We start from the raw sequence: 115343 nt of genomic DNA on the forward strand, positions 1-115343 counted from the left end.
AGTGCCCGGCCCCCTCCACGCCCTCCACAATGGTGTGCGGCACGCGGTCCTCGAGCGGGTTGCTGCGGCGCCACTGGGCGTGGAAGTAGCCCTCGCCGGTGTGGTCGCCACCCTGCTCGTAGGTCACCTGGTAGTAAACGCGGACGTCCTTCTCGGACGTGTTCTCCAGCGTCAGCCGGGCGCCCGTGCGGAACGGCATGGGCCAGTAGGAGTTGAACCCGCCGTGCGGGTTGGCGGCGATCATCTGTGAGCTGACCTGCGTGAAGACGCCCCAGCCGTTGCAGAAGAAGTCGCCGTAGGGCACCTCGACGGCGGGCTCTGTGGCACCGTCCCAGTAGGCCCGGAGCACGAGCGTGCGCCAGTGGTCGGTGTGCGTGGTGATCCAGATGTGCGTGATCTTGCCGCCGCCGCGGATGGTGGCCAGGTCGAACGTCTCGCCGGCCTTGATGTCGACGCTCGGCGAGATCTTCCAGCCGGGGCCCAGGTCGCGCGCCGCCTCGGCGCCCGTGCCCTCGGTCGCGCGCCCGCCGCCGCCCACCGAGCCGTCGAAGTTCTCGGGGCTGATGGACCGGGTCCGGACATCGCGGAGGGCCGAGACGCTTCGCAGGGCAGGATCGAGCATTGGGTAACCACACTTCCTCGTGCGCGAGCCCGTGAGCGGGCCTGTCTTGTGAAACCGATTTCACCAATGTATGGTCGGCTCAGGTTCCGTGTCAATGGAAGGACGCCGATGGCCACGATCTACGAGGTCGCCGAGCTCGCCGGCGTCTCGCCGGCGACGGTCTCGCGCGTGTTCAACGGGACCCGCGTGTCGCCGGAGAACGCGGAGCGGGTCCGCGAGGCGGCGGCGAAGCTGAGCTTCACGCCCAACCGCACCGCGCGCACGCTGCGCAAGCAGCACTCCGAGGTGATCGCGCTGGTCATCCCCGACATCGAGAACCCGTACTTCACGGAGATGGCGCGCGGCGTCGAGGACGTCGCGCAGGAGGCAGGCTTCTCGGTGGTGCTGTGCAACACGGACTCGCAGCTCGCCAAGGAGGCCACGTACTTCAAGATCGCGCTCTCGGAGAGCATGGCAGGGGTGATCGTGGCGCCAGCGGCGAGCGGGAGCGACCTCACCGACGTCATCGCGCGCGGCCGCCCCGTCGTCACCGTCGACCGCACCACCGACTTCGACGTCGACGCCGTGGTGATGTCCAACCGGCCCGCAGGCCGCGCGGCCACGGACGCGCTCCACCAGGCCGGATACCGCCGGATCGCCTGCATCACGGGGCCGCAGGACATCGAGACCGCGTACGAGCGCGCCCAGGGCTGGAAGGACGTCGTCACGCGGCACGAGCTGTTCGACGACCCTGAGGAGTACCTGCGGTACTCGACCTTCGGCGTCGACGGCGGGGTGAAGGTGATGACCGACCTGCTCGCGCTGCCCGAGCCGCCGGACGCGCTGGTCGCCGGCAACAACCTGCTCGGCGTGGGCGCGCTGCAGGTGCTCACCGAGCGTGAGCTCACGCCGCTGCGGATGGGGGTGGCCGTGATCGGCGGGCTGCCGTTCACCACGCTCCCGCCGAGCGCGGTCACCGTGGTGCGGCTGCCCGCCCGGAACATGGGCATCACCGCCGCGCGCATCCTGATCGACCGGATCAAGGGCGACACGCAGCCCGCCCGCACCATCGTGCTGCGCAACCAGCTTGTCCCCGGGAAGCACCGGGCGGTGCCGTAGCGGTTTCACGGGACAGGCGCGGCGACCCGCCTGGAGCCGCGCTTTTGGGCCCTTGTAGGTGAAATCGATTTCTGCCAAAGTAGGCGGGAACAGCCGAAGAGGCAGTGCACAAGGATCAAGGAGGATCCCCATGACCCCGCAGCGCACCCCTGTGCCACAGCCGCAGACCTTGCGGTTCGGCGAGGCGGCCTGATGGTCGCCGAGCTCGACGCCTCGGCGGCCGCCGCCGCGTTCCCGCTCGGCGGGATCGGCACGGGCAACGTGTCGGTCGGTGCCCGCGGCGAGCTGCGCGACTGGGAGCTCGCGAACCGCCCGGCCAAGGGCGCGAAGAACCCGTTCTCGTTCTTCGCGATCCGCGTGGCGCGCGCCGGCGCGGACCCGGTCACCCGGGTGCTGGAGGCGCGCCACCGCCCGCCGCACGAGGCGGACCAGGGCTACTACGCGGGCGACGTCGCCGGCCTGCCCCGGCTCGCCGACACCCGCGTGCGCGGGCGGTACCCGCTGCTGGAGCTCGACTTCGTCGACGACGAGCTGCCCGTCGAGGTGTCGCTGACGGCCTTCACGCCGTTCGTCCCCCTGGACGAGGACGACTCCGGCATCCCGTGCGCCGTGCTGCGCTACCGCGTGCACAACCCCGGGCCCGACCCCGTGCGGGTGACGGTCGCGGGCTCGCTCGCCAACCCCGTCGGGGCGCAGGCGGAGCGCGACGTCTTCCACTTCCCGCGGTTCGCCGGCCGGCCGCACAACGCGTGGCGGCGGGCGGACGGCGTCGGCGGCCTGGTCATGACCTCCGACCTGCCCGACGACCACCTGCTCGCCGGGACGGTGACGCTCACGACGCGGGACGCCGTCGGCGCGCCGGACGCCGTCGGCCAGGGGCGGGCGGTCACCGCCAAGCCGACCTGGCTGTACGGGGCGTGGCAGGACGGCGTCCAGCGGTTCTGGGACGAGTTCCGCGACACCGGCACGCTCACCCCGGAGCCCGTGGCCACCCTCGACCCCGAGCCGTACCCGCCGTGGCTGACCCGCCTGCGCGTGGGCTCGCTCGCGGTGGCCGACGAGATCGCCCCCGGCCAGTCCGCTGACTTCGAGTTCCGCCTGACGTGGCACTTCCCGAACCGGCCGCGCGGGTGGGCGGGCAACATCATCGGCGACGACCCGCACCTCGATGAGGTGGTGTGCAACGCCTACGCCCGCCGGTACGCCGACGCGTGGGCCGTCGCCGTCGACCTGGACCGGCGGCTCGACGCCCTGGAGGCGGCCACGCGGGCCTTCACCAGCGCCCTGTACGACAGCACGCTGCCGGCGCCGGTCCTCGACGCCGTCGGCTCGAACCTGACCGTGATCCGCAGCACCACCTGCTTCCGCCTGGCGGACGGGACGTTCGCCGCCTGGGAGGGCAGCTTCGACACGGTGGGGAGCTGCGAGGGCACGTGCACGCACGTCTGGACCTACGCGCAGTCGCTCGCCTGGCTGTTCCCCGCGCTCGAACGCAGCGCCCGCCGCACCGAGCTGCTGCTGGAGACGCGCGACGACGGCCGGATGAACTTCCGCACCAACCGGATCTTCGGCTCGCCGGCCTGGGACTTCCATCCCGCGGCGGACGGGCAGCTCGGCACCGTGCTGCGCGTCTACCGGGAGTGGCTGCTCAGCGGCGACGACGACTTCCTCCGCGAGGTGTGGCCCGCCCTGGTGCGCGCCGTCGAGTTCGCGTTCGCCCACTGGGACGCCGACGGCGACCTCGTGCTCGACGGCCTGCAGCACAACACCTACGACATCGAGTTCGTGGGCGCCGACTCGCGCGCCGGTTCGATGTTCTACGCCGCGCTGCGCGCCGCCGCTGAGCTCGCGGACCGGGTGGGCGTGCCCGGCCTGGCGGCCCGGTGGCGCGAGGCCGCCGCCGTCGGCAGCGACCGCATGGACCGGCTGCTCTTCAACGGCGAGTACTACCAGCAGCACCTGGACGACGTCGACGCGCGGCGCTACCAGTTCGGCACCGGCGTGCTCAGCGACCAGCTCCTCGGCCAGCTCCTCGCGCACGTCGTCGGGCTCGGCCACCTGTTCCCGGCCGCGCACGTGCGCTCGGCGGTGCGGGCGGTCCACACGCACAACTTCCGGCGCTCGCTGCTGCGGCACGAGAGCGTGCAGCGCACCTACGCGCTCGGGGACGAGGCGGGCCTGGTGCTGTGCTCCTGGCCGCGCGGCGGCCGCCCGCGCATCCCGTTCGTGTACGCGGACGAGGTCTGGACGGGGATCGAGTACCAGGTCGCCGCCCACCTGGCGTACGAGGGCCTGACCGCCGAGTCGCTCGAGGTGGTGGCCGCCGTCCGCGCGCGGCACGACGGGTACCGGCGCAGCCCGTGGAACGAGGCGGAGTGCGGCAACCACTACGCGCGCTCCCTGTCGTCGTGGGCGCTCCTGCTGGCCTGGTCGGGGGTCCGCACGAGCGTCGCCGACCGGCGCATCACCGTGGACCCGCCGGCCGGCACGCCGGCCCTGCGGACCTTCTTCAGCACCGGCACCGCGTGGGGCCGCCTCGAGCTGGACGACGGCGGGCTGCGCCTCCACGTCGACGGCGGCGCCCTGCGGCTGGACCAGGCCGTCGTGCGCGGGGTGGCGCTCGCGGCGGTGCGGTCCGACGTCGTCCGGCCGGGCGAGACCCTCACGTTCACCCCCTCGACCAACGGATACACCGGATAAGGGAGCAGCACATGTCCTACGACCTTCCCCCCGTGACCCCGCGACCCCAGGCGGCGCCGAACACGGCCTACCTGGTGGCCAGCGGCGACCTGCGCGAGTCGGCGAACCGGGCCGGGTGGCCCACGCAGGCCGCGATGGAGGCCGACCTGACGGCGGCGTTCGCCGAGCTCGGCTGGACCGTGGTCCGCGCCAACGAGGTGGACCCGGGCACCGGGCACGGGTTCATCAGCTCCCAGCGGATGGGGCTCGAGGTGTTCCGGTCCGTCCCGCCCGAGGCCCCGCTCATCGTGGCGGAGGCCGTCTGGCAGTACAGCCACCACGTGCTGGCGGGCCTGCGCACCCACGAGGGACCCATCCTGACCGTGGCCAACTTCGTGGGCGACTGGCCGGGCCTGGTGGGCCTGCTCGGTCTGAACGCCGGCCTGACCAAGATGGGCAAGCCCTACTCGACGATCTGGAGCGTGGACTTCACCGACCAGTGGTTCAGGGATGGCATCCGCGCGTGGCTGGAGACGGGCCGGATCGAGCACGACGCCTCGCACGTCACCGACTCGCCGGCGCTGCCCGCCGGCCCGCAGGTGGACCTCGGGCGCGCGCTGGCCGCCCAGCTCCTGCGCGAGAAGGCGATCATCGGCGTCTTCGACGAGGGCTGCATGGGCATGTACAACGCGATCATCGACGACGAGCTGCTCAACCCGATCGGCATCTACAAGGAGCGCCTGAGCCAGTCGGCGCTGTGGGCCGAGATGCAGCGCGTGCCGGACGCCGAGGCCGCCGCGGTCCAGGCCTGGCTGGAGGACGCCGGGATGACGTTCAAGCTGGGCTCGGACGAGGCGACGGAGCTCACCGCGGCGCAGCTCACCTGGCAGCACAAGATGTACGTCGCCGCGCTGCGGATCGCCGACGACTTCGGGCTGGACGCCGTCGGCATCCAGTACCAGCAGGGGCTCAAGGACCTCAGCCCGGCGTCGGACCTGGCCGAGGGCCTGCTCAACAACGTGGTGCGCCCGCCGGTCACCTCGCGCGACGGCGCGCGCGTGCTGTGGGAGGGCAGGGCCCTGCCGCACTTCAACGAAGCCGACGAGGGCGTGGCCGTCGACGCGCTGGTGACCAACCGGCTGTGGACCGCGATGGGGCTCGACCCGGCCACCACGCTGCACGACGTGCGCTGGGGCGAGGAGTTCGACGGCCGGTTCGTGTGGGTCTTCGAGATCTCGGGCTCGGTGCCACCCTCGCACCTGACCGGTGGCTACGCGGGCGCCGAGGGGTGGCGGCAGGACCCGGTGTACTTCCCGCTCGGCGGCTCCACCATCAAGGGCGTGTCCAGGCCGGGCGAGATCGTCTGGTCCCGCGTGTACATCGCGGGCGGCCGGCTGCACGTGGACCTGGGGCGGGCCTCCGCCGTCGCGCTGCCCGCCGCGGAGACCGAGCGCCGCTGGCAGGCGACCAACCCGGAGTGGCCGATCATGCACGCGGTGCTGCACGGCGTGAGCCGGGACCAGTTCATGGCCCGGCACAAGGCCAACCACCTCAACGTTGCCTACGCGCCCGACGCCGCGACGGCCGACGACGCGCTGGTCGCCAAGGCGGCGTTCTTCGCGGAGCTGGGCGTCGAGGTGCACGTGTGCGGGGACGTCGCGGCGCTCGCCTGAGGCGCTCCGGGGCGCCTGGGGTTAACGATCGTTAACCGGCGGGCTATGCTGCGGCACATGACCACCGACGTCGGCGTTGGAACGGATCTGCGCACCCTCACGGCGCAGCTACGGGAGCGGCTGGCGCGCGTGCGGCAGGGCGGGTCGCCCGAGGCGCGCGCCCGCCACACCGGGCGGGGCAAGCTGCTCGCGCGGGACCGGGTGGACCGGCTGCTGGACGCGGGCTCGGCGTTCCTGGAGATCGGGGCGCTGGCCGCCTACGACCTGTACGGGGGCGAGTGGGCGGTGCCCAGCGCCGGCATCGTCACGGGGATCGGCCGGATCGCCGGGCGCGAGTGCGTGGTCGTGGCCAACGACGCGACCGTCAAGGGCGGCACCTACTACCCGATGACGGTCAAGAAACACCTGCGCGCGCAGCAGATCGCGGCCGAGAACCACCTGCCGTGCGTGTACCTCGTGGACTCCGGGGGCGCCTACCTGCCGATGCAGGACGAGGTGTTCCCCGACCGCGAGCACTTCGGGCGCATCTTCTACAACCAGGCCAACCTGTCGGCGCGGGGGATCCCGCAGGTCGCGGCCGTCATGGGGTCCTGCACGGCGGGCGGCGCGTACGTGCCGGCGATGAGCGACGAGGCGGTCATCGTGCGCGACCAGGGCACGATCTTCCTCGGCGGGCCGCCCCTCGTGCAGGCCGCGACGGGCGAGGTTGTCACGGCAGAGGAGCTGGGCGGCGGCGTCGTGCACACCACGACCTCCGGCGTGGCGGACCACCTGGCCGACGACGACGCGCACGCCCTGCGCATCGTGCGCGAGATCATCGCGACCACGCCGACCCGGCCGCCGAGCCTGGAGCGGGCGGCGCCGGAGGAACCGGAGCTCGACCCCGACGGCCTCTACGACGTGCCTTCCGACCCGCGGACGCCCTACGACGTACGCGACGTGATCCGGCGCATCGTCGACGGCTCCCGGTTCGCGGAGTTCAAGGCCCGGTACGGCGAGACGCTCGTGTGCGCCTTCGCGCGGATCGACGGGTACCAGGTCGGGATCGTGGCGAACAACGGGATCCTGTTCTCGGAGTCGGCGCTCAAGGGCGCGCACTTCGTGCAGCTCTGCGACCAGCGGCGCATCCCGCTCGTGTTCCTGCAGAACATCGCGGGCTTCATGGTGGGTAAGGAGTACGAGCACCGCGGCATCGCCAAGGACGGCGCCAAGCTGGTCACCGCCGTGGCGTGCACGTCGGTGCCGCGGTTCACGGTGGTGCTCGGCGGCTCGTTCGGCGCCGGGAACTACGGCATGAGCGGCCGCGCCTACGACCCGCGGTTCCTCTGGATGTGGCCGGGCGCGCGCATCTCCGTGATGGGCGGCGAGCAGGCGGCCTCCGTGCTCGCCACGGTGCGCCGCGACCTCGCGCCCGAGGACGTCGAGGCGTTCAAGGCCCCGATCCGCGCCCAGTACGAGACCCAGGGCAACCCCTACTACGCCACCGCCCGCCTCTGGGACGACGGCGTGATTGACCCCGCCGACACCCGCCGCGTCCTCGCGCTCGGCCTGGCCGCTGCGGCCAATGCCCCGATCGGCGAGCCGTCCTACGGCATCTTCCGGATGTGATTCGTGTGCACACGCTCCTGATCGCCAACCGCGGCGAGATCGCCCTGCGGATCATCCGCACCGGACGCCGCCTCGGCCTGCGCACGGTCGCCGTCCACTCGGACGCCGACGCCGGTGCGCCGCACACCCGGGCCGCCGACGTCGCCGTCCGGATCGGGCCGACGCCGGCCACCGAGTCCTACCTGTCGGTCCCGGCGCTGCTCGCGGCCGCCAAGGAGACCGGCGCCGACGCCGTCCACCCCGGCTACGGGTTCCTGTCCGAGCAGGCCGACTTCGCGCGCGCCGTCGTCGGGGCCGGGCTGACGTGGGTGGGGCCGCCGCCCGAGGCGATGGACGCGATGGCGCGCAAGGACACGGCGCGGGCGATCGCCCAGAAGGCGGGGGTGCCGGTGCTGCGGCAGACCTCGGCGTTCGGGCTGGGCGCGGAGAACTTCGCGGTCCCGGGGGGTTTGACTTACCCGCTCCTGGTCAAGGCCGCCGCCGGCGGGGGCGGCAAGGGCATGCGGATCGTCCGCGAGCCGGCCGAGCTGGGCTCCGCCGTCGCGGCCGCCCGCCGCGAGGCCGCCGCCGCGTTCGGCGATGACACCGTGCTGCTGGAGCGCTACGTCGAGCGCGGCAGGCACGTCGAGGTGCAGCTCCTCGCCGACGAGCACGGCACCGTGCTGCACCTGCACGAGCGCGACTGCTCGGCCCAGCGGCGGCACCAGAAGGTGCTGGAGGAGGCCCCTGCGCCTGACCTCGATCCCGTGCTGCGCGGCTGGCTGCACGAGTGGGCCGTGAACCTGGCCCGCGAGGTCGGGTACACAGGGGCTGGCACCGCGGAGTTCCTGGTGGAGGACGGGGCCTCGGCAGGCTCGGTCGACGCGCGTGCCGGCGGCGGTCCGACCAGTGTGGGCGCCTGGTTCCTCGAGATGAACACCCGCCTCCAGGTCGAGCACCCCGTCACCGAGGAGGTCGTCACCGTGCGCGGCGAGCGGATCGACCTGGTGGAGCAGCAGCTCCGCGTCGCGGCGGGCGAGGAGCTGGGCTTCGCCCAGGACGACGTCGCCGTCGCCGGCCACGCGATCGAGGCCCGGATCTACGCGGAGGACGCGTTCGGCGGTTTCCTGCCGCAGGCCGGGACCGCGACCCGCGTGCGCTGGCCCGAGCACGCCCGCGTCGAGGCCGGCATCGAGGACGGCACGGCGGTGCCCGCCGCCTACGACCCCATGGTCGGCAAGGTCATCGCCCGCGGCGCCGACCGGGAGGCCGCCCGGCGCGGCCTGGTGGACGCACTCGACGCCACGGCGATCGGCGGCCTCGTCACCAACACGGGGTTCGTGCGGGCGCTCGCGGACTCGGACGCGTTCCGCGACGGCGAAGTGCACACGGCGTGGCTGGACACGCACGAGCTGCCGCCACCGGATCCGGGTCCGGCGCTCGTGGCCGCGGCCTGGGCGGTCGCCTCGGCCGCGGCGCAGGACGGCGGCGACGGGTGGCGGCTCGGCGGACCGCCCGCCGACACGTGGGTCGAGCTGGACGACGCGGTGCTCCGGGTGAGCGTCACCCGGGGCGAGGTGCGGCGCGAGGGCGAGCCGCCGACGTCGTGCCGCGCGGTGGGCAGTGGGCCGGGGGACTTCGCCGGCGAGTGCCTGCTGGAGATCGACGGGGTGACGGCTCGGTTCGACCTCGACGTGCGGCGGTCGTCCGTCGAGGTCGTGACACGCGGGCACACCTTCCGCTTCGTGCGGCCGGGGGCGTCCCGTCCGGCGCAGGCCGAGCTGTCCGACGGCGTGGTGCTCGCCGCGATGCCTGGATCGCTGGCCCGGGTCGAGGTCGCTGACGGCGAGCGGGTGACCGCCGGGCAGGCGCTCGGCGTGCTGGAGGCGATGAAGATGGAGGTGGCGCTCGTGGCGCCGGCGGACGGTGTGGTGCGCGTGCGCGCGGCGGCAGGGGAGCAGGTGGCGGCGCGGCAGGTGCTCTTCGAGGTACATCCAAAGGCCCCAGACGAAGGAGCAGGCGAAGCTGCGGGCGAAGCGAGCGGAGGGAGCGAGCGCGATGACTGAGCAGGCGAGGTCCGGCGAGTTCCGGAGGCCCCAGGTGGTGCCCGACCCGAGCCTGCCCGAGCGGGTGACGATCTACGAGGTCGGCCCGCGCGACGGCCTGCAGAACGAGGACGCGGTGGTGCCGACCGCGGTGAAGGTCGGCCTGGTCGAGCGGCTGCTCGACGCCGGCCTGCCGTACGTGGAGGCCACGAGCCTGGTGCACCCGCGCTGGGTGCCGCAGCTCGCCGACGCCGCCGACGTGCTGGGCGCGCTGGTGGACCGGCTCGGCGACCGCGCCCGCGACCTGCCCGTGCTGGTGCCGAACGAGCGCGGCCTGGAACGCGCCTACGACCTGGGGCTGCGGCACATCGCGGTGTTCGCCAGCGCCACCGACTCGTTCGCGCGTCGCAACCTGAACCGGTCGCTGGACGAGCAGTACGCGATGTTCGAGCCCGTCATGACGCGGGCCCGCGCGGCGGGGATGCGGGTGCGGGCGTACGTCTCGATGTGCTTCGGCGACCCGTGGGAGGGCGACGTGCCGCTGGACCAGGTGGTCGCGGCGGGCAAGCGGCTCATGGACCTCGGCGCCCAGGAGCTCTCGCTGGGCGACACGATCGGCGTCGGCACGCCGGGGCACGTCGTCGCGCTGCTGGACGCCCTGAACGACGCCGGCGTGCCGGACGACGTGCTGGCCCTGCACGCCCACGACACCTACGGGCAGGCGCTGGGCAACGTGGCCGCCGCGCTGCGGCACGGGGTGACGACGTTCGACACGTCGGCGGGCGGGCTGGGCGGGTGCCCGTACGCGGAGTCGGCCACCGGGAACCTCGCCACGGAGGACCTGCTGTGGATGCTGGACGGGCTGGGGATCAGTACGGGGGTGTCGTTGCCCCGGGTCCTGGACACCAGCGCGTGGCTGGAGCCCCACCTGGGCCACGCGCCGGTCAGCCGCGCCTACCAGGCGCTGCGGGGTGCCGCCGGTCAGCCCGCCGTCTCGACCACGTCGCGGACGTAGAACTTGTACCAGAGCCGGACCGGTGTTCCCGCACCCTCGCCCACGGCCATGCTGGGCTTGATCGAGGTGGACACCTCGCCGGTCGAGCCGTTGTAGTTGGCCTTCTCCCGTGTCCGGTTGATGTCGGCCGTCTCGGCCCACCGCGCGGTCTCAGCCCATCCCGCGACCTGCGCGGCGTCGACACCGAGGAGGCCCGCGTCCGCCGCCATCCGGTCGGCGGCGGCCTGCCCGTCGGCCTCGGTCCAGTACAGGTCGACGGAGTCCACGAAACCGTGCCGCGTGGTCACCGTCATCTCCTCGGTGCGCCCGGACCAGGTGCCGCTGGGGAGGGTGAGGTGCACGGTGGCGCCGTCGGGCACGGTGACCACCACCATCTGGTCCTCTGGAAGCCCGAGGGCCTCCGCCTCGAGCGGTCGTGTCAGGTCCCACTGCATGCTGTTCCCCTGTCCGAAGAGCTGGGCGCCGTCGTCGTCCTGGCCGCCGACGCTGATCGTGCAGCCGGCCGTCGCCACGAGGGCGAGGGCCGCTGCGGCCGCGAGGATCACCTGTCGTACTGACATCCGTCCACCTTGTCATGTCGTCGGGACGGCACATGTCGCCGGCCCGCCCGCCGGCGTCCGTCGTCACTGGTCGACATCAACGTCCCAGTCTGTCGCCAGGCGGTCCACGATGCGGCCGAGCCGGTCCGGGTTCGTCAGCCGGTAGTCCTCGATCCGGTCGGACACGTCGGTCCGCAGGATCTCCTCGGCGCGCCCCGGGTCGTTCGCCAGCAGCTCCTGGTAGGCGGGCAGCGTGTCAGCCTGGATGTAGTCCCAGCGCTGCCCGGTGTCCGCGATGTTCCCGTTCGGCAGCGGGGTGGTGATCTCGACCGACCCCTGGAGAGGGTTGTCGGCGGAGATGCCGGTGAACGGGATGCCCACCCGGTCCGGCCCGGGCGTCTCCACGGTCACGCTCAGCGGGTTGTGCTCGCCGAACGTCTGCGTGCCGGGGATCGAGGCCTCGCCCACCAGGGTCATCATGTAGGTCATCGCCTCGCCCGTCACCGGGTGGTTCTGCATGTCCTGGTAGTTGTCGGCGATGATGTCCTGCTGCTCGCGGCGCAGCATCTCGACGTTGCCCTCGGAGACGCGGTCGGGGTCGCCCGACGCGATGTCCGCCCAGGCGTCGTACGCCGCCTCGTCGATGGCGCCGGACTCGTACATCCGCCCGATCTCCTCCATGCCGCCGTGCTCGTAGGCGGCGTGCATCGACGCCTGGTCGTGGAAGATCTCCTGCTGCATCGACAGGAACGTGGTCTCGTAGAAGCGCAGCTCGTCGTCGGTCATGGCGGCGACCTGCTCGATCAGGAGGCCCTCGGGGAGCCCGCCGGGCAGGTGCTGGACCACCTCGCCCCCGACCTCGAAGCCCCGCGCGACGTCGCGCATCATGGCCAGGTCGAGGAAGCCGGCGGCGAACGACGGCCCGATCATCGCGGCCATCCCGGCCCACTGCAGGTCGGGGTTCTGGAGGTAGAGCTGGGCGTAGTACTCGTAGACGGCCTCGATGTTCGCGCGGTTGGCCTCGGCGCCGAGCCGGGGGTCCCACTTGAGGTAGTCGATGCCGGCGTCCTGCGCCGCCTGCCGGGTCCAGTGCTCGCTGGCGACCGCTCCGGCGTCCGGCCCCGGGTACAGGCCCTGGGCCTCCATCGCCGCCAGGAGGGCGGCGATGTCCTCGTCGGTGGCGGTGGCCAGCCACTCCGCGCGCTCCGCCTCCGAGAGGTCCGTGTACTCGTCGGGGGTGAGGGTGGGTGACTGCGGAGCGGCGGGGACGTCGGCCCGAGGCCCGCCCTGGTCGGCGCCGGCGGTGGGGCCGCCGGCCATGGTGCCCGCTCCGGCGAGCCCGGCGTCCTCGCTCGTGCTCTCCTGGGCGTCGGCGTTCCGGACCAGCGCGTCCCCGGCCTGCGCGAGCGAGTCGATCGCGGCGGACAGGTTCCCGCGGTGCCTGGTCGTCCACTCCGCGCGGAACTCGTCGCCGCTCGGGCCGAACCACTCCACGTCGTCGATCAGGAAGTCCACCTGGGCGCGCGCGGTCTCCAGGGTCCGCGTCTGCTCCCGTACGACGTCCGCCAGCGAGCGTAGCTGGGCGATGTCGGAGCCCCATACCTCGCCCATCGATACCCCCGGCTCTGCCGGTCGCGCGCGGACGGCGCGGTCGGCCCCTCGTGCCGGTCGTCCGGCACAGGTGAACCTAGCCGGGTCCGGGCGAGACGGCCATGGGGAGGCCTACCCGTCGGCGCGGGCACGACGGCGCGGGTACGACGGCGCGGGCACGACGGCGCGGCCTCGTGCGCGGGTGATCGAGCGTAGGGTCGCAGATGTGACTCTGAAGATCGGATACAAGGCGTCCGCCGAGCAGTTCGGCCCCCGCGAGCTGGTCGAGCTCGCCGTCCGCGCCGAGGAGGTGGGGCTGGACAGCGCGATGGTCTCCGACCACTTCCTGCCGTGGCGGCACGAGGGCGGCCACGCGCCGTCGGCCCTGGCCTGGCTCGGGGCGGCGGGGGAGCGCACCTCCCGCATCCAGCTCGGCACGAGCGTGCTGACCCCCACCTTCCGCTACAACCCCGCGGTGATCGCGCAGCAGTTCGCCACGCTGGCGCTGCTCACCGACAACCGGGTGATCCTCGGCGTCGGCACGGGCGAGGCGCTCAACGAGATAGCGGTGTCGGGCCGCGAGTGGCCCGAGTTCAAGGAGCGGTTCGCGCGCCTGCGCGAGGCGGTGCGGCTCATGCGGGCCCTGTGGACCGAGGACTCCGTGACCTTCGACGGCGACTACTACCGGCTCGTCGACGCCACCATCTACGACCGGCCCGAGCGCCCGGTGCCGGTCTACGTCGCGGCGGGCGGCCCGCTCGTGGCCAAGTACGCGGGGCGCGCGGGTGACGGCTTCATCTGCACCTCCGGCAAGGGCATGGACCTGTACACGGAGAAGCTGCTGCCCGCCGTCGCGGAGGGTGCGGCCAAGGCCGAGCGCGACGCCGCCGACGTCGACAAGGTGATCGAGATCAAGATCTCGTACGACCGCGACGCCACGGCCGCGCTGGAGAACACGCGGTTCTGGGCGCCGCTGTCGCTCACGCCGGAGCAGAAGCACAGCGTCACCTCGGCCACCGAGATGGAGCAGCTCGCGGACGAGCTGCCGATCGAGCAGGTGGCGCGGCGCTGGATCGTCGCGTCCGACCCGGACGAGGCGGTCGCGATGATCAAGCCCTACGTCGACGCCGGGCTGAACCACCTGGTGGTGCACGGCCCCGGCCACGACCAGGAGCGGTTCCTCACGCAGTTCGGCGAGGACGTGCTGCCGCGGCTGCGGGCGCTCACGGCGTGACGAGCCCCGTCTCGTAGGCGAGGATCACCAGCGCGGCCCGGTCCCGCGCGCCGAGCTTGGCGAGCAGCCGGCTCACGTAGGTGCGCGCGGTGGCCGGGCTGAGGTAGAGCTCGCGGGCGATCTCGTCGTTCGTCAGTCCACGGCCGAGCTGCTGCAGCACCTCACGCTCGCGCTCGGTCAGCCCGGCGAGCCGGTCGGTGCCGGACCGGGGCGCCGGGCGCGCGGCGACCGCCCGCAGCACGGTGGCGGTGACGGCCGGGTCGAGCAGCGCGTCGCCCGCCGCGACCACGCGGACGGCGCGCCGCAGCTCGGCCGGCGCCACGTCCTTGAGCAGGTAGCCCGCGGCGCCCGACCGGACCGCCTCGACGACGTGCTCGTCCTCGTCGAACGTGGTCAGGACGAGCACGCGGGTGGCCGCCAGCTCCGGGTCGGCGACGATCTCGCGCGTGGCCGCCAGGCCGTCCAGGCGCGGCATGCGGATGTCCATGAGCACGACGTCGGGCCGCAGCTCGCGCACGCGGGCGACGCCGGTGCGGCCGTCCGCCGCCTCGCCGACCACCGTGATGTCGCCCTCGCTCTCCGCGAGGGCGCGCAGGCCGGCGCGCACGAGCTCCTGGTCGTCCACCAGCACTATCCGGATCATGGGCCTCACCCGTCCAGTCTCAGGGGCAGGTCGGCGGCCACGACGAAACCGCCGTTCGGTGCGTCGCCCGCCGTCACGCTGCCGCCGAGCAGGGCGGCCCGCTCGCGCATCCCCGACAGCCCGGTGCCGGGGACGAGGCTCGCGCCGGCGCCCCGGCCGTCGTCGGACACGCGCAGGGCGAGGCGGCCGCCGGCGACCCGCGCGGACACGGTCACGTGGGCCGCCGCGGCGTGCCGCAGCACGTTGGTCAGGGACTCCTGCACGATCCGGTAGGCGGCGGCGTCGATCGCGCCGTCGAGGGTCTCAGCCGGCACGTCGAGCGCGACGTCGACGGCGAGCCCGGCGGCCTCAGCGGGCCGGACCAGGGTCTCGACGCCGGCGAGGCCGGTGGGGGCGGCGTCGTTCGCTGCCTTGCCTGCCGTGCCGTCGGTGGAGCCGTCTGCCGTGCCGCGGAGCACCCGGACCGTGGACCGCAGCTCGTGCAGCGTGCTCGACGTCGCCTCCCGGACATGCTCCAGCGCGCGCCGGGCCGCGTCGTCGTCCCGGCCCACCGCCTCCGCGGCGACGCCGGAGTGCAGGGCGACCACCGACAGGTTGTGCCCGACGACGTCGTGCAGGTCGCGGGCGATGCGCAGGCGCTCGGCCTGCAGCCGCTGGTCGGCGGCGCGCGCCTCGTGCTCCCGGGCCTCGCGCGTGAGGCGGACCGCCACGCCGAGCGCTATCGCGGCCGCGACCAGGGCCACGTTCGTGACCAGGTCGTACGGGGTGAGCTGGTCCTCGGTGTCGTCGCCTGTGAGTCGGAAGTACGTCGCGAGGGCCACCAGCGCGCCGCCCAGGCCGACCGCCCAGCCGGTGTGCCGCATCTCCGCCGCCGAGTAGAGCGCCGCCACGGCGGGCAGCGTCATGCCGATCGGGGCGAACCCGAGGGGGTAGTAGACGCACACGCCCAGCACCGTCAGCACGAGCACGGTGCGCGGCATCCGGCGCCGCAGCAGCACGAGCGCCCCGAAGCCGGCCGCGAACAGGTACGCGCCCGCACCGGTGCGCTGCACGGCGTCGGCGTCCGCCGCGATGACGACGGCGACCACCAGCGCCATGGCGAGCGCCAGGGCGACGTCGGTGGCGCGCGGGTCGACCTCTCGTGGGGTGGCGCGCTGCTCGGGCTGGTCTGGCACACGGCCACCCTACGGACAGGGCGTCCCTGCGGCATCGGCTCCGGGGCGGTGGCGAACCCTGAGTGGTGGGCGCGCGGAGTCAGGGTGATTGTCGCCTGCGGGCGACATCGGGAGACGATCCAGGGCCGATGTGGGGCGGGGCCCTCGACCGGCACCGTCGGGGTATGACATCACCACAGCTTCCCGTCCGGCCCTCGGCCGGCGACTCCGACGTCCCCTGGGTGGTCGTGGCCGGCCTGGCCGCCATGGCCCTGCTCTGGCCGCTGTCCGGGCTCACCGGGCTCTTCGGCACGGGCGCGCCCCGGGCGCTCACCATCATCGGCCTCACCGCCGTCGTCTGGATCGGGGTGGTCGGCCTGGGCCGGGTGCCCCGGCCCGTGCTCACCTTGACGCTGACCGGCGTGGCCTATGGGCTGGTCGTGGCGGCGGTCGGGCTGCTGCTCCCGGCGCTCGGGGGTTTCGGCGGTCCGGGCGCGCCGGCGTGGACCATCGTTCCCGCCCTGCTCTTCGACGCGTTCTGGGGTGCGCTGGCGGGCGTGGCCGCGGCCGGGGTGCAGCGGCTGCGCGGGGCGGATCGATGAGGCGGACGTCCCGGGACGGCCGGACGGCGCCGGCGCGCGGCGGGCGGCCCGCCGCCGTCCGGCCGCTGACCGCCGGCCTCGCCGCGCTCGCACTGGCGGCCGGCCTGGCGGGCTGTGGCGCGATCCCCGGCTCGGTCACCGGCGTCGACGAGGTGCGGTTCACCAACGAGCTCGCCATCCCGCCGCTCGCGCCGTCGCGCGTCGTGGACGGCACGCGCGTGTTCTCCCTCACCGCGCAGGAGGGCGTCACGGAGTTCCGGCCCGGCGTCGAGACGCGGACCTGGGGCTACGACGGCTCGTACCTCGGGCCGACCCTGCGCGCCGAGCGCGGCGAGCGGGTCGCCGTCGAGGTCACGAACGACCTGGGCGAGCCGACCAGCGTGCACTGGCACGGCATGCACCTGCCCGCCGCGATGGACGGCGGCCCGCACCAGGAGGTCGCCCCGGGCGCCACCTGGCGCCCCACCTGGCAGATCGACCAGCCCGCCGCCACCCTCTGGTACCACCCGCACCCGCACGGGACCACGGAGCAGCACGTCTACCGCGGCCTGGCGGGCATGTTCCTCCTGGACGACGACGCCTCGCGCGCCGCGGACCTGCCGCACACCTACGGCGTCGACGACGTCCCGGTGATCGTGCAGGACAAGGTCCTCGGCTCCGACGGGCAGCTCGAGCTGAAGGACGACGGCGGCGAGCCGGGCACGCTGGGCGACGTCGTCATGACGAACGGCACGGTGGGCGCCTACCAGGAGGTGACCACCGAGCGCGTGCGGCTGCGCCTGCTCAACGGGTCGACGGCGCGCACCTACCAGCTCGGCTTCGAGGACCGAAAGCTGGACCTCGTGGCGACCGACGGCGGCCTGCTCGACGCGCCCGTCCGGCTCGACGAGGTGCGGCTCGCGCCCGGCGAGCGGGCTGAGGTCGTCGTGACCATGCGGCCGGGGGAGACCACGCGCCTGCACTCGGCGGAGGCCGATCTCGGCAGTCTGGCGGCCCCGTTCGCGATGGGCGCCAACGACGCGTTCGACGTGCTGGAGCTGCGGGCCGCCGACACGCTGACGCCGTCGCCGGAGCCCGCCTGGGGGCCGGGCCGGGACGCCGCCGCCGACGAGCTGCACGAGGCCGACGCGTCGGTGACCCGCACGTTCGAGCTGGACGAGAACAAGATCAACGGCCGGCCGATGGACATGGGCCGCATCGACGAGGTGGCGACGGTGGGCAGCACCGAGGTGTGGGTGGTGCGCAGCATCGTCCCGCTGCCGCACAGCTTCCACGTGCACGACGTGCAGTTCCGCGTGCTGAGCATCGACGGCGAGGCGCCGCCGCCCGAGCTGGCGGGCCGCAAGGACACGATCTACCTGGAGCCGAACCGGGACTACCGGCTCCTCCTGCGGTTCGACGACTACGCGGACCCGGACATGCCGTACATGTACCACTGCCACATGCTGATGCACGAGGACGCCGGGATGATGGGGCAGCTCGTGGTGGTCGAGCCTGGGCAGGAGGTGGGGAGTGTGCCGGAGCACGGGGCTGACGGCGGGTCTGCGGAAGGGGTTGTCGGCGGGAGTGGGGCGGACGGTGGGGCCGCTGGGGGCGCCGGCGAGAGCGGCAGTGGTGCCCACGGCGGGACCGGCGGGGCCGTGGGCGCGGACGGGCATCAGGGGCACCACTGAACGTGTGGCACGCTCGCCTGGTGACTCTCTCGCTGCCCCGCCGCATCACGCACGTCCTGCTCGACCTCGACGGCACGCTCACCGACTCCGCCCCCGGCATCGTCGGCTCCCTGCGTGCCGGGTTCGCCGCCGAAGGCTTCCCCGTCCCCTCCGACGAGGTCCTGCGGACCTTCGTCGGCCCGCCCCTGGGGGCGAGCATGACCCGCCTCGGCCTGTCCGACGCCGAGGCGGCCCTCGCGATCGCCGCCTACCGGCGCGACTTCGAGGCGCACGGGATGTTCGACAACTCGGTGGTCCCCGGCGTCCCACAGGCGCTGGCGGAGCTGCGCGAGGCCGGCCTGACGCTCCTGGTCGCCACCGCCAAGCCCGAGCACTACGCGCGGCGGATCGTGGAGCACTTCGGGCTCGACCGTTACCTCTCGGGTGGGCTGGACGGCGTCCATGGCATGGCCCCCGAGGCGATCGACGAGTCGCAGGGCAAGGAGGTGGTGGTGGAGCGCGCCGTGGCGCATGCGGTGGCCCTCGGGGCTGACGCCGGGCAGATCGTCATGGTGGGCGACCGCGAGCACGACGTGCACGCCGCCGCCCACCACGGCGTGCCGACTATTGGCGTGACCTGGGGCTACGCGGCTCCGGGCGAGCTGGAGGCCGCGGGTGCGGCCGCCGTCGCGGAGACGCCGGAGGAGCTGCGCAAGCTGCTCACGAGCTGAGCGCGGCGTCGAAAGCTGTCCGGATGCGCTCGTCGACCACGACGAACCGCACCCGCTGCGGGCTCGCGTCGGGGTGCTCGGCGAGCCAGTTTCGCGTGGTCGTGACGGCAATGCGCGCGACGTCGGGCACGGGCCAGCCGTAGGCTCCCGCGCTCACCGCTGGGAAAGCCACCGACCGCGCGTCGAGCTCGGCCGCGACGTCGAGCGACCGGGCGAAGCACGAGGCGAGCAGGGCGGGGTCGTCCTGGCCGCGGTGCAGGTTCGGCCCGACCGTGTGGATCACCCAGTGTGCCGGCAGGTCGAACCCCGGGGTCGCGACGGCGTCGCCGACGTCGAGGCCGTCCGGATGGGTGGTGCTCCGAAGGCGCCGGCAGGCCTCCAGCAGGCGTGGACCGGCGGCGGCGTGGATGGCGCCGTCCACCCCGCCCCCGCCCAGGAGCGTGGAGTTGGCGGCGTTGACCACGGCATCGGCCTCGACGCGGGTCAGGTCGCCGATCTCGACGGATATGTTCATGAGGCGGCTCCTGGTGTGGTCGCCGGTGCGGTTGCCGGTATGTCGGGCCCTGCGGCGGGTGGCGTGCTGGGCCGTGCGGTGGGTGGCGTGCTGGGCCGTGCGGTGGTCGACGTGGCGGGAAGCGCCCCCGGGGCGGCTGGCGTGGCAGGGAGTGCTCCCGGGGCAGGCGTGGCGGGGAGTGCTCCTGAGGCGGCCGGCGTGCGGCCCGGCCGCTCCATCCACGTGTACTCCTCGGCGACCGGCACCCAGCCGAACTGCTCGTAGAGCTGGTCGGCGTCGGCGGTCGCCAGCAGCGTGCGGCGCAGGCCGAGCGGCTCGATGTCGGCGACCAAGCCCGAGATCAGGAGCTTGCCGATGCCCTGCCCCCGCAGCAGGGGGTCCACGACGACGTCGGCGAGCCAGGCGAACGTCACGCCGTCGGTCACGATGCGCGCGAACGCGACCTGCTCGCCCGTGTCCCTGCGGTAGACGCCGTACGGCCGGGAACCCGCGATGGCGGCGTCCATCACCTCGCGCGGGCGGTCCTTGGCCCAGTAGGTGTGCCGGGAGATGAGCTCGTGCACGCGGGCGGCGTCGATCCGGGTGGGGTCGGTCGAGAACTCGTAGGTTTGGTCGTCGTTCATGTGCTGGAGTCAACCACTGGACGGTGACACTGTCCGTGGAATTAGCGCCGGAGCAGGTCACGGGCGTGGGTTCTGCTGCGGACGGCGGGGGCGGGTCGAGTGTCAGTGGTGGCGGCTACGATCGAACAAACATCCGCAGTAATGGTGTCGTCCGTTCCGGTATGGGCTGGAAGGAGGTGTCAGTGTGCGTGACGAGCAGCGGTATCAAGGCCTAGACCGTGTGGTCCTCCAGGACCCGGGCTCCGCCGCCGTGGCCGCGCCTGACCAGGCGTCGGCACGCCGGTCCGCGGACGACGTGACGGCTCCCGATACGCCGTCCAACGGCGAACTGTCCGACGGCGAACTGTCCGACGGCGCGGTGTCGGACGGCGCGGTGTCGGACGGCGCGGTGTCGGACGGTGTGCTGTCGGACGGTGTGCTGTCGGACGGTGTGCTGTCGGACGGTGTGCTGTCGGACGGTGTGCTGTCGGACGGTGTGCTGCCTGACGGTGTGCTGGACGGCCGTGTGCCGGTCGGCTGGGTGGACAAGGGTGTGCCGGTGGGTGGGACCGAGGGGTTGCCGGAGGTGCCTGTCTGGGTGGAGTCGATGCCCGAGTGGCCGCCGGACGTGATACCGGTGGCGTTGTGGCCGGTAGAGACGTTGCGGCAGGCGTTGGCCGATGCGCCGGGCATGGGCCTGGCGCGGGTGGTCGCCGAAGCAACCGACCCGGGTGACGGCGCGCTTTCCGACCTGCCGGACGATGCCCTGGGTGACCTGGTGACCGCGTGTGGGCGGTTGCAGTCCTGGGCCGCAGGCATCCAAGCCCGCGTCGTGGCCGAACGCGCCGCCCGGGAGACCCACCCACTGGCGCACAACAGCCTGGTCGGGCAGGTCACCGGCGAGCTCGTGGTGACCGAGACGGAGGCCACGGAGGTCGTGGTCCGGGCCGAGTCCGGGGCAGACCACCCCACCGTGATCCGTGCGCTGGAGACCGGGCGGATCGATGTCCGCAAGGCACACACCCTGCTGCGCTCCGCAGCCCAGCTCACGGTGGCCGAGCGGGCCGAGGCGATCACCCGGTACCTGCCCCAAGCACCCCGCCGGACCTGGAAATGGCTACAGACCCGGATGCTCGCCTTCGCCAAAGACCGCCACGGATCGGGGGAGACCGCCCAGGCCGCCGCGCAGCACCGTAACGTCCAGATCGACCGTGCCGACAACGACATGGGCTGGTTGACGGCCTACCTCCCTGCCGCGGATGCGGCGGCGGTCTGGGGTGTGGTGGACGACATGGCCCACCAGTTGCGGCATGTCACGGGCGAGGACCGCACCCTCGGACAGCTCCGTGCCGACTCCCTGACCGGGATCGTCACAGGCCGTCTCCTGCCCGGTGACCGATTCACCGACGCCTGCGTGGCCCCCGACACCACGACGGGGACGGACGCGGGGACGAGCACCGGCTCTGCTGCGGCTACTGCTGCGACTTCCGCAACCGACGTGGCGGATGAACCTGGTGCACCCGTGTGTACGTGTGGCGGTCAAGCGCCCCTCGTTCAGCAGGCCGTGCAGGAGACGGTGCAGATGGTGCGGATCACCCCGACCCGGCCGGTCGTGCGGGTCACCGTCCCGGCCAGCGTCCTGCTCGGCTTGGACGACGGGCCGGGGAACCTGGCGGGGTTCGGGCCGGTCCCGGCCGAGACGGCTCGCCTGATCGCCCAGGATGCGACCTGGCAACGCCTCGTCACCGACCCCGTCACGGGGATCCTGACCGACTATTCCACCGCCACCTACCGGCCCGGACGGGTCCTGGGCGCGGCCGTGCGAGCCCGCGACGAGACCTGCACCTTCCTGACGTGCGACTCCCCGGCAGAGTGGAACGACCTGGATCACATCGTGCCGTTCGATCACGACCTCGATCCTGCGACACTCCTTCCCGGGACGCCGGGCCAGACCCGCGCACAGAACCTGCAGCCTCTGTGTCGCAAGCATCATCTGCTCAAGACCCACGCGGGCTGGGGCGCCATGCGTGACCCCACAACCGGGATCACCACCTGGACCACCCCTACCGGACGCACGCACGTCCGCCTGCCCACCGTGCTGGACACCCACATCGAGATCAACGAGGTCGACCCGGACACGAGCTATGACCTCACCCTCCAAGCCTTGACCGGCCGACGTCTGCCACGGCAGTACACCACCGCTGGGGCAGCCACGGGACCGGCCGAATCGACCGGCCGGCCCGGACCCGCCGATCCGCCGTTCTGAGATCTGCCGTTCTGAGTGAGTCAGAGGGTGTAACGGCGGCAGAACTCGCGCAGGGGCCCCGCGGGCACCACCTCGACCAGCTCCCGGTAGCGGCCGGCGGCCTCCTCGGTCCGACCGGTCCGGCGGGCGAGGTCGGCCAGGGCCAGGCTGGCGTCGCGGGCGGCGTACGGCGGGCCGTCGGCGACGAGTTCCTCCAGCTCGTGCTCGATCGGGGTGAGGTCGCCGCCGTCGTGCATCGCGAGCCTGCCGAGCACCACGAGGCGGGCCACCCGCGTCGCCGGCGACGGCCAGGCGTGCAGCAGGGCGTCGTAGAGCTGCGCCAGCCGACGCCAGTCCGTGCTCGCGGCGTCGCGCGCGGTGGCGTGCACGCCGGAGATCGCGGCCTCCAGCGCGAAGCGACCGGGCCGAGCGGCGGCAGCGGGTGATGCACCAGCGTGGCCTGGCGCTGCCTCGGCGTGACCAGGTCCCGCGCCGACGTGGCCGGGTGTCGTACCGGCGTGGTCGGGTCCCGCATCGGCGTGGCTGGGCGTCGCGCCAGCGTCACCTGCCCCCGCGGCGGCGTGGTCAGGTGCCCCACCAGCATGGCCAGGTCCCGCACCAGCATGGCCAGGTCCCGCGTCAGCGTCACCGAGCATCGCACCGCCGTGACCCAGCGCGGCCGCGGCATCGTCCAGGCCCGCCACCAGGAGGCGCCGGTCCCAGACCGACCGGTCCACCTCGTCGAGGGGGAGGGCGACGCCGTCGCGCACCCGACCGGGACGGCGGGCCAGGCCGAGGCGGCACACCGCGCGCAGGCCGAGCGCCTCCGGGTCGTCGGGGTACTCCGCGACCAGGGCCTCGGCGAGCGTCAGCGCGTCGCGGGCCGGGTCCTGGGTCGCATCGGCGGGCTGCAACTCCTCGCGCTGGCCCACGGTGAACAGGCCCGCGACGCACGCGAGCACCACGGGCAGCCGGGCCCTGCGCGCGGCGCCGTCGGGCACGGCGAACTCGCCGCGGGCGCGGGCCAGCGCGGACTTGGCCCGCGTCAGCCGTGCGGCGGCTGTGGCCTCCGCGATGCCGAGGTGGGCCGCGATCTGCCGGATCGTCAGGCCGCAGACCACCCGCATCGCGAGCACGAGCTGCGCGCCGGGGGCGAGGGCGTCGTCGCACGCGACGAAGAGGAGCGCCAGGCGGTCGTCCAGGGTCTCGCCCGGCCCGGTGGGCACGTCCATCGTGGCCACCTCCGGGCGGGCGATCTGGGGCTGGAGCCGGACGAAGACACGCTGGTGCCGCACCGCGTCGAGCCAAGTCCGACGCCCGACCTGCACGCACCAGCCGACCAGGTCGTCGATCGCGCCGTCGGGCTGCGCCGCGGCGCGCGCGAACGCCTCAGCGGCGTACTCCTCACCGCGGTCCAGGCTGCGCGTGGTCACGGCGAGCGTCCGCACCACCTGGGGCCAGGCGGTGCGGAACGCCGCTGAGTCGATCGGCACTCAGGAACCGAAGTTCATGACCTTGCGCCACTCGATCACGTTGTCGCTGGGGACCAGCGCCGCGATCTTGCGTGCCGTGGCCTCGTCGCACTCGACCTCGTAGAAGCCGGTGATCACCTCGTTGGTGTCGGTGAACGGCGCGTCGGTGTAGACCGGCTCGGCGCCGTCCCGGCCCGGCACCACCGAGCCGCCGTACTTCGCGTTCTGCAAGGCAGTGCTGCCGGTGATCTTCACACCGAGCTCGGCCACCGCTTCCGCGAAGCGCTGGTGGGCGACCATGCCCTCGTCCGTGGACGGGTCACGGCTGCCGATGTTCTCCGGGAGGTAGGCGTCCGAGTCCCAGTCGGTCTCGCGGATCAGGTAAACCCACTTGTCGGTCATGTCGAGCTCCTTGTTCGAGGGATGGTGACACGCCTTGGACGGGCGAACCACGCCGGAATCGACAGCCCCCACGAAACTACTCTCGCCAGTTCAGCCGATCACCGCGACCGGCGCCGCGATCGGCGTACCGGAACCGTCGCGCCGCTGGTCCACCGCGGGCAGGTCGACCGGCTGGCCGCCGGCGCCCAGCGCGCGCGGGGGAGCGGCACCCACCCAGGCCAGGATGAGGCCGTCCTCGCCCTTCAGGAACCGCTGCGACCGCACACCGCCCGTCGCGCGGCCCTTGCCCGGGAACAGCTCGAACGGGGTCACCTTGCCCGCGCCGGCCTCCACGCCGGGCAGCGCGTCGGACGCACCGGCGATCGTGACCACGGTGGCCTCGACCCCGGCCGGCACCACGCCGAAGAACACGGCCTGCTTGCCGGCCGCGAGCTTGATGCCCGCCATGCCGCCGGCCGCCCGGCCCTGCGGCCGCACGGACGACGCCGGGAAGTGCAGCAGCGACGAGTCGTCGGCCACGAAGACCAGCTCGTCGTCGTCGGCCGCCACCGCGGCGCCCACCACGGTGTCGCCCTCCTTGAGCGCGATCACCGGCCACTCGTCGCCCTTGGCCGGGGCGTCGGACGGCGCGATGCGCTTGACGACGCCCTGCGCGGTCCCCAGGGCGACGGTCGGGGCGTCGGCGCCGAGCGCCGTCACGGCCCGCACCGTTTCGCCGCGCTCCAGCTCGACGAGCTCGCTGACCGGGATGCCGCCCGACAGCGACGGCGCGCCGTCGGTGGGCGGGAGCGCGGGCAGGTCCAGCACGGAGACGCGGAGCATGCGGCCGGCCGACGTCACCAGGCCCACGTGGCCGCGCGTCGTCGCCGGGGTGTCGCCCCGCAGGGCGTCGTGTGCCGCGCGGTTGCCGTCGCGCGGCACCGGGACGTCGTCGGGGAGCCGGGCCAGCAGGCCCGTCGCGGACAGCACCACGCGGGTGGGCATGTCCTTGATCTCCAGGTCGATCGGCTCTGCGCCCTTCCTGCGCCCGTTCGCCGGGGCCACGGCCACCGAGCCGACGGACCCGCCGGCGGCGTCGAGCAGCACGGTGCGGCGGGGCGTGCCGTACGTCTTGGCCACCTCGCCCATCTCGGTGCTGACCAGGCGGTGCAGCAGCTTCTCGTCGCCCAGGAGCTCCTGCAGCTCCGCGATCTCGCGGCGCAGGTCCTCCGCCTCCTTCTCCAGCTCGATGCGGGAGAACCTGGTCAGGCGGCGAAGCTGCAGGTCGAGGATGTAGGCCGCTTGCGGCTCCGACAGGTCGAAGATCTCGCGCAGGCGGTCGCGCGCGACGGCGGCGTCGTCCGACGACCGGATCACCTGGATGACCTCGTCGATGTCGAGGATCGCGATGAGCAGGCCGTCCACCAGGTGCAGCCGCTCCAGCCGCTTGTCCAGGCGGTACTGGGACCGGCGCCGGACCACGAGGATGCGGTGGTCCACCCAGACCCGCAGCATCTCGACCAGGCCGAGCGTGCGCGGCTGGCCGTCGACCAGGGCCACGTTGTTGATGCCGAAGGAGTCCTCCAGCGGCGTCACGCGGTAGAGCTGCTCCAGCACGGCGTCCGGGTCGAAGCCGGTCTTGACCTCGATGACCAGGCGCAGCCCGTGCGTGCGGTCGGTGAGGTCCTGCACGTTGGTCACGCCCTGGATGCGCTTGGCCTTCACGCCGTCGGCGATCTTCTCGATCACCTTCTCCGGGCCCACCAGGTAGGGCAGCTCCGTGACGACGATGCCCTTGCGGCGCGGCGTCACGTTCTCGATGCGCGCCGTGGCCCGGGTGCGGAAGGTGCCGCGGCCGGTGCGGTACGCGTCGCGCACGCCCTCCAGCCCCACGATCTTGCCGCCCGTCGGCAGATCGGGCCCCGGCACGAACCGCTGGAGATCCTCCAGCGTGGCCTGCGGGTTCTTGATCAGGTGCTGCGCGGCGGACACCACCTCGACGAGGTTGTGCGGCGCCATGTTCGTCGCCATACCCACCGCGATGCCGGACGCCCCGTTGACCAGCAGGTTCGGGATCGCGGCCGGCAGCACCTCCGGCTGGGTGAGCTTGTTGTCGTAGTTCGGCACGAAGTCCACGACGTTCTCGTCCAGGCCCGTGGTCATCGCGACCGACGGCGCCGCGAGCCGGGCCTCCGTGTACCGGGGGGCGGCGGGGCCGTCGTCGAGCGAGCCGAAGTTGCCGTGCCCGTCCACCAGGGGCAGCCGCAGCGAGAAGTCCTGCGCCAGGCGCACCAGCGCGTCGTAGATCGGGGCGTCACCGTGCGGGTGCAGCTTTCCCATCACCTCGCCCACCACGCGCGACGACTTCACGTGCGCGCGGTCCGGGCGCAGCCCCATGTCCGACATCATGTAGAGGATGCGGCGCTGCACCGGCTTGAGGCCGTCGCGCGCGTCCGGCAGGGCCCGCGAGTAGATGACGGAGTACGCGTACTCGAGGAACGAGGTCTCCATCTCCGAGGCGACGTCGATGTCCACGACCTTCTCGTGGATCTCGCTCTCGTCGAGCGGCTGCGACGGCTTGCGCGCCATGGTGTGTCGGGCTCCTGAACTCTGGGGTGATCGAACAGGCAAACCGTACCCCGCACCCCTGACACTCCGGCGGCGCCTCGCTGGCCGACGCAGGTGCACTTTTCCGGCATCACCTGGCACTATTCGGGGTATGCCCGAAATGCCGTTGCTCAGCAGGTCGACCACCCTGCCGGGATGGCTGGTCCGCATCGGGCTCGCCTACGGCGTGGTCGGGCTCAGCGCGGTGCCCGTCCTGGTGCTCGGCGCGCTCGTGACCTGGTGGATGCAGTCCTGGCGGTGCGCGCAGGAGGAGTGGGGCTGCCTCGAGCAGGGCATCACGATGTGGGCGGGCCTCGCGGTGCTCGCCGCGGTGCTCCACGTGGTCATCGCGATGCGCGTGGGACTGGGCGTGGTGCACGGCCTGGTGGTGGTGGCGGTCGCGGCGGTGTCCGCCAACGTGGCACCGGCGCTGGGCGCCTGGCTCCTGCTCGCGGCGGGCCCTGCGGTCGTGGCGATCCTGACGGCGTCCGGCCCGAGCCGCCGGCAGCGGCTGGTGCTCGTCGGCTTCGGCGTGATGATGCTCATCGGCATGGTGCTGGTGCGCTGACCCCTGCCCGCTGTCAGACCCTGTCGTTAGCCTTGTGCCCGTGGATCAGGCAGGACCGGCCGAGCGGCGGGTAGGCACCGTGGGCCTCCCGTACTCGACCGGGTATCCGGTCGAGTGGGAGGCCGACGTGGTGCTGCGCGACGGGTCCACCACGCACGTCCGCCCCATCAGGGCCGACGACGCCGACGCGGTCCAGCGCTTCCAGATGGCCCAGTCGGAGCGCTCCACCTATCTCCGGTTCTTCGCCGCGCTGGAGCGCATCCCCGAGCGCATGCTCACGCAGCTCGTGACGGTCGACCACGTGCGCAGGGCCGCCCTGGTCGCGATCCGGCCGGGCCAGGACGGCGAGCATCCGGAGGACATCGTCGGCGTCGCCCGCTACGACGTGACCGACGACCGGCCCGGCCGCCGCACCGCCGAGGTCGCGTTCAACATCGCGGACGCGCTCCAGGGCCAGGGCCTCGGGTCGGTGCTGCTTGAGCACATCGCCGCCGCCGCGCGCGAGCGGGGCGTGCACCGGTTCATCGCGGAGGTGCTGCCCCAGAACCAGGCCATGCTCGGCGTGTTCCGGGAGGCGGGCTACGCCGTCGAGCAGCACCTGGACGACGGCGTGGTCACCGTGTCGGTCGACCTCGACCCCACCGACCGGTCCCGCGAGGTGATGGCCGACCGCGAGCACCGCACCGAGGCCCGCTCCATGCAGGGCCTGCTCTCGGCGCGACGGGTGCTCCTGGTCGGCCCGCAGCAGGGCGGCACCGTCGACGAGCTGCTGGCCGCCCGCGTCCGCGAGGCCCACGCGGCCGACCCGGGCGACACCGAGCTCATGGTGCTCGGCGACGACGTGACCTGGGCCGACGTCCGCGACGAGGCGTCGGGCGGAGTGGACCTCGCGGTGATCGCCGCCCCGCCGGACGAGGTCATCGACACGGTCCGGCGCCTGCGCGGCACGGGCGCGCGCGGCGTCGTCGTGCTGTCGGCGGGCTGGGCGGAGGCGGGGCCCGACGGCGTCGCCCGCCGCCGTGAGCTGCTGCGCACCGCGCACACCGAGGGCATGCGGGTGGTGGGCCCGGCGAGCTACGGCCTGCTGACCAACGTCCCCGGCGCGCGCCTGCGCGCGAGCCTCGCGCCGACGGCCCCGCTGCCGGGCCGGGTCGGCCTGTTCAGCCAGAGCGCGCCCGCCGCCGTCACGACGGCAGCGACCGTGACGCGCCGCGGCCTGGGCCTGTCCACTCTCGTGTCGGCAGGGCACCGCGCCGACGTCTCGGGCAACGACGTCATGCAGTACTGGCAGGACGACCCGCACACCGACGTCGTCTGCCTGTACCTGGAGACGCTCGGCAACCCCCGCAAGTTCTCCCGCATCGCGCGGCGGCTCGCGCAGGTCAAGCCCGTTGTCGTGGTCGTGGCGGGCCGGCACGGCAGCGTGGTGCCGCCCGGGCACACCGTGCGCGCCACGCGCGCGCCCCGCCGGATGCTCGACGAGGTGCTGCGCCAGTCCGGCGTGATCCGCGCCCAGAACACGCACCAGCTCATGGACGTGGCCCAGGTGCTGGCCCACCAGCCGCTCCCGGCGGGCGGCCGGGTCGGCATCCTCGCGAGCTCGCCGTCGCTCGCGGCGCTCGTGGCCGACGCCGTCGCGGCGGCGGGCCTGACCGTCGTCGGCCCGCCCGAGCCGCTGTCCGCCGCCGCGCCGGACGACGAGATCGCCGCCGCCGTCGACGCCCTGTACGCGCCCGACGCGTGCGACGCCGTCGTGGTGGTCTCCGTGCCCGTGGTGCTGCCGCGCACCGACGCGATCGCCCGTGCCGTGACCGAGGCCGCCGCGCGCACCGGCCGGACCACCGTCGTCAGCGCGACGGGCCTGCACGGCATGCCCGACGAGCTCGCCTCCGGCGACGTGCGCATCCCGGCGTTCTCCACGCCCGAGGACGCCGTCTGGGCCCTGGGCGAGGTAGTGCGCTACGCGCAGTGGCGCACCCAGGACCACGGCACGCCCGTCCGCCCGCCGCTGCGCGAGGGCATGTCCGACGGCGCCGCGCGCGCCCAGGCGCGCACGCTGGTGGAGACCCTGCTCAGCACGTCCGACGACGAGCGGCCGTCCGACGGCGTGGTCCTGGACCAGGCCGCCGCCACCGAGCTGCTGGCCTGCTACGGCCTCACGCTGTGGGGCTCCCGGAGCGTCCGCACGCCGGACGAGGCGGTCGCCGCCGCGCAGGAGCTGGGCTGGCCGGTCGCGCTCAAGATCGCCGCGCCCGCCCTGCGGCACCGGGCCGACCTGGGCGGCGTGCGCCTCGACATCGCCGACGCCGAGGACCTGCGGGAGGACGCCGAGCGGATGCTCACCGCGGCGTTCGCCCTGCTGCCCGCGCCCGACCCGGTGCTGGAGGTGCAGGCCATGGCGCCCACGGGGGTCGCGTGCGTGGTGCGGTCGGTCGAGGACGAGCTGTTCGGGCCCGTGGTGTCGTTCGGCGTGGCGGGTGACGCCGTCGACCTGCTCGACGACGTGACGCACGGCGTGCCGCCCCTGACCGACGTCGACGTGGCCCGCATGGTGCGCGGCGTGCGCGCCGCGCCGCGGCTGTTCGGCTACCAGGGCGCGCCCGTCGCCGACGTCGCAGCGCTCGAGGATGTGCTGGCGCGCGTGTCGGTCATGGCCGAGGACCTGCCGGAGCTCGCGTCGCTGGAGCTGTACCCCGTCGCGGTGGCGGAGCGCGGCGCGTCGGTGCTGCACGCCACGATCCGGCTGCGGCCGGCCGAGCGCCGGACGGATGCCCTGCGCAGAGCGCTGCCGGGCTAACGGCGAGGCCCCCGGTCGTGGGATGATGCCCCTCGTGCCCCATGCCCCTACGGATAGCCGAGACGACCTGACCGCCCACCTGCACCGGGCCGGCTACTACCCGGAGCTCGTCGCGGACGTGCTCGACGTGGCCCTGGCCGACGAGGAGGTGGTCGCCCACCTCGTGCAGGCGGAGACCACGTTCGACTCGGAGGTGCGCAGGCACCTCACGGTCCTGGTGCTGACGCCGACCCGCCTGGTCACCGCGCACGTCGACGACCACACGGGAGCCGACCCGGACCGGCCCGGCTCGGCGTCCGCCACCACGGAGGTGGTGCCCGTGCGCGAGATCAGGTCCGTCGCGCTGACGCACGTGATCGCGGACCCGGAGCGCTACCCGCGGCAGGGCGCCACGCGCGAGGTGACCCTCGCGGTGGGCTGGGGCGCCGTCTCGCGCGTGGACCTGGAGCCGGCCTCCTGCGTGGACCCGAACTGCACGGCGGACCACGGCCTGACCGGCCAGGTGACGCCCGACGACGTGGTGGTGCGCGTGTCCGGCGAGGCCGAGGGCGACGACGCCGTCCGGGCCGCCGTCGGCTTCGCCCGCGCCCTGTCCCGGGCCACGTCTGCGTGACCGCACCGAGCCTCCCCGACGGCCTGCTCGCGCCGTCGTACGGCACACGCAGCCTCGCCGCGGTGCTGCCGGCGGTGGCGGGCGCCCTCGGCCACGACCTCACCACGGCGACCGGCCTCACCGCCGCCGCCTGCCGGGCGGCCCTCGGCCTGCCCGACGCCGAGCGGGTCGTGGTCGTGCTGGTGGACGGGCTCGGCCTCCGCAACCTCGCCGAGCGCGGGGGCCACGCGCCGTTCCTGCGCGGGCTCCTGCGCGAGCAGGGCGAGCAGGCCGCGACGCTGACCTCCAGCTTTCCCTCCACGACGGCGGCGGGCCTGAGCACCCTCGGCACGGGCACGGCCCCCGGCCGCACGGGCATGCTCGGCTACACCCAGCGCAACCCGGTGACCAACAAGCTCGCGGCGGTGGTGCAGTGGCAGGACGTCGGCGACCCGGCCGACGTGCAGCGCGAGCCGACCGTCCTGGAGACGCTCGCGGCGGCGGGCACGCGGGTCACGGCGCCCGGCCCGCGCAAGTTTGCGGCGTCCGGCATGACGCAGGCGGCCCTGCGCGGCCCGGTCCAGGTCGCGGCCGAGACGTTCGAGCAGCGCGTGGACGCGACGGTCGCCGCGCTGCGGCAGCCGGGCGGCGGGCAGCGCCTCGTCTACCTCTACCAGGGCGAGGTGGACAAGACCGGCCACGGCTTCGGCTGGGACTCGTGGCAGTGGGGCGACGCGCTGGAGTCGACCGACCGCGAGCTGCGCCGCCTGGTGGCCGGCGTCCCGCGCGGCACGCTGGTGCTCGTGACGGCGGACCACGGCCAGATCCTGGCCGACCTGTCGCTGCAGTGGGACGTCGCGGGCGACCCCGAGCTGCGCCCCGGTGTCGCGATGGTCGGCGGCGAGCCGCGCGCCTTGCACGTCTACACCGACCCGGGCACCGACCCGGCCGACGTCGCCCGGCGGTGGGCCGGCCGGCTGGGCGACCACGCCGTCGTCGTGCGGCGCGAGCGAGCCGTCGCGGACGGCTGGTTCGGGCCGGTCGCCGAGCATGTGCTGCCGTCGATCGGGGACGTCGTGGTGGCGATGACCGGCCGCGCGACCGTCGTCGACTCGCGCGTGCACTCGGCGGCGGCCCGGAGCCTGCCGGGCGTGCACGGCTCGCTGACCCCGTACGAGATGCTGGTGCCGATGCTCGTCGCCGTCGCATGAGCTGTCGCGTGCATCCTGGCGGTCGGGTAAGGAGGCCCCATGGCTGAGCTCGTCTTCTTCTCCGGGACCATGGACTCCGGGAAGTCCACCCTCGCCCTGCAGACCGACCACAACTACCGCGCCCGCGGGCGCGCCGGGCTGATCTTCAGCCGCGGGGACCGCGCGGGCGCCGCCCGGGTGTCCAGCCGGCTGGGGCTGGAGGTCGCGGCCCGCGAGGTCACGGACGCCACCGACTTCTGGGCCGAGATCAGCGGCCGGCGCTCGGGCGGCCAGGCCGTGGACTACCTCGTGTGCGACGAGGCACAGTTCTACTCGCCCGCGCAGGTGGAGCAGCTCGCCCGGCTCGTCGACGAGACGGAGATCGACGTCTTCGCGTTCGGCATCACCACCGACTTCCGTACGAGGCTGTTCCCCGGCTCGGCCCGCCTCATCGAGCTCGCCGACCGCATCGAGGTGCTCCAGGTGCAGTCCCTGTGCTGGTGCGGCGCGCGCGCCACGCACAACGCGCGCACGGTCGACGGCGTCATGGTCACCGAGGGCGAGCAGGTCGTGATCGGCGACGTCGGCGCGCGGGAGACGACGGCGGAGGTCGCCTACGAGGTGCTCTGCCGCCGGCACCACATGCGCCGCATGACCGCGCTGACGGCGCGCCGCCGGTCGGCCGACGAGTCCCTCTGGGGCTGAGCCGCTAGACCTCCGGCCGCGAGCCGAACACGATCTCGTCCCAGCTCGGCACCTGCGCGCGCGACTTGCGGCCGCGCTTCGCGGGCCGCTTGGCGGCAGCGGGCTCCTTCTCCTTCTCGGGTTCGGGCTTCGGCTCAGCCTTCGCCGCGGGAGCGGGCGCCGGCGCGGGCTCCGGCTCCTTCTCCGGCTGCTGCTCTGGCTCCGCCTCCGGGATCTCCCACTGGCTCGGCGCCTCCCACTCGAGGTCGGCGGGGGAGTCCGGCACCTTGACCGACGGCATCTTGGGCCGCGACCCGCTGCGCCGCGCCCCGAGGTCGACGACGGCGGCCGGCCCGGCCGGGGCGGGCTTGTCGGCGTCGGGCCCGTCCAGGTCGTCGAGCTCCATCAGGTCCAGCTCGGTGTCCGGGGTCGACCGGCGCGAGGGCCGCTGGCCCCGCCGCTCGGACAGGTTGTCGAGCAGCAGGTCGGTGTCGTCGGCCTCGCGCGCGCCCAGACGGGACGGGTGCTGGGCGCCCCGCTGCGGCGGCAGGGTGGACACACCGGCCAGGGTGGGGCCGCCGTCGTCCTCCGGGAGGCCGAGCCAGCGCGCCTCGTCGTCGAGCGCGGTCACGAAGCCGCCCCGCGGTTCGAGGGACCAGCGGGCCACGCGCGGCCGGTCGCCTGCCTCGAACTCGACCCGCACGATCCACGGGTGGGTGCCCTCGCGGGTGGCGGTCCACGTCGCGTCGTCGGGCCGCACGCCGCGCGAGCGCAGGCGCTCGTCGGCGACCTCGCCGAGCGTGGTCGCGCCGTCGTCGTCCGTCAGGACGGCCTTGGCGCGCACGCGCGAGACCGCGTGCTCCCGCTCGGAGATGACCGGGTACTCGAACCGCCGCACGTGCTCGACCGGCAGGCCCGACGCCTCGGCCAGCTCCTCGCACGTCTCGCCCGCCCGCAGGCGCGCCTGGATCTCGCGGGGGCGCAGCGCCGACTCCTCCTGGGCGCGGATCGACTCCATGCGCGGGCGGTCACCACGGATGGCCGCGCGCAGCGCGTCGGTGATGGGCAGGGTGCTCTGGGTGCCGTCGCGGGCCACGAGGACGAGTCGTTCACCGTCCTCGTGCAGCCTCACGAGCTCCAGCTCGTCCATGCCAGTCCTCCCGGGGTAGTCCTGCATGCCGAGCCTGCCACCACGTGGGGGCAGGCCGGTGCAGGCGCGTCGGTGTGCCGCCGGATCGTACAGCGTGCCCGGGTGGGGGGTCCCGGGCGGTTGCGGCAGGATGGGGGCGTGAGCTCACCCGCACCTCTGCCGGACGGCGTCACCGTCACCTTCCTCCGCGATCTCGCCGTCCGCCTCGCGACGGCGGCCGGCGCCCTGGTGCGCGAGGGCAGACCCGACCGGGTCGAGGTGGCGGCGACCAAGTCGAGCGACGTGGACCCGGTCACGGTCATGGACCGCGCCTCGGAGGACCTGCTGCGCGAGATGATCGCCGCCGAGCGCCCCGACGACGCGATCCTCGGCGAGGAGGGCGACGACGTCCCGGGCACCAGCGGGCTGACCTGGATCCTCGACCCGATCGACGGCACGGTGAACTACCTGTACGGGGTCGCGTCCTGGGCCGTGTCGGTGGCCGTGGTGGCCGGGCCGCCCGAGCCCGCGGGGTGGACCGTGCTGGCCGGGTGCGTGCACAGCATCGCCGACGGGCGCACCTGGTCGGCCGGCCTCGGCCAGGGCGCCACCAGGGACGGCGTGCCGGTCCGCGTGGGCTCCCCGGCCTCCCTCGGCACCTCCCTGGTGGGCACGGGCTTCGGGTACGACGCCGGACGCCGCGCCCACCAGGCCCAGGTGCTGACCCAGGTGTTGCCCAAGATCCGCGACATCAGGCGGCTCGGCTCCGCCGCGATCGACCTGTGCCTGCTCGCGGACGGCTCGCTCGACCTGTACTACGAGCGCGGCCTGAACCCGTGGGACATGGCGGCGGGCGCGATCGTGGCGACCGAGGCGGGCGCCGTGGTGACCGGCCTGCGCGGCGGTCCGGCCGGGAACGCCATGACCGTCGCGGGCCCGCCCGACCTCGTCGCGCAGCTCGCCGAGATCCTCGAGGCGGCCGACGCCGACGGCGCGGGGACAGCCGAACGCGGGTGAACTTTTTTATGACACGCCCCGGGGAGAACGGTCGCCGCTGACGGTGCTCCAAAGCCGCATATCGGGACGTTGTCGCAGGTCAGGGCATACGTGACGGGGGTTACACCGGTAGATGTAGCGCGCCTGACAGAAATGGTGCACAATCCGTGGGCCGACTCGGGAACAAAACCGGGGCCGCGTGCATTATCTGCGCGTACACCCGCGAGCGGTAGCTGTCCGACCGCGCTCGCGGTGACCCGGCCGGGGTGGCGTCGACCCCCGGATGCCCCGAACCCTTCCGGCGCACCACCTACCGACGGAGAACAAACCACATGGCAACTGACTACGACGCCCCGCGCAAGACCGACGAGGATGTCGAGCAGGACTCGATCCAGGAGCTGCAGGCACGTCGATCTGACAAGTCCTCGGGCGTTGTGGACGAGGACGAGACAGAGGCTGCCGAGGGCTTCGAGCTCCCGGGTGCCGATCTGTCGGGCGAGGAGCTCGCCGTGCGTGTGCTGCCGCGACAGGCGGACGAGTTCACGTGTTCGAGCTGCTTCCTCGTGCACCACCGCAGCCAGCTGGCCTACGAGAAGGCCGGCCAGATGATCTGCACGGAGTGCGCCGCCTGATCGCACAGGCCTTCGGCACCGACGACACGACCGGGCTGTCATGCACGACGCATGGCAGCCTTCGTCGTGTCCGGGCCCTGTGCCGGGCTCAGTGGCTCAGGGCCTTGACCAGCAGCTCCGGCCGGCGCGTGGAGACCAGCCAGTAGGGCGTGGGGTCGGCCGGGTCGTCGAGCGCGACCCGCACCCCGGTCCGCGCCCACGCGCGCAGGCACACGTACGCCCGGGCGTCCAGGCCGGGTCCCAGCTCGTGCCGCATGGCGGTGCCGTCCAGCGCGCTCGCGGCGCCGAGCAGCGCCACCGGGACGCGGGCGCTCCCAGCGCGCAGGACGCCGTCGGACACCTCGACGACGGGGGAGGTGGCCGCCAGCGCGACCGCGGAGCCCACGCACACCAGCAGCCCGACGACCACCGCCACCGTCGGCTGCACCGGCCACAGCGCGATCGCGGCGATGGCGCCAAGACCGACCGTGCCGAGCCAGCCACCGGGACCGGGCAGAAGACGCTCGTGGAAGGTGAGGGTGGTCGCCGTCATGGGGACATCATCCCTTACGGTGGCGTACTCTTCCGGCGTGCCAACCGACGACGGCAGCACGGTCGACGTGCTCATCCGCCTCCTCGACGACGTCCCCGTCCCCTCCTACGCGCATCCCGGCGACGCCGGGGCCGACCTGGTGACGACGGTGGACGTCGAGATCCCGCCGCAGGGGCGGGTGCTGGTCCCCACCGGAGTCTCGATAGCGCTGCCGGACGGCTACGCGGCCTTCGTACACCCGCGGTCGGGGCTGGCCGCGAAGCACGGCGTCACCATCGTGAACGCGCCCGGCACGGTCGACGCGGGCTACCGCGGCGAGATCAAGGTCACGCTGCTCAACACCGACACCACCCAGGCCGTGAAGCTGGCCCGTGGCGACCGCGTGGCGCAGCTCGTGATCCAGAAGGTGGAGCGGGCGCGGTTCCTGGCCGCCGAGACGCTGCCGGGCTCGCACCGCGGCGACGGCGGCTTCGGCTCGAGCGGCGGTTTCGCTGGGCGCTGAACGCCCCCGCGCCGTACCGCCCGACTTACGTCCCGGCTGCGGCTCGGACGGGTCTAGGCTGTAGGTAACGAGTGGATAACGCCGCCCGGTGAAGCAATGCCGCGAGGCAACGGCTCCGCGCGGGCGGTTCGACGGACGACTGACGAAAGACGAAGGAGCGTGGCTGTGGGTCTGTTCAGCCGACGAGGCACGGCCGATGAGCCGGCGCCGGTCGAGTGGGCGTCGGTGGAGGCCGAGCAGCGCAAGCGGCCGCACGGGCCGTTCGACCGGTCGCAGGTGGCCGAGATGGGCCCCCGCGTGGACCTCGGTGCGATCTGGCTGCCGGTGATGCAGGGCCTCGAGCTGCGCATGGAGATCGACAAGAAGACGCAGAAGGTGACGGGGGTGACGGCCGCGCTGGAGGGGTCGAACCTCCAGATCCAGGCGTTCGCCGCGCCGCGCACGGACGGCATCTGGGACGAGATCCGGCACGAGATCGCGCAGTCCGTCAGCGGGCAGGGCGGCATCGTGGACGACGTGCCGGGCGTGTTCGGCCGGGAGCTGCTGGTCCGCATGCCCGTGACCGGCCCGGACGGGCAGTCCGGCCAGCGGCCGGCGCGGTTCATCGGGGTCGACGGCCCGCGCTGGTTCATCCGCGGTGTGCTCGCGGGCAAGGCGGCGCTCGACGCCGAGGCGGCCAAGCCGCTGGAGTCGGTGTTCGCGAACATCGTCGTGGTGCGCGACCAGAGCCCGCGCCCGCCGCGTGACCTGCTGCCCCTGGCGCTGCCGCGGTCGGCGCGCAAGGATGGTGGGCAGCAGGCGGCGACCGCCGCAGGCCCCGCGAACGCGGTACCCCAGGCGTCGGACTTCAACCCGCTGCGCCGCGGGCCAGAGATCACCCAGATCGGCTGACGAGGTGAGCGACTGATGTCCTTGCGTTCTGCGATCGCGTCCCGGATCGCGGCCACGCTGGCGTCCAACGAGCAGGTCTCGGACACCGAGGAGCGGGCCGAGGCCTCCCGCAACGTCGGCTGCGCGGCGATCGCGTCCCTCCCGTTCCGCTCCCGTGGCAAGGTCGCCGGCGTGCTGCGCTCGGTGGTGCTGCGCCCGCGCGAGGGCGTGCCCACCGTCGAGGCGGAGCTCTTCGACGGCTCCGGCGCCCTGGACCTGGTGTGGCTCGGACGGCGGACCATCGACGGCATCGAGCCCGGCCGCCGGATCCGCGTCGAGGGCATGGTGTGCGACGTCGAAGGGCGCCGCACCATGTTCAACCCCCGCTACGAGCTCCGGCCCCGGCCGGGGGAGTGACCGCCCGACTGACCGGGTGAAACCTGGACCCTCCGAAGCACGGCACAATAAGCCCCATGAGCGAACCAGCACGTCATGACGTGCCCCCGCAGTCCGAAGCCCCGGCGCGCGGCATGCGCGCCCTCGCCGGCGACGAGTTCTCCGCGGCGCAGGCCGTCGGCGGTGTGCGCGGCCTCGTGGAGGCGGTGCTCCCCGGCCTGGTGTTCGTCGTCGCGTTCGTGATCTTCACCGACCTGACGATCCCGCTCGTCGCGTCGGTCGTGGCCGCCCTGGTGCTGGTCGTCGCGCGCCTGGTGCAGCGCACACCCGTCACCCAGGCGGTGGGCGGCCTGCTCGGCATCGCCATCGGCGTGGTGTGGGCGTGGACGTCCGGCGAGGCCGAGAACTACTACGCGGGCGGGCTGCTGCTCAACGCCGGCTACATGGTGGTGCTGCTCGTCACCATCCTCGTGCGGCACCCCGCCGTCGGCTACGTCGTGGAGGCGCTGCGCGCCGGACTGACGCCCGACGCCGTGCGGGCAGAGGCCAACCGCGCCGACGGCGAGCCCTCGATCCTTTCCGGCCTGACCGCCTGGCGCAACGACCCGGCCAAGCTGCGCACCTACGCCATCGCCACCTGGCTCTGGGTGGGGCTGTTCGCCCTGCGCCTTGCCGTGAAGACGCCGCTCTACTTCGCCGGCGACATCGCGTGGCTCGGCACCTTCCACCTGCTGCTCGGCGTGCCGCTCTGGGCGCTCGTGCTGTACCTGACCTGGTACGTCGTGCGCCGCGGGCAGGCGGCCGCGCAGGCGGCGGCAGCCTAGCCCTTCGGGACGAGCAGCTTCTGGAGCGCCGCCGTGTCGGCGTCCGAGCCGGCGACCAGGAGCAGCTCGTCCCCCGCCTCCAGGGTGTCGTCGGGGCTCGGTACCAGCGGGCGGCCGTCCCGCACGATCGTCGACAGCGTGACGTCCGCCGGCCACACGACCTGACCCACGCGGGTCCCGGCCACCCGGGAGTCGGCGGGCAGCGTGAGCTCCAGGATGTCGGCGCGCGACTGGCTGAAGCTGAAGATCTTCACCAGGTCGCCCACCGCGACGGCCTCCTCGACCATCGCCGTCATGATGCGCGGCGTCGACACCGCGACGTCCACGCCCCAGGACTGGTCGAACATCCACTCGTTCTTCGGGTTGTTCACGCGCGCGACCGTGCGCGGCACCCCGAACTCCGTCTTGCCCAGCAGGGAGAACACGAGGTTCACCTTGTCGTCGCCGGTGGCGCCCACGACGACGTCGGCCTGCTCCAGCTCAGAGGCCTCCAGCGCGGGCAGCTCGCACGCGTCGGCGAGCACCCACTCCGCCTCCGGGACCTGCGAGACCCGCATGGCCGAGGGGTTCTTGTCGATCAGGGTGACCTCGTGCTCGTGGCTCAGCAGCTCCCGGGCGATCGAGCGGCCCACGGAGCCGGCGCCCGCGATGACCACCCGCATCAGGCCTCCTCGGCCGGCGGGGCGGCGGTGAGGATCCGCTCGATGTCCGCGGTCCGGTCGGCCGTCATGAGCAGGTACAGCACATCGTTCTCCTGGAGCACTGTGTCGGGGGTGGGGAGCACCGCCGTGGTGTAGCGGGTCACGAACGCCACGCGCGCGCCGGTGACGGACTCGAGGTGGAGCACCGGGCGGCCCACCCACTGCCGGTGGTAGTCGATCTGCGCGAGCCGGATCGTGCCCGACGGGTCGTGGTACTCGTCGGACGAGCCCAGCGGCAGCATGCGGCGCAGCACCTGGTCGGCGGTCCACCGCACCGTCGCGACCGTCGGGATGCCGAGGCGCTGGTAGATCTCGGCGCGGTGCGGGTCGTAGATGCGCGCCACGACGTTGTCCACGCCGTAGGTCTCGCGCACCACCCGCGCGGACAGGATGTTCGAGTTGTCGCCGTCGGACACCGCGGCGAACGCGTACGTGTCCTCGATCCCCGCCTGGACCAGCGTGTCCCGGTCGAAGCCCACCCCGGTCACCTTCTTGCCCGAGAAGTCGGCGGGCAGGCGCCGGAACGCGTCCGGGTTCTGGTCGATGACGGCCACGGAGTGCCCGCGGCCCTCGATCTCCTGGGCAAGGCTGGAGCCCACACGGCCGCAGCCCATGATCACGAAGTGCACAGGACGGAACGCTACCGCGCCGCGGACGACTCTGGTGCGCTGCGGGCCATCGGCGGGCATAGAGTCTTCCAACGTGTCGGACATCGTCGATGCGGCGAAGCGCCTAGTCTTCGGCCGCCCCATGCGCAGCGAGAGCCTGGGGCACACGCTGCTGCCCAAACGGATCGCCCTGCCCGTGTTCGCCTCGGACGCCCTGTCTTCCGTCGCCTACGCGCCGGACGAGATCCTCCTGACCCTCTCGCTGGCGGGTATAGCGGCCGTGGCGTTCTCGCCATGGGTGGGTCTCGCGGTGGTCGTCGTGCTGCTCATCGTGGTCGCCTCCTACCGGCAGAACGTGCACGCCTACCCGTCCGGCGGCGGCGACTACGAGGTCGCCACCACCAACCTCGGCCCCTCGGCGGGTGTCGGCGTGGCCTCCGCGCTGCTGGTCGACTACGTGCTCACCGTCGCGGTGTCGATCTCGTCGGCGGCCAACTACGCGTCGGCAGCCATCCCGGGGCTGCGCGGGCACGAGGCGCTCGCCGCCGTGATCGCGGTGGCGGTGCTCACCCTGATCAACCTGCGCGGGGTCAAGGAGTCGGGCACGGCGTTCGCGATCCCCACCTACTGCTACATGGCGATCGTCGGGGCCCTCATCCTCACCGGCGCCTTCCGCTTCTTCTCCGGCACCCTGCCCCAGGCCCAGAGCGCCGAGTTCGAGCTCACCGGCGAGGCGGCGTTCGACCAGGGCCTCGTCGGCATCGCCGGCGCGTTCCTGATGGCCAGGGCGTTCGCCTCCGGCTGCGCCGCGCTGACCGGCGTCGAGGCCATCAGCAACGGGGTGCCCGCGTTCCGCAAGCCCAAGTCGCGCAACGCGGCGACCACCCTGCTGCTGCTCGGCACCATCTCCTCGACGATGATCGTCTCGATCCTGCTGCTGGCCCAGGCCACCGGCGTCCGCTTCGCGGAGGACCCGCACACCCAGCTCACCCTGAACGGCGAGCCCGTGTCGGGCGACTACGTCCAGATCCCCGTCATCGGCCAGCTCGCGGAGGCCGTGTTCGCCGGCTTCCCGCCGGCGTTCTACGCGGTGTCGGCGGTCACGGGCCTCATCCTGGTGCTCGCCGCCAACACGGCGTTCAACGGGTTCCCCGTGCTGGGCTCGATCCTGGCGCGCGACGGGTACCTGCCCCGCCAGCTCCACACGCGCGGCGACCGGCTCGCGTTCTCGAACGGCATCGTCACGCTCGCGATCGCCGCGATCGTCCTGATCGTCGTGTTCGACGCCGAGACCACCCGCCTCATCCAGCTCTACATCGTCGGCGTGTTCGTGTCGTTCACGCTGTCCCAGCTCGGCATGCTGCGGCACTGGACGCGCGAGCTGCGCACCGAGCCCAACCCCGCGGTGCGCGGGCGCATGCAGCGCTCGCGGGTGATCAACGGCGTCGGGTTCGCGCTGACCGGTACGGTCCTCGTCATCGTGCTGATCACCAAGTTCACCCACGGCGCCTGGATCACCATCCTTGCCATGGGCGTGCTGTTCCTGCTCATGCGGGGGATCAGCAGGCACTATGCCCAGGTGCGCGACGAGCTCGCGCTGGACGACGTCTCCGCCGCCCGCGCGCTGCCGAGCCGGGTGCACGCGATCGTGCTGGTCTCCAAGGTGCACAAGCCGACCATGCGGGCCCTCGCCTACGCGCGGGCCGCACGGCCCAACGTGCTGGAGGCCGTCACGGTGGGCGTGGACCGCGAGGACATCGAGCGGCTCACCGCCGAGTGGGAGGCCCTCGACCTGCCCGTGCCGCTGCGCATCCTGGACTCGCCGTACCGCGAGATCACCCGGCCGGTGATCAAGTACGTGCGGTCGGTGCACCGCGAGTCGCCGCGCGACCTGGTGATCGTGTACATCCCCGAGTACGTGGTGGGGCACTGGTGGGAGCAGCTCCTGCACAACCAGTCGGCGCTGCGCCTCAAGGGCAGCCTGCTGTTCACGCCGGGGGTCGTGGTGGCGTCCGTGCCGTGGCAGCTCGCCTCGACGCACGGCCAGACCGGGCTGGAGGCCGACGCCTTCCTGCGCGGCCGGCGGCTGTAGCGGGGCAGGACGGCGCGCGGGGGATACTTGGCGCATGCCCCGCCACCCCGACCGCCGCACCGCGCCCGCCGACCCCGAGCAGGGCGGCCGCCCGCGCCGTCGCCCGCAGCGCTCCCCGCGGCCGGGCCGGGCCCGGCGCGTGAGCGACGCCCCGGCGCGCGAGGTGGGCACGGAGGTCGAGCTGGAGGTCGGCCCGGTGGCGCACGGCGGCCACTGCGTGGCCCGCCTGGACGGCCGGGTGGTCTTCGTGCGGCACACCCTGCCCGGGGAGCGGGTCCGCGCCCGGGTCACCGAGGGCGGGTCGAGCTTCTGGCGCGCCGACGCCGTCGAGGTGCTCCAGGCCTCACCCGACCGTGTGCCGCCCGCCTGGCCCGCCGCAGGGGCCGACGGCGTGGGCGGTGGTGAGCTGTCGCACGTCGCCCTGCCCGCGCAGCGCCGGTGGAAGACGGACGTGCTCGTCGAGCAGCTCCGGCGCCTGGCCCGTATCGACGCCGACTGGCTGGCCCGCGAGGTGACCGTCGAGCCGGCGCCCGGCGACGACGAGCGCGGCGGCCTGCACTACCGTACGCGGATCGACCTGGTCGCGGACGCCGACGGCCGCGCGGGCATGCGCAAGCACCGCTCGCACGACGTCGTCGCGCTGGCCGAGATGCCCCTCGCCACCACCCAGCTCGCGGCGTTCGCCGCCGCCGAGGACGTGTTCACGCGCACCTGGGCGCCCGGCGCGCGGCTGGAGCTGGTGGCGCCGTCCGACGGCGAGCCGCTGCTCCTGGTCGACGGCGAGCCGTGGCGCCGGGGCAGGCCGGACACCCGGCCGAACGCCCGCCGCGCCGTGACCGAGACCGTCACCGGGCCGTGGGGTACGCACGGCTACCGCGTGGCCGCCGACGGGTTCTGGCAGGTGCACCGGGAGGCGCCGGCCGTGCTCACGGGCGCGGTGCTGGACGCCGTCGGACCCGCCGAGGGGGCCACCGTGCTGGACCTGTACTCCGGCGCGGGGCTGTTCACGCTCCCGCTCGCCGACGCCGTCGGACCCGGCGGGCGGGTGGTCGCCGTGGAGGGCGACGCGCGGGCCGTCAAGGACGCGCGGCGCAATGCGCACGCGTTCGGGCAGGTGGTGCTGCAGGAGGGTGCGGTGGACCGGGTGCTGGGGTCGGGCACCACCACGTCGGCCGACGTGGTGGTGCTGGACCCGCCGCGCACGGGGGCGGGGCGGGCGGTGGTGGATGCGATTGCCAGCAGGGCGCCGCGCCGCGTTGTGTACGTGGCGTGCGACCCGGCGGCGCTGGCGCGGGACGTGGGTTATCTCGCGGTGCATGGCTACGCTCTGACCGGGGTGCGCGGGTTTGACTTATTCCCCCACACCCACCACCTAGAGGCAGTTGCCGTCCTGGACAAGAAGGTCGATCCGGGCGCATAGGATGCGCACCGTGAAGCGGTGGCTGATGAGCGGCGGGGTCGTCGCGTCCGTGCTGGTGGCGTTTGCCGCGGCGGTGGTGGTCGGCATGATCGTCGGGGCCGGCGGTATCGCGGCAGGGGACACCGCCGACGAGGCGGCGGCCACGAGCACACCCTCGGCGAGCACGAGCTCGGCGAGCCCGACGCCGTCCGACACCACGCCGTCGGACAACAAGCCGACGGTTCCCACGGTCAAGGTCGAGAAGAAGCCCGTCGCGGTGTTCGTCGGCGACTCGTACACGGTGGGCCAGGGCTCGTCGTCGCCGGAGAAGCGGTGGAGCACGCTCGTGGCACGCGAGATGGGCTGGGCCGAGCGCAACGTGGCGCAGGGCGGCACGGGTTACGTGAGCCGGAGCGTGCGGATCCCCAAGCTGTCCTACGGCGAGCAGCTCCGGGCCACGCCCAAGAAGGGCGTGCAGGTGGTGGTGATCGCGGGCGGGCAGAACGACTTCCCCGAGCTCGAGGAGAACCCGGAGCTGGTGTTCGGCGCCGTCGAGCGGGCCTTCAGGACGGCGCACCAGAAGTTCCCGGAGGCACGGGTCATCGCCGTCGGGCCGTCGACGCCGTGGGACGTCGGGCTGGAGGCGCGCGCCCTGGACAGCGCCGTGCGGGCGGCGGCGGAGCGGTACGACGCGACGTACGTCTCGCTGATCGACCCCGACGTGGTGCTCGACCGGTTCGTGCACGCGGACGGCATCCACGTCAACGACGCGGGCTACGCGGCCATCGCGCGCCGGGTGCTCGCGCAGATATCTTGACGTCAAGATAAATGCGTTATGCTGGCCGGAGCAGCCCGGCCTAGGCTGGGTGAAGCCCCCTGGAAGCCATGCGTAGGCTCCCCGCGCGATGACAGCGCCTCGTGGAGCCGACGCACCGTCAGCCCCGCAGAAGGAGCCACAGTGAGCACGGTGGACACGTTCGGATCGAAGGGAACGCTGGAGGTCTCTGGCACGTCCTACGAGATCTTCCGGCTCGGCGCGGTCGAGGGGGTGGAGCGCCTCCCGTACTCCCTGAAGATCCTCGCCGAGAACCTGCTGCGCACCGAGGACGGCGCGAACATCACCGCCGACCACGTGCGCGCCCTCGCGTCGTGGGACCCCGACGCCCAGCCCGACACCGAGATCCAGTTCACGCCCGCCCGCGTGATCATGCAGGACTTCACCGGCGTGCCCTGCGTCGTGGACCTCGCCACGATGCGGGAGGCCGTCGCGGCCCTCGGCGGCGACGCCACGCGGGTCAACCCGCTGGCCCCCGCCGAGATGGTCATCGACCACTCGGTGCAGATCGACGTCGCCGGCCGGTCGGACGCGTTCGCGCGCAACGTCGAGTTCGAGTACCAGCGCAACCACGAGCGCTACCAGTTCCTGCGCTGGGGCCAGACGGCGTTCGACGACTTCAAGGTCGTGCCGCCGGGCACCGGCATCGTGCACCAGGTGAACATCGAGTACCTGGCCCGCACGGTCATGACACGCGAGGTCGACGGCGTCCTGCGCGCCTACCCCGACACCTGCGTCGGCACCGACTCGCACACCACGATGGTCAACGGCCTGGGCGTGCTGGGCTGGGGCGTCGGCGGCATCGAGGCCGAGGCCGCGATGCTCGGCCAGCCGGTCTCGATGCTCATCCCGCGCGTCGTCGGCTTCAAGCTGAACGGCTCGATCCCCGCCGGCGTGACCGCCACCGACGTCGTGCTCACGATCACGCAGATGCTGCGCCAGCACGGCGTGGTGGGCAAGTTCGTCGAGTTCTACGGCGAGGGCGTGGCCCAGGTGCCGCTCGCCAACCGCGCCACCATCGGCAACATGTCGCCCGAGTTCGGCTCCACGGCCGCGATCTTCCCGATCGACGCCGTGACCGTCGACTACCTGCGCCTGACCGGCCGCTCCGAGGAGCAGCTCGCGCTCGTGGAGGCGTACGCCAAGGAGCAGGGCCTGTGGCTCGACGCCGACACGCCCGAGGCGGTCTACTCCGAGTACCTGGAGCTCGACCTGTCGACGGTGGTGCCGTCGATCGCCGGGCCGAAGCGCCCGCAGGACCGCATCGAGCTGTCCCACGCGAAGTCGGCGTTCGTCCGCGACCTGCCTACCTACGCGCCCGAGGTGCGCGACCTGGTGGACGAGGCGGAGAAGGAGTCCTTCCCGGCCTCCGACTCGCCCGCCGTCACGCCGAACGGCCGCCGCACGGTGCCCGTCACGAACAGCGAGGGCAAGGAGTTCGAGCTGTTCCACGGCGCGGTCGCGATCGCCTCGATCACCTCCTGCACCAACACCTCCAACCCGTCGGTCATGCTCGCCGCGGCGCTGCTCGCGAAGAACGCCGTCGAGAAGGGCCTCATGTCCAAGCCGTGGGTCAAGACCTCCATGGCGCCGGGCTCGCAGGTGGTGACCAACTACTACGAGAAGGCCGGCCTCTGGCCGTACCTGGAGAAGCTGGGCTTCCACCTGGTGGGCTACGGCTGCGCCACCTGCATCGGCAACTCCGGCCCGCTGGACGAGAAGGTCTCCGAGGCCGTCAACGAGCACGACCTGTCGGTCGTCTCGGTGCTGTCCGGCAACCGCAACTTCGAGGGCCGCATCAACCCGGACGTCAAGATGAACTACCTGGCCTCCCCGCCGCTGGTCATCGCGTACGCCCTGGCCGGCACCATGGAGTTCGACTTCGAGCACGACCCGCTGGGCCGCGACGAGGCCGGCAACCCGGTGTTCCTGCGGGACATCTGGCCCACGCCCGAGGAGGTCGAGGCCACCATCGCGTCCTCGATCGACCGCAAGATGTTCGAGGCGGACTACGCCGACGTGTTCAAGGGCGACGAGCGCTGGGCCGCGCTGGAGACCCCCGAGGGCGACACCTTCGCGTGGGACCCCGAGTCCACCTACGTGCGCAAGCCCCCGTACTTCGACGGCATGGGCATGACGCCGGAGCCCGTCACCGACATCTCCGGCGCGCGCGTGCTCGCCAAGCTCGGCGACTCGGTCACCACCGACCACATCAGCCCCGCCGGCTCCATCAAGGCGGACAGCCCGGCGGGCAAGTACCTCGCCGAGCACGGCGTGGGCCGCCGCGACTTCAACTCCTACGGCTCGCGGCGCGGCAACCACGAGGTCATGATCCGCGGCACGTTCGCGAACATCCGCCTGCGCAACCAGCTCCTGGCCGCCGAGAACGACGGCGCGGGCGTCGAGGGCGGCTTCACCTACAACTTCGTGAAGGACGCGCAGGACACGATCTACGACGCCGCGCAGGACTACGCCGCGGCCGGCACCCCGCTCGTGGTGCTCGGCGGCAAGGAGTACGGCTCGGGCTCGTCGCGCGACTGGGCCGCCAAGGGCACGGCGCTGCTGGGCGTCAAGGCCGTCATCACCGAGAGCTTCGAGCGCATCCACCGCTCCAACCTCATCGGCATGGGCGTGCTGCCGCTGCAGTTCCCGGCGGGCCAGAGCGCCGAGTCGCTCGGCCTGGACGGCACGGAGACCTTCGACATCGCGGGCGTCACCGCGCTGAACGACGGCACGACGCCCGAGACGGTGGCGGTCACGGCGACGAAGGCCGACGGCTCGCAGGTCGCCTTCGACGCCGTGGTGCGCATCGACACCCCGGGCGAGGCGGACTACTACCGCAACGGCGGCATCCTCCAGTACGTCCTGCGCTCGCTGGTGGCCTGAGCACCGGTCCCGGCCGAGTGATCGGCAGAATGTCAGGAGATCGGTAATCCGAGGTGCCGATCTCCTGACATTTTGCCGACCGCCCGGCTCAGGGCGCCGCGGCCAGCGGCGGCCAGGTGCCCGGCAGGTCCAGCAGGTGGGCGACGCCCATCGAGTCGAGGATCGGCTCGTCGGGGTGGTCGGGCAGAAGCTGGAGGTCCTGCCCGCCGTCCACGTACACGAGCGCCAGGTCCGGGTGCCGCTCCGCCAGGGCGGCGACCAGGCCGATGGTCACGGTGCACTCCCCGCCGAGCACCAGCGGGCGCTCGCCGCGGGCCAGCACCTCGGCGACGCCGTCACGGACGGCTTCGAGGCCGGCGACCACCCGCTCGGCGTCGTTCGGCTCACCCGGCTCGGGTCGGGCCCGCCAGATGGCGGCGCGCAGGTCGCCGTCGTCCCGCACGGCGACGCCCGCGGTGCGCAGCGCGTCGAGCAGGCCTGCCGCGCGCAGGGCGGCCGGCGCCTTCTCCAGGCCGCGGGTGTGCGCGGCCGCGCTGGACGGTACGCCCAGGACTGTCCAGGTACCCGTACCGGTGGACGCCATGCGACGAGTCTGCCCGAACCGGGTGGGTGGCACCAGGGTCCGCCCGGCGAACGCGGAACGGACCGCCTGCCGGTGGGGCAGGCGGTCCGTTCCGCAGCAGGCTCTCCTTCCGCAGCGGCTACCGGCCGACGTCGGACCGCTTGGCGGCGCTGACCAGCCTGTCGGCCTGCCGCGTGGTGAGGACGCCGTCGGCGCTGAGCCGGCCGGCGATCTGGCGCACGTGGCTGACGAAGGCGGTGTGGCTGACCCACGACCCGTCCGCGTCGACGAGGTCGGCGACGGTGCACCCGTTGCCGGTGTCGACGTTGGCCACCTTGCTGTCCACGTTCCCCATGATCACCGTGGGACGCTCGTCGGAGACGGGGCAGGCGTCGATGCTGGTCCGGGCGACGGAGAACCGGAGCGTGCCCGTCCGGGTCACGTTCCCGGCGTTGTCGGTGGCCCGGTAGGCCAGCGCGTGCGCCCCGGGTTCCGTGACGTCGAACGGGCCCGTGTACTCCCGGAACGCGGTGTCGCCGAGCGCCCACTCGACGAACGCCACCCCGGACTCGTCGTCCCGCGCGGTGATCGACACCCGCGCGGTGTCCAGGTAGACGCCGTACTCGTCCTGCTCGCCGTCCACCTGGGCCGACGCGATCGGTGGCGTGGTGTCCGGCGGGTCGGCGCCGCCCACCACGACCAGCTCCACCGACCCCGGCGCCGAGGTGTTGCCCGCGGCGTCCGTGGCCCGGTACGCCACCGTGTGCGGGCCGTTGACGTCGACCACCACGGGGTCGGTGTAGTCGGCGAACGCGGCGCCGTCCAGGCTGTACTCGACGCGCGCCACGCCGGATCCGGCGTCCTCGGCGTGGAGCTGGACGGTCGCAGAGCCCACGTACGCGCCGTCGGGATCCTGCTCACCCGTGACGTGCGCGGTCACCGCCGGCGGCGTGGTGTCCTCCTGCGAGGGTTCGACGACGGTGAACGTCGCGGAACCCGGCGCTGAGACGTTGCCGGCGTTGTCGGTGGCCCGGTAGGTCACCGTGTGCTCGCCGGGCTCGTCGACCACCACGGGGTCGGTGTAGGCCGTGTATCCGGCGCCGTCCAGGTCGTACTCGACGCTCGCCACGCCCGAGCCGGCGTCGAGGGCCGCGAGGCTCACGGTCGCGGACCCCACGTAGGCGCCGTTCTCGTCGAGCTCGCCCGTGACCTCCGGGGTGACCACCGGCGCCGTCGTGTCCTGGCCGTCGGCGGGCACCACGGTGACGTGCACCATCCCTGGCGCCGAGGTGTTGCCTGCGTTGTCGGTGGCGCGGTACTCCAGCATGTACGTGCCGGGCTCGTCGAAGACGACGGGCGCGGTGTACGGGGCGTACGCGCCGCCGTCGACCGAGTACTCGACGGAGGCCACGCCCGAGCTGTCGTCCTGGGCCGACAGGCTCACGGCGGCCGAGCCGATGTAGGCGCCGTCGCCGTCCTGCTGCCCGGCGACCTGCGCTGTGACGACGGGGGCCGTGGTGTCCTCGCCCGGGCCCTCCGTCACCACGAGCTCGCCCACCATCGTGCCGTGCCCGGGGATGGCGCAGAAATACCGGTACGTGCCGGGGGTCAGCACGACCTCCGCCTCGTAGCGGCCGCCCGCGCTGTCCAGGGGGTTGGCCAGGATGTCGAGCGTGACGTCGTGGTTGTACCCCGGCGTGCTCGTGTCGAACGTCAGGGTGTGGCTCATGGCGATGTTGTTGCCGGTGGCCGTGCTGTTCTCGAACACGATGGTGGTCGGGCCGGCGGTCGCCGTCGCCGGGGCGGAGGCGTACTCGGTGACGCTCGCGCTCGCGGTGAAGGTCAGCACCTGCTCGGCGGCCTGCGCCTCGGCCTGGGTCTGGCCTGGAGCCTGGGCCGCCGGACCCGGCTCCACCGCCGTGGCGGAGCCGGGGACGAGCCAGGCGGCGGCCAGGGCGCCGGCCGCGGCCAGGGCGACCAGGCGCATGCGTGCCCGGCCCTGCCGGGCCGGTCTCTGCCGAATCAGTTGTCCGAACATCGGCGTACCTCTCATGGTGTCAGGCATGGTCACAGCTCCCGGACCCGGATGTTGCGGAACTCGATCACGTCGGAGTTCCCGTGGTTCTGCAGCCCCACGAACCCGCTGAGGAACTGCCGCAGGTCGGTCGGCGGGTCGCCGGGGCGTGAGGACTGCTTGCCCGGCGAGTTGTCGAACTCGTTGAGCACCACGCCGTTGCGCAGGATCGTGTACTGCTGGCCGACCACGCGGACCTCGTACTCGTTCCAGACGCCCTTGCCGGTCGCGCCGGCGCCGTCGAGCGCGACCGGGTCGAAGTTGTACACCGACCCCGTCTTCTGCGGCTCACCGCTCTCGCCGTCGTAGATCTGGATCTCCTGGCCGCAGTAGATCGCCACCCAGGCCTCGGCGTCGGTGAGCTGCCCGCACTCCGGCCGGTCGTCGCGTGGCACGCGCGGGTCCGGGAACCGGGTGAAGATGCCGCTGTTGGCGCGGGTGGTGCCGGGGGAGACGTCCTGGAACTCCAGCTTCAGCGAGAAGTCCCCGAACTCCTCGGCCGTGTACCAGAGCATGCCCAGGCCGCCCTGGGACCGCAGGGACCCGTCGGGCCGCAGCTCGAAGCTGCCGCCGGGGGCCTGCCGCCAGCCCGCGAGGGACTCGGACGTGCCGTCGAAGAGCCACCGGTACCCGGTGCTGCCCTCCGCGCCGATGCCGGACTCCTCGGCGGCCTGGACCAGTGCGGTCTTCTCCCGCCGGGTGATCACCCGGTCGGCCTGGAGCTGGTCGGCCACCGCGGTGACGTGGTTGACGAACCGGCCGTTCGTGTCCCACTCCCGCTCGTCCTGGATCAGGTCGGCGATGGTGCAGCCGCCCAGGTCGTCGTTGGCCACGCCGCTGTCGACGTCGCCGACCCAGACCGTGGCCCGGTCGTCCGGGACGGTGCACGTGGTGCGCACCGGCACGTCCACCGTGCTGGTCGTGCCGTCCGCGTAGGTCACCGTGAGGGTCGCGTCGTAGCTGCCGACTCGCGCGTAGGTGTGCCGCGGGTTGGCCTCCGCCGACGTCGTGCCGTCCCCGAAGTCCCACGCCCAGGAGACGCCGCCCGAGCGGTCGCCGGTGAAGGCGACGGTGAGCGGGTCGCTCTGCACGCTCGCGCCGGAGCCGGCCGGCACCGGCGTCGCCGGGCCGCCCGTGTAGGTGATCCGGGTGAGCTTCTGGCGGTCGGTCAGGGAGAAGAAGCCGCCGCCGTAGTCGAGCAGGTACAGCGCGCCGTCCGGGCCGAACTTGGCGTCCATCCACTGCGCGACGTCGCCGTCGCCGTTGCCGCCCGAGATGATCTGGCGCAGGTCCTCGGCGAAGACCGGGGGGCCGGCCTCCTCGACCGTGTCCGGGTTCACCGTGACGGCCACCCGGTTGTTCGCGTTCGACTGGTCGCCGATGAACCACTTGTTGTCCCAGTACGCGGGCCAGGCCACACCGCTGTCCGTGTCGACCTCCGACCGGTGGTACGTCGGGCCGTTCATCACGGCCTGGCCGCCGCCGCGCAGGTACGGCTGGGTGTAGGTGGCCTCGGAGTCCACGTACGACGGGATGCCGTCCTCACCCTCGGGGAAGACCGGGCCGCCGCCGCTCGGCGAGTACCAGATCATGTTCGCCCGGGCCGGCGGGATGTCGACCAGGCCGGTGTTGCGCGGCGAGGTGTTCTTCAGGTTGTCGCAGTCGTACCAGCCCGTCAGGACGCTCGCGTCGGTGTTGCTGCGGTCCCGGTACGGCTGCTTGTTCCCCATGCAGTAGGGCCAGCCCTGGTTGCCCGCCGATGTGATGATGGTGGCCGTCTCGTACTTCGCCGGCCCGAGCTCCGGGTTCGGCAGGAAAGCGTCCGGGCCCACCCAGGCCGCCGTCAGCCAGTCGTTCTTGGTGTCGTAGTCCAGCCGGGAGATGTTGCGCACGCCCATGACGTAGATCTCCGGGCGCGTCTTGTCGCCCGGGTCCTCCGCCTCGGGGAACAGGTTGCCCTCCGGGATGGTGAACGTGCCGTCCGGCTCCGGGTGGATCCGCAGTATCTTGCCGTTCAGGTCGTTCGTGTTGCCGGCGGTGCGGCGCGCGTCCTGGAACGAGATGCCCGCGTACTCCTGGGTCCAGTTGTTCCCCGAGTAGCCGCTGGAGCCGCCCGAGGAGTTGCTGTCGCCCGAGCCGATGTAGAGGTTGCCCTCGTCGTCGAAGTCCATGCCGCCGCCCGCGTGGCAGCAGCTGTGGATCTGCGTCTCCCACTGCAGCAGGTCCTCGCGCGTGGCCTGGTCGATGGTGTTCGCCTCGGCGTCGTACGTGAAGCGCGACACCGTGCGCAGGCCGACGCGCCGCTCGGTGTCGATCGACTCGTGCGGCATCCAGTAGAGGTAGACCCACCGGTTCTCGGCGAAGTCCGGGTCCAGCGTGATGCCGAGCAGACCCTCCTCGTTCTTGACCAGCTCGTCCCCGCTGCCGCGGTTGCCCATGACGTCGAGCGTCGTCAGGAGCTTCGTCGTGCCCGACTCCGGGTCCCAGCGGTGCACCGTGCCGCAGCCCAGCCCCACGTTCGGGTCGTCCCACGACACGACCGGACCCGACGGGCACGCGGCCTTGCCGATGTAGAAGACGCCGCCGTCCGGCGCCACCGTGAGCCCGTGCGGCTCACCGATCTGGTCGAGCGTGCCCGCGGTGTTCCGCGTCGTCAGCCGCTCGGACTCGTAGTTCGCCGCGATCGTCGCCTGGCAGTCGCCGCGGACCATACCCGTCGACCACAGCAGCCCGCCCAGCAGGTGGTCGCGGAACCCCTCCTCGGCGTAGCTCGCGGTGGTGCCGCCCATGCCCGTGTAGAACGACCGGCCGCCGTCGTAGTCGCGGCACCACGAGACGGGGTGGAAGGCCCCGTTCGCGCCCTCGCCAGGCTCGTAGTCCCACTCCTGCACCTGCGCCACGGTGTGCACGTCGCCGACCGGGTTCGGCGACCAGTTCAGCCACCGGTCCGAGCGGGTCCAGTTCAGCGGCAGCCCGTCGTTGGCCGGGTGCGCGCGGTCGACGACGTTGACCGTCGCCTCCTGCACCGGGACTACGGGGTCGGGCTCCTCGGAGCCGCTGCCGTCGAAGAGCTGGAGCTCGGCGAGCTGGGTGAGGCCGTCGCCGGCGTTCGCCGTGATGTCGAGCCGGTAGTGCCGGTAGGCCGTCGTGTTCTCGAACCGGTAGTCCATCGGGGTGAACCGGTCGGGGAACGCCTGGTCCGCCTGCGTGTCCAGGTCGGTCCACGTGGTCCCGTCGGTGGAGCCCTGCAGCGTCCAGTCCTGCGGGTCGCGCCCCTCGAAGTCGTTGGCAGAGGTCAGCGCGTACCGCGTGGCGACGACGGGCTCCGCCATCTCGAGCTCGATCCACGCCGTCGGCTCGAACGCGAGCCACTTGGTGTTCGCGTCGCCGTCGATCAGCTTGGTGGCGATCTCGTTCGGCGGGTTCTCGGCGCTCGCGGTGACGCTCGCGACCGCCAGCGGGTCCGGCAGGTTGCCGGCCGGGCGCGTGCCGATCAGCCCCGTGAACCACTGCGAGCGGTCCTGGGCGCGCGCGGCGTCGCGGATCCCGAGGAACCCGCCGCCGCCCTGGACGTAGCCCTTGAGCGCGTCCTCCTGCGCGGTGCTGAGGTCCGTGCCCTCGGCGGAGAGGAAGACGACGCCGCGGTACTCCGCGAGGTTCTTCGCCGTGAAGACCTTCGGGTCGCTGGCCGTGTGCACGGTGAACCCGTTCTGGGCACCCAGCTCCCGGATGGTGCGCACGGCGGTCGTCACCGGGTCGACCTGCTGGGCCGGCGCCCCGTGGAACACCAGCACGGTGACGTCCGCGGCGTCCTGCACCGCGGCGGGTGCCGCGGGCGTGACGGCGGCCGGGCGCTGGGCCTGGGCCGGGACCGCCGCCAGGCTGACGACGAGCGCGGCGCCGGCGACGGCGGCGAGCGCGCCGCGCGCCGTCCTCCGGCGCGCCGTCCGGCGCGGTGCGGCCACGCCGGGGATCCTGCGTCTTCCTCTTCCTGTCCGTTCCATCACTGCTCCTTCGCGCGTGATCAAGGTGTCAGGGCACGTCCTGCTTGCGGTCAGTGGCCGGCGTGGCCGCCCGCCTCGGCGGACGCCTCGGACTCGGCGGAGGTGCTGGTCGTGTGCCCGCCGTGCCCGTGGAACCGGTCGATGGCCTCCTGCGCGCCGTCGGGCATGGACCCGTCGGCGTTGCGGACCAGGAAGATCCCGGCCATGCCGCCGTCCGAGTGGAGCTGGACGTGGCAGTGGTACATCCAGGCGCCCGCGCCGACCGACTGGCCGGCCCTGACCTGGAACCCGAACGAGTCACCCGGGTTGAGGTCGCGGGTGTCGACCACCTGGCTGGGGTCGTCCGGGCCGGTGAGGTACCCGGTCCGGTTGTTCGCCCAGCGGTGGGCGTGCAGGTGGAAGGTGTGGAGCTGGTCGCCGTGCCCGATCGCGATGAACTCGACGGTCTCGCCGAGGTTCGCCTCGAACATCGGGGTGTCGGGCGCCGACTTGTTGTTGACCGACATGTCGTTGAACACCACGGTGAACTGCCGGTCCGGCAGGCGGTCGCCCGCCCGCCGCACGACGAGCCCGCCGTAGAGGCCCTTGCGCAGCCCGGCGGTGCCGTGCTCGCTGTCCATCGCGTGGTCGTGGTAGTGCCAGTAGCCGGCCGTGCCGGGGATCCAGTGGCCGTCGTCGAGCTGGCGCTGCGTGTGGCTGCGCCAGGTGTAGGTGCGGGTCTCGCCGGGCTCGTTGAACGAGGCGTTGAAGGGGCTGCCGTCCGACTCGGTCGCGTAGTCGACGCCGTGCGGGTGGATCGACAGGCGCTTGTCGGTGTTGTTCACCAGCTCGATCTGGAGCGTGTCGCCCTCCCACATCTCCAGCAGCGGGCCGGGGATCGTGGCCTTGCCGGGCGCGAGCCCGTAGCCGTAGAGGCCGCCGGGCAGCGCCTCCGCGTACAGGGTGATGTGCCGGGTGGTGGCGAGCGGCCTGACCGACGACGTCACGGCGGTCGCGGTGTCTGAGCCGAGCGCCAGCGCCGCCGTCGGCGCCATGAGGCCGGCGAGCGTGCCGGTCAGGATCGAGCGGCGGGACACGCCGCTCAGCGGGGAGCTGGCGTCAGTGCTGTTCTCGGGCATGAGTCTCCGTTCGACACCGTCGGGGCAGGCGGTCGGGCCGGCCTCGTTGACAGGGATTGCGGGAGGGGACTGCTCAGGCGCGTGCAGCCGTCGGCGGCGACGCCGTGAGTGACAGCGGTGTCACGAAGGTGGACCTCATCGTCGTTCCCTCCATGGAAGGCGTGCACCATCGGGTGACTTTCCGAACATAGGAGGACTTATGACGAGTGTCAAGCAAAAGTCGGACAAAGAGCGACAGGTTTCTTCCGCGCGATCAGGCAAAGATGCGCGACGGCGGCCTGGCGTCGGCCTGCTGTCACGCGAGCGCGAGCAGCAGCCAGACCGCCGACGCGAGCAGGACCGCCCCGGTGAGCAGGCCGGTCAGCGGGTGGGCGAGCGCCGCCGTCGGCCGCGGGCCGCGCGGGTGGGTGGCCAGGCGGAGCGCCCCGCCGAGCGGCCAGGCCAGCAGCGCGACCAGGAGCCCGGCGGCCGCGCCGAGGTACAGGCCCGGCACGGCGAGGGTGTTGGCGATGACCGCCACCTGGATCGCCGTGGAGACGGCGACGACGGTCGGGATCACGTGGAGCTGGGCCTTGCCCGTCGTGACGCCCGCCTTGTCCGCGTCCTTGGCCGCCGCGACGGCCCTGCGGTACTTGTTGGCGATGAGCCCGGTGCACATCCGGGTCACCGCGCCGTGGACGATCAGCGCCCCGGCGTAGACGGCCACGACGTTGCCGGTCACCACCGTGCCGTCGGGCCAGGCCCGCACGGCCGCGACGACGCCGAGCGCGGCGGCGGCGATCCCGAGCACGACACCCACCCGGGGCAGGAGCCGGGACCAGGGTCCGGTGTGCCGCACGGTCCAGGCGAACCACAGGGTGGCCAGGACGCTCGTTGCCGTCGCCGCCAGGGCGCCGTCGCTCGCGTGCTCCATCGTGTTCCCCTCGCCCGAATCGGTACAAACCGGGCAGTAGGCTACGACGTCGCCGCAGGTCAGGAAAGGTTTCGGGTATCCGGCTGGTGATGTCAGGCGGGCTTCGCCACGGGCGCCGCGATATGGCCGACGACGGCCGCGCGGACCTCGGCGTCGTCCAGCACGCGGTTGTGGCCGCCGGGCAGCTCGAGGAGCCGGCTGCCGGCGTGCGCCGCGTGCAGCGCGCGCGACGCGGCGGGCGGGACCTCGCGGTCGCCGTCGCCGTGCACGAACAGGGCGGGGACCGGGGCGGGGTGGCGCAGGAGGTCGAACCGGCCGGCCGGGTCGGGCTCGGCGGGGAAGATGCGCGCGGCCACGAGCCGCGCGTGCCGCGCCTCCAGTGCGGGTGGCAGATCGATCGCGCGGCAGAAGCCCTGGTTGACGGCGTCGAACGACGGGATGGCGGCGACCGCCGCGAAGGCGCCGGCGGACAGGCCCTCGGCGAGGGCGATCCCGGCGGCGAGGGCGCCGAACGAGTGCCCGACGACGCCCGCGAGCGGGCCGGCGTCGTCCTGGATCCGGCGGGTGATCGCGAGGTGGTCGAGGATCGTCGTGTACCGGCCGGTGGAGTCGCCGTGCGCGACGGTGTCGTAGGAGAGGACCCGGTGGCCGGCCTGCGCCAGGTCGTCGGCGAGGCGGGCGAACCGGGACGCCCGCGACTGCCAGCCGTGCACCAGGAGCACCGGCGTGCCCGCCGGGTCGCCCCACTCGTAGGTGACCACGCGCTCGCCCGCGACCCGCAGCTCGCCGCGCCGGGCGTGCTCGTGGGTGGCGCGGTCGGCGTCGCGCACGGGGGTGCGCGGGCCCACCGTGCGGAACAGGCGGTAGGCGGCCTCCACCGCGAGCGGGGGAGCGAGGCGTCCCGTGATCCGGAACGTGGCGCGGACGGCGGGGTGGATCCGGGGCATGGTGGCTCCTGAGGCAAGAAATCTGGACGGTCGTACGGATAGTATCCGAACGGTCGTACACTTTCCACCATGGCTCTCGAGACCGACGGCCGGCGCGTCCGCGGCGACCGCACGCGCCGCGCCGTGCTGGACCACGCGGTGCAGGAGGCGTCCGTGCGCGGGCTGGACGCGCTCTCCTTCGGCGCGCTCGCGGCGTCGGCCCCCGTGAACAAGAGCGCGATCGCCGGGCTGTTCGGGTCCAAGGAGAAGCTGCAGCTCGCCGCGGTCGAGCGCGCGGCCGAGATCTACACCGAGCACGTGATCCTCCCGGCGCGCACGACGGACCGTGGCCTGGCACGGGCCTGGGCGCTGGTGCTGGCCTGGCTCGACTACTCGCGCGCGCGGGTGTTCCGGGGCGGGTGCTTCTTCCGCACCGTCGAGGTCGAGTTCGACATGCGCGCGGGCCCGGTGCGCGACGCCGTCGTCGCGGCGCAGCTCTCCTGGGAGTCGTACCTGACGCACCACGTCCAGCTCGCGGTGGACGGCGGCGGGCTGGCCGCCGGCGTCGACGCCGCCCAGGTGGCCTTCGAGATCAACGCCCTGCTGAGCGCCGCGAACGACCGCTCGCTCCTGCTCGACGACGACGGGGTGTACGCGCGGGCCCGGGAGGCGGTGCGGGCCCTGCTGGTGGCGCGCGGCGCCGACCCGGCGCCGCTGCGGTAGGTCGTGTACACCTCATCGTTACTCTCTGTTCATGGCGACTCCGCACGAGGTTCCCGACAGCAGGTCCGAACCGCCTGCGGCCGTCGTGCTGGCCACCACCCGCTGGGGCGCCGGGCCCGGCCGGGTGCTGCTGCTGCACGGCATCGTGTCGGCCGGCGCCACGTGGTGGCGGCTCGCCGAGACCCTCGCCGACGACGGCTACGAGGTCGTGGCGCCCGACCTGCGCGGGCACGGGACCAGCCCGCGCGCCGGCTCCTACCTGCTGGCCGACCACGTCGCCGACGTGCTCGCGCTGGGCACCGGCTGGGACCTCGTCGTCGGGCACAGCCTCGGCGGCCTGCTCGGCGCGCTGGCCGCCGACGCCGACCACGGCTTCACGCGCCGCCTCGTGCTGCTCGACCCGGCGCTCGACATCCCGGAGGACCGGTTCGACACCGGGGCCGACCTGGAGATCGAGGAGGCGACGCACCCGCCGTCGGCCGGGACGGTGCAGGTGGCGCACGCGGCCTGGGACCTGCGCGACGCCGCGGCGGTGGCGGCGGCCGCGAAGGCCGCTGACGCCACCGCGGTGGCGCGCACCCTGCGCGACAACTCGCCCTGGCGGCACACCGAGGTCGTCACCCGGCTCGTCGTGCCGACGCTCGTGCTCGGCGCCGACCCCGCCCACGGCGCGCTGTTCCGACCCCGGACCGGCGTGGAGCTGATGATCCGCAACCCGAGCGTGCGGGTGCGCGTCGTGGTGGGTGCCGGGCACGCGGTGCACCGCGACCGGCCGACGGCGGTGGCGGCGGCCATCCGGTCGTTCCTCTGGTGAACGGGCCGACCGCGGACGGGCCGCTGGCGAAGCGGCCGCGCGGGCGGGGTTAAGGTCGGGCGGTGAGCTCCTCCGCCTCCGCACGCAAGCAGCTCCTCGCCCTCGCCGAGCGGGGCTTCGAAGGGCCGTGGCGGCACGCGCGCGGCGACTTCACCGGCGGCGCGCGCCCGGCGTCGGTCCTCGTGCTGTTCGGGGTGCTGGACGACCTCGCCGCCGACCGCCCCGACCACGACCTCGCGGTGCCCGCCGACCTCGACGTCCTGCTCCTGGCGCGCGCCGCGACCCTGCGCAGCCACGCCGGGCAGGTCGCCTTCCCGGGCGGCCGCGCCGAGGACGGCGAGGACGCCGTCGCCGCCGCCCTGCGCGAGGCCGTCGAGGAGACCGGCCTGGACGCGTCCGGCGTCGAGGTGCTCGGCGCCTTCGACGAGCTGCCCATGCCGGTCAGCAACCACGTGGTCACGCCGGTGCTCGGCTGGTGGGCGCGCCCCACGCCCGTGCGTGTGGTCGACGTCGCCGAGTCCGCGCACGTCTTCCGCGCCCCCGTCGCCGACCTGCTGGACCCCGCCAACCGGTTCACCACCGTGCTGCGCCGCGGCGGCCAGACCTGGCGCGGCCCCGGTTTCCACGTGCCCGACGGCGACCTGACGCACCTCGTGTGGGGGTTCACCGCGGGCGTCCTCGACGCGATGTTCGACGAGCTCGGCTGGACCGAGGCCTGGGACAAGACCCGCGAGCTGGGCATCTCCTGACGTTCGACGACCCGAGGAGCAGACGATGACCGAGGTGACCCGCGACGCCATCCGCGCCGCAGAGACCCTGATCCGGCCGCACGTGCGGCACACCCCCGTGCTGGAGGTCGACCTGGCGGACTTCGGCCGCCCGGCGCACCCCGTGGCGCTCAAGCTGGAGTGCCTGCAGCACACCGGCTCGTTCAAGGCCCGCGGCGCGTTCACCAGCCTGCTGACCCGCGACGTGCCCGACGTCGGCGTGGTCGCCGCCTCGGGCGGCAACCACGGGGCGGCCGTCGCCTACGCGGCGGCCCGGCTCGGGATCCCCGCGACGGTCTTCGTGCCCAGCGTGACCTCGCCCGCCAAGGCCGAGCGCGTCCGCTCCTACGGCGCCAAGCTCGTGGTGGGCGGCGACCGGTACGCCGACGCGCTGGCCGCGAGCGAGGAGTTCGTCGCGGGCACGGGCGCCCTGACGGTGCACGCCTACGACCAGCCGGCGACACTGACCGGGCAGGGCACGCTCGGCCTGGAGATCGGCCAGGACCTGCCCGACCTCGACACGCTGGTGGTCGCCGTGGGCGGCGGCGGGCTGATCGGCGGCATCGCCGCCTGGTTCCGCGGCTCCGTGCGCATCGTGGCCGTCGAGCCCGAGGGGGCGCCGACCCTGCACCGGGCGCTCGCCGCCGGCGAGCCGGTCGACGCGCCCACCGAGGGGATCGCCGCCGACTCGCTCGCCCCCAAGCAGGTAGGGCGGCTCATGTTCCCGCTGGCCCAGCAGTACGTCGCACGGTCGGTGCTGGTCACCGACGACGCGATCGCGTCGGCCCAGGCGCTGCTCTGGGAGGCGGCCCGCGTGGTGGCGGAGCCCGGCGGCGCGACGGCGCTCGCGGCGCTGCTGTCGGGGGCCTACGTGCCCGAGCCGGGGGAGCGGGTGGCGGTGCTGGTGTGCGGGGCGAACACGTCGGCGGTGCGGTTCTGACGGCCGGGGCTCGGGTGGCTCACTCGAAGAGCTGCCGCAGCGCGTGCTCCCCGACGCCGACCATGATCGGGTGGGTGTCCGGGTAGGCGAAGCAGATGGTGGCGAACAGCAGGCCCCAGCCCTTGGCCCTGCGCCACATCCCGGGGTCCCAGCCGAGCCCGCCGCGGGCCTGCGCGTCCACCACGGCCCGGAACCTCCTGCGGCCCTCCGCGTCGAAGGTCAGCCACATCATGCCCAGGTCGGACGCCGGGTCGCCGCTGGTCACGTCGCCGAAGTCGATGACGGCGGCGAGGCGTGGGCCGTCGGCCACGAGGTTGGCGGGGTGCGGGTCGCCGTGCAGCCACACGGGCACGCCGTCGTAGGCAGGGGCGGCCAGGGCGTCGGCCCAGATGGCGCGGGCCGGCTCGTGGAGGCGCTCCGGGAGCACGGCTAGGCGCTCGTCGAAGGTCCCGGACCGGGCCTGGAACGGCACTCCGCGGAACTCGTTCGCGGGCGCGTCGTCGGGGGCCGGCCGGTGCAGCGCCACGAAGACCCGCGCCAGGTGCTCGGCCCAGGGCGTGCGCTCGGCGGCGGGGACGGTGGCGGCGGGCACGCCGTCGGCCCAGCGCACCACGCCCCACGGCCACGGGTAGCCGAGCGCCGCGCTGGGCGCGCCGGTGCGGACCGGGTCCGGGACCGCGACGGGCAGCCGCGGGGCGAGCAGGGGCAGCACGCGGTGCTCGTTGCGCATGAGCTGGGCCCCGAGCTCGCGCCGGGGCAGGCGCAGGGCGAGATCGTCGCCGAGCCGGACCATGACGTTGTCCCAGCCGTTCGCCACCAGCTCCAGCGGACGGTCGGCGAGGTCGGGGTGCTGCTCCGTCAGGAGGGACCGGGCCAGGTCGACGGTCACGTCGAGGTCGGCGGCGACCACAGGGGCTCCTTGCTCGCGAGGGGGTGAGGGGGCGTTCACCCTACCCAGGTCGGCGGCGCGTGGCGCGGGGTCGGCAGTCTGCTGCACCGGGTTCGGCAGTTTGTCACCGACGTCGGCAGTTGGCACCGAGATCGGCACAGGCCCGGACCGATCTCGGTGCCAACTGCCGATCCGAGCGGCGGGGTGCCGAACCAGTGGGAGCGGGATACTGGCCGCATGACGACCACCTGGACCGACGAGGATCCCGCCGCCTACCTCGACGCCGTCACCCCCGCCGTCCGGCGCCGGGACGCGCAGACCCTGCGCGACCTCATGGAGCGGGTCACGGGCGAGGCGCCGCGCATGTTCGGCACGTCGATCGTCGGCTTCGGCGAGTACCACTACGAGTACCCGAGCGGCCGCTCCGGGGACGCCGCCGCCGCGGGGTTCTCGCCGCGCAAGGCGGCCAGCACGGTCTACCTGCCGGACGGCGTGGGCGCGCACGCCGAGCTGCTGGAGCGGCTCGGCGCGCACACCACCGGCGTCGGCTGTCTTTACCTGAAGGACCTGGAGAAGGTCGACCTCGCGGTGCTGGAGGAGATCGTGCGCCGGTCGTGGGCGACGGTTACCTCGGGGACCTTCGGGCAGCGGGCGCGCGAGTCCGGGTCCTGACCGGCCGCGCTCACCCCCTGTTCACCTGGGCGCCATCGTGGCGCCCGCGCCCGGCGCTAGCCTCCCGCGCGGACGCCACTCCGGCGCCCGGTACGGGAAGAGGAGCACATGCGCACCAGCACGCGCCGCGGCGTCAGCCGCCGTGTCATGGCAGCCGCCGCCGTCGCCCTGGCCGTCGTGGCGGGCTCGGCCGTCACCACCGCCACCGCCATCGCGCAGCCGGGCCACGGCCGCGCCAGGAACGTCATCTACCTGGTAGGCGACGGCATGGGCCGCACCCACGTGGACGCCGCCCGGCAGCGCTACTACGGCGCCGCGGGCCGGCTGGTCATGGAGACGCTGCCCGTCGTCGGCCAGGTCACCACCTACGCCGTCCAGAAGAACTCGGGCCAGCCCGGCGAGGCCGACTTCGTGCCGGAGTACGTCACCGACTCGGCGTCGTCGGCCACCGCGTGGTCGTCCGGTGTCAAGTCGTACAACGCGGCCCTCGGCGTCGACGGCAAGGGCGAGGTGGTGCCCACGCTCATGGAGCTGGCCAAGGACGCCGGCTACCGCACCGGCAACGTCTCGACCGCCGAGATCACCGACGCGACGCCCGCGGGCCAGATGAGCCACGCGCTCGCCCGCGGCTGCCAGGGCCCCAGCTACTCCGCCGCGGCCTGCCAGGACCTCGCGGTCACCGGCGAGGCGCTGCCGACGACCGACGTGCGCGTCACGCCGATCGCCGACCAGATCGCCCGCAACGGCACCGCCGACGTCGTGCTCGGCGGCGGCCTGGCCCGGTTCGACGCCGCCGACCAGGCGGCGCTGGAGGCACAGGGCTACGACGTGCTCGGCTCGCTCGCCGACCAGACGGTCGCCACGCGCGACGACCTGGCCGGCGCCGACGGGCGCAAGGTCTTCGGCCTGTTCAACCGCGGCAACCTGACCATCGAGAAGTTCAAGCGGGAGAACCCGCAGGCGGTGCAGGCGGCCGAGCCGTCGGTCGCCGAGATGACCCGCAAGGCCATCGACCTGCTCAAGGGCGGCCGGAAGGGCTTCTACCTGCAGGTGGAAGGCGCGCTGATCGACAAGCGCTCGCACGCCAACGACGCCGCGCAGACGCTCGAGGAGATGAAGGCGTTCGACGAGGCCGTCCGCGTCGCCCTGAACTTCGCCAAGCGCGACGGCAACACCACGGTCATCGTCACCGCCGACCACGAGTGCGCGGGCTTCAACATCATCGGCAAGGGCAGCTACACCAACGCGGAGGCCGTCACCCCGCCCGGCAACGTCGACGGCGGCAACACCGCCAACAACTCGACGCCCAGCCGCGCCTCCTCCGGCGCTCTGGACGGCACCCGGTCCACCGGCCCGGTCAACGGCTCGGGCTCCGCGGACGCCGGCAACTTCGCGCCGGCCACGTTCCGCACGCCGGACGACCCGGCGGGCGTCCAGGACGGCTCCCCGGAGGCCAGCCTCTGGCTCACCTACCTGTCGGGCAACCACACGGGTGCCGCGGTGCCGATCTACGCGTACGGCTCCGGCTCACGCGAGCTCGCCGGGACCGTGGACAACACCGACCTGTTCGACGTCGTCGGCCACGCCCTGCGCGTGATCCGCTGAGCCGGGGGCAGATCATCGTGAGCGTCCGCGCCGTCGTGCTGTCCGTCGTCGCCCTGCTGGTCGCGGGCGCCGTCGGCGCGGGCGTCACCCTGCTGGTCCGCGGCTCCGGGCCGGGCACCGAGGCGGACCCGGTGCCCGACCCGGCGTCGGCGGCCCGTACCGAGCTGCCCGGTCTGACCGCCCCCACCGGTGAGCCCGAGCTCCCGGGACTTGCCGCGGCGCACCCGGAGCCGGGCACCGTCGCCGTCGTCGATGGACCGTTCGACGACCGCCTCGAGCTCGACGGCCTGCGCCTCGCCGACGACGGCACCGTGACCGGCACCGTGACGGTCACCAGCGACGTGAGCGCCCTGATCGAGCTGCAGGTGCTCGCCGGCTTCTACGACGCCGACGGCAACCTCCTGGGCACCGGCCGGTTCACGCACCACGCCGCCGAGGAGGACCACAGCCACGAGGGGCCGCCGGCCCAGGCGGAGGAGTTCGAGGTCGAGGCTCCCGACGGCCTGGACGGCGCGGTGGCGGCAGCGGCCGTGGGCGTGCCGGTCCTCGTCAACGAGTAGTCCGGGAACGTTCAGGCACCTCGTCGCGTTGACACCAGGCCCCCACGACAAGGAGACCCGGTGCAGCAACGCCAGACCGAGCAGTTCGCCGAGCAGGAGCACGTCGACGCCCTGTACGCCCGCCTCGACAGCGAGGTGGCGCGCGTCCGCGCCGACCTCGACGCCGCCGTCCGCGCCTCCGCCACGGACCCCGAGGAGGCGTACACGCGCGAGGTGCGCGTCGCCATGCTCAACCGCCGGGTGCGCACGCTCGGCGCCGCCGAGCAGCACCTGTGCTTCGGCCGGATCGACGCCGCCGACGGCGGCTCGCTGCACATCGGCCGCACCGGGCTGAGCGACGGCGACGACCAGCTCCTCGTGGACTGGCGCGCCGACGCCGCCCGCCCCTTCTACGCCGCCACGGCCGCCCACCCGATGGGCCTGCGCCGGCGCCGCCACCTGCGGCTGGACGGGCGCAGGGTGGCCCGCGTGAGCGACGAGATCCTGGACGGCACCGAGCCCAGGCCGGGCGACGTCGTCGGGGACGGGCCGCTCATGGAGGCGATCAGCGCGCGGCGCACGGGCCGCATGCGCGATGTGGTCTCGACGCTGCAGGCCGAGCAGGACGCGATCATCCGGTCGGCGCACCGCGGCGTCACCGTCGTGGAGGGCGGCCCGGGCACGGGCAAGACGGTGGTCGCCCTGCACCGCGCCGCGTACGTCCTGGCGGGCTTCGAGGAGGCGCGGGCCGACGGCGTCCTCGTGCTCGGCCCGAACTCGCGGTTCCTCGACTACATCGCCGAGGTGCTGCCGTCGCTCGGCGAGAACGACGTGGCGATGAGCACCGCCGACCGCCTGGTCGCCGACGCCTTCGGCCTGGACGGGGTGCCAGCGGCGGGCCACGAGCTGCGCCGCGCCGCCGGCGACGTCCGGCTCGCCGACGAGCTGGCCGAGGCCGTGCGGCAGCACCAGGCGCCGTCGGGCACCCTGACGGTCCTGGTCGACGGCGACCCGGCGACCCTGGACGAGCACGACCTCGCCGAGGCGCGCGAGACCGCCGCGAGCACGGGCCTGCCGCACAACCAGGCCAGGGCCGTGTTCAAGGACCTCGTCGTGGACTTCGTGGCCGACGACGTGCAGGCCAGGGCGCGGGTGCTGCTCGCGAAGCTGGACGAGGACATGGAGGTGCTCACCGGCGGCGTGAACCTCGACAAGGCCGCGGCAGGGGACCTGGCGCGGCTGGGCTTCGCCCCGGACGAGGGCGGCGCCTTCGGCCACGCGGCCGCCGTCGCGGAGCTGGACCCGGGCGCGCTGCGGGCCGAGCTGGCCGAGGACCTCGCGCTGGAGCGGGCCGTCGAGGCCGCATGGCCCCGCCTGGTGCCGGACGACGTGGTGCTGGCCGTGCTGGAGGACCACCCGGAGCTCGCGCTCGACGACGCGGAGACCTGGACGGCCGCGCACCTCCCGCTGCTCGACGAGGCCGAGCACCTGCTGAACGGTCCGCCCCCGAAGACCTACGGGCACGTGGTGGTCGACGAGGCGCAGGAGCTGACGCCCATGCAGTGGCGCTCGGTGCTGCGGCGCTGCCCCGGCCGGTCGATGACCGTGGTCGGCGACCTGGCCCAGGCCGGGCCGGCCACGGGCGCCGCGTCCTGGGCCGACGCGCTGGGCAGCGACCTCGCCAGGCGTGCGGACGTGCGCACCCTGACCGTGTGCTACCGCACCACGGCCGAGGTCCTTGCGGCGGCCGCGCCGCTGCTCGCCCGGATCGCCCCGGGCCAGGCACCGAGCCGCGCGGTGAGGCACGGCGCGGAGCCCCGGCACGTCGCGGCCGACGGCGACCTGGCCGCCGCCGTCGCGGCCGAGGCGCGGGCCGAGGCCGAGGCGGACCCGGACGCGCTGGTCGCCGTCGTCGCGGCGGACGCGGCCGTGCCCGGCCTGGAGGCCGCCCTGGACGGGGTGGCCCGGGTGGTACCCGTCTCCCAGGTGCGCGGCCTGGAGTTCGACGCCGTGGTGGTCGCCGACCCCGAGGGCATCCGGACCGCCCGGCCGGGCGGCGAGCGCGACCTCTACGTGGCGCTGACCCGCCCCACGCGGAGCCTCGTGGTCGTCGGCTGAGCCGGCCGGCTCACCAGCTCGTCTCGACCGGCATGCCCTCCTGGTAGCCGGCGGCCGACTGGATGCCCACCACGGCACGCTCGGCGAACTCCGCGAGCGACCGGGCGCCCGCGTAGGTGCACGAGGACCGCAGGCCGGAGGTGATCTCGTCGAGCAGGTCCTCGACGCCCGGCCGGGCCGGGTCGAGGTACATCTTGCCGGTCGAGATGCCCTCCTCGTACAGGGCCTTGCGGGCCCGCTCGAATGCCGTGCCGGCCCCGGCCGTGCGGGCCGCGACGGCGCGCGCCGACGCCATGCCGAACGAGTCCTTGTAGAGCCGCCCGGTGCCGTCCGACTTCAGGTCGCCGGGCGACTCGTAGGTGCCGGCGAACCAGGAGCCCACCATCACCTGCGACGCGCCCGCGGCCAGCGCGAGGGCGACGTCGCGAGGGTGCCGCACGCCGCCGTCGGCCCAGACGTGCTTGCCGAGCTCGCGGGCAGCGGCCGCGCACTCCAGGACCGCGGAGAACTGCGGGCGCCCCACGCCGGTCTGCATGCGCGTGGTGCACATCGCGCCGGGGCCCACGCCGACCTTGAGGATGTCGGCGCCGGCGGCCACCAGGTCGCGCACGCCGTCCGCGGTGACGACGTTGCCCGCGACCACCGGCACCGTCGGGTCGACCGACCGCACGGCGTCCAGCGCCGCGAGCATCCGGGTCTGGTGGCCGTGCGCGGTGTCGACCACTAGCACGTCCACCCCGGCGGCGAGCAGGTCCTTCGCCTTGGCGGCGACGTCGCCGTTGATGCCGACGGCGGCGCCGATCCGCAGGCTGCCGGACGCGTCGAGCGCCGGGCTGTAGATCGAGGAGCGCAGCGCGCCCTTGCGGGTCAGCACGCCGGCCAGGCGCCCGTCGCGGACCACGGGCGCGAGGTCGAGACGGGCGGAGTGCAGCACGTCGAACGCCGCCTCCAGCCCGCCGGGGCCGTCCAGCAGCGCGGCCTCCAGGAGCAGGGGCTCGGCGGACATCACCTCGGAGACCCGCGTGAACCGGTCGACGTCGGCGCAGTCCGACTCGGTCACCACGCCCACGGGCCGGTCGTCCTCCACGACGACGGCGGCGCCGTGCGCGCGCTTGCCGAGCAGGTTGAGCACGCTGTGCACGGTGTCCTGCGGGGACACGACCACCGGGGTCTCGATCACGGGGTCCTTGGCCTTGACGTCGGCGACCACGCCGGCCACGACGTCGGCGGGCACGTCCTGCGGGAGGATCGCGAGGCCGCCGCGCCGGGCGACGGTCTCCGCCATGCGGCGGCCCGCCACGGCGGTCATGTTGGCCACGACCACCGGGATCGTGGTGCCGGTGCCGTCGTCGGACGCGAGGTCGACGTCGAACCGCGACGTGACGTCCGAGCGGGACGGGACGAGGAACACGTCGCCGTAGGTGAGGTCGGTGGCGGGGGTCTGCCCGGGAAGGAATCGCACGTTTATCAAGAGTAAAGAGTTCTTCTCGCCGTGCCTATGAACCTGGCCACATCGTTGTGGAGGTATCGGAGACAGGCGTGGGAGGCGGGCCGACGTGGCACAGTGGAGAGTCCGGTGCCCTTTAGAGTGGGGCCCCGATTCCCCACGTGGGGGGCACGACGAAAGGACGCGCATGGGGCTGCTGAGCGACATCCGTTCGCCCGAGGACGTCCGGGCGATGACGCCCGGCCAGATGCCGGAGCTCGCCGAGGAGATCCGCAGGTTCCTGGTGGAGAGCGTCTCGCGCACCGGCGGGCACCTGGGCCCGAACCTCGGCGTCGTGGAGCTGACGATCGCGCTGCACCGGGTCTTCGACTCGCCGCGCGACACCCTCGTGTTCGACACCGGCCACCAGTCCTACGTGCACAAGCTGCTCACGGGCCGCCACGACTTCTCCGACCTGCGCAAGCGCGGCGGCATCTCGGGCTACCCGAGCCGCGCCGAGTCGGAGCACGACGTCGTCGAGAACTCCCACGCCTCGACCGCCCTGTCCTGGGCGGACGGCATCGCCAAGGCCAACCAGGTGCGCGGCAAGGACGACCACGTCGTCGCCGTGATCGGCGACGGCGCGCTCACCGGCGGCATGGCCTGGGAGGCCCTGAACAACATCGCGGAGAGCCGGGACCGCAAGCTCGTCATCGTCGTCAACGACAACGGCCGGTCCTACTCGCCGACCATCGGCGGGCTCGCGAACCACCTCGACACGCTGCGCACCACCCGCGGCTACGAGGCCTTCCTGAGCTGGGGCACGCGCACCCTGCACCGCTCCGGGGCGCCTGGACGCTTCGCGTGGCGCTGGCTGCACGGCCTGAAGAAGGGCCTCAAGGACGTCGTGGCCCCGCAGGGCATGTTCGAGGACCTGGGCATCAAGTACATCGGGCCCGTCGACGGCCACGACACCGAGGCGCTCGAACGCGCGCTCGGCCGCGCCAAGGCGTACGGCCGCCCCGTCATCGTGCACGCGATCACCGAGAAGGGCCGCGGCTACAAGCCCGCGGAGGAGGACATCGCGGACCGGTTCCACGCCGTCGGCGTGATCCACCCCGAGACCGGGCTGCCCGTCGCGCCGAGCCGGTTCGGCTGGACCAAGGTGTTCGCCGACGAGATCGTGAAGATCGGCCGCCGGCGGCCCGACGTCGTGGCGATCACCGCGGCCATGCTGCACCCCGTGGGGCTCGCGCCCTTCCAGGAGCAGTTCCCCGACCGGACCTTCGACGTCGGCATCGCCGAGCAGCACGCGGCGACGTCGGCCGCCGGCATGGCGTTCGCGGGCCTGCACCCCGTGGTCGCGGTCTACGCGACGTTCCTGAACCGCGCGTTCGACCAGGTGCTGATGGACGTCGCGCTGCACAAGGCGGGCGTCACCTTCGTCCTGGACCGCGCAGGCATCACCGGCGACGACGGCGCCAGCCACAACGGCATGTGGGACATGGCGATGCTGCGGATCGTGCCCGGCCTGCGGCTGGCCGCGCCCCGCGACGAGACGACGCTGCGCGGCGCCCTGCGCGCCGCCGTCGACGTCGACGACGCACCCACCGTGGTCCGGTACCCCAAGGGCGCCGTCGGCGAGGACATCCCGGCCGTCGAGGAGCTCGACGGCGTCGACGTGGTGGGGCGGTTCTCCCCGCCGGCCGGGCGGGAGGCGACCCGGCGGGTGCTCGTGGTCGGCGTCGGCTCGATGGCCGCGTGCGCCATGGAGACCGGCACCGCGCTCGCGGCGCACGGCGTCGAGGCCACCGTCGCGTCCCCGACCTGGGTGCTGCCGGTCCCGGAGAACCTGGTCAAGCTGTGCGGCGAGCACGACCTGGTGGTCACGCTGGAGGACGGCGTGGTCGACGGCGGCGTGGGCGACATGCTCGCGCAGCGCGCGGGGGAGCAGGGCATCAACACACCGCAGGTGCATCTGGGCCTGCCGGTGGCGTTCCTCGACCACGCGAGCCGCGACCACATCGTCCGGGCACAGCGCATGACCGCGGCGGACGCGACCAGGGACGCGCTGGCGGCGCTGGCGCTGCTGTGACCAAGGGGGCGCGCACCGTAGGGGTCGAGGAGGAGCTGATGCTCGTCGGCCCCGACGGCGCGCCCATCGCGCGGGCCCAGGACGTGCTCGGCAGCGCCGAGCCCGCCGACGGCCCGCTGGAGTACGAGCTCATGGAGGAGCAGATCGAGACGGCCACGCCGCCGCGCGTGACGCTCGAGGAGATCGCGACGGCGATCCGGGAGGGCCGGGCCGGCGCCCAGGCGGCCGCCGACCGGCACGACGCGCGCATCGCCGCGCTGGGCACCTCGCCGCTGGCGCTGGCCGGCACCACGGTGGGCAAGCTCCGGTACCTGCTGGCGCGCGCGGAGTTCGGCCTGACGGCGCGCGAGCAGCTCACGAGCGGCTGCCATGTGCACGTCGGGGTCGCCGACGACGCCGAGGGTGTCGCGGTGCTCGACCGGATCGGGCCGTGGCTCGCGCCGCTGCTGGCGCTGTCGGCGAACTCGCCGTACTGGATGGGTACCGACTCCGCCTACGCCAGCTTCCGCTCGCAGGTCTGGTCCCGCTGGCACACGGCGGGCCCGACGCGCCGCTTCGGCACGCCGGAGGCGTACCACGCGGCGGTCGACGGCCTCATCGCGACCGGCACCATCCTGGACGCGGGCATGGTCTACTTCGACGCGCGGCTGTCGGCGCGGTACCCGACCGTGGAGATCCGGGTGGCCGACGTGTGCCTGTCCGCGGACACGGCGACGCTCCTGGCCGCGCTAGCCCGTGCCCTGGTGGAGACGGCCGCGCGGGCCGCGGACTCCCCGCCGCCCGACGTGCCGGTCGAGATCCTGCGCACCGCGCTGTGGCGGGCCGGGCGGTCGGGCATCTCCGGCGACCTCGTGGACCCGCGGACCTGGCGGCCGGCCCCGGTGCACGACGTCGTCGGCGCCCTGGTGGACCACGTGCGCGAGGCCCTGCTCGACGCCGGCGACCTCGACGCCGTGACCGACCTGCTCGGCGGGCTCTGGGCGAGCGGCGGCGGCGCGGCACGCCAGCGCGCCTGGGCTGTCGAGGCGGACGGCGACCTCGGCGCGGTGGCCCTCCGGGCGGCGGACGCGACGCTGGAGTGAGTGACAGCGAGGTGGCGCTCACCAGAGCCATCCGGGAACGTCACGTCGTGGTTGGCGCGGCTGGTTCACCAGCACGGCGGGATCGCAGCCGAAGAGCTGGGCGATCACACCGACCTGGTCCAGCGTCCAGGCCGTCCTGCCGCGGAAACGCTCCGAGACCGCCGCGCGCGAGAGCCCGACCTCGGCTGCGATCTGGATCTGGCTGAGCCCGCGCCGCGCCGCCTCGAACCGGATGGCCGCAGCGCACACGAGGGCGAGGCCGTCGCGGTTCAGGGTCGGCGCCGGCCGAGGCCGGACGGGAGAGGGAGCGGGCAACTCGTCGTCGATGTCGGGATCAAGGCCGGTGTCGGGATCAAGGCCGGTGTCGGGATCAACGCCGGTGTCAAGATCGGTGCCGGTGCCGGTGCCGGTGCCGGTGCCGGTGTGGGTGTGGGTGTCGGCATCGGTGTCGGCGTCCGTGCCGGGCCCGATCCCGAGCATGAGGGCGATGTCGGGGTCGAGGGGCTTGTCGAAGTACGGGTGCGGTGTCCGCGACTGGCTGTCGGATGTCATGAGATCAGCCTGCCGCCTCGTCCGGTGCTGCCGGCATCTGTCCACAGGCCTGGAACGTGGACTCGTGGCTGACCGCGCACGGCGCGGGTCTGCCAGTCCAGTGGTTGGACCAGCGGCGGGTAACGATCGTCGCGGGCGGGGTGCCAGGTGGGCCGAATTAGGTTCGCCTCAGGCACGTAGAGTTCGCCTCTACCAGACCGTTCAGCCCAGCCGTACTTGCCGGGGCCCAGATGAACGCAGTTCATCCCACCCGGCACCCATCATCCGGCGAATCATCCGGCGAAGTTCTCTGTCACCGGTCTGGGCTGGCTTCACCGGGTAGCACCCCGGGTTCGGGCGTGGCCGTCGTAGGGTACGGACCTGGATCACCGATCGTCCGAGCGCGGGTCATCGTTCGTTCGGGTTGGACTGCTGACCATCGGACGGAGGACGCCGGTGGCTTCGGAGAGGCACCGGCGAATTCAGTTTGCTCGGTCCAGGCGGGACCTGGAACGGTCGGACGATGGAACTTGCCAGGTCCTTCGCACCGTTCGGCCTTCGGGTCACCTGCGGCGAGCTCGAGCTGCGCCTGCCCGACGATGCCGAGCTGGTCCGTCTGGCCGACCTGGCCGTGGCCGGCATCCACCCGCCCGAGCGGCGGCCGTTCCTGGTGCCGTGGAACATCGGCGAGCCGGACGAGGTGCGGCGCGGTGTGCTGCAGTACCACTGGACGGCGCGCGGCAAGGTGTCGCCGAAGGACTGGGCCCTGGAACTCGCGGTGTTCCGTGACGGTGAGCCGGTCGGGGTGCAGAGCGTGGGCGCCAGGGACTTCCCCGTGACGCGTTCGGCGAGCACCGGCTCCTGGCTCGCCCTGGCGCACCACGGCCAGGGGATCGGCAAGCGGATGCGCCTGATGGCCCTGCACCTGCTGTTCGAGGGGTTCGGCGCCGCCGACGCGACGACCGAGGCGTTCGACGACAACCCGGAGTCGAACGGGGTGACGCGTGCGCTCGGCTACGCACCGAACGGCGTCGTCCTGCGGGAGCGGCAGGGCGAGCAGGCCGTCGAGAACCGGTACCGCATGACGCGTGAGGCGTGGGCGGCGCGGCCGGACGCGCACCGCCCCGACGTCACGCTGGACGGCGTGGCCCCGGTCCGAGCGCTGCTGGCGATGGACCCGGTCCAGGCCCCGCCGTCCGCGGCCCGGCCGTAGCGTTCGCCGGCCATGGCGTCAGCCGACGGCCGTAGCCTTAGCCGGACCTGGCCGGTCAGCCGACGGCCGTAGCGTCAGCCGGACCTGGCCGGTCAGGCGACGGCCGTAGCCTCAGCCGGACCTGGCCGGTCAGCCGTAGATCTTCTCGGCGTACTGCGGGCCGTAGTACTCGTCGAGCTCCTCGATGGTCGAGTCCTTGCGTTCGAGGGTCTTGGAGATGACGGCGCGGCGCGGCACCGACTCCACGTCCCACGTCTCGGGGTCCCACGTCTTGGACCGCAGGAACGCCTTGGAGCAGTGGTGGAAGACCTCCTCGATGTCCACCTCCAGCGCGAGCACCGGCACGTTGCGGCGCACCTGGAGCTCCGCGAGGTACGGCGCGTCGCGCACCAGGCGCGCCGAACCGTTGACCCGCAGGGTGTCGCCGCGGCCCGGGATCACGAAGATGAGGCCCACGTGCGGGTTGGCCAGCACGTTGAGGAAGCCGTCGGTGCGGCGGTTGCCCGGGCGCTCCGGGATCGCGATGGTGTGGTCGTCCAGGACCCGCACCAGCGAGCCGGCCGGGTCGCCCTTGGGGGAGACGTCCACGTTGCCCGCCGCGTCCGACGTCGCGACCAGGCACAGGGATGACGCCTGGAGCCACTGCCGGTCGAGGGGGTGCAGGGCCGGGCGCGTCTTCTCGGCGGCCGGGCCGAGGGGCGGCGGGATGATCTCGCGCAGCTCCTCGACAGTGGTCACCGGCGTGCCGCCGAACTTGCTCACCTCGTTGCTCATGTCCTCAACATAGCCCGGCCGCGGCCGGCGGGGACGTCCAGCGCGAATGGGGCATGTCAGACGATCCGGGTACGCTCGCAGGGCCATGACCGAGCAGACCACCCTCCCCAGCCCAGCGGACTCCGGCCCTGCAGCGGACCCCGACTCGCCCCGGCCGTGGAAGCCCCGAGCGGCGCGCCGCGTGGTCGAGCAGGCTCAGGCGCTGCTCGACGACGCCCGCGTGCTCACCCACACCGCCGCCGACCTGCGCGAGCGCGTCCGCGACGCCTACACGGCCACGCGCGAGGTACGTGTGCACGCCGACCTGCGCGCCGTCGGCGTCACGGCCCTGGAGGCGCGGCGCAAGAAGCTGCGCGTCGCCGTCCTGGAGAAGGCCGGGTTCAAGACCGTCACCCAGGTGCTGGTCGCGGGGACCGACCGGCTCGTCGAGGCGGGCATTGGCGCGGGGACCGCGAAGCTCGCCACCTCGGCGGCCCGGGAGCTCGCCGAGGAGGTGGACGCCGACCTGCGGTTCCGCATCGACGTCGACCCCGACGACCCGTACGCGACGGTGCTGGTCCAGTCCCTGTACGCGTTCGGGCTCGCCACCGACGCCCGGCACGAGCACCTCGACGAGGCGCGGCGCGTGATCGCCGTCGTGCCGGGGCACCTCGAACCTGCCCGGACCGCCACCAGCCTCTGGCGGCGCCTGCTCGCGCCGGCCGACCGGAAGGCCGCGGCCCTCGCCGCCGTCACGGCGCTCGCCGACCAGGTGGCGGCCGCCCGGCTGACCGACGACGCGCGGGCGGTGCGCGCCGCCGTCGGCCGGCCGCCCGAGGCCGCGGAGGTGTGGGCTGACTTCGAGGCGCGCTCCGCCGAGTACTACGGGCTGCTGTCCCAGGTCGTTGACCTGGGCGAGGACCACGAGGCCGCGGAGGGCGGCCTGCCCGCCGACGTCGTGCGGCGGGTCGAGGCGCAGCCGCTGGACCGGACCCTGCTGCGTGCGAGCCTGCGCGGCTACCAGCAGTTCGGCGCGAAGTACGCGCTGGTGCAGCGCCGCACGATCCTCGGCGACGAGATGGGGCTGGGCAAGACCATGCAGTCCATCGCCGTGGCCGCGCACCTGCTGGCCACCGGCGGCACGCACGTGCTGGTGGTGTGCCCGGCGAGCGTGGTGACCAACTGGAAGCGCGAGGTGGAGCAGCACTCCGACCTGCGGGCCGTGGTGCTGCACGGCAACGACCGCGAGCAGGCGGCGGCGCGCTGGCTGGCGGACGGCGGCGTGGGCGTCACGACCTTCGAGGTGCTCGGCCGGCTCGACCTGCCCTACGACCTGCGGCCGGCGCTCCTGGTCGTGGACGAGGCCCACTACGTGAAGAACCCCGAGACGCTGCGCGGGCAGGAGGTGCGGCGCTGGGCCGACCGGTCCGACCGCGTCCTGTTCCTGTCCGGCACCCCGATGGAGAACAAGGTCGCCGAGTTCAAGAGCATGGTGGGCTACCTCCAGCCCGAGGTGGCGGGCCAGCTCGACCCGAACGCCGGCCTGTCCGGGGCCAAGGCGTTCCGCCGGATCGTCGCGCCCGCCTACCTGCGCCGCAACCAGGAGGACGTGCTCACCGAGCTGCCCGAGATGGTGCAGGTCGAGGAGTGGGAGCAGTTCGGCCCGGTCGACGGCGCCGCCTACCGCGCCGCCGTGCTCGCTGGGAACTTCATGGCCATGCGGCGGGCCGCGTTCGCCGTCTCCGACGCCGAGGAGTCGGCGAAGCTGGTGCGCCTGCGCGAGCTCGTCACCGAGGCGCTCGACGGCGGCCGCCGTGTCATCGTCTTCTCCTACTTCCTGTCGGTCCTGGAGCAGGTGATGGACCTGCTCGGCGACCTCGCCGTCGGGCCCCTGACCGGATCGGTGCCCGTGACCGAGCGGCAGGCCATGGTGGACGCCCTGTCCCGGCCCGGCGGGCCGTCGGTGCTGGTCAGCCAGATCACCGCCGGGGGAGTGGGGCTCAACGTCCAGGCCGCGAGCGTCGTCATCTTCTGCGAGCCGCAGGTCAAGCCCACGATCGAGGCGCAGGCCGTCGCCCGCGCGCACCGCATGGGCCAGACTCGCACCGTCCAGGTGCACCGGCTGCTCGTCGAGCGGTCCGTGGACCAGCGGATGATGGAGATCCTCGGCTCCAAGGCCGCGCTGTTCGAGGAGTTCGCCCGGCAGTCCGAGATCACCGACGCCGCGCCGTCGGCCGTGGACGTCGCCGCGCCGTCCGAGACCTCGCTGTCCCGCACGATCCTCGCGGAGGAGCAGGAGCGCCTGAGCCGCACACCATGAGGCCCACGTCCGCACCGCACGGGTGTGATGTTCGCCCCGAGCACGATTGCGGTTCACTGACGTGGTGTCCATGCTGTCGTCACGCCCCCGCGCGGCACGTGCGCACACCATGTCCCCCGGGCGGCTGCTCGCCCCGGTACGGCGCATCGTGCCCTTCGTCGGGCGGACCGCCGAGCGCGCCGCGCTCGCCGAGTGGTGCACCGGCCCGGAGCCCGTCGCCGTCCGGCTCGTGAGCGGCCCGCGCGGCGTCGGCAAGACCCGGCTCGCCCGCGAGGCCGCCCAGCACATGGCCCACGCCGGCTGGACCTGCCTCAACGTGCCGGACGGCGCGGAGCGCGCGGCTCTCGCCGCCATCCCCGACGGCGCCCCAGGGCTCCTGGTCGTCGACGACGCCGACACGCGCGGCCCGGCCCTCGCGGAGCTCCTGCGCGCCGCCGCGCGCGGCCGCAACGGCACGCTGCGCATCCTGCTGGTCGCCCGCGGCGTGGGCCAGTGGTTCGACCGGCTCGCGGCGGCGGACCTGGCGGTCCGGGCGCTGCTCGAACCGGCCCGCGCGGAGCGGGACCTCCCGGCGGCGGTGCTCCCGGGGCAGGTGGACGCGCGGCTCGTGGCGGCGTTCGTGGAGCCGTACGCCGTGGCGCTCGGCGTGGCCGTGCCGCACGTCGCCGTGGGGTCGGTCCAGGGCGGCGGGGCCCGGATGCTCGACCTGCAGGCGGCAGCGCTCTGCGCCGTCATGCGCACCCAGGCGCGCCCGCCGCAGGGCCCGCTGCCCGTCGACGTGTCCGACGCCCTCGACGAGCTGCTCGAGCACGAGCGCTGGACGTGGTTCCGCTCCGCCGAGGAGGCCGGCGTGCTCGGCGAGGCGGGCTTCCGGCCCGAGGCCATGGACGGGCTGGTCGCGGCGGCGACGCTCACGGGCGTGCGGACGGCGGACGCGGCGGAACGTCTCGTGCGCCGCGTCGCCGTCGTCGTGCCGGGCGTGCGGCCGGGTGCCGAGGCCGACGTCGGGCGGTGGCTGCTCGACCTGGACCCGCACCGGGCGCTGCCGGCGCGGCTGGTGGATCCGCACCTGCTTGCGGAGCTCACGGACACGCCGCGGCTGCTCAGGGCGTGCCTGACCGGGGCGGGCGCGCCGTCGGTCCGGCGGGCCGCCCTGCGTGCGGCCGGGATCGTGGTGGACCGGCTCGACGGCCGGTCCGCGGACCTCGGCCCGGCGGTCGACCAGCTCGGCGCGGCGGTCGCCGCGCTGCCCGAGGACCACGACGTGCTGCGTTCCGTCTCCGGCGTGCTCCCGCACCCGTCGCTCGCGCTCGGCGAGCTGCGCGCCGAGATCGCGCTGCGCACGCTCACCACCGCGCCGCACGACGACGCGGCGCGCCGCGCCGAGAGCCTGCACGACGTCGGGGTAGCGCTCGGCGAGGTGGGCCGCGCCGCCGATGCCGAGCCCTTCGAACGGGAGGCCGCGGCCCTGCTGCGCGAGCTGGCCGGGTCGGACCCGGACCGGTTCCGGCCGCGGCTGGCGGCCGTGCTCGCGCACCTCGGCGCGCTCTGCTCGGACCGGGGGCGGCCGCAGGAGGCGCTGCGCTGCGCCGAGGAGGCGGTGGGCCTGCTGCGGCTCGTCGCCGCCGACCACCCGGGTGTCGTCACGCTCGACCTGACCACGGCGGTGGCGAACCTCGCGGTCGCGTTCGCCGAGCTGGGGCAGCCGCTCGCCGCGCTCGGGCCGAGCCGCGAGGCGGTCGGGCTGTCCCGGGAGCTCGCCGGCGCGCATCCCGAGCGGTTCACCGCGCTGCTCGGCCGGTCGCTGACCAACGTGGCGCGGCGCCTGCTGGAGCTCGACCGGGGTGCCGAGGCGCTGGAGCCCGCCGAGGAGTCGCTGGAGATCCGGCGGCGCCTGGCGGCGGCAGACCCGGACGAGCACCTGTCCGACCTCGGCGAGTCGCTCCAGGTCGTCGGCAGTGTGCTGATCGACCAGGGGCGGGGCGAGGACGCGCTGGGGCACCTCGAGGAGGCCGTCCGGATCCGGCGGCGGACCGCCCAGGAGAACCCCGGCCGGTACCTGGCGGGCCTCGCGGCGTCGCTCCAGGTGCTCGGCACCCGGCTCGCCGGCCTCGGTCGGTGGGACGAGGGCCTCGAGCTGCAGCAGGAGGCCGTCGAGGTGCTGCGGCGGCTCGCGGCGGACAACCCGGGGCGGTTCGTGCCGGAGCTCGCCGAGGCGCTGTCGGGCCTCGGCGTCACCCTCGCCCGGCTGGACCGCTCGCAGGACGCGCTGAACGTGGAGCGCGAGGCGACCCGGACCTGGCGCGAGCTGGTCGGGTCCGACCCGGACCGCTACCGTCCCCGCCTCGCGCGGTCGCTGACGAACCTGAGCTCCATCTTCGCGGTGCTCAAGCTCGGCGCTGAGGCGATGGAGCCCGCGAGCGAGGCCGTCGCCCTCCTGCGCGGGCTCGTCGCCGAGAACGGGCCGAAGTACCGGGCACGGCTCGCGGAGGCGCTGCGGACGGTGGCGCTCGCGCTGCACGACCAGGAGCGGTTCGACGAGGCCGGACGGGCGCGGGCGGAGGCGGAGGAGCTCGCCGGGGTGCTGGTGTAGGCCAAGTGGTGTGGCACCGCCGTGCCCGATCGGCGCACCCAGCGAAACTGATGTTTCGTAAATGTCTAGACTTGACCTATCTGTTGCCTTAGCATCGAATTACTGTAACCAGGTCGTTGTGCGCGAGCCCTGGGGGTGGTCCACGTGCAGAACTGGACTCGGGGAAGTCTCCTGGTCGTCGCACTCGGTGCGATGTCGAACCTCGCTCTCACCTTCATCCCCGACGTGATGCCGCACCGGGTGACGATCCTGATCGTCTGGTGCACGGCCGTCGCGACGGCGGTGATCGCCGTCGTGTACCTCTTCGAGCAGACCGTCGCCGTCCGGCAGCGCGTGGAGCGCGCGGCCGAGCTGGAGCGGGCGCGCCTGGTCAACGAGCTGCGCCGGTACCGGGGGATCGAGTGGGTGAGCGCGGACCGCGAGCACCGGAACGCATCGCTGGACATCTGGAAGGCGGCCCGCCGCCAGGTGGTCGTGTTCGGATTCGGCATGACGAGCGTGGCCCGCGACCCCAACCTGATCTGGGCGATGGTCAACCGCGGGGTCGACGTCGACGTGATCAAGATCGACCCCGACTGGCTCGTGGAGCACCCGGCGATCGCCGGGACCATCGACGGGTACTACGACCGGGACGAGGCGTTCATCGGGCAGGTGCTCCAGGCGCACGCCCGGCTCGAAGGGCTGGCTCGCGAGATCAACGCGGCGGGCCGGGGGCAGCTCACCATCCACACCTACCGGACCACGGTCCAGTACAGCGGGTCGATCCGGGACCCGGGGACGCCCGAGGCCTCGGGGTACGTGGAGTTCCATCTCTACCGCAAGTCGATCGAACGCCTCGGCATCGGCCTCAAGCAGTACGACGGCGGGGACGAGCTGAACCCGCCGATCCTGCACCACGTGCTGCACTCGCTCTCGCTGGCGGTCGGGCATCCGGTGCCGGCCGAGCGGAGACCGCCGGCCCTGGGGCGGGGCGACGAGGGCCTGGCGCTAGGCGAGGAGAGCGAGCGCCCCGGGGCCGTGACGTGACCAAGGGCTACCGGTGGTTGCGGACCGGAGAGGGCGGGAGAGAAGCGAGGCGAGCGTGGGGAAGCGGGAGCCTGCTCCTGGTCATCCTCGGCGTCTGCGTGAACCTGCTGTTGACGTTCGCACCGGACGTGGTTCCGGCGTGGGTGGCGAGCGCCGTGGTGGTGTGCACCTCGGCGACGCTCGTGCTCGTCGCGGGTGCGGTGCTGACGCAGCGGTTTCGGCAGGCCCTCGACGCCGAGGCGGTAGCTGCCCGGGTGGAGAGTGAGGCGGAAGCCAAGCGCCGGGAGCTGCGCGGAGTGGTGTCGGCGGGTCGCGAGCGGGTCCGGGGTGCTGAGTTCTCCGAGGTGCTGCTCGGCGCCCGCCGGCGCCTGATCATCCACGGTGTGGGTATGACGCAGGTCTCGCGCGAGGTCGACCTGATCAGGACGGCGGCGCTCGGTGGGGTGGAGATCCACTTCGTGATGGTCGATCCTCGATGGCTGCGGTGGCGGTGGGCGATCGCGGGTGTGCTCGGGCGCTACTACGACGACCCGCAGATGCTCGGGCGTGTCGAGAAGGCGCACCGGGACCTCGCCGTGATGGCCCGGGGGGTCAACGCCGAGTGCGGCGAGGAACGCGTCCGCGTGCACACTTATCGCGCCGTGTCTGCGTTCGGTGCCACGATCGCCGAGCCGGGTACATCCGAGGCGAACGGATTCGTCGAGTTCCATGTACCGGGGCGGCCGCCCCGGCGGATCCGGTTCGGCGTCCGGCACTACCACGACGGTCCGAGAGACCGTTCTGTCGTGTCGCAGATGGTCGACGCGATCTCTGACCTGTCCGGGTTCGACTTCTCGGCGCCTATGCCCGACCATCCGCCTGACGCCGCGCGACCACGGTGAGCCATTCCTTGTCACGCATGTCTCTCGTGGACAGACTCGTGGACAGATCCGTAACCAGGAACTGATCTCCGGCGGCATCGCGCACGAGGCTGAGGAAGTCCTCCTTGGGGTACCAGCCGCGCCATCGCTCGACGTATGTGCCGTCGGCGCCGGTCTTGCCCAAGTAGTCCTCCTGCCGACTCTCCTCGACAGTGGTCGAGAACAGGGCGGTGCCCCCGAGGGCGACGAGGTCGAGGGCCTTCCGCACCACCTCCTCGTCGACCGGCGTCGGGAAGAGGTGCACGAAGGCGTTCGCGACGACCAGCTCGAACCGCCCCTGGAGCGTCACCGTCTCACCCATGGCATCGAGGAACTTCCCGGTGAGGAACTCGCCTTCGAGGAACGTGGGCTGACCGCGTCTCGAGCGCCTGGCGCGTGCGAACTCGATCATGCGGGGCGCGAAGTCGATTCCCGTCACCTCGTAGCCACGCTCCGCCAGCAGGATTGCATGGGCGCCGTCAGCGCAACCGATGTCGAGGGCGCGACGGGCCGTGTGTGCTTCGGACCTTCGTCGACCACCCCAGAACGGCTCCCGTAGCCATCTGGCCGCATGCCTCAAGCGCAACGGCGCCGTCGCGTGATAGTCGTCGGCAAGGGCTTGGTACGCCGCGAGGTTCGCCTCCAGTACAGAGGCGAGGTTTGGCCTGAGCGCGGTGGCTGCGCTCGATGGTGCGGCCGACATGGGCTCCTCGGTCGGGCATAGGTCTCAGATGGCTGCTCAGGCGTCCGCTGGGGTGGTGCGGTACGGGGATCCTGGCAGATTTCAGGGGATCACGCACCTCCCGAAGAGCCTTCCGGACTCGTCTCTAGGGCCTGCCAGGATGGGTCTGCTGGCGGTGGTTCGGGTGACACCGAGCGTGAATGTGGGACGATCCAGAGCGTGTCTTTAGAGCGAATTGCCCTGATCAGCGACGTGCACGGCAACCTGACCGCGCTCGACGCGGTGCTCGACGACATCGAGTCACGGGAGATCGACCGGATCATCAACCTGGGTGATCTCGTCGGAAAGGGGCCGCGGGGGAGCGAGGTCGTCGACCGGTGCGACAAGGCGTGCGACGTAAACATCCGGGGCAACTGGGACGACCACCTGCCGGTGTGGGGCGACGAGTCGGCTCCCGGGATGATCTGGTGGCGCAACGAGCTGCGGCAGGACCAGCGCGACTGGTTGCGGGCACTGCCGCTGAGCCATGACCTGCTGATGAGCGGGCGGCACATCCGGCTGTTCCACGCGTCGGCGACGAGCCCGCACGTGCGGGTGCACGCCCAGCACACGGCGGAGCAGTTCGAGGGCATGTTCGTGAACACGGCGATGACGGGGAACGGCCCGCCGCCGACGGTGGTGGGCTACGGCGACCTCCACGACGCCTTCGTCGAGGTCGCGCGCGGGCGGACCCTGTTCAACGTCGGGAGCGTCGGCAACCCCCTGGACGAACCGGTGCCGAGCTACGCGATCCTGGAGGGCGTCGTCGACGAGCCAGGGCCCGCGCCGTTCGGGCTGCACTTCATCCGGGTGCCGTACGACATCGAGGCGGAGATCGACGCGGCGGCGCGGCTGGGCATGCCGGAGCTTGAGCCCTACGCGATCGAGCTGCGGACGGCCGTGTACCGCGGGTTCCAGGACCTCTGATCAGGCCGGACGGGTGACGACGACGTCGACCCAGAGCTTGCCCTCGGAGTCGGGGTCCACGACGACCCAGGGCCGGACGGGGACCTTGGCGCCGTACACGTCGCGCGCGGCCTCGCGGACGAGCCAGACGAAGTGCTCGAGGGTGTAGTGGTTCCGCCAGCGGCGGGCGACCTGCCCGCCCGCACCTTCCTTGACCTCGAGGCCGTGCCGGCTCGACATCGCGGCGGTGGTCGAGATGAGGGCGGTGCCACCGGGGGCGACGTGGCCGAGCACCTTGCGCACGGCGTCGTCGTCCGCCTCGGGTGGGAAGAGGTGGACGAAGGCCGTGGCGAGCACCAGGTCGAACCGCGTGTCGTCGAGCGGGGTGCGGGTCCCGTGCTCGTCGACGTACCGGCCGGCGAGGAACTCGCCGTGCAGCAGCGACGGCTTGTTCGGGAGGGTCGGGTCGTCCATGAGGTCGCGGGCCGCCGAGATCATCTGCGCCGAGAAGTCGACGCCGGTGACGGTGTAGCCCAGTGCGGACAGGACGCGGGAGTGGGTGCCGTCGGCGCATCCGACGTCCAGCGCGGTCGGACGCCGCGCGGCGGTGATCTCCGGGAGCCGCTGGGTGAGCCATTTCTTGGCGCTCTCTTGGCGAATCTCGGTCGTGCTCTTGTATGTCCCGGCGAGCAGGTCGTACGCGGTCCGGTTGATGTCGAGTACGGACTTCAGGTCGGGAGGGGTGCTGTAGGCGGGTGAGACCGGTACGGGCACTGCGGACGGCGCGGCCATCCATCCCCCTCGCGCGCGATGGATCGTTTCGATCCGCCAGTTGACTAGGAAACCGCCGAATCCCAATCAGGATCGGCGGAATGGCGCTTATCGTGTCACATCTTGCCGGGCGCCGCTTTCACGCGACGGATGGCCCATGCGTGAGCAATTATCGCGACGCCCGGTCGCGCGTAGAAAAGAATCCCGCCCGGATATCGAAACTCGCAGCGATTCGACTGGACTCCGGCCGTCCGGACGCGCAAGACTAACCGTGTGAACGAAATCACATTGGAAGCAGACGACACCAGACCGGACCAGGAACTCACCACGCTCGAAGCCGCTCGGCTGCTGGGAGTCTCGAAGCTGCACGTCATCGACCTGCTCGAGGCCGGTGAGATCGACTACCACATGGTCGGCACGGACCTCAGGTTCAGCGCCGCAGAGATCGAGTCCTACAAGTCCAACCGCGAGCACCGTGACGCGGAGGCGCTCGTATCCGCATGACCCCCGCGCGGCGGGAGGCACTCTGGCGCTTCCGCTGACGCAGTGCGTGCGCCTCGCGAACCTGCGATGCCACGCACCCTGACGCCTGAGCGCACGTTCATCACCTGCGAACGTGCGCTCTTGTCATGTCACGCCCAGGCCAGCGGCTCCAGCTCGCGCGGCCCGTCGGCGATCAGGCCGGCGACCGTCGCCGCCGGCACGGGCCGCCCGCCCCACGCGTCGACGCCGACGTTGATCTGCCGCCCCTGCTGTCGCCAGGTGTCGTGCACGTGGCCGTGCACCACCCAGCCGCCCCGGTCCACGGGCCGGTACTCGACGAACCGGTCCTCGCCGTGGGAGTCGCCCTCGTACGGGAAGTGGGACAGCGTGACGTTCTCGCCGTCGACGGCGACCGGCTCGGGCCGGTCGTGGATCTCGGCGAAGCCGGCGGCCAGGTAGCGCCGCCGCTCCGCCGTCCGACGCCGTTCGCGCGCCTCCGGATCCCCCTTGCGGAGGGCGCGGTCGCCCTCCCAGCAGCGGTCGTGGTTGCCCGGCACCAGGATCTTGCGGCCCGCGAGGCGCCCGATCCAGGAGAGGGACTCGTCGAGCGGGCCGAGGGCGACGTCGCCCAGCACCCACACGGTGTCGTTCTCGGTGACGGTCTCGTTCCAGAGCTCGGCGAGCCGGGCGTTCATCGCGGCGACGCCGGGGAACGGGCGGTCGCAGAACCGGATGATGTTCAGGTGTCCGAAGTGCAGGTCGGACGTGTAGTACGTAGTCATGTCGGTTGTATTCAACCGCTCCCGCACCGCCGAGGGGAATCGAACTCGGCGGCGCGGGAGCAGCAGGTCTCTCCGGCTCAGGACTTCCGGTTGTACGGGCAGGTCCAGCTGTCGGCCGTCAGGCTCACTTCGTCGACGCCCTCGTCGCGCCAGCCCACCACGACGCCGTCGCGCTGCAGGGCCGTGAGGTAGTCACCAGCGGGAAGTGTGACCGTCGTGCTCGGGATGGTCAGCGAGTAGCCGGTGCACTCCGGCGTGTCGCCGTCCGCGTAGTACGTGCAGTCCTCGCACGGGTCGACCGTGACGACGCCCGTCGCGGGTCCCGTGTAGACCATCTCGAACGGGTTCGGGCTGTAGTTGAAGACCGTCAGCCTGACCGTCCCCTCCTGCTCGGTGCGCGCCGGCAGCTCGACGCCCACCTTCGGTTCCACCGCCGCTATGCCTGCGGCGATCTTGAGCCGCTCGGCGTAGTCGGCCTCCTTGGCCCTCGGGTACTCGCCGAGAAGTCTGCCCAGGGTCCCGGTCGCCGCGGTGTACTGCTCGCCCTCGAACTGCCGCACACCGCACCTGAGCAGCCCGGCGGGGACCTGGGTGCGTGCCTTGTCCGCCAGGGCGCTGACCTTGCCGGAGTCGAATCCGGCGAGGAATCCGGTCGAGTCAGTGGCCTGCCTCGTGTCCGTGCAGCCGCCGCTCCGCGCCATGCCCTGGATCAGGTCGTCCCGCCACTGCGCCAGCTCCCCGGGCAGGCCTTGGGCGGCGTCGCTGGCCGCGTGGTCCGTCAGCAGGTCGGTGAGCAGGGGTTCCGCCCTGACGAGGTCGCCGCGCTCCACCGAGCGCAGGCCGCAGTCGTGCAGGGCGCCAGGCAGGTCCTCCTGGGCGCGGGTCCGCAACGGCTCCGCCGTCCAGGACGCCGCGAAGTGCCGCACGGCGTCGACCGCGTTGCAGACGTCGTCGCCCTTGGCCTGGGCGTACAGGCGGTCGACCAGACCGGGGACGCGGTCGGCGGCGCGGGTGTGCGGGTGCTCGGACACGGTTCGCACATAGGTCGCGTACGCGGCGTCGTACGCGCGCTCGTACGGGGCGAACACGGCGCCCGCCTCCCGGAGGTTCTCCTCCGCCTGGTCCAGGTCGTACGCGAGGTACTGCTCCAGCACCTCGTGCTGCGTCACCACGTACGCGGCGCCCAGCAGCGGCACGACGGCGAGCGTGGCCCAGGCGACCCGACGGGCGGCGCCGGGCGTCCAGACGGTACGGCGGGACCGGGCGGCGGGCTGCGGCACCGGGCGCCGTGCCCGGCGTCGGGCGAGGAGGGCGGCGTCCGCCGCGAACAGGCCGAGCGCGCCCAGGTAGCCCACGGCCCACCAGACGGAGATGGGCTCGGGGCCGATCGGCAGCGCGAGCCACGCGAGCCCGCCCGTCGCGGCCAGCGCGACGGCGAGGCGGACCCACGCCCGCAGGTGCAGGTAGCCCAGCCCGAAGCCGCTCAGGTTCAGCAGCGCGGCGGTCAGGGGGCGGGCGGACGACGCGTGGTTCCCGTGGGATTCCTCGGACTCACCGAGTTTCCCCAGCTCCCCGGATTCTCCGGCCTCCCCGGGTTCCCCGTTCTCCGGCTCGTGATGATCGCCGGGCGCGACCGTCGGCTCCTCGGGTGGGGTCGCCGCGGGCGCGGTATCAGTGCTCATGAGCCGCGATGCTAAGGCCGCCAATTGTCCGAAACTGGCGAATAAGGCCCGTCAAGCCGGGTGATTTGGCCCAACGAGTCCGAACTGTAATGAGCCCCGCGATGCGCCATGATCAGCGGGTGGACCTCGCCGTCGACCTCAGCACCCGCACCGGACGCACCGACGCGATCTACCGCGCCCTGCACACCGCGCTCACCACGGGCCGGATACCCGCGGGGGAGCGGCTGCCCTCGACGCGGGACCTCGCCGGAGACCTCGGCGTCTCAAGAGCGAGCGTCGCGACGGCGTACGAGCGGCTCGTCGCCGAGGGGTTCCTGGAGACGCGGACGGGCGCGGGCACCTTCGCCACCGCCGCGGCGAGCGATGCGCCACCCGCGCGGCGGCGGAGCCCCGGCGCCCTGCGCCCGCGGGCCGGCTGGCGCTGGACGGTGCACCCCACCAGCGGCGACACGTCCGCCCCCGCACACGACTTCCGCGTGGGCATTCCGGACGCGAGCCTGTTCCCCTTCGACACGTGGCGGCGGCTGCTGGCCGCCGAGTCGCGTGCGGGCGGCGCGGCGGCGGGCTCGTACGGCGGCCCGGCGGGCCTGCCCCGCTTCCGCGAGGCCGTGGCCCGGTACGTGTCCGGCTCCCGCGGGGTCCGCGCCGAGGCCGACGACGTCATCGCCACCACCGGGGCGCAGCAGGCCCTCGACCTGGTGGCCCGCGTCCTGCTGGAGCCCGGGGACGTCGTGGCGGTCGAGGACCCGGGGTATCCGGAGGCTCGCGAGCTCTTCGCGCTGCACGGGGCGCGCGTGGTCCCGGTGCCGGTCGACGCAGAGGGCCTGGTGGTGGACCAGCTCCCGGCCCGCGCCCGCCTGGTCTACACCACGCCGTCGCACCAGTTTCCGCTGGGGATGCCGCTGTCGCTCGCCCGGCGCCGGGCCCTCCTCGCGCACGCCGCGCGGCACGGCACCGCGGTGATCGAGGACGACTACGACAGCGAGTTCCGCCGGGCCCGCCGTCCGCTCGAGCCCCTGCAGGCGCTCGACCGGGACGGCCGGGTGGTCTACGTCGGCACCTTCTCGAAGTCGCTGCTGCCCGGGCTGCGCGTCGGCTACCTGGTGGCGCCGCCGTCGCTGCGCGACGCGCTGCTCGCCGCCCGCCAGCTCACCGACGGCCACGGCGCCGTCCACGTGCAGGCGGCGCTCGCGCGGTTCATCGACGACGGCCTGCTCGCCCGGCACGTCCGCAAGGCGTCGGCGCAGTACACGCTGCGGCACGAGATCCTGCTGGACGCCCTGGCGGACCTGCCGGTGGAGCCCGTCCCGTCGGCGGCCGGCCTGCACGTGGCGGCCTACCTGCCCGCGGACGCCCCCGTGGGCGCGCAGGCCCTCGTCGCCCGGGCCCGACGGCGGTCGGTCGCCCTGGACTCCCTCGCCGCCTTTGCCGTGGGTCCCCACCGGGACGGGGTGGTGCTCGGGATCGGCGGCGCGGTCACGAGCTCGATCCGGCCAGGCATTCAGACGCTGGGTCGTCTGCTGGCGCCGTGACGGCCGGCGCGTCCGCGCCCGCCATGGACGACGTGCCCGCGCCTGCCGGCGCCGTGACCCGCGCTCGTCGGCGCCGTCGCCAGGTCGCCCAGGCGAGCCCGCCCAGCGCGGCGACCACCGGGCCCGTCATGTGCGGCCCGGTCATCACGAGCAGGCCGAGCGCCGCCGCGAGCGACACGGCGGCGCACCACCAGGCGGCGCCCCAGCGGGGCAGCAGGCGCAGCGCCGCGGCCGCGCCCACCACGTAGAGCAGGGAGAACGTCGCGGTCGCCATGAGCACTATCGCGTCGGTGGACAGGTGCAGCACGGCGAGCGTCGCCGTCGTGCCGAGGGCGACGACCGTGATGAGGGCCAGCGAGCGGCGCGGGGTGCGGCCCGGCTCGGCCGCGAGCCACGCGGGGAGCGCGCCGTCGCGGGCCAGCGCGGCGCCCATGCGGCTGCCGCCCGCGAAGTAGACGTTGATGGCGCCGACGGTCAGCAGCACCGCCACCACCGTGGTGACCGGCCGGGCGTGCTCGCCGAACCCGAGCACCAGCAGGTCCGAGAGCGGCGCGGGCCCCGGCGTCGGGCCGAGCACCGCCACCGTGGCGAACGCGACGCCCAGGTACAGCATGCCGACGGCGGCCACGGCGATCGCCGTGGCGCGCGGGATGTCCCTGCTGGGGTGGCGGTACTCGGCCGACAGCGAGCCGAGGATCTCCCACCCGGCGAACGCCCACACGAGCAGCGCGGCGGCCGAGCCGACGGCGCCCCAGCCGTGCGGGGCGAACGGGGTGAGGTTGGCCGGCTGCGTGTGCGGCAGCGCCACCACCACGGCGACCGACAGCAGCAGCGCCACCGAGCCGGCGATGACGAGCTGCGCCGTGCCGGAGACCCGCAGGTCGAACCAGTTCATGACGGCGCACAGGACGATGATCGCGACGGTCGTGGCCAGGGCCGTGCCCGGTCCGCCGCCCGTCGCGTCGGCGACGTAGGCGCCCGCGAAGCCCGCCGCCGCGGGCGCGCCCACCGGGATCGTCGCGTAGAACGCCCAGCCCACCATGGTGGACGCCCGCTCGCCGAACGCGAGGCGCGCGTAGGTGGCCACGCCGCCGCCGTCGGGGTGCCGGGAGCCGAGGGCGGCGAACGTGGTGGCGAGGGGGACGGACAGGAGGACGAGGGCCGCCCACGCGACGAGCGAGGCGGGGCCGGCCGCGTCGGCGGCGAGGGCGGGGAGCGAGATGACGCCCGTGCCGAGCATGGCACCGAGAGTGAGCGCCGCGCCCTGGGGGACGCTGAGACCGTTCTGCATGGTCATGACACTAGGCAACCGGTGGACCGGCGAACGAGCCGATTTCGCCCCGGTCGTTCAGGCCGATCGCACCCGTAGCGGCGCGCTCGCCATCTCGCGTACCCGGCTCAGCCCCGCAGTGGTCGCGATGACGACCACCGTGTCGCCCGCGTTCAGGGGCCGGCCCTCGGACGGCTCGATGGTGACGCCGCCCCCGCCGCTGGGATGGGACCTGGTGCGGATGGCCAGGAGGCGGCTCTTGACGTCGTCCTTGCCCGGCGTCCCCGGCTCGTCGAGGTCGACGTCGTCGGGGAGCATGCGGGCCATGGGGCTGCCGTCCATGATCAGCACCTCGGCGAGCACGAGCACCCGGTCCAGGTATGGGATCGTGGCCTTGACATCCTGGCCGATCATCGCGGCGGCGAACGACGGCGCGGCGAGGAACGAGGAGCTGAGCCCCGCCGAGTCGGGGATCTCCCGGCGGATGCGCCGCGCGAGGTCCCGGTCGAACACCCGCAGCACGGTGCGCAGCTCGCGCGGCGCATCCTTGACCCGGGGGATCGAGCGCGCGGCGAAGCCGATGCCGATGGTCGTCGCCCCGCCGCTCGTGACGACGACTATCGCCTGGGCTGTGCCCACGTACGCGCTGCGCAGGGTGGTCGCCCGGCGGGCGTCGCCGATCACGACGGGCACGTCGCGGGCGCGCGCGACGGCGATACCGCGGGCCGTCTCGTCGATGTCGACGGCCAGCACCGGCACGCCGCGCCGGTCCAGGGAGCGCACGATGCGGGTGCCGAGGTCGCCCATCCCGACGACCACCACGTGGTTGGCCATGGGATGCAGCGGGGAGCCGGTGTCGAGCAGGCGCTGGGTGCGCACCACGCCGTCGACCACCACACCGGTGACCCAGGGGATCACGGCGACGCTCACGATGGTCAGGAGCACCTGGGTCACCTTGACCACGGGGTCCGCGTCGTGGTCGGGGTCGCTGCCCGCCAGGGAGGGCAGCACCGCCTCGTACAGCGCGCCGGCCCAGGAGGAGCCGGTGGCGAGCCGGATCGTGGTGGCCCCGAGCAGCACCACCACGAGCAGGACGCCGGCGGCGAGCAGCAGGTTCCACCCGGACGTGATCGCGAGCGTGCGCAGGTACTCGCCGAACCGGCGGTGGCGGTGCGGGTCCACCTCGTCCTCGTCGGGCTCCAGGTCCGCCTTGACCTCCGGCAGCACGTCGTCCGGGCCGGCCTCCGCCAGGAGCACCTTCGGGGTCAGGCCCGCGGCCTCGTCCTCGCCGGGGAGCGCGCTGACGGCGCCGTCCTGGTCGGTGGCGAACAGGACCATACGGGTGTCCAGGGAGGTGACCTCGTCCGACACGGCGACCAGCCGCCGCCCGCCGCGCACCGGCAGGCGGATCTGCCGGCGCAGCGCCGCCGCCACGATCTCGGGTGCAGCGAACGCCGACGACGAGAGCACCGTGCAGTGGTCGCGCTCCAGGTGGCGGCCCAGCGACTCGTCGAAGATCCGGACCACCACGTGCAGCCCGGGCCACTTCTCCCTCAGCTCGCGCAGCAGGAGCGCCAGGGCCACGTTGCCGCCGTCGTCCTGGTTCACCAGGGCGGCGGCCGCGGCACGGCCCGCGCCGGCGGCGGCAAGGGCCTCCTCGTCGACCCGCTCCGCCTCCAGGAGGTCCACGCCCGCGATGGCACCCATCTCCAGCGCGTACCGCGAGGTCCGGTCGGGCACGATCACCGTGACGGTGCCCCGGAAGCGCGTGCTGAGCGCCCGCGTGAGGCGGTAGGCGAGCGGATTGTCACCGACGACGACGTAGTGCGCTGGCGTGCCCGGTCCGGCGGGTGTCATGGTCGCAGAGCGTAGCGGGACCCTCCGACAACGAGCACGAAAACGGTGCGCGTCGTCGGAGGGCCCGGACCCGTTCCCCGCTCAGGCGGGCTGCGCGGGGACGTTCGCCACGCCGTCGGGCAGGAACCGCCTGCCCAGGACCTTCTCGCTGTAGCCGGTGCGGTCCAGGTACGGCGTGATGCCGCCCGTGTGGAAGCCCCAGCCGGCGCCGAGGATCATCGCGAGGTCGATCTGCTGCGGGCCGGGCACGACGCCCTCGTCCAGCATGAGGCCGATCTCCGTGGTCAGGGTGGTGAGTACGGCGTCGAGCACGCCGTCGGCGTCGAGCACGGGCTGCCCGTGCCTGCCGGCCTGGCCCGGGGCGAGCGGCTCGCCGAAGTACCGCTGGATGGCCGGGTCGACCGGCTTGGGCAGGCCCTTGGCCGGCGCGTCGAGCACCACGCGGGTGCCCTCCTCCACGATCTTGGCCAGGCCTGCCGATGCCGGGATCCGGTCGCCGAGGTTCTCGCGCAGCGAGGTGAGCACGTGCTGCGCGACGGCGGGCCCCACCAGGTCGGTCAGCTCGAACGTCGGCATGGGGAGCCCGAGCGGCGCGAGCGCGCGGTCCGCCACCTCGACCGGGGTGCCGTTCTCGATGGCGTCGACCACCTTGCCCATGACGAGCAGCAGCAGCCGGTTGACCACGAAGCCCGGACGGTCGCCCGCGAGCACCGCCGTCTTGCGGAGCTTCTTGGTCACGGCGAACGCCGTGGCGAGGGCCTCGGGGGAGGTGTGCTCGGCGTTGATCACCTCGACCAGCGGCATCTGGGCCACCGGGTTGAAGAAGTGGATGCCGACCACCCGCTCGGGGTGGGCCAGGTCCGCGGCCATCTCGGTGACGGACAGCGCCGAGGTGTTGGTGGCCAGGATCGCCTCGGAGGAGATGATGCCCTCCAGCTCGGCGAACACCTTCTTCTTGAGCCCCATCACCTCGGTGACGGCCTCGATCACGAAGTCGCACGCGGCGAACTCGCCGATGTCGGTGGTGCCGGACACCGAGGCCACGATGCGCGCGGCGGCGTCGGGCGTCAGCCGCCCGCGCACGGCCAGCTTCTCGGCCGTGTCGCGGACGAAGGCCAGGCCCTTGTCGACGCGCTCCTGGTCCAGGTCACGCATGACGACGGGCACGCCGAGCCGCTGCGCGAACAGGAACGCCATCTGGGCGGCCATCAGGCCGGCGCCCACGACGCCCACCCGGGTGATCGGCCGGGCGAGCTGCGGGTCCGGCGCGCCGACGGGCTTCTTGCCCGCGCCCACCAGGTTGAACGCGTAGATGCTCGCGCGCATCTCGTCGGTCATGACCAGGTCCGCCAGGGCCTGGTCCTCCGCGGCGAACGCCTCCTCCTTGGTGGCGTTGCGGGCGCCCGCGATGAGCTCCAGCGCGCGGTGCGGCGCGGGCCGCGAGGCGCCCACGACGGCGTCGAGCTGGGCCTTCGCCGCACCGACGACGGCGTCCCACACGGGCTGCGGGTCGAGCTCGCGGCGCGGCACCTCGATCTCGCCCGTGACCACCTTGGCGGCCCAGATGATGGACTGCTCCAGGAAGTCGGCGGCGTCGAACAGCGCGTCGACCAGGCCGATCCGTAGGGCCTCGGCCGGCTGGTACGGCTTGTTCGCCGCCGGGCGGGTGATGATGACCTCGACGGCCTTCTCGACGCCGACCAGGTGCGGTACCAGGTAGGCGCCGCCCCAGCCGGGGATCAGGCCGATGCCGGTCTCGGGCAGGCCGAGCCCCGCGGCGTCGGACGCCACGGTGCGGTAGTCGCAGTTCAGGGCGACCTCGAGGCCGCCGCCCAGGGCCAGGCCGTTGACGAACGCGAAGGTCGGCACGCCCGTGGCCGCGCGCAGGTCGCCGAGGATCGAGTACGCGGCGTGGCCCCGGCGGGCCAGCTCGACGGCCTCGGCGTGGCCGTGCACCGTCGTGATGCCCTTGAGGTCGGCGCCGGCGGCGACGAAGTACGGCTTGCCGGTCACGCCGACGGCGGCGATCTCGCCGGCCTCGGCGCGGGCGCGGACCGTCTCCAGGGTCGCCTTGAGCTCGGTCATGCCGGCCGGCCCGAGCGTGTTCGGCTTGGTGTGGTCCAGGCCGTTGTCGAGGGTGACCAGCGTCAGGACGCCGGCGCCGCCCGGGAGCTGGACGTCCCGGACCAGGGAGTGGGTGACGCGCTCGGTGAAGGTGGTCTCAGGCACGGTCAGTTCTCCTCGTCCGTGTGGCCGGAGTAGTCGGCGTGGTGCGGGTTCTCCCAGATGACGCTGCCGCCCTGGCCCAGGCCCACGCACATGGCGGTGAGCCCGTAGCGGACCTCCGGGTGCTGCTCGAACTGGCGCGCGAGCTGCGTCATCAGCCGCACGCCGGAGCTGGCCAGCGGGTGGCCCATGGCGATGGCGCCGCCGTACGGGTTGACGCGCGGGTCGTCGTCGGCGATGCCGTAGTGGTCCAGGAAGGACAGCACCTGCACCGCGAAGGCCTCGTTCAGCTCGAACAGGCCGATGTCGTCGATGGTCAGCCCGGCGTTCCGGAGCGCCTTCTCGGTCGAGGGGACGGGCCCGTAGCCCATGATCTCCGGCGGCACGCCGGCGAACCCGTAGGTCACCATGCGCATCCGCGCGGGCAGGCCGAGTTCCGCGGCGACGTCGCCCGAGGCGAGGATGGCGCCCGTCGCGCCGTCGGTCAGCGGGGACGACGTCGCGGGGGTGACCCGGCCGCCTGGGCGGAACGGCGTCCGCAGGCCCTGGATGGACTCGAAGGTGGTCTCGGGGCGGGGCAGCTCGTCGGCGGTGGCCAGGCCCCAGCCCAGCTCGGCGGAGCGGACGGCGACGGGCACCAGGTCCGGGTCGATGTCGCCGTTGGCAAGCGCCTTGGCGTACTTGGCCTGCGACTCGACGGCGTACCGGTCGGCGCGCTCCTTGGTGAGCTGCGGGAACTTGTCGTGCAGGTTCTCCGCGGTGACGCCCATGTTCAGCGCCTCGGGGTCCACGAGCTTCTCGGCCACGAACCGGGGGTTGACGTCGGCGGCGAAGCCCATGGGGTGGCGGCCCATGTGCTCGACGCCGCCGGCGATGGCGACGTCGAGGGCGCCCATGGCGATGCCCGCCGCCGTCGTCGTTGCGGCCGTCATGGCGCCGGCGCACATGCGGTCGATGGCGTAGCCGGGCACGGACTGGGGGAGGCCGGCGAGGATGCCGACGGTGCGGCCGAGCGTGAGCCCCTGGTCGCCCTGCTGCGTCGTGGCGGCGATGGCCACGTCGTCGATCCGCTCCGGGGGGAGCTCTGGGTGACGCCGCAGCAGCTCGCGCACCACCTTCACGATCAGGTCGTCGGCGCGGGTCTGCGCGTAGAGGCCGTCGGGCTTGGCCTTGCCGAAGGGGGTGCGTACGCCGTCGACGAAGACGACGTCCCGCACCGCGCGGCGGGCACGCGGGGTTTCCGGGGCTGCGGTCATCAGCAGAACTCCTGGGGTTTCGGGACGGCGGCGTCCGCGCGAGCGACGCCGCTGGATCGGGATACACGCTACCGCGAGTACCGGTAAAAAGCACGCACGATATGAGACCCAGTTCGTGGGGTACTGGCACGGAGTCTCGGGGGTCTGCTCGGGAATGCGCGTGACGACGGGCAGCGCTGCCCGTGAGTTCGGTCTGTTGCTACCGGGCGCTAACTGACTTCGGTCGCTTGCTGTGAGATCGGTCCATTAAATGACCGATCTCGAGGCAAGCGACCGAAGTCAGGGTGAGGGGTCGTGCAGCGGACCGAAGTCGGGGGCCGCGGGCGACGCACCGCGCGCAGGGGGTCAGCCGCGGCGGAGCTTGCGGACTACCCTCTTGGCCGTCGGCAGGGCCGTGTTCCAGGTGGTGTACCAGCGCGAGAACGCGACGTCGATCGAGCCGACGAGCTCGTCCGTGTGCTTGGCGAAGCTCTTCTTGAAGTCGCTGATGCCGTCGTTGAGCAGGCCGTTCATGTCGTACCGCACGAGGCCCTGCTCCTGGGCGATCTCGATGGTGCGCCAGTAGGTGGGCGCCGTCGCCGTCGCCTTGCGGCCGGCGTCGGTGCCGCCGCCGTACAGCAGGAACGAGGTGCTGGACGAGTTGACGCACCACGCGAAGCACACCGGCGCGTCGTCGAGGTATGTCGCCACCAGCACCGACCGGTCGCCCAGCTCGCGGTGGATGTCGAGGTAGTACTTGTCGTGGTGGATGGCGAACCCGGCGCGCTGGGCGGTCTCCTTGTAGACGTCGAGCACGCGCAGCACCTCCGCCTCCTCGGTGACCCGGCGGATGTCCAGCCCCGCGCGGCTGCCCTTGCGGATCTCGTACCGCGTGGACTTGCGCATGTCCGCGAGCAGCTCGTCCCCGGACCTGGTGAGGTCGAGTATCAGCGTGCTCGGGATCATGATCTGGTTCGGCGCGTACCGCCGTCCGGGCAGGTCGAGCTGGGTGCCGGCGGGCCAGTCCGGCTCGATGGTGATGCCGACGCCGCCCACGTTCTCGCGCGCCCACTCCACCACGGTGTTGGTCACGGCGTTGCGCGTCGCGGTGTCGCCGACGCCGAACACGGCCTGCGCCGTCTCCCCGTCGTGGTGCGCGACGACGGGGCCGCGCGGCACGTACGACAGCGCCTTGAACTGGGCGGGCAGCGGCCGCACGAGGAGCTGGGCCAGGCCGACGGTGGTGCCCTCCTCGGTCACGCGCAGGCGGTGCGCGCGCCAGTTGCCCGCCGCCTTGACCTCACCCCAGCCCCAGAGCTGGAGCGGGTGTCCGCCCAGCGCCAGCACCTCCCGGTCCCAGGTCGAAGGTTCGGTGACGAGGTCGACGGCGAGCGTGATGGGCTCCGACAGGGCTGGCATGGGGACGACTCTACTGGGGTACGGGGCGCGCTTTCACACCAGGTCAGCAGCCGAGCCACCGGGCGGCCCGGGCGGCTCAGCCCGGGACGGCGTCGTCGGCCGGCTCGGGCGCCGGGGCGGGTGCCACGTCCGGGACGCGCCCAGCCGCCGCGTCGGCGAACGCCCGCTCCAGGCCCTCGGCCAGCAGTCCGACCTGCCACTCCCGGGCCCCGCGGCCCCGCAGGAACTCGGCGATCCCGGCCGCGTCGGCCTCGGCCGGCGGTGTCCAGCACAGGCGGCGCAGCGCGTCGGGCTGCAGCAGGTTCTCCACGGGCACGCTGTGCTCGGCGGACAGCCCGGTGACCAGCGCGCGCGCGGCGGTCAGGCGCCGGGCGGCCGCCGGGTCGCGATCGCCCCAGGTGCGTGGCGGCGGCGGGCCGTCGGAGCGGGGGCCGCGCACCGTGGGCAGCTCGGCGTCGGGCAGGGCGCGGGCCTCGTCGATCGCCCGCTGCCAGTAGGCGGCCCGGCGCTTGGTGCCCTTGCCCCCGAACTCCTGGAGGGTCACGAGCTGGCCCGCCGTGCGCGGCATCGCCTTGGCGGCCGCGACGATCGCCCGGTCGGGCAGCACCCGGCCCGGCGAGACGTCGCGTGCCCGGGCGCTCGCGTCCCTGGCCAGCCACAGCGCCCGCACCGCGGCGACCTGGCGCGGGTTGCGCAGCACGTGCATGCCGGAGGTGCGCCGCCACGGGTCGACGCGCGGCGGCGGCGGGGGCGCGGTGCGCACCGCCTCGAACTCCTGCGCTGCCCACTCGGCCTTGCCGGCGGCCTCCAGCCGCTCGGCGAGCCGGTCGCGCAGCTCGACGAGCACCTCGACGTCGAGCGCCGCGTACCGCAGCCAGTCCTCCGGCAGCGGGCGGGTGGACCAGTCGACGGCGGAGTGCTCCTTGGCCAGCCCGAGCCCCAGCACCTCGGCCACGACGGCGGCGAGGCCCACGCGCTCCATGCCGAGCAGCCGCGCGGCGAGCTCCGTGTCGAAGATCCGGGCGGGGTACAGCCCGTGCTCGGCGAGTCCAGGCAGGTCCTGCGAGGCGGCGTGCAGCACGAACTCGGCGTCGCCGACGGCCTCGCCGAGCGCGGAGATGCTCGGGACGCCGACGGGGTCGATCAGCGCCGTCCCCGCGCCGGCGCGCCGCACCTGGACCAGGTAGGTCGCCTGGCCGTACCGGTAGCCGGAGGCGCGCTCGGCGTCGGCGGCGACGGGCCCGGAGCCGGCGGCGAACGCCTCGACGACGCGCGCGAACGCGTCGGCCGTCGCCACCACGTCGGGCAGCCCGTCGGCGGGCTCGGTGAGCGGGGTGACGGGTGCTGGCACGGGCGCCGATGTCTCCGCAGGGACTCCTCGCTCCGTGGTGGTCATGGGCCTACCGTATGGCGTTGCCTCGAACGGTCGGTAAATCGCCTGGTGAGCGCCGCGACGCCGTCGGGGAGCGGAGGCACCCCCGCCGCCATGACGAGCAGCGCGGCCCAGGCGCGCAGGTGCGTGCCGAGGTCCGTGCCGACCGGGGTCCACGACGAGCGGATCTCCAGGTCCACCGCGTCGGGCGTGCCCTCCAGCGCCCCGTAGCTCTGCGAGAGCACCCGCGTGACCGTGCCGCCGCTCGCCACCGTGTCCGTGCCGGGCACGAGGCCGGCGGACTCCAGGCACTCGCCCACCCAGGACCAGGCGACGTCGGCCAGCATCGGGTCGGCGGCCATCTCCGGCTCCAGGGTGGCCCGCACGAGCGTCACCACGCGGAAGGTGCCGTGCCAGGCCTCCTGCCCGGCCGGGTCGTGCAGGACGACGAAGCGGCCGGTGGCCAGCGGGTCTTCGTCGTGGTCGTGCTCCTGGCCCCAGTCCTGCCGGCCCTGTGCCTGCCGGCCCTGTGTCTGCCTGCCCTGCGGCGCGCCCGGCAGGACGTCGCCGGAGAGCGCCACGCTGAACGGTGCCACCCGGCGCGGCGCGGGGATCTCGGTGAGGCGCACCTCGGCGCGCAGGGCCTGGCGTCGCAGGTCGGCGAGGGCTGCTGCGAAGTCGACGGGTACGCCGGTGGGCGGGCCGCTGGTCACCACTTCACCGTACGTCCACGGCGTGTCGTGGGGACGGAGGCGCGCGGCCGTCGCCGGATCGTGACCTGCGTCGCCGCCCGGTACCACGCACTAGGCTGGCTGCGGGCCGCGGCGTGCGCAGCGCGGATGCGGGCCCAGTTCCCACTTCAGAAGGAGCACGAACGTGTCAGGCACAGCACAGATCGGCGTCACCGGGCTGGCGGTGATGGGTCGCAACCTCGCGCGGAACTTCGCACGGCACGGGTACACGGTGGCGGTTCACAACCGTTCGTACGCCCGGACCGAGTCGCTGGTCGCGGAGCACGGCGACGAGGGCACCTTCGTGCCCAGCGAGTCGATGGCGGACTTCGTCGCCTCGCTCGAGCGGCCGCGCAAGGTGGTCATCATGGTCAAGGCCGGCGGCCCCACCGACGCCGTCATCGACGAGCTGGTGCCCCTCCTTCAGGAGGGCGACATCGTGGTCGACGCCGGTAACGCGCACTTCCCGGACACCATCCGGCGCGAGGCCGCCCTCAAGGAGCACGGCCTGCACTTCGTGGGCACCGGCGTGTCCGGCGGCGAGGAGGGCGCGCTGAACGGCCCGTCGATCATGCCGGGTGGCACCCCCGAGTCGTACGAGTCGCTCGGCCCCATCCTCGAGGACATCTCCGCCAAGGTGGACGGCGTCCCGTGCTGCACCTATGTGGGGTCCGACGGCGCAGGGCACTTCGTCAAGATGGTGCACAACGGCATCGAGTACGCCGACATGCAGCTCATCGCCGAGGCGTACGACCTGCTGCGCAAGGGGCTCGGCGCCTCGGCGGCGGAGATCGGCGAGATCTTCGCGCAGTGGAACACGGGCGACCTGGAGTCGTTCCTCATCGAGATCACGGCCGACGTGCTCAAGCACACCGACGCCGAGACGGGCCAGGCGTTCGTCGACGTCGTGCTGGACCAGGCCGAGCAGAAGGGCACGGGCCGCTGGACCGTGCAGAACGGCCTGGACCTCGGTGTGCCCATCACGGGCATCGCGGAGGCCACGTTCGCCCGCTCCCTGTCTGGCTCGGTGCCGCAGCGCGCCGCGGCCCGCGCGGCCCTGCCCGCGCACGCCCAGGAGTGGGAGGTCAAGGACCGCGACGCGTTCGTCGAGGACGTGCGCCAGGCCCTCTACGCCTCGAAGGTCGTGGCCTACTCGCAGGGCTTCGACCAGATCGCTGCGGCCGCCGCCGAGTACGGCTGGGACATCGACCGGGGCGCGATGGCCCGGATCTGGCGCGGGGGCTGCATCATCCGTGCGCGGTTCCTGAACCGGATCACCGAGGCGTACGAGCGCGAGGCGGACCTGCCCCTGCTGCTCGCGGACCAGTACTTCACCGACGCCGTCGCGAGCGGCCTGCCCGCGTGGCGCCGCATCGTGGCCGGCGCGGCCCAGAACGGCGTGCCGACGCCCGCGTTCTCCTCGTCGCTCGCGTACTACGACGGCGTCCGCGCCGAGCGGCTGCCCGCCGCCCTCGTGCAGGCGCAGCGCGACTTCTTCGGCGCGCACACCTACAAGCGCACCGACCGCGAGGGCACGTTCCACACCGACTGGTCCGGCGACCGCACGGAGGCCGAGGCGTGAGGAGCTTCCCCGCGGACAAGGGGCCGGTGGACGGCGGCGGGGAGATCCCCGTCCCGAAGATGTTGGTGGTGGGGATAGGCGGCGACGTCGGGATGTACGCCCTGGTGCGCGCGTTCCACGAGCAGTACGGCACCCACGCGGTGGTGCTGTCAAAGGTCGCCACCCGGGCGATGCAGGACTCGGCGATCGCCGAGAACGTCGTGGTGCCGGGCCTGGACGAGCTGGACGTGTTCCTCTCGACGCTGGAGGGCATCGCGCAGCAGCACCGGGACAAGGTGCTCGTGCTGCTGACCAACGCGGACTGGCACGTGCGCACGGTGATCCTGCACCGGGAGCGGCTGGAGGCGGCGGGCTACGTGCTGCCGTACCCGTCGCTGCCGGTCCTGGAGCAGGTGAGCAGCAAGGAGGGGTTCGCGGACGTCTGCGACCGGCTCGGCATCCCCACGCCGCGCACGGTGGCGGTCGACGTCGCCAAGCTGGTGGCCGACGGCGGCCGCGCCGCGGTGCCCGCTCTCGAGGTGGACCTGCAGTACCCGGTGGTCGGCAAGCCGTCCAACAGCGCCGAGTGGTACTACGTGGACTTCCCGGGCAAGGCGAAGATCCACCACATCGACTCGCGCGCCGAGCTGGACGAGCTGCTGGGCCACCTCGCGGACGCGGGCTACCCCGGCACGTTCCTGGTGCAGGAGTTCATCCCGGGCGACGAGACCCAGATGCGGTCGCTCACCGCGTACCGCGACACGACGGGCGAGGTGACCCTGCTGGCCACCGGCCGGGTGCTGCTGGAGGAGCACACGCCGGGCACGCTCGGCATCCCGGCCGCGATCCTGGTGGAGCCGTACGACGACGCCATGGACGCGGCGACGAGGTTCCTGGACACGACCGGCTACGTGGGCTTCGCCAACTTCGACTACAAGCTGGACCCGCGCACGGGCAAGCACGTGTATTTCGAGGTGAACCCGCGCATCGGGCGGAACAACTACTACGTGACGGCGGGCGGCGCCAACGTGGCCCGCGTGCTCGTGGAGGACTGGGTGCTGCACCGCCCGATCCGCCCGGTGCGGGCCGTGCGCGAGGTGCTGTACACGGTGGTGCCCTTCGGCCTGCTGACCAGGTACGTCCTGGACCCGGAGCTGAAGAGCCGGCTCAAGGCGCTCCGGTCGAGCGGCGCCGTGACCAACCCCCTCAAGTACGACGGCGACTCGGGGCTCAAGCGCCGGCTCATCGTCGAGGGAATCACACAGAACTACCGCCGCAAGTACGCCCAGTACTACCCGGAGCCGACGGCGACGGGTTACTGATCCCACTGCTCCCCGCGCGGGGATAGTGGGCAGGCGAGGTCGGCACTTCGCATCGAGATCGGTCCAGGCCTGGACCGATCTCGATGCGAAGTGCCGACTTTGTGCTTCCTGCCGGTGGCCCAGGCTCCGCATGGGGAGTTCTGCCCTCTTTTGGCCTTGTGCATTGTGCTGTGAGCCGGGACACTATGTGCGCAATTGCTGGATATTTTCAGCACAAAACGTGAGAGAGGCTTCTTCCTGATGTCGTTCATCGAGTCCATCCGGACCGTGCTGACCAAGTACGCGGTGTTCAACGGGCGCGCCCAGCGCTCGGAGTTCTGGTGGTACTACCTGGCGTACGGGATCGTCCTCACGGTCCTCTACGTGGCCCTCATCGCGCCGGGCTACGGTGCCTACATGGCGGACACCCTGGAGTACTCCATGGCGGGCGACCCGACCGCGCCGATGCCGACCATGCCCGGCTCCCTGGTGACCGGCTACCTCATCACCTCGCTCGTCAGCCTCGCGCTCCTCCTGCCGACGCTCGGCGTCGCGGTGCGTCGTCTGCACGACACCGACCGGTCCGGGTTCTGGTACTTCCTCTCCTTCATCCCGGTCGTCGGCATCATCATCCTGATCGTGTGGTGGGCCGGCGCCGGTACGCCCGGCCCGAACCAGTACGGCCCCGACCCGCGGGCCGTGGAGCAGGCGCCCGCCGTCTGACGTCCGCCGGAACCGCTCGCGCGGAACCGCCCTGGGTCTGCCGCCCTCGCCCGAGGGCGGCAGACTCTTCGTCCCGTCGCCGCGGGCCGCCGTCGTCCCGCCCGGCGCCGCGGACCCTTCGTTGCGCCCGGCGCCGCGGACCCTTCGTTGCGCCCGGCGCCGCGGGCCGCCGTCGGCCTGCCCTACCCTGTGCGGGTGAACAGCCTGCGCCCGGTCCTCGTCGTCGGCGCGAGCGGGTACCTCGGCAGCCGGGTCGCGCGCGGCCTGGCCGCTGCCGGGCGCCCCGTGCTCGCCGCGTCGCGGTCGCCGAGGCCGCTCGACGGCGACGACGGCGGCCCCGTCGTGCCGGTCGTCTACGCCACCCCCGCCACCCTGCCCGACGCCGTCCGCGCCGCCTGCGCCGACGCCGGCTGGGCGCCGCCCGGCGCCGTCGTCGCCTCGATCGGCGGCTGGCACAAGGGCGCGCCCCTGCTGGAGACCGACCCGACCCTCTGGTCCGCGACGCTGGCCTCCCACCTCACCGCGCACCTCGACGTCGCGCGCGCCCTCGTGCCGCTGCTGGCCCCGGGCGACCCGTACGTCGTGCTCAACGGGGCCGCGTCCCGCGAGGCCATGGCGGGCTCCGGCGCGATCAGCGTGACCGGGGCAGGGCTGGCGATGCTGGTGCAGGTGCTGCGGCTGGAGGCGGCCCAGCGGCCCGCCGGCGCCGTGCGCTTCCACGAGCTGGTCGTGGACCACGCCGTCGCGGGGGACGACCGCAACGAGGACCCGGCCCAGACCCGCACCCCGGCCCAGGTGGTCGAGGCCCTCGGTGAGCTGCTCGACCAGCCCGGCGCACCCGCCGTCGTACACGTGTGACGTTGCTCTCGTGGCCCGCGCGGGGCCGCGGGCCGCCGGTAATCTTCTGCCTCGTGACAGTCGCCACCACCACCGGCAACCAGACCCTCCGGACCGCCCTGAGCGCGGTCCGACCGCAGGTCCCCGTCGACCGGCTCGTCACAGACCTGGTGCCGCCGCGCCACTTCGCGCAGGCCCGCTTCGCGACCTACCGCGCCAACCCGGCCCACCCCAGCCAGGGCCGCGCGCTGGCCCGCCTCCAGGAGGTGGCCCAGCAGATCGCGGCGCCGCGGCGCGGCCTGTTCGCCCGCCGCCCGGCCGCCCCGGCGGTCTACCTCGACGGCGGCTTCGGCGTCGGCAAGACCCACCTGCTCACCTCCCTGGCCCATGCGGTCGGCGAGGCCCTCGGCCCCGACAAGGCCGCGTACGGCACGTTCGTCGAGTACACGAACCTCGTCGGGGCGCTCGGGTTCCTCCCGACCGTCGAGGCGCTCGCGGCCAAGAAGCTGGTCTGCATCGACGAGTTCGAGCTCGACGACGCGGGCGACACCACCCTCATGTCGCGGCTCATGCGCGAGCTCGCCGACCGCGGCGTCGCGCTCGCCGCGACGTCGAACACGCTGCCCGACGCGCTGGGCGAGGGCCGCTTCGCCGCGCAGGACTTCCAGCGCGAGATCAAGGCCCTGGCCGACCGGTTCGAGACCCTGCGGGTCGACGGCGACGACTACCGCCGCCGCGACGTCGTCACCGACCTCGAACCACTGACCGAGGACGAGGTCGCGGCCGCGGCGGCCCGCCCCGGCGCGACGCTCGACACGTTCGACGACCTGCTCGCGCACCTCGCCACCGTGCACCCCAGCCGCTACGGCGCGCTGCTCGACGGCGTCTCCGTGGTCGCGCTGACCGGCGTGCACCCGGTGACGGCGCAGGAGGTGGCGCTGCGCCTCGTGGTGCTCGTGGACCGCCTCTACGACCGGGACGTGCCCGTGCTGCTCGGCGGCTCGGGGGACACGAGCGGCCTGTTCACGCCCGAGATGCTCGCGGGCGGCTACCGCAAGAAGTACTTCCGGGCGCTGTCCCGCCTGGGCTCCCTGGCCCGGGAGGGGCGCAAGCTCGTCTGACCGGCCCCGCCGGGCTTCGTCGTCCTGCCAGGTTCCCGGCGACCAAGCCCCAGCGGCCCGGCCCAGCCGGGCTCAGCTCGCCGCGAGCCGCGCCTTCTCCTGCTCGACGTCGAAGTCGGCGGGCGGCCAGCCCAGGTCCAGCGACCGCAGGGCGCCGGCCAGCAGCTCGGTGACCGCGAGGCGGGCGTACCACTTCCGGTCCGCCGGCACGGCGTACCAGGGCGCGACCTCGGTGGAGGTCCGGTCCAGCAGCTCCTGGTACGCCGCGAGGTACTGCGGGAGCTTGCTGCGCACGTCGATGTCGCCCGGGTTGTACTTCCAGTGCTTGTCCGGCCGGTCGAGGCGCTCGGCCAGGCGCTTCTTCTGCTCGTCGGCCGACACGAAGAGCGCCACCTTCACGATCACGGTGCCCGACGCCGCCACCTGGGCCTCGAAGTCGTTCAGCTCGCGGAAGTGCTTGCGCCAGGTCTTCACCGGCTCCAGCCGGTCCACCCGGACCACCAGCACCTGCTCGTGGTGCGACCGGTCGAACACGCCGAGGTAGCCCGGGCGGGGGAGCGCGTTGCGGATCCGCCACAGGTACCCGTGCTCCTGCTCCTCCCGCGTGGGCACGCCGAACCCCTTGTGCATCACGCCCTGCGGGTCGACCATGCCCACGACGTGCCGCACGATCCCGCCCTTGCCGGACGTGTCCAGGCCCTGCAGCACGAGCAGCACCGACCGGTCGCCGCCGGTGCGGCCGTGCGCGAAGAGGCGCTCCTGCAGGTCGGCGAGCTCGGGGGCGCGGGCGGCCAGGAGGCTCTCGCCGTCGGCGCGCTTGCCCGCCCACCCGGGCGTGGCCGCCTGGTCCATGGCGCCCAGGTCGGTGCCCCGCACCCAGCGCAGCGCGTCCTGCGCCGGGGTCTTCCACAGCTTCTCGGGCTTCGTCGCCATCGGTGCCTCCTCCGTGCGGCCGGCCGCGGCCGGTCTGAGGAGCCAAGGCTCCCAGGTCAGCCGCTCGCGCGCAGCACGGCGGTCATCCGGGGCGGGACCGTCAGCGTGTCGCCCACCAGGCGCGTGGCGCCCGGCTCCCACGCGGCCGCGAGCCGGAACGCGCCGGGCAGGGGAGCCTTGACCGCGCCCTCGGCGGGCCGCAGCAGGCTCCCCAGGCGCAGGGCGGCCAGGCCGTGGCCCGTGTTGAGGATGAACGCCAGGCTGCCCCGCAGCACCGCGAGCACGGAGTGGTCGGCCGTGGACCGGACCTCCAGCGGGAGGTCCAGCTCGTCGGTGATCTCGTGGCGGATGGTGATCAGCTCGCGCGCCCAGCGAACCAGGCGCTGCTCGTTCGGATTGTGCTGGACCACCGGCACGTGCACCGTGTCCAGCACCAGCGGGTTGCCCGCGAGGATGACGGTGGCGAGCACGCTGGCCCTGATGTCGACGTCGTCCACGCCGAGCAGCGCGGTGGCGGGGCTCTCCTCGCCCGCCCACGGCACGGTGAGCTGCGCGGCGGGGAGCCGCGTGATGTCCTCGACCACGCTCGCGCCCGCGCGCACACGGCTGCGCCGCCCGCCGTTCTGCCGGGTGGCCCGGCGGACCGACGGGTGCACCAGGTCGGCGAGCATCTGCAGCGCCTGGATGTCCTCGGTCCGGCCGGGGCCGGACAGCATGCGCAGCAGGATGGTGGTGAGCCGGTCGCTGCGGCCGGGGCCGTCCACCAGCAGGCTGAACCGGCGCTCGAGCTGCTCGCCCAGGCCGACGACGTAGTCGGCCAGCTCGCCGAGGAACGGCGTGGGCGAGCGGTCCACCAGCGCGTCGACGTCGAGCACCAGGCCGTCCAGGTGGTACTCGCGCAGCCAGTGCCGCGCGTCGTCGACGAGGAAGTCGCGCGGGCCGCGGCTGCCGCTGCCGTCGAGGTTGATGCGGTCGCCCACGTAGTCGGTGCGGACCGTCGGGGCGGACGGCACCTTGCCGGCCCGCGTGCCGATCGTCGGGTTCTGGCCGGTGCGGAGCTGGATGGGCCCGGTGCGCGGCCGGTCCAGCGGGACCTGACCGGTCCGCGGCCGCATCGCCTGCAGGGCGTGCTCGCCGGCGTCGCCGACGTCGGGCCGCGGGGCGCGCGGCCGGCCGCCGCCGCTGCGGTACGGGCCGTAGGCCTCCAGCCCCAGCTCGTCGGCCACCGACCAGCGGTAGGGGATGTCCAGCACGACGGCGAGGCGAGCGGCGTGCGCGGCGTCGACGAACCGCTGGAGCGCGCGCGGGCCGCCGTACGGCTCGTGCACCGAGTAGAGGCGGACGCCGCGCGCGGGGCCGAGCGCCGGGTCGAACGCGGCCACGGGCGCTAGCTCCACCCCGTGGATGCCGAGCTCCGCGATGACCGGCAGCAGCTCCGCGGCGGCGTCGAGCGTGCCGGCCGGGGTGAACGTCTCGACGTCCACGTGCATGAGCACGCTCGTGGAGAGGTCGGGCGGGGACCACGTGCCGTCGGTCCACTCGAAGGCCGGGTCGAACACGCGCGTGGGCCCGTGGATGCCCTGTGGCAGCCAGACGCTGCGCGGGTCGGGCAGCAGGGGCCCGCCGTCCACGGAGTAGCCGTAGTCGGTGCCGTGCCCGAGCACGCTGTCGGCGCCCCAGTAGCCGGGCTCGCCCGCGCCCACGAGGCGCAGCGGCATGTGCTCCGGCTCCTCGTAGGGGTCGTAGGGCACGAGCACCTCGATGATCCGGGCACGCGGCGCCCACACCACCGGTCTCGGCCCGGGAACAGGCATGTCAGGCCCTGGTCGGGGCGGTGGTGTGGTCCCTCCGGCTCCACTCCTCGGTCCGGTCACGGCGGACAGCCTAGCCCGGTGTCCCGGATGGGCGAGTCAGTACGACGACGCTGCGGCCCGTCACCGTGAGACCGGTACCGGCCGCCAGCACCGTCCCCGGCTCCGCGCTGCCGTCGGTGTCGAGCACCACGGTCCACTCCGCGCCGTAGGAACCGGGCGGCAGGGTGAAGCCCAGCGCGTCGGAATGGGCGTTGAGCAGCAGCAGGAACGAGTCGTCGACCACCGCCTCGCCCCGCCGTCCGGTCTCCGTGATCGCGTCGCCGTTGAGGAAGACGGTGACCGTCCTCGCGTACGCCTGGTGCCAGTCGGTGTCGTCCATGCGGGCACCCGTCAGGTCGAGCCACTCGATGTCGGCGGGGCCGCCGGCGGCCTCCGGTGCGACCTTGCCGTCGAAGAACCGGCGGCGGTGCAGGATCGGGTGGTCGCGGCGCAGCCGGACGGCGTGCCGGGCGAACTCCAGCAGCGCGGCGCGCTCCTTGTCGAGCCCGTCCGGCCCGCCCCAGTCCACCCAGGTGAGCTCGTTGTCCTGGCAGTAGGCGTTGTTGTTGCCGTGCTGGGTGCGCCCGAGCTCGTCGCCGTGCGCGATCATCGGCACGCCCTGGCTCAGCAGGAGGGTGATCAGCAGGTTGCGGCGCTGCCGGGCGCGCAGCTCGGTCACCGCCGGGTCGTCGGTAGGGCCCTCGACGCCGCCGTTCCAGGACCGGTTGTAGTTCTCGCCGTCCTTGTTCTCCTCGCGGTTCGCCTCGTTGTGCTTCTCGTTGTACGACGTCAGGTCGGCGAGCGTGAAGCCGTCGTGGGCCGTGACGAAGTTGATGGACGCGCTGGGCATCCGGCCGCTGTGCTCGTACAGGTCGCTGGACCCGGTCAGACGGGAGGCGAACTCCGGCAGGGTGGCCGGCTCGCCGCGCCAGAAGTCGCGGACGGTGTCCCGGTAGCGGCCGTTCCACTCGGTCCACAGGGGTGGGAAGCCGCCCACCTGGTAGCCGCCGTCGCCCAGGTCCCAGGGCTCGGCGATCAGCTTGACCTGGGAGATCACCGGGTCCTGGTGCACGATGTCGAAGAACGCGCTCAGCCGGTCCACCTCGTGGAACTGCCGGGCCAGCGTGGCCGCCAGGTCGAAGCGGAAGCCGTCGACGTGCATCTCCTCGACCCAGTACCGCAGCGAGTCCATGATGAGCTGCAGCACGGCGGGGGAGCGCATGAGCAGCGAGTTGCCCGTGCCGGTGGTGTCGAAGTAGTGCGCCTCGTCGCCGTCGACCAGCCGGTAGTAGGCGGCGTTGTCGATGCCGCGGAAGCCGAGGGTGGGGCCCAGGTGGTTGCCCTCGGCCGTGTGGTTGTAGACGACGTCGAGCAGCACCTCGATGCCGGCCTCGTGCATCGCCTTGACCATGGCCTTGAACTCCATGACCTGCTCGCCGCGCCTGCCGTAGCCCGCGTAGCCGTTGTGCGGGGCGAAGAACCCGATCGTGTTGTAGCCCCAGTAGTTCGTCAGGCCCTTGGCCCGCAGGGACGGGTCGGTCACGAACTGGTGCACCGGCATGAACTCGATGGCGGTGACGCCGAGGCTCGTGAGGTGCTCGATCACCGCCGGGTGCGCCAGCCCGGCGTAGGTGCCGCGCAGCTCCTCCGGGACGTCCGGGTGGCGCATGGTCAGGCCCCTGACGTGCGCCTCGTAGATCACCGTCTCGTTGTACGGCGTGGCCGGCGGGCGGTCGTGGCCCCAGTCGAAGAACGGGTTCACCACCACGGACACCATGGTGTGGCCCCGTGAGTCGGAGGGCTCCGGTGTGGTGCCCTTCGTGGCCTGGCCGACGTCCGAGAACGGGTAGGAGAACAGGGACGGGTCGCCGTCGAGGTCGCCGTCCACGGCCTTGGCGTACGGGTCCAGCAGGAGCTTGGCCGGGTTGCAGCGGTGGCCCGACGCCGGGTCGTACGGCCCGTGCACGCGGTAGCCGTACCGGGTTCCCGGGCCGACGCCGGGCAGATAGACGTGCCACACGTGCACGTCGGTCTCGGTGACCTCGATGCGGGTCTCGGTGTCGTCGTCGGCCAGGAGGCACAGCTCGACGCGCTGTGCGACCGACGAGTAGAGCGCGAAGTTGGTGCCCGTACCGTCGAACGTCGCGCCGAGCGGGTACGGGCGCCCTGGCCAGGTCTGCATCGGACGATCATCACACCCCCGCGGGGCGCGTGGGGGGAGATCTGCGTGCTGGGCGTGCCGTCGCCGTGGAGGCTTGGCGGGGATTCGAAATACTGTGCCAAGCGCGTGCGTGCAACCCCCGGTTCCTGCGAGGATGAGACCATGATCACGGGGGAGCCCCAGTCCGCCGCCGACCCTGCCGATCCGGTCCCGACCGATCTGATCGACGAGTCGAACGCCTTCTACGCACGCATCGCGCCGCCGGCCGCCCGCCGCGCCGCAACCCGCCGCGGCCTGCTCGGCGGCGGTGACGTCTCCAAGGCGCCGCGCAACCTCGCCGGCTGCGAGCTCGACCCGATCTCGGGGGCGTCGAGCGGTGTGTCCTGGGACGACCCGGACGAACTCTGAGCCCGGCTCCGCCGGGCGGCCGCCGTGCCGGGCGGCCGCCGTGCCGGGCGGCCGCCGTCAGCGGGGCAGCCGGCCCGGGTCGACCGGGATGAGGCGCGGCATGCCCGGCGGCGCCACCTTGCTCAGCGCGAGGTAGCGCGCCTCCGCGCGGTGCAGGCGGATGTGCTCGTCGAGCGACCAGTGCGGTCCGTTCGTCAGCGTCATGCCGCAGGAACAGTCGATCTCCTCGCGGTCGCCGGGCAGGTTCCGGACCAGGCCGACGGTGACGTGGGAGGCGCGGGCGTCGGCCTTGGCGCGGTGCATGACGGCGCTGACGGGGGCATGTTCGGTCACGCCTGCCAGGCTAACCGCCCGGATACTGCTGGAGAGCCCGTGAGATCTGGTGTTGGCGCTGAGATCTGGTGGCGCACCACCAGATCTCAGCGCGAACACCAGATCTCAACGTCTATGTCAGGTTCCCTGACGATCGACCGTCAGGCCGGGATGCGGTCCAGGGCCTGCTCGACGTCGTCCAGGAGGTCCGTCACGTCCTCCAGGCCCACCGACAGGCGGACGATCGACGGCGGGACCTCAGCCTCCGTGCCCCGCACCGACGCGTGGGTCATCTCGCTCGGGTAGTTGACCAGCGACTCCACGCCGCCGAGCGACTCGGCCAGCAGGAACACCCGCATGGACTCGGCGAACGTGCGGGCGGCCGCCTCCCCGCCCGCGAGGTCGAGCGAGATCATGCCGCCGAAGCGCGACATCTGGTGCGCGGCGACCTTGTGCCCCGGGTGGTCGGGCAGGCCCGGGTAGAGCACGCGGGCCACGGCCGGGTGGTGCACCAGGCGCTCGGCGAGCGTCTGGGCGTTCTCGGAGTGCCGCTGCATCCGCACGGCGAGGGTCTTGATGCCGCGCGTGGTGAGGAACGCGTCGAACGGGCTAGACACGGCGCCCGCGGCGAACTGCACGTACCGCACCTGTTCGGCGAGCTCGCCGCCGCCGTCCGCCACGACGACGGCGCCGCCGACGACGTCCGAGTGCCCGCCGAGGTACTTGGTGGTGGAGTGCACCACGACGTCGGCGCCGAGGTCGAGGGGGCGCTGCAGGGCGGGGGAGGCGAACGTGTTGTCCACGACCAGGAGCAGGCCGTGCTGGTGCGCCAGCTCGGCCAGCGCGGGGATGTCGCTGATCTTCATCAGCGGGTTCGACGGCGTCTCGACCCACAGCATCTTGGACTCGGGCCGGATCGCGGCGCGCACGGCGTCGACGTCGGCCGTGTCGACGGTCGTGTGCGCGACGCCCGACTTCCCGTGGATGGTGCGGACCAGGCGGTGCGTGCCGCCGTAGACGTCGTTCGGCACGAGCACGTGGTCGCCGGGCGCGAGCACGGCCCGCAGCAGGGCGTCCTCGGCGGCGAGGCCGGAGGCGAACGAGATGCCGCTGCCGCCGCCCTCGATGGCGGCGAGCTGCTCCTCCAGGGCCGTCCGGGTGGGGTTGCCGCCACGCGAGTACTCGTACCCGCCGCGCAGCCCGCCGATGCCGTCCTGCGCGTAGGTGGAGGTGACGTGGATCGCGGGGATCGCGTCGCCCGTCGTGGGGTCGGGGTGCTGGCCCGCGTGGATGGCGAGCGTGTCGAACCGGCTCGTTCGTTCGTCGGTCATGGTCGTCTCTCTTCGAAGGTGTGCGTGCGGTCAGACCGCGAGGTAGTCGAGCAGGTCGGAGCGGGAGACCACGCCGAGGGCCTTGCCGCCGTCGGTCACGAGCAGGGCCGTGTCGGAGGCGAGCGCGGTGCGCAGCGCCCCCACGGGCTCGTTGACGCCGATGAGCGGCAGCGGCGTGCCGACGAGGCCGCCCACCTCGTCGGAGAGGTTCGCCTTGCCGGCGAACACGTCGTCGAGCAGCTCGTTCTCGTGCACGGCGCCGGCGATCTCGCCGAGCACCACCGGTGGCTCCGCCGTGAGCACGAGGAGCTGCGAGACGCCGGAGCGGGTCATCCGGTCGATCGCGTCGCGCACCGTGTCGGTCCGGTGCACGTACAGCAGTGGCGGCGTGCGGTCGGCCTTGGCGGCCAGCACGTCGGCGACGGTGTGGTCCTCGATGGCGGGCGAGAACCCGTAGGACCGCATCCAGGCGTCGTTGAAGATCTTGCCGAGGTACCCGCGGCCGCCGTCGGGCAGCAGGACCACCACGACGGCGTCCTCGGTCAGGTCGCGTGCCGCCTTCAGGGCGGCGACCACGGCCATGCCGCTGGAGCCGCCCACGAGGATGCCCTCCTCGCGCGCGAGGCGCCGGGTCATCGCGAAGGACTCGGCGTCGCTCACGGCGATGACCTCGTGCGGCACGGACGGGTCGTAGGCGGACGGCCAGAAGTCCTCGCCCACGCCCTCGACGAGGTACGGGCGGCCGGTGCCGCCCGAGTAGACCGAGCCCTCGGGGTCGGCGCCGATGATGCGCACGCGGTCGCCCGAGACCTCGCGCAGGTACCGGCCGGTGCCGGTGATGGTGCCGCCCGTGCCGACACCCGCGACGAAGTGGGTCACCCGGCCCTCGGTGTCGCGCCAGATCTCGGGACCGGTGGTCTCGTAGTGCGAGCGCGGGCCGTTGGGGTTGGAGTACTGGTCGGGCTTGAAGGCGCCCGGGATCTCGCGCACCAGCCGGTCGCTCACCGAGTAGTACGACTCGGGGCTGTCCGGGGCGACGGCGGTGGGCGTCACCACAACCTCTGCGCCGTAGGCGGTCAGGACGTTGCGCTTGTCCTCCCCCACCTTGTCCGGCAGCACGAAGATGCAGCGGTACCCGCGCTGCTGGGCCACGAGCGCGAGGCCGACGCCGGTGTTGCCGGAGGTGGGCTCGACGATGGTCCCGCCGGGGCGGAGCTTGCCCTCGCGCTCGGCCGCCTCGATGATGCGCGCGGCGATGCGGTCCTTGGACGAGCCGCCGGGGTTGAGGTACTCGAGCTTGACGAGCACGGTCGCCTGCGTGACGCCCTCGGTCACTCGGTGGAGCCGGACGAGCGGGGTGTTGCCGACGAGGTCTACGACGGAGTTGACGTACTGCACCTGTTCATCTTCCTGTTTCTGGCCGCGCCGCGCCGAGCGCGGGCGACAGGGCTGTGTCGACGACGTGTCAGTGACAGCAACAGGAGAGGTGTGCGAGCACGCCGCAACTGTAGCGGCGGGTCCCGCTCAGTGCGAGTGTTCAGTGCGAGTGCGCGATGCCCAGCTCGTGCATCCGCTCGTGCTCCTCGCGTTCCTTGATGCGCTGGGCGATGCGCGCCTGCACCTCCGCGCGGCGCAGCGGCGGCACGGTCTTGGGCGGCTGACGGCGTTCGGGCAGGTCGTCGAGCAGACGCGTGACGATCTCCGCGATCTCCCGCGTGGCCTGCTCCACCGGCTCGCGGGTGGCGTCGCTGACCTTCGTCACGCCCGTGACCTTGCGCACGAACTGCAGGGCCGCTGCGGTGATCTCCTCATCGGTGGCGGGCGGTTCGAGCCCGCGCAGCGTGGTGATGTTTCGGCACATGCTCCGACCGTACGCCGGACGGCGGGCGGGCGGGAGGCTCGGTCCGGGGCCGCGGCCGCGCGGCGCGTCGGACGTCAGGCGGTCGGCCGTATAGCAAAAAATGCTATATCGATCACTCGCGGATCAGTCCGTGCCGTCCAGGAACACCGCGTACCCGTCCAGCAGGCGGGCCAGGCCGAACTCGAAGAGCGAGTCGAGCGTGAGGTCGATGTCGGTCGACGTGACCGCGGCGACCTGGGGGTAGCGGCGCGGGTCGGCGGCGGCCCGCAGGTCGGGCAGGGTCCGGTCCATCCACTCCTCGTCGGTCAGGCCGTCGTCGCGGCGGGCCAGCTCCGCCGGCTCGATGCCCACCCCGAGGCCGCGTACGAGCTGGAAGACCGACACCGCCAGGTGCATGCGGGTGTCGACGTCGAGCCGGCGGCCGGGCAGGTCGCCGAACGCGGACAGCAGCGCCTCGGTGTGCATCAGTCCGTGCGGCACCACCTGCGGCCGCGTCATGGACATGACGTGCGCGGCCCAGGGGTGGTGCTGGAACGCGCCTACCTACTGATTTACCCAGCATAGGGCGCTGCGTACGGTGTACGAAACCTCAGCCCAAGAACCTCGTGTACCAGGGAGCAGCCATGACCCACGTCCTCGTCTCCGGCGCCAGCGTCGCCGGACCAGCCCTCGCGTTCTGGCTCCGCCGGTACGGCATCGACGTCACCGTCGTCGAGCGCGCGCCCCGTCCCCGGCCCGGCGGCCAGGGCATCGACATCCGTGGCGCCGCCCGGACCGTCGTCGACCGGATGGGCATCACCGACCAGGTGCGCGCCGCCCACACCGGCGTGCACGGGATCGCGTACGTCGACGCCGCCGGGCGCCGCGGCGTGGAGCTGCCGGCCGAGCTGTTCGGCCACTCGGGCGGCGTGATCGCCGACCTCGAGATCCTGCGCGGCGACCTCATGCGGATCGTCATGGACGCCGCCGACGGCGTCGTGGTCGCCTTCGAGCGGTCCGCACGGCGCCGGTTCGACGCCGTGGTGGGGGCGGACGGCGTCTTCTCCACGACCCGGCGCCTGGCGTTCGACGGCGCGTGGCGGGCCGTGGACTCCGGGTACCACCGGGCCGTGTTCGTTCACCGCCGAGCCGGGCGGCGCGGACGGCGAGGACTCCTTCGGCCTGGACGGCTGGGAGCTGCTCTACTCGATGCCGGCGGGCAACGGCGTCGGCGGGCGCAACGTGCTGCTGTACCCGGCGCACGGCGGTGCGCGCGGGATGGTGCACTTCGCGGGCGACGCCGTGGACTACGACCGGCGCGACATCGCCGGGCAGAAGCAGCTCCCGGGTGGGGTGCGGGGCTTCCTGCCGCCCACGACGTTCGAGATCAGGGCGCGGATGGCGGTGATGGGCGTGCTGCTCCGGACGCCGCTCGCGCGCCTGATGATGGGCGGCATCGACCAGGCGGTCGACGCGATCGACCTCCCGGACTACACGCGGCTCGCGGTGCGGTAGCCCGTCCCGACCCCTGCCGTGGTCAGTCGGGGAGAGGGGCGACGGCGAAGCGGCCTAGGATCACATGGCGTGACCGCGTCGAGCCGGAAGAACCATCAGATCGCCGTCCTCGTGCTGGAGGGTGCTAAGCCGCTCGACGTCGGCATCCCCGCGCAGGTGTTCTCCAACCGGCCGAGCATGCCCTACGAGGTGCGGGTCTGCGGCGCGGCGCCGGGGCTGGTCACCGGGGGCGACGGCCTCTCGTACCACGTCGCCGAGGGGCTGGCGGCGCTCGAACGCGCCGACACCGTGTTCGTCCCCGGGTACCGGACGCCGGCGGCGGCCGACCCGCCGGGCGTCGTCGTCGACGCGCTCAAGGCCGCCCACGCGCGCGGGGCGCGGCTCGCGGCCATCTCGACCGGGGCGTTCGCGCTCGCGGCGACCGGCCTGCTCGACGGCAAGCGCGCGACGACCCACTGGCACTACACGAAGGCGCTGCGCGAGCGGTACCCGCGCGTGCAGGTGGACGAGAACGTGCTGTTCGTGGACGAGGGCGGGGTGCTCACGTCGGCCGGAGCGGCGTCCGGCATCGACCTCTGCCTGCACCTGGTGCGGCGTGACCACGGCGTCGGGCTCTCCAACCACGTGGCCCGACGGCTCGTGGCCGCGCCGTACCGCAGCGGGGGACAGGCCCAGTACGTGCCGCGCAGCGTGCCCGAGCCGCTCGGCGACCTGTTCGCGGACACCCGCGAGTGGGCGCTCGCGCACCTCGCCGAGCCGCTGACCCTGGAGGCGCTCGCGCGCAACGCGCGGGTCTCCGCGCGCACGTTCTCGCGGCGGTTCGTCGAGGACACCGGCTACACGCCGATGCAGTGGGTCCTCCGGGCGCGTGTGGACCTGGCGCGTGAGCTGCTGGAACGCAGCGACCTGGGCGTCGAGCAGATCGCGCACCGGGTGGGGCTCGGCACCGCGGCCAACCTGCGGCTGCACTTCCACCGGATCCTCGGCACGTCCCCCACGGAGTACCGGCACACGTTCTCGGCGTGAGCCACGGGGCGTGGCGGGATCCTTGCGGGTGGTGGCGAAAGGTCTGGCGGTATCCTTGCGGGTGATGGCGTTCGAGCCGCTGTCGGGCGGCCCGCCCGACCGCCGAGCATGGGGACGACGAAAGGAAAGCCCTCGATGACTCGCATCGCCATCAACGGATTCGGCCGTATCGGACGCAACTCCCTGCGCGCCCTGCTGGAGCGCGGCAGCGACCTCGACGTGGTCGCCGTCAACGACCTCACCGCCCCGGAGTCCCTGGCCCACCTGCTCAAGTACGACAGCGCGCTCGGCCGCCTCGGCCGCTCCGTCGAGGTCGACGGCGACGAGCTCGTCGTGGACGGCCGGCGCATCAAGGTGCTCGCCGAGCGCGAGCCCGCCAAGCTGCCGTGGGCGGAGCTCGGCGTGGACATCGTGCTGGAGTCCACCGGCCGCTTCACCTCGGCCGACGCCGCCCGCGCGCACCTCGACGCCGGCGCCAGGAAGGTGCTGGTCAGCGCCCCGTCGGCCGGCGCCGACGTCACCCTCGCCTACGGCGTGAACACCGACGCCTACGACCCGGCCGAGCACGTGATCGTCTCGAACGCGTCGTGCACCACCAACGCGCTGGCCCCGCTGGCGTCCGTGCTGGACGACCTGGCCGGCATCGAGCACGGTTTCATGACCACGGTGCACGCCTACACCCAGGAGCAGAACCTCCAGGACGGCCCGCACCGCGACCTGCGCCGCGCCCGCGCGGCCGCCGTCAACATCGCGCCGACGACGACGGGCGCGGCCAAGGCCATCGGCCTGGTGCTGCCGAACCTCAACGGCAAGCTGTCCGGCGACTCGATCCGCGTGCCGGTGCCGGTGGGCTCCCTCGTGGAGCTGAACACCACGGTCTCGCGCGAGGTGACCCGCGACGACGTGCTCGCGGCTTACCGCACCGCGGCCGAGGGCAGCCTCAAGGGCATCCTCGACTACTCCGACGAGCCGCTGGTCTCCAGCGACATCACCGGCCAGCCGGCGTCGGCGGTCTTCGACGCGGCCCTGGTGCGCGTGGACGGCAAGCACGTCAAGGTCGTGGCCTGGTACGACAACGAGTGGGGCTTCTCGAACCGCGTGATCGACACGCTGGAGCTGCTCGCACGCGACTGAGCGGTCCAGCGGCTGAGCGGTCCAGGCTGCCCCTGGCGCGATGTGATCCGGGGCCCGCGGTCCAGGGTGCAGTTTCCTCGCGGGGCCCTGTTGCTGTGGGTGGACAGTGTCTACGTGCCGCAACAGGGCCCCGCGAGGAAGTCGTTCCCGAGACCCTCAGGACGTGAGGGCGGCGGCCACGCTCTCGACCCATCGGCGCTGGCCCCGGGTCTCCACCGCCCGCGGGTGGTAGTGCGCGCGCACCCAGGCCACGGCGTCGTCGGGCGCCACGCCGCTCATGACCACGAGGACGGCCAGCGCCGTGCCCGTCCGGCCGACCCCGCCTCCGCAGGCGATCTCGACCCGCTCCGTCTCCGCGCGTGCGTGGGCCTCCCGTAGCGCGGCCACTGCCGCGTCGGTCGAGTCGGGCAGGCGGAAGTCGCGCCAGCGGACCCACCGGTACTCCCGGTCGGGTATCCGCGGGTCCCGGCCGAGCAGGTAGACCGCGAAGTCCGGTACAGGGACGTCCCGGCGCGGACGGCGCAGCCCGGTGCCGCGGACGCGTCGCCCGTCGGGGAGCTCGACGACGCCGTCGGTCATGTCCCATCGGCCCATCCGCCCAGCCTAGTGAGCCGGGCGGGCCGCTGAGCGCCGCGTTCGCCGCCGACGGACACGCCCCCAACGGACACGCCCCCGACGGACAGGTGTGGGTCCCGGACCGGGTGATCGAGCTCGGGCGCGACTGGTTGACACCGTCTACCGCCCATGCCTAGGGTTGACGATGTCAACCTAGTCGGAGGG

General features: G+C 73.3%; 97 protein-coding genes and 1 pseudogene (1 of these 98 only partly in view). 54 read left to right on the top strand and 44 right to left on the bottom strand.

Annotated elements, in window-relative coordinates; genetic code table 11:
* On the bottom strand, positions 1 to 622 hold the 5' portion of the coding sequence (locus tag AC0QU1_RS09510) for a glycoside hydrolase family 172 protein (protein WP_483576149.1). 476 nt of this gene lie to the left of the window's left edge; 622 of the gene's 1098 nt are visible here — the first part of the coding sequence; it begins with the start codon at positions 620 to 622; the stop codon falls past the left edge of the window.
* Between the two features lie 108 nt (positions 623 to 730).
* Between AC0QU1_RS09510 and AC0QU1_RS09515 the strand changes: the two genes are divergently transcribed.
* The 6 genes from AC0QU1_RS09515 (at position 731) to AC0QU1_RS09540 (ending at position 10719) form a co-directional block, all read left to right on the top strand.
* Complete coding sequence (locus AC0QU1_RS09515) at positions 731 to 1720, top strand: LacI family DNA-binding transcriptional regulator (RefSeq protein ID WP_483576150.1); 990 nt, start codon at positions 731 to 733, stop codon at positions 1718 to 1720.
* A 192-nt stretch (positions 1721 to 1912) separates the two neighbouring features.
* Positions 1913 to 4420, top strand: a complete 2508-nt coding sequence (locus tag AC0QU1_RS09520; protein WP_483576151.1) for a GH116 family glycosyl-hydrolase — start codon at positions 1913 to 1915, stop codon at positions 4418 to 4420.
* An 11-nt stretch (positions 4421 to 4431) separates the two neighbouring features.
* The gene (locus AC0QU1_RS09525; RefSeq protein WP_483616488.1) at positions 4432 to 6072 is read left to right on the top strand and encodes a fucose isomerase; all 1641 of its coding nucleotides are present in this window, start codon (positions 4432 to 4434) and stop codon (positions 6070 to 6072) included.
* Positions 6073 to 6129: 57 nt separating this feature from the next.
* Positions 6130 to 7680 carry an acyl-CoA carboxylase subunit beta gene (locus tag AC0QU1_RS09530; RefSeq protein WP_483576153.1) on the top strand — a complete coding sequence of 517 codons (1551 nt, stop codon included), beginning with the start codon at positions 6130 to 6132 and terminating at the stop codon, positions 7678 to 7680.
* Positions 7677 to 9725 carry an acetyl/propionyl/methylcrotonyl-CoA carboxylase subunit alpha gene (locus AC0QU1_RS09535; RefSeq protein WP_483576154.1) on the top strand — a complete coding sequence of 683 codons (2049 nt, stop codon included), beginning with the start codon at positions 7677 to 7679 and terminating at the stop codon, positions 9723 to 9725. The genes AC0QU1_RS09530 and AC0QU1_RS09535 overlap by 4 nt, the downstream gene beginning before the upstream one ends.
* On the top strand, positions 9718 to 10719 hold the full coding sequence (locus tag AC0QU1_RS09540; RefSeq protein WP_483576155.1) for a hydroxymethylglutaryl-CoA lyase: 1002 nt from the start codon (positions 9718 to 9720) through the stop codon (positions 10717 to 10719). Before AC0QU1_RS09535 ends, AC0QU1_RS09540 begins: the two co-directional genes overlap by 8 nt.
* On the opposite strand, the gene AC0QU1_RS09545 is transcribed toward AC0QU1_RS09540, so the two are convergent.
* Together AC0QU1_RS09545 and AC0QU1_RS09550 are read right to left on the bottom strand one after the other, a co-directional pair.
* Positions 10686 to 11279, bottom strand: a complete 594-nt coding sequence (locus AC0QU1_RS09545) for a hypothetical protein (RefSeq protein ID WP_483576156.1) — start codon at positions 11277 to 11279, stop codon at positions 10686 to 10688. The two genes, AC0QU1_RS09540 and AC0QU1_RS09545, sit on opposite strands and share 34 nt — an antisense overlap.
* Before the next feature lie 63 nt (positions 11280 to 11342).
* Positions 11343 to 12869, bottom strand: coding sequence for a WXG100 family type VII secretion target (locus AC0QU1_RS09550; protein WP_483576157.1), 1527 nt, complete (start codon positions 12867 to 12869; stop codon positions 11343 to 11345).
* A 205-nt stretch (positions 12870 to 13074) separates the two neighbouring features.
* Here AC0QU1_RS09550 and fgd point away from each other — a divergent pair, with 205 nt between their 5' ends.
* The gene (gene fgd / locus AC0QU1_RS09555) at positions 13075 to 14082 is read left to right on the top strand and encodes a glucose-6-phosphate dehydrogenase (coenzyme-F420) (RefSeq protein ID WP_483576158.1); all 1008 of its coding nucleotides are present in this window, start codon (positions 13075 to 13077) and stop codon (positions 14080 to 14082) included.
* Here the strand turns inward: fgd and AC0QU1_RS09560 are convergent.
* Together AC0QU1_RS09560 and AC0QU1_RS09565 are read right to left on the bottom strand one after the other, a co-directional pair.
* On the bottom strand, positions 14072 to 14725 hold the full coding sequence (locus AC0QU1_RS09560) for a response regulator (RefSeq protein WP_483576657.1): 654 nt from the start codon (positions 14723 to 14725) through the stop codon (positions 14072 to 14074). The two genes, fgd and AC0QU1_RS09560, sit on opposite strands and share 11 nt — an antisense overlap.
* Before the next feature lie 5 nt (positions 14726 to 14730).
* Complete coding sequence (locus AC0QU1_RS09565; protein WP_483576159.1) at positions 14731 to 15900, bottom strand: sensor histidine kinase; 1170 nt, start codon at positions 15898 to 15900, stop codon at positions 14731 to 14733.
* A 164-nt stretch (positions 15901 to 16064) separates the two neighbouring features.
* Here AC0QU1_RS09565 and AC0QU1_RS09570 point away from each other — a divergent pair, with 164 nt between their 5' ends.
* From AC0QU1_RS09570 to AC0QU1_RS09580, 3 genes are read left to right on the top strand one after another with little or no spacing between them, the layout of a single operon-like run.
* Complete coding sequence (locus AC0QU1_RS09570) at positions 16065 to 16481, top strand: hypothetical protein (RefSeq protein WP_483576160.1); 417 nt, start codon at positions 16065 to 16067, stop codon at positions 16479 to 16481.
* Entirely contained in the window at positions 16478 to 18154 is a 1677-nt protein-coding gene (locus AC0QU1_RS09575) for a multicopper oxidase family protein (RefSeq protein ID WP_483576161.1), read from the top strand. Before AC0QU1_RS09570 ends, AC0QU1_RS09575 begins: the two co-directional genes overlap by 4 nt.
* A gap of 20 nt (positions 18155 to 18174) precedes the next feature.
* Complete coding sequence (locus AC0QU1_RS09580) at positions 18175 to 18864, top strand: HAD hydrolase-like protein (protein ID WP_483576162.1); 690 nt, start codon at positions 18175 to 18177, stop codon at positions 18862 to 18864.
* Here the strand turns inward: AC0QU1_RS09580 and AC0QU1_RS09585 are convergent.
* On the bottom strand, positions 18854 to 19378 hold the full coding sequence (locus AC0QU1_RS09585) for an O-acetyl-ADP-ribose deacetylase (protein ID WP_483576163.1): 525 nt from the start codon (positions 19376 to 19378) through the stop codon (positions 18854 to 18856). The genes AC0QU1_RS09580 and AC0QU1_RS09585 overlap by 11 nt on opposite strands.
* Positions 19375 to 20001, bottom strand: a complete 627-nt coding sequence (locus tag AC0QU1_RS09590; RefSeq protein ID WP_483576164.1) for a GNAT family N-acetyltransferase — start codon at positions 19999 to 20001, stop codon at positions 19375 to 19377. The genes AC0QU1_RS09585 and AC0QU1_RS09590 overlap by 4 nt, the downstream gene beginning before the upstream one ends.
* A 220-nt stretch (positions 20002 to 20221) precedes the next feature.
* Between AC0QU1_RS09590 and AC0QU1_RS09595 the strand changes: the two genes are divergently transcribed.
* Positions 20222 to 22246: an HNH endonuclease signature motif containing protein gene (locus AC0QU1_RS09595; protein ID WP_483576165.1), complete on the top strand. Its 2025-nt coding sequence runs from the start codon at positions 20222 to 20224 to the stop codon at positions 22244 to 22246.
* Positions 22247 to 22266: 20 nt separating this feature from the next.
* Here the strand turns inward: AC0QU1_RS09595 and AC0QU1_RS09600 are convergent, their stop codons facing one another.
* From AC0QU1_RS09600 to AC0QU1_RS09610, 3 genes are all read right to left on the bottom strand, one after another.
* Positions 22267 to 23718, bottom strand: coding sequence for a DUF6596 domain-containing protein (locus AC0QU1_RS09600; RefSeq protein WP_483576166.1), 1452 nt, complete (start codon positions 23716 to 23718; stop codon positions 22267 to 22269).
* On the bottom strand, positions 23719 to 24099 hold the full coding sequence (locus AC0QU1_RS09605) for a YciI family protein (protein WP_483576167.1): 381 nt from the start codon (positions 24097 to 24099) through the stop codon (positions 23719 to 23721).
* 90 nt (positions 24100 to 24189) lie between these two features.
* On the bottom strand, positions 24190 to 26667 hold the full coding sequence (locus AC0QU1_RS09610; RefSeq protein ID WP_483576168.1) for a DNA gyrase/topoisomerase IV subunit A: 2478 nt from the start codon (positions 26665 to 26667) through the stop codon (positions 24190 to 24192).
* 130 nt (positions 26668 to 26797) lie between these two features.
* On the opposite strand from AC0QU1_RS09610, the gene AC0QU1_RS09615 reads away from it, so the two are divergent.
* From AC0QU1_RS09615 to AC0QU1_RS09635, 5 genes are read left to right on the top strand one after another with little or no spacing between them, the layout of a single operon-like run.
* Complete coding sequence (locus AC0QU1_RS09615; RefSeq protein WP_483576169.1) at positions 26798 to 27253, top strand: hypothetical protein; 456 nt, start codon at positions 26798 to 26800, stop codon at positions 27251 to 27253.
* Between the two features lie 40 nt (positions 27254 to 27293).
* Positions 27294 to 30050, top strand: a complete 2757-nt coding sequence (locus tag AC0QU1_RS09620; RefSeq protein ID WP_483576170.1) for a bifunctional acetate--CoA ligase family protein/GNAT family N-acetyltransferase — start codon at positions 27294 to 27296, stop codon at positions 30048 to 30050.
* 25 nt (positions 30051 to 30075) lie between these two features.
* On the top strand, positions 30076 to 30663 hold the full coding sequence (locus AC0QU1_RS09625) for a DUF5998 family protein (protein ID WP_483576658.1): 588 nt from the start codon (positions 30076 to 30078) through the stop codon (positions 30661 to 30663).
* A complete protein-coding gene (locus tag AC0QU1_RS09630; protein WP_483576171.1) occupies positions 30660 to 31853 on the top strand; it encodes an alkaline phosphatase family protein in 1194 nt (397 codons plus the stop codon). The genes AC0QU1_RS09625 and AC0QU1_RS09630 overlap by 4 nt, the downstream gene beginning before the upstream one ends.
* Before the next feature lie 39 nt (positions 31854 to 31892).
* Positions 31893 to 32537 carry a thymidine kinase gene (locus AC0QU1_RS09635; protein WP_483576172.1) on the top strand — a complete coding sequence of 215 codons (645 nt, stop codon included), beginning with the start codon at positions 31893 to 31895 and terminating at the stop codon, positions 32535 to 32537.
* A gap of 4 nt (positions 32538 to 32541) precedes the next feature.
* Here the strand turns inward: AC0QU1_RS09635 and sepH are convergent, their stop codons facing one another.
* The gene (sepH, locus tag AC0QU1_RS09640; RefSeq protein ID WP_483576173.1) at positions 32542 to 33666 is read right to left on the bottom strand and encodes a septation protein SepH; all 1125 of its coding nucleotides are present in this window, start codon (positions 33664 to 33666) and stop codon (positions 32542 to 32544) included.
* 138 nt (positions 33667 to 33804) lie between these two features.
* Between sepH and AC0QU1_RS09645 the strand changes: the two genes are divergently transcribed.
* A complete protein-coding gene (locus AC0QU1_RS09645) occupies positions 33805 to 34662 on the top strand; it encodes an inositol monophosphatase family protein (protein WP_483576174.1) in 858 nt (285 codons plus the stop codon).
* A gap of 311 nt (positions 34663 to 34973) precedes the next feature.
* Positions 34974 to 35273 (top strand): DUF4193 domain-containing protein, encoded by a 300-nt coding sequence (locus AC0QU1_RS09650; RefSeq protein WP_116675819.1) that lies wholly within the window; start codon positions 34974 to 34976, stop codon positions 35271 to 35273.
* A gap of 88 nt (positions 35274 to 35361) precedes the next feature.
* On the opposite strand, the gene AC0QU1_RS09655 is transcribed toward AC0QU1_RS09650, so the two are convergent.
* Positions 35362 to 35805, bottom strand: coding sequence for a DUF3093 domain-containing protein (locus AC0QU1_RS09655; protein WP_483576175.1), 444 nt, complete (start codon positions 35803 to 35805; stop codon positions 35362 to 35364).
* Between the two features lie 67 nt (positions 35806 to 35872).
* On the opposite strand from AC0QU1_RS09655, the gene dut reads away from it, so the two are divergent.
* The 4 genes from dut (at position 35873) to AC0QU1_RS09675 (ending at position 38397) form a co-directional block, all read left to right on the top strand.
* Positions 35873 to 36307, top strand: a complete 435-nt coding sequence (dut, locus tag AC0QU1_RS09660) for a dUTP diphosphatase (RefSeq protein WP_483576659.1) — start codon at positions 35873 to 35875, stop codon at positions 36305 to 36307.
* Positions 36308 to 36472: 165 nt separating this feature from the next.
* Entirely contained in the window at positions 36473 to 37198 is a 726-nt protein-coding gene (locus AC0QU1_RS09665; RefSeq protein WP_483576176.1) for a DUF3710 domain-containing protein, read from the top strand.
* 15 nt (positions 37199 to 37213) lie between these two features.
* Entirely contained in the window at positions 37214 to 37594 is a 381-nt protein-coding gene (locus AC0QU1_RS09670) for an OB-fold nucleic acid binding domain-containing protein (RefSeq protein WP_483576177.1), read from the top strand.
* 56 nt (positions 37595 to 37650) lie between these two features.
* Entirely contained in the window at positions 37651 to 38397 is a 747-nt protein-coding gene (locus tag AC0QU1_RS09675) for a DUF3159 domain-containing protein (RefSeq protein WP_483576178.1), read from the top strand.
* Here the strand turns inward: AC0QU1_RS09675 and AC0QU1_RS09680 are convergent.
* Positions 38394 to 39059: a potassium channel family protein gene (locus AC0QU1_RS09680; RefSeq protein WP_483576179.1), complete on the bottom strand. Its 666-nt coding sequence runs from the start codon at positions 39057 to 39059 to the stop codon at positions 38394 to 38396. The two genes, AC0QU1_RS09675 and AC0QU1_RS09680, sit on opposite strands and share 4 nt — an antisense overlap.
* Positions 39059 to 39712 (bottom strand): potassium channel family protein, encoded by a 654-nt coding sequence (locus AC0QU1_RS09685; protein WP_483576660.1) that lies wholly within the window; start codon positions 39710 to 39712, stop codon positions 39059 to 39061. The genes AC0QU1_RS09680 and AC0QU1_RS09685 overlap by 1 nt, the downstream gene beginning before the upstream one ends.
* 88 nt (positions 39713 to 39800) lie before the next feature.
* Here AC0QU1_RS09685 and AC0QU1_RS09690 point away from each other — a divergent pair, with 88 nt between their 5' ends.
* The 4 genes from AC0QU1_RS09690 to acnA all read left to right on the top strand — a co-directional run bounded on the left by AC0QU1_RS09690 (position 39801) and on the right by acnA (position 46918).
* Positions 39801 to 41798: an APC family permease gene (locus tag AC0QU1_RS09690; RefSeq protein WP_483576180.1), complete on the top strand. Its 1998-nt coding sequence runs from the start codon at positions 39801 to 39803 to the stop codon at positions 41796 to 41798.
* 34 nt (positions 41799 to 41832) lie between these two features.
* Positions 41833 to 43218, top strand: a complete 1386-nt coding sequence (locus tag AC0QU1_RS09695; protein WP_483576181.1) for a class I SAM-dependent RNA methyltransferase — start codon at positions 41833 to 41835, stop codon at positions 43216 to 43218.
* A gap of 10 nt (positions 43219 to 43228) precedes the next feature.
* On the top strand, positions 43229 to 44014 hold the full coding sequence (locus tag AC0QU1_RS09700) for an SGNH/GDSL hydrolase family protein (protein WP_483576182.1): 786 nt from the start codon (positions 43229 to 43231) through the stop codon (positions 44012 to 44014).
* A gap of 141 nt (positions 44015 to 44155) precedes the next feature.
* Positions 44156 to 46918: an aconitate hydratase AcnA gene (gene acnA, locus AC0QU1_RS09705; RefSeq protein ID WP_483576183.1), complete on the top strand. Its 2763-nt coding sequence runs from the start codon at positions 44156 to 44158 to the stop codon at positions 46916 to 46918.
* Positions 46919 to 47006: 88 nt separating this feature from the next.
* Here acnA and AC0QU1_RS09710 read toward each other — a convergent pair whose 3' ends face one another.
* The 6 genes from AC0QU1_RS09710 to AC0QU1_RS09735 form a co-directional block, all read right to left on the bottom strand.
* Entirely contained in the window at positions 47007 to 47501 is a 495-nt protein-coding gene (locus tag AC0QU1_RS09710) for an arginase family protein (RefSeq protein WP_483576184.1), read from the bottom strand.
* Between the two features lie 118 nt (positions 47502 to 47619).
* Positions 47620 to 49467 (bottom strand): OmpL47-type beta-barrel domain-containing protein, encoded by a 1848-nt coding sequence (locus AC0QU1_RS09715; protein WP_483576185.1) that lies wholly within the window; start codon positions 49465 to 49467, stop codon positions 47620 to 47622.
* 80 nt (positions 49468 to 49547) lie between these two features.
* Positions 49548 to 53519 (bottom strand): ThuA domain-containing protein, encoded by a 3972-nt coding sequence (locus AC0QU1_RS09720; protein WP_483576186.1) that lies wholly within the window; start codon positions 53517 to 53519, stop codon positions 49548 to 49550.
* 89 nt (positions 53520 to 53608) lie between these two features.
* Positions 53609 to 54676: a multicopper oxidase domain-containing protein gene (locus AC0QU1_RS09725; RefSeq protein WP_483576187.1), complete on the bottom strand. Its 1068-nt coding sequence runs from the start codon at positions 54674 to 54676 to the stop codon at positions 53609 to 53611.
* A 295-nt stretch (positions 54677 to 54971) separates the two neighbouring features.
* Positions 54972 to 55589, bottom strand: a complete 618-nt coding sequence (locus AC0QU1_RS09730) for a hypothetical protein (protein ID WP_483576188.1) — start codon at positions 55587 to 55589, stop codon at positions 54972 to 54974.
* A gap of 92 nt (positions 55590 to 55681) precedes the next feature.
* The gene (locus AC0QU1_RS09735) at positions 55682 to 56536 is read right to left on the bottom strand and encodes an alpha/beta fold hydrolase (protein ID WP_483576189.1); all 855 of its coding nucleotides are present in this window, start codon (positions 56534 to 56536) and stop codon (positions 55682 to 55684) included.
* A 69-nt stretch (positions 56537 to 56605) separates the two neighbouring features.
* On the opposite strand from AC0QU1_RS09735, the gene AC0QU1_RS09740 reads away from it, so the two are divergent.
* The 4 genes from AC0QU1_RS09740 to AC0QU1_RS09755 all read left to right on the top strand — a co-directional run bounded on the left by AC0QU1_RS09740 (position 56606) and on the right by AC0QU1_RS09755 (position 59759).
* Entirely contained in the window at positions 56606 to 57238 is a 633-nt protein-coding gene (locus AC0QU1_RS09740; RefSeq protein WP_483576190.1) for a TetR/AcrR family transcriptional regulator, read from the top strand.
* 31 nt (positions 57239 to 57269) lie between these two features.
* Entirely contained in the window at positions 57270 to 58052 is a 783-nt protein-coding gene (locus tag AC0QU1_RS09745; RefSeq protein ID WP_483576191.1) for an alpha/beta fold hydrolase, read from the top strand.
* Between the two features lie 62 nt (positions 58053 to 58114).
* Positions 58115 to 58801, top strand: coding sequence for an NUDIX hydrolase (locus AC0QU1_RS09750; RefSeq protein WP_483576192.1), 687 nt, complete (start codon positions 58115 to 58117; stop codon positions 58799 to 58801).
* A 25-nt stretch (positions 58802 to 58826) separates the two neighbouring features.
* Complete coding sequence (locus AC0QU1_RS09755; RefSeq protein WP_483576193.1) at positions 58827 to 59759, top strand: threonine/serine dehydratase; 933 nt, start codon at positions 58827 to 58829, stop codon at positions 59757 to 59759.
* A gap of 19 nt (positions 59760 to 59778) precedes the next feature.
* Here AC0QU1_RS09755 and AC0QU1_RS09760 read toward each other — a convergent pair whose 3' ends face one another.
* On the bottom strand, positions 59779 to 60669 hold the full coding sequence (locus AC0QU1_RS09760; RefSeq protein WP_483576194.1) for an aminoglycoside phosphotransferase family protein: 891 nt from the start codon (positions 60667 to 60669) through the stop codon (positions 59779 to 59781).
* A 216-nt stretch (positions 60670 to 60885) separates the two neighbouring features.
* Between AC0QU1_RS09760 and AC0QU1_RS09765 the strand changes: the two genes are divergently transcribed.
* From AC0QU1_RS09765 to AC0QU1_RS09780, 4 genes are all read left to right on the top strand, one after another.
* Positions 60886 to 61320 (top strand): DUF1801 domain-containing protein, encoded by a 435-nt coding sequence (locus AC0QU1_RS09765; RefSeq protein WP_483576195.1) that lies wholly within the window; start codon positions 60886 to 60888, stop codon positions 61318 to 61320.
* Between the two features lie 108 nt (positions 61321 to 61428).
* A complete protein-coding gene (locus tag AC0QU1_RS09770) occupies positions 61429 to 62925 on the top strand; it encodes an alkaline phosphatase (protein WP_483576196.1) in 1497 nt (498 codons plus the stop codon).
* 17 nt (positions 62926 to 62942) lie between these two features.
* The gene (locus AC0QU1_RS09775) at positions 62943 to 63485 is read left to right on the top strand and encodes a hypothetical protein (protein ID WP_483576197.1); all 543 of its coding nucleotides are present in this window, start codon (positions 62943 to 62945) and stop codon (positions 63483 to 63485) included.
* 60 nt (positions 63486 to 63545) lie between these two features.
* A complete protein-coding gene (locus AC0QU1_RS09780) occupies positions 63546 to 65582 on the top strand; it encodes a HelD family protein (RefSeq protein WP_483576198.1) in 2037 nt (678 codons plus the stop codon).
* A gap of 10 nt (positions 65583 to 65592) precedes the next feature.
* Here AC0QU1_RS09780 and AC0QU1_RS09785 read toward each other — a convergent pair whose 3' ends face one another.
* Complete coding sequence (locus AC0QU1_RS09785; protein ID WP_483576199.1) at positions 65593 to 67044, bottom strand: GuaB1 family IMP dehydrogenase-related protein; 1452 nt, start codon at positions 67042 to 67044, stop codon at positions 65593 to 65595.
* 172 nt (positions 67045 to 67216) lie between these two features.
* On the opposite strand from AC0QU1_RS09785, the gene dxs reads away from it, so the two are divergent.
* Both dxs and AC0QU1_RS09795 read left to right on the top strand, forming a co-directional pair.
* Entirely contained in the window at positions 67217 to 69103 is a 1887-nt protein-coding gene (gene dxs / locus AC0QU1_RS09790) for a 1-deoxy-D-xylulose-5-phosphate synthase (RefSeq protein WP_483576200.1), read from the top strand.
* Positions 69100 to 70185, top strand: a complete 1086-nt coding sequence (locus tag AC0QU1_RS09795; protein ID WP_483576201.1) for a carboxylate-amine ligase — start codon at positions 69100 to 69102, stop codon at positions 70183 to 70185. The genes dxs and AC0QU1_RS09795 overlap by 4 nt, the downstream gene beginning before the upstream one ends.
* A gap of 18 nt (positions 70186 to 70203) precedes the next feature.
* Here AC0QU1_RS09795 and AC0QU1_RS09800 read toward each other — a convergent pair whose 3' ends face one another.
* Positions 70204 to 70737 (bottom strand): helix-turn-helix domain-containing protein, encoded by a 534-nt coding sequence (locus tag AC0QU1_RS09800; RefSeq protein WP_483576202.1) that lies wholly within the window; start codon positions 70735 to 70737, stop codon positions 70204 to 70206.
* A 502-nt stretch (positions 70738 to 71239) separates the two neighbouring features.
* On the opposite strand from AC0QU1_RS09800, the gene AC0QU1_RS09805 reads away from it, so the two are divergent.
* Positions 71240 to 71929: a GNAT family N-acetyltransferase gene (locus tag AC0QU1_RS09805; protein ID WP_483576203.1), complete on the top strand. Its 690-nt coding sequence runs from the start codon at positions 71240 to 71242 to the stop codon at positions 71927 to 71929.
* Positions 71930 to 72058: 129 nt separating this feature from the next.
* Here the strand turns inward: AC0QU1_RS09805 and AC0QU1_RS09810 are convergent, their stop codons facing one another.
* On the bottom strand, positions 72059 to 72703 hold the full coding sequence (locus AC0QU1_RS09810) for an MSMEG_1061 family FMN-dependent PPOX-type flavoprotein (RefSeq protein ID WP_483576204.1): 645 nt from the start codon (positions 72701 to 72703) through the stop codon (positions 72059 to 72061).
* Between the two features lie 85 nt (positions 72704 to 72788).
* Between AC0QU1_RS09810 and AC0QU1_RS09815 the strand changes: the two genes are divergently transcribed.
* The 4 genes from AC0QU1_RS09815 to AC0QU1_RS09830 all read left to right on the top strand — a co-directional run bounded on the left by AC0QU1_RS09815 (position 72789) and on the right by AC0QU1_RS09830 (position 79502).
* Positions 72789 to 75002 (top strand): DEAD/DEAH box helicase, encoded by a 2214-nt coding sequence (locus AC0QU1_RS09815; RefSeq protein WP_483576205.1) that lies wholly within the window; start codon positions 72789 to 72791, stop codon positions 75000 to 75002.
* 70 nt (positions 75003 to 75072) lie between these two features.
* On the top strand, positions 75073 to 77595 hold the full coding sequence (locus AC0QU1_RS09820) for a tetratricopeptide repeat protein (RefSeq protein ID WP_483576206.1): 2523 nt from the start codon (positions 75073 to 75075) through the stop codon (positions 77593 to 77595).
* A 192-nt stretch (positions 77596 to 77787) separates the two neighbouring features.
* Entirely contained in the window at positions 77788 to 78621 is an 834-nt protein-coding gene (locus AC0QU1_RS09825) for a hypothetical protein (protein WP_483576207.1), read from the top strand.
* Positions 78622 to 78719: 98 nt separating this feature from the next.
* Entirely contained in the window at positions 78720 to 79502 is a 783-nt protein-coding gene (locus AC0QU1_RS09830) for a hypothetical protein (RefSeq protein WP_483576208.1), read from the top strand.
* Here AC0QU1_RS09830 and AC0QU1_RS09835 read toward each other — a convergent pair.
* Entirely contained in the window at positions 79462 to 80223 is a 762-nt protein-coding gene (locus AC0QU1_RS09835; protein WP_483576209.1) for a class I SAM-dependent methyltransferase, read from the bottom strand. The genes AC0QU1_RS09830 and AC0QU1_RS09835 overlap by 41 nt on opposite strands.
* A gap of 198 nt (positions 80224 to 80421) precedes the next feature.
* Here AC0QU1_RS09835 and AC0QU1_RS09840 point away from each other — a divergent pair, with 198 nt between their 5' ends.
* Positions 80422 to 81168 carry a metallophosphoesterase family protein gene (locus AC0QU1_RS09840; protein ID WP_483576210.1) on the top strand — a complete coding sequence of 249 codons (747 nt, stop codon included), beginning with the start codon at positions 80422 to 80424 and terminating at the stop codon, positions 81166 to 81168.
* On the opposite strand, the gene AC0QU1_RS09845 is transcribed toward AC0QU1_RS09840, so the two are convergent.
* Positions 81169 to 81939, bottom strand: a complete 771-nt coding sequence (locus tag AC0QU1_RS09845) for a class I SAM-dependent methyltransferase (RefSeq protein WP_483576211.1) — start codon at positions 81937 to 81939, stop codon at positions 81169 to 81171. It lies immediately after the preceding gene.
* Positions 81940 to 82191: 252 nt separating this feature from the next.
* On the opposite strand from AC0QU1_RS09845, the gene AC0QU1_RS09850 reads away from it, so the two are divergent.
* On the top strand, positions 82192 to 82422 hold the full coding sequence (locus AC0QU1_RS09850; RefSeq protein ID WP_483616490.1) for an excisionase family DNA-binding protein: 231 nt from the start codon (positions 82192 to 82194) through the stop codon (positions 82420 to 82422).
* A gap of 128 nt (positions 82423 to 82550) precedes the next feature.
* Here AC0QU1_RS09850 and AC0QU1_RS09855 read toward each other — a convergent pair whose 3' ends face one another.
* Both AC0QU1_RS09855 and AC0QU1_RS09860 read right to left on the bottom strand, forming a co-directional pair.
* Complete coding sequence (locus AC0QU1_RS09855; protein WP_483576213.1) at positions 82551 to 83183, bottom strand: metallophosphoesterase; 633 nt, start codon at positions 83181 to 83183, stop codon at positions 82551 to 82553.
* 77 nt (positions 83184 to 83260) lie between these two features.
* Entirely contained in the window at positions 83261 to 84865 is a 1605-nt protein-coding gene (locus tag AC0QU1_RS09860) for a hypothetical protein (RefSeq protein ID WP_483576214.1), read from the bottom strand.
* Positions 84866 to 84966: 101 nt separating this feature from the next.
* On the opposite strand from AC0QU1_RS09860, the gene pdxR reads away from it, so the two are divergent.
* On the top strand, positions 84967 to 86397 hold the full coding sequence (pdxR, locus tag AC0QU1_RS09865; RefSeq protein WP_483576215.1) for a MocR-like pyridoxine biosynthesis transcription factor PdxR: 1431 nt from the start codon (positions 84967 to 84969) through the stop codon (positions 86395 to 86397).
* Here pdxR and AC0QU1_RS09870 read toward each other — a convergent pair.
* The 7 genes from AC0QU1_RS09870 to AC0QU1_RS09900 all read right to left on the bottom strand — a co-directional run bounded on the left by AC0QU1_RS09870 (position 86342) and on the right by AC0QU1_RS09900 (position 96489).
* Entirely contained in the window at positions 86342 to 87694 is a 1353-nt protein-coding gene (locus AC0QU1_RS09870) for an APC family permease (protein WP_483616492.1), read from the bottom strand. The two genes, pdxR and AC0QU1_RS09870, sit on opposite strands and share 56 nt — an antisense overlap.
* Positions 87695 to 87745: 51 nt before the next feature.
* Positions 87746 to 89524 (bottom strand): potassium channel family protein, encoded by a 1779-nt coding sequence (locus AC0QU1_RS09875; RefSeq protein ID WP_483576217.1) that lies wholly within the window; start codon positions 89522 to 89524, stop codon positions 87746 to 87748.
* A gap of 81 nt (positions 89525 to 89605) precedes the next feature.
* A complete protein-coding gene (locus AC0QU1_RS09880; protein WP_483576218.1) occupies positions 89606 to 91753 on the bottom strand; it encodes a 3-hydroxyacyl-CoA dehydrogenase NAD-binding domain-containing protein in 2148 nt (715 codons plus the stop codon).
* A 2-nt stretch (positions 91754 to 91755) separates the two neighbouring features.
* Positions 91756 to 93006 (bottom strand): thiolase family protein, encoded by a 1251-nt coding sequence (locus AC0QU1_RS09885; RefSeq protein ID WP_483616494.1) that lies wholly within the window; start codon positions 93004 to 93006, stop codon positions 91756 to 91758.
* Between the two features lie 345 nt (positions 93007 to 93351).
* Positions 93352 to 94404, bottom strand: a complete 1053-nt coding sequence (locus AC0QU1_RS09890; RefSeq protein ID WP_483576219.1) for a lipid II:glycine glycyltransferase FemX — start codon at positions 94402 to 94404, stop codon at positions 93352 to 93354.
* A gap of 76 nt (positions 94405 to 94480) precedes the next feature.
* Entirely contained in the window at positions 94481 to 95800 is a 1320-nt protein-coding gene (locus AC0QU1_RS09895) for an HRDC domain-containing protein (protein WP_483576220.1), read from the bottom strand.
* Positions 95797 to 96489 carry a DUF3000 domain-containing protein gene (locus tag AC0QU1_RS09900; protein WP_483576221.1) on the bottom strand — a complete coding sequence of 231 codons (693 nt, stop codon included), beginning with the start codon at positions 96487 to 96489 and terminating at the stop codon, positions 95797 to 95799. Before AC0QU1_RS09900 ends, AC0QU1_RS09895 begins: the two co-directional genes overlap by 4 nt.
* Positions 96490 to 96652: 163 nt before the next feature.
* Between AC0QU1_RS09900 and gndA the strand changes: the two genes are divergently transcribed.
* From gndA to zapE, 5 genes are all read left to right on the top strand, one after another.
* Positions 96653 to 98089: an NADP-dependent phosphogluconate dehydrogenase gene (gene gndA / locus AC0QU1_RS09905; RefSeq protein WP_483576222.1), complete on the top strand. Its 1437-nt coding sequence runs from the start codon at positions 96653 to 96655 to the stop codon at positions 98087 to 98089.
* Positions 98086 to 99390 carry a carboxylate--amine ligase gene (locus tag AC0QU1_RS09910; protein WP_483576223.1) on the top strand — a complete coding sequence of 435 codons (1305 nt, stop codon included), beginning with the start codon at positions 98086 to 98088 and terminating at the stop codon, positions 99388 to 99390. Before gndA ends, AC0QU1_RS09910 begins: the two co-directional genes overlap by 4 nt.
* 240 nt (positions 99391 to 99630) lie before the next feature.
* Positions 99631 to 100092 (top strand): DUF805 domain-containing protein, encoded by a 462-nt coding sequence (locus AC0QU1_RS09915; protein ID WP_483576224.1) that lies wholly within the window; start codon positions 99631 to 99633, stop codon positions 100090 to 100092.
* Positions 100093 to 100287: 195 nt separating this feature from the next.
* The gene (locus AC0QU1_RS09920; RefSeq protein ID WP_483576225.1) at positions 100288 to 100950 is read left to right on the top strand and encodes an SDR family oxidoreductase; all 663 of its coding nucleotides are present in this window, start codon (positions 100288 to 100290) and stop codon (positions 100948 to 100950) included.
* A 53-nt stretch (positions 100951 to 101003) separates the two neighbouring features.
* Entirely contained in the window at positions 101004 to 102050 is a 1047-nt protein-coding gene (gene zapE, locus AC0QU1_RS09925) for a cell division protein ZapE (protein ID WP_483576226.1), read from the top strand.
* A gap of 72 nt (positions 102051 to 102122) precedes the next feature.
* Here zapE and AC0QU1_RS09930 read toward each other — a convergent pair whose 3' ends face one another.
* From AC0QU1_RS09930 to glgX, 3 genes are all read right to left on the bottom strand, one after another.
* Positions 102123 to 102983 (bottom strand): PPK2 family polyphosphate kinase, encoded by an 861-nt coding sequence (locus tag AC0QU1_RS09930; RefSeq protein ID WP_483576227.1) that lies wholly within the window; start codon positions 102981 to 102983, stop codon positions 102123 to 102125.
* 56 nt (positions 102984 to 103039) lie between these two features.
* A complete protein-coding gene (locus tag AC0QU1_RS09935) occupies positions 103040 to 104797 on the bottom strand; it encodes an alpha-amylase family protein (RefSeq protein WP_483576228.1) in 1758 nt (585 codons plus the stop codon).
* 70 nt (positions 104798 to 104867) lie between these two features.
* Positions 104868 to 107018 carry a glycogen debranching protein GlgX gene (gene glgX, locus AC0QU1_RS09940; protein ID WP_483576229.1) on the bottom strand — a complete coding sequence of 717 codons (2151 nt, stop codon included), beginning with the start codon at positions 107016 to 107018 and terminating at the stop codon, positions 104868 to 104870.
* 141 nt (positions 107019 to 107159) lie between these two features.
* Between glgX and AC0QU1_RS09945 the strand changes: the two genes are divergently transcribed.
* On the top strand, positions 107160 to 107405 hold the full coding sequence (locus AC0QU1_RS09945) for a hypothetical protein (RefSeq protein ID WP_483576230.1): 246 nt from the start codon (positions 107160 to 107162) through the stop codon (positions 107403 to 107405).
* A 57-nt stretch (positions 107406 to 107462) separates the two neighbouring features.
* Here the strand turns inward: AC0QU1_RS09945 and AC0QU1_RS09950 are convergent, their stop codons facing one another.
* The 5 genes from AC0QU1_RS09950 to AC0QU1_RS09970 form a co-directional block, all read right to left on the bottom strand.
* Entirely contained in the window at positions 107463 to 107738 is a 276-nt protein-coding gene (locus AC0QU1_RS09950; protein ID WP_483576231.1) for a hypothetical protein, read from the bottom strand.
* 140 nt (positions 107739 to 107878) lie between these two features.
* The gene (locus tag AC0QU1_RS09955) at positions 107879 to 109048 is read right to left on the bottom strand and encodes a cystathionine gamma-synthase (protein ID WP_483576232.1); all 1170 of its coding nucleotides are present in this window, start codon (positions 109046 to 109048) and stop codon (positions 107879 to 107881) included.
* 30 nt (positions 109049 to 109078) lie between these two features.
* Complete coding sequence (locus AC0QU1_RS09960; protein WP_483576233.1) at positions 109079 to 110446, bottom strand: cystathionine beta-synthase; 1368 nt, start codon at positions 110444 to 110446, stop codon at positions 109079 to 109081.
* 139 nt (positions 110447 to 110585) lie between these two features.
* Complete coding sequence (locus AC0QU1_RS09965; protein WP_483576234.1) at positions 110586 to 110909, bottom strand: DUF2277 domain-containing protein; 324 nt, start codon at positions 110907 to 110909, stop codon at positions 110586 to 110588.
* 123 nt (positions 110910 to 111032) lie between these two features.
* Entirely contained in the window at positions 111033 to 111407 is a 375-nt protein-coding gene (locus AC0QU1_RS09970) for a TetR/AcrR family transcriptional regulator C-terminal domain-containing protein (RefSeq protein ID WP_483616496.1), read from the bottom strand.
* Positions 111408 to 111532: 125 nt separating this feature from the next.
* Here AC0QU1_RS09970 and AC0QU1_RS09975 point away from each other — a divergent pair.
* The 4 genes and pseudogenes from AC0QU1_RS09975 to gap all read left to right on the top strand — a co-directional run.
* Positions 111533 to 111721, top strand: a pseudogene (locus tag AC0QU1_RS09975) (FAD-dependent monooxygenase); the annotation flags it as partial.
* A 376-nt stretch (positions 111722 to 112097) separates the two neighbouring features.
* The gene (locus tag AC0QU1_RS09980) at positions 112098 to 112403 is read left to right on the top strand and encodes a hypothetical protein (RefSeq protein WP_483576816.1); all 306 of its coding nucleotides are present in this window, start codon (positions 112098 to 112100) and stop codon (positions 112401 to 112403) included.
* A gap of 69 nt (positions 112404 to 112472) precedes the next feature.
* Positions 112473 to 113429, top strand: a complete 957-nt coding sequence (locus AC0QU1_RS09985) for a GlxA family transcriptional regulator (RefSeq protein WP_483576235.1) — start codon at positions 112473 to 112475, stop codon at positions 113427 to 113429.
* 135 nt (positions 113430 to 113564) lie between these two features.
* Positions 113565 to 114563: a type I glyceraldehyde-3-phosphate dehydrogenase gene (gene gap / locus AC0QU1_RS09990; RefSeq protein ID WP_483576236.1), complete on the top strand. Its 999-nt coding sequence runs from the start codon at positions 113565 to 113567 to the stop codon at positions 114561 to 114563.
* A 156-nt stretch (positions 114564 to 114719) separates the two neighbouring features.
* On the opposite strand, the gene AC0QU1_RS09995 is transcribed toward gap, so the two are convergent.
* Positions 114720 to 115157: a protein-tyrosine phosphatase family protein gene (locus AC0QU1_RS09995; RefSeq protein ID WP_483576237.1), complete on the bottom strand. Its 438-nt coding sequence runs from the start codon at positions 115155 to 115157 to the stop codon at positions 114720 to 114722.
* Positions 115158 to 115343: the final 186 nt, after the last annotated feature.

It is taken from the genome of Promicromonospora noduliphila (genome assembly GCF_056951025.1).

Coding starts and splice junctions, on each gene's coding strand:
- AC0QU1_RS09515 (WP_483576150.1), top strand. CDS start 731: ATGGCCACGATCTACGAGGTCGCCGAGCTCGCCGGCGTCTCGCCGGCG.
- AC0QU1_RS09520 (WP_483576151.1), top strand. CDS start 1,913: ATGGTCGCCGAGCTCGACGCCTCGGCGGCCGCCGCCGCGTTCCCGCTC.
- AC0QU1_RS09525 (WP_483616488.1), top strand. CDS start 4,432: ATGTCCTACGACCTTCCCCCCGTGACCCCGCGACCCCAGGCGGCGCCG.
- AC0QU1_RS09530 (WP_483576153.1), top strand. CDS start 6,130: ATGACCACCGACGTCGGCGTTGGAACGGATCTGCGCACCCTCACGGCG.
- AC0QU1_RS09540 (WP_483576155.1), top strand. CDS start 9,718: ATGACTGAGCAGGCGAGGTCCGGCGAGTTCCGGAGGCCCCAGGTGGTG.
- AC0QU1_RS09545 (WP_483576156.1), bottom strand. CDS start 11,279: ATGTCAGTACGACAGGTGATCCTCGCGGCCGCAGCGGCCCTCGCCCTC.
- AC0QU1_RS09550 (WP_483576157.1), bottom strand. CDS start 12,869: ATGGGCGAGGTATGGGGCTCCGACATCGCCCAGCTACGCTCGCTGGCG.
- AC0QU1_RS09560 (WP_483576657.1), bottom strand. CDS start 14,725: ATGATCCGGATAGTGCTGGTGGACGACCAGGAGCTCGTGCGCGCCGGC.
- AC0QU1_RS09570 (WP_483576160.1), top strand. CDS start 16,065: ATGACATCACCACAGCTTCCCGTCCGGCCCTCGGCCGGCGACTCCGAC.
- AC0QU1_RS09575 (WP_483576161.1), top strand. CDS start 16,478: ATGAGGCGGACGTCCCGGGACGGCCGGACGGCGCCGGCGCGCGGCGGG.
- AC0QU1_RS09585 (WP_483576163.1), bottom strand. CDS start 19,378: ATGAACATATCCGTCGAGATCGGCGACCTGACCCGCGTCGAGGCCGAT.
- AC0QU1_RS09590 (WP_483576164.1), bottom strand. CDS start 20,001: ATGAACGACGACCAAACCTACGAGTTCTCGACCGACCCCACCCGGATC.
- AC0QU1_RS09605 (WP_483576167.1), bottom strand. CDS start 24,099: ATGACCGACAAGTGGGTTTACCTGATCCGCGAGACCGACTGGGACTCG.
- AC0QU1_RS09610 (WP_483576168.1), bottom strand. CDS start 26,667: ATGGCGCGCAAGCCGTCGCAGCCGCTCGACGAGAGCGAGATCCACGAG.
- AC0QU1_RS09615 (WP_483576169.1), top strand. CDS start 26,798: ATGCCCGAAATGCCGTTGCTCAGCAGGTCGACCACCCTGCCGGGATGG.
- AC0QU1_RS09625 (WP_483576658.1), top strand. CDS start 30,076: ATGCCCCTCGTGCCCCATGCCCCTACGGATAGCCGAGACGACCTGACC.
- AC0QU1_RS09635 (WP_483576172.1), top strand. CDS start 31,893: ATGGCTGAGCTCGTCTTCTTCTCCGGGACCATGGACTCCGGGAAGTCC.
- sepH (WP_483576173.1), bottom strand. CDS start 33,666: ATGGACGAGCTGGAGCTCGTGAGGCTGCACGAGGACGGTGAACGACTC.
- AC0QU1_RS09650 (WP_116675819.1), top strand. CDS start 34,974: ATGGCAACTGACTACGACGCCCCGCGCAAGACCGACGAGGATGTCGAG.
- AC0QU1_RS09655 (WP_483576175.1), bottom strand. CDS start 35,805: ATGACGGCGACCACCCTCACCTTCCACGAGCGTCTTCTGCCCGGTCCC.
- AC0QU1_RS09670 (WP_483576177.1), top strand. CDS start 37,214: ATGTCCTTGCGTTCTGCGATCGCGTCCCGGATCGCGGCCACGCTGGCG.
- AC0QU1_RS09675 (WP_483576178.1), top strand. CDS start 37,651: ATGAGCGAACCAGCACGTCATGACGTGCCCCCGCAGTCCGAAGCCCCG.
- AC0QU1_RS09680 (WP_483576179.1), bottom strand. CDS start 39,059: ATGCGGGTGGTCATCGCGGGCGCCGGCTCCGTGGGCCGCTCGATCGCC.
- AC0QU1_RS09685 (WP_483576660.1), bottom strand. CDS start 39,712: ATGGGCTGCGGCCGTGTGGGCTCCAGCCTTGCCCAGGAGATCGAGGGC.
- AC0QU1_RS09695 (WP_483576181.1), top strand. CDS start 41,833: ATGCCCCGCCACCCCGACCGCCGCACCGCGCCCGCCGACCCCGAGCAG.
- AC0QU1_RS09710 (WP_483576184.1), bottom strand. CDS start 47,501: ATGGCGTCCACCGGTACGGGTACCTGGACAGTCCTGGGCGTACCGTCC.
- AC0QU1_RS09715 (WP_483576185.1), bottom strand. CDS start 49,467: ATGCGCCTGGTCGCCCTGGCCGCGGCCGGCGCCCTGGCCGCCGCCTGG.
- AC0QU1_RS09725 (WP_483576187.1), bottom strand. CDS start 54,676: ATGCCCGAGAACAGCACTGACGCCAGCTCCCCGCTGAGCGGCGTGTCC.
- AC0QU1_RS09730 (WP_483576188.1), bottom strand. CDS start 55,589: ATGGAGCACGCGAGCGACGGCGCCCTGGCGGCGACGGCAACGAGCGTC.
- AC0QU1_RS09735 (WP_483576189.1), bottom strand. CDS start 56,536: ATGCCCCGGATCCACCCCGCCGTCCGCGCCACGTTCCGGATCACGGGA.
- AC0QU1_RS09740 (WP_483576190.1), top strand. CDS start 56,606: ATGGCTCTCGAGACCGACGGCCGGCGCGTCCGCGGCGACCGCACGCGC.
- AC0QU1_RS09745 (WP_483576191.1), top strand. CDS start 57,270: ATGGCGACTCCGCACGAGGTTCCCGACAGCAGGTCCGAACCGCCTGCG.
- AC0QU1_RS09755 (WP_483576193.1), top strand. CDS start 58,827: ATGACCGAGGTGACCCGCGACGCCATCCGCGCCGCAGAGACCCTGATC.
- AC0QU1_RS09765 (WP_483576195.1), top strand. CDS start 60,886: ATGACGACCACCTGGACCGACGAGGATCCCGCCGCCTACCTCGACGCC.
- AC0QU1_RS09770 (WP_483576196.1), top strand. CDS start 61,429: ATGCGCACCAGCACGCGCCGCGGCGTCAGCCGCCGTGTCATGGCAGCC.
- dxs (WP_483576200.1), top strand. CDS start 67,217: ATGGGGCTGCTGAGCGACATCCGTTCGCCCGAGGACGTCCGGGCGATG.
- AC0QU1_RS09800 (WP_483576202.1), bottom strand. CDS start 70,737: ATGACATCCGACAGCCAGTCGCGGACACCGCACCCGTACTTCGACAAG.
- AC0QU1_RS09805 (WP_483576203.1), top strand. CDS start 71,240: ATGGAACTTGCCAGGTCCTTCGCACCGTTCGGCCTTCGGGTCACCTGC.
- AC0QU1_RS09810 (WP_483576204.1), bottom strand. CDS start 72,703: ATGAGCAACGAGGTGAGCAAGTTCGGCGGCACGCCGGTGACCACTGTC.
- AC0QU1_RS09815 (WP_483576205.1), top strand. CDS start 72,789: ATGACCGAGCAGACCACCCTCCCCAGCCCAGCGGACTCCGGCCCTGCA.
- AC0QU1_RS09820 (WP_483576206.1), top strand. CDS start 75,073: ATGCTGTCGTCACGCCCCCGCGCGGCACGTGCGCACACCATGTCCCCC.
- AC0QU1_RS09825 (WP_483576207.1), top strand. CDS start 77,788: ATGTCGAACCTCGCTCTCACCTTCATCCCCGACGTGATGCCGCACCGG.
- AC0QU1_RS09835 (WP_483576209.1), bottom strand. CDS start 80,223: ATGTCGGCCGCACCATCGAGCGCAGCCACCGCGCTCAGGCCAAACCTC.
- AC0QU1_RS09845 (WP_483576211.1), bottom strand. CDS start 81,939: ATGGCCGCGCCGTCCGCAGTGCCCGTACCGGTCTCACCCGCCTACAGC.
- AC0QU1_RS09855 (WP_483576213.1), bottom strand. CDS start 83,183: ATGACTACGTACTACACGTCCGACCTGCACTTCGGACACCTGAACATC.
- AC0QU1_RS09860 (WP_483576214.1), bottom strand. CDS start 84,865: ATGAGCACTGATACCGCGCCCGCGGCGACCCCACCCGAGGAGCCGACG.
- pdxR (WP_483576215.1), top strand. CDS start 84,967: ATGCGCCATGATCAGCGGGTGGACCTCGCCGTCGACCTCAGCACCCGC.
- AC0QU1_RS09870 (WP_483616492.1), bottom strand. CDS start 87,694: ATGACCATGCAGAACGGTCTCAGCGTCCCCCAGGGCGCGGCGCTCACT.
- AC0QU1_RS09875 (WP_483576217.1), bottom strand. CDS start 89,524: ATGACACCCGCCGGACCGGGCACGCCAGCGCACTACGTCGTCGTCGGT.
- AC0QU1_RS09885 (WP_483616494.1), bottom strand. CDS start 93,006: ATGACCGCAGCCCCGGAAACCCCGCGTGCCCGCCGCGCGGTGCGGGAC.
- AC0QU1_RS09890 (WP_483576219.1), bottom strand. CDS start 94,404: ATGCCAGCCCTGTCGGAGCCCATCACGCTCGCCGTCGACCTCGTCACC.
- AC0QU1_RS09895 (WP_483576220.1), bottom strand. CDS start 95,800: ATGACCACCACGGAGCGAGGAGTCCCTGCGGAGACATCGGCGCCCGTG.
- AC0QU1_RS09915 (WP_483576224.1), top strand. CDS start 99,631: ATGTCGTTCATCGAGTCCATCCGGACCGTGCTGACCAAGTACGCGGTG.
- AC0QU1_RS09930 (WP_483576227.1), bottom strand. CDS start 102,983: ATGGCGACGAAGCCCGAGAAGCTGTGGAAGACCCCGGCGCAGGACGCG.
- AC0QU1_RS09935 (WP_483576228.1), bottom strand. CDS start 104,797: ATGCCTGTTCCCGGGCCGAGACCGGTGGTGTGGGCGCCGCGTGCCCGG.
- glgX (WP_483576229.1), bottom strand. CDS start 107,018: ATGCAGACCTGGCCAGGGCGCCCGTACCCGCTCGGCGCGACGTTCGAC.
- AC0QU1_RS09945 (WP_483576230.1), top strand. CDS start 107,160: ATGATCACGGGGGAGCCCCAGTCCGCCGCCGACCCTGCCGATCCGGTC.
- AC0QU1_RS09955 (WP_483576232.1), bottom strand. CDS start 109,048: ATGACCGACGAACGAACGAGCCGGTTCGACACGCTCGCCATCCACGCG.
- AC0QU1_RS09965 (WP_483576234.1), bottom strand. CDS start 110,909: ATGTGCCGAAACATCACCACGCTGCGCGGGCTCGAACCGCCCGCCACC.
- AC0QU1_RS09970 (WP_483616496.1), bottom strand. CDS start 111,407: ATGACGCGGCCGCAGGTGGTGCCGCACGGACTGATGCACACCGAGGCG.
- AC0QU1_RS09980 (WP_483576816.1), top strand. CDS start 112,098: ATGCCGGCGGGCAACGGCGTCGGCGGGCGCAACGTGCTGCTGTACCCG.
- gap (WP_483576236.1), top strand. CDS start 113,565: ATGACTCGCATCGCCATCAACGGATTCGGCCGTATCGGACGCAACTCC.
- AC0QU1_RS09995 (WP_483576237.1), bottom strand. CDS start 115,157: ATGGGCCGATGGGACATGACCGACGGCGTCGTCGAGCTCCCCGACGGG.